Here is a 115,343-nt window from a genome sequence, read left to right on the forward strand (position 1 = left end):
AAAACAGCCGCGCATGCAACTCGAGAACGTGCGGCGTATCATTGAGGACTTGACGGCACGATTGGAACAGCGTAAGAGGGAACTGGAAGCGATGCGCCACTTGATTTCGGCAACGCCAGTTGTCGTCGGTGGTGCACTGGTCATTCCGGCGGGATTCTTGACAAGACTGCGCGGTGAGGCTCCTTCTGCGGACGTCGTAAGCCGAGCGCGCATCGAGCGTGTCGCGATGGAAGCTGTCCTGGAAGCGGAACGGCGGATGGGCCACGAAGTCATCGACGTTTCGGCCGCGAAATGTGGTTGGGACATCACGGCGCGAATCCGGAAGCCTGACGGGACTATTGCTGCAGAGCGGCATATCGAGGTGAAAGGCCGCGCCAAGGGCCAGGACACGATTACCGTCACCCGCAACGAGATGATGTACGCGCTCAATCAGGGGGACAAGTTTCTGCTGGCCATTGTGATCGTGGATGGCGACCGTGTGGACGGCCCTTACTACATCCGCAATCCGTTCCGTGAGCGTCCAGACTGGGCGGAAGTCAGCAAGACGTTTGACTTGAGGCTCCTCCTGGAGCGTGCGGTACCTGTGGAGCAGTCCTTGTAACACAGAGAGGGGTGCTAAGGTTGTGCCGAAAGTAAGAGCGCCGAAGAAGCTCATTGAAGTGGCACTGCCGCTTGATGATATTAATGCCGAAGCTGCGAGGGAGAAATCCATTCGTCACGGCCATCCTTCCACTCTGCATCTGTGGTGGGCGCGTCGTCCCTTGGCGGCAGCACGGGCGGTTCTGTTTGCACAGTTGGTGAATGATCCCGGCGGTGAACGCGGCTACAAACCTGGCATGACGAAAGAACAGGCGCAAAGAGAACGCGAACGTCTGTTCGATATCATGCGCCGCTTGGTGAAGTGGGAGAACTCAAACAACGAAGAAGTCCTGCGCGAAGCTCGTGAAGAGATCTTGAAGAGCTGGCGGGAGACTTGTGAGATGAACAAGGGGTTGCCGGGATTTGATCCGGACAAGCTGCCCGCTTTTCACGATCCGTTTGCGGGCGGCGGTTCTATCCCGCTTGAGGCGCAACGTTTAGGACTGCAAGCCTACGCATCGGACCTGAATCCGGTGGCCGTTTTGATCAACAAGGCGCTGATCGAAATTCCACCGAAGTTTGCGGGAAGGCCGCCTGTCAATCCAGAGGCGCGGTCCAAAATGGGACTGCTCGAAGAGGAGTGCAAAGGCGCGCGTGGATTGGCGGAGGACATTCGATACTACGGCAAATGGATGCGCGACGAAGCATTCAAGCGCATCGGTCACCTGTATCCGCAGGTGGAATTGCCACCCGAACATGGGGGTGGCAAGGCCACGGTCATCGCATGGCTTTGGGCACGGACGGTCAAGAGTCCGAATCCGGCGTACAGTCATGTGGATGTACCGTTGATTAGCTCCTTTTGGCTTTCTAAGAAGAAGGGAAAAGAGGTGTTTATTCAACCTGTCGTCAATGGAGATAGATATTCATTTACCGTCGTGTCTGGTTTAGCAACAGGAAACTTGAAAGAGATCGATGCTGGAACTACATGGGTGGCTGAGAATGGAAGAAAGATAAAGGCGACATTCAAATGCATTGTATCTGGAAGTCCGATTAAAGCTGACTACATCGACGAGCAGGCGAATTGCGGTAAGATGGGGTTCCGGCTAATGGCCGTTGTGGTGCAGGGGAGGCACGGTCGAATTTATTTGGCACCAGATGTTATCGACGTAGACTCCCTGCAACGAGAAATACACACCTATTTTTGTAGAGACCCACATTTCGCGCCCGTTTTTGGGCTTGTGTTCATTTTCGACAGGAATTTTGATTCCACACGTGGAATTGGATAGCCCGTCGTATCTTCGTGCGGGAGGCTTTCCAGTTGTTCGGTCCAGTTCGCTCGTATGTCATGGGGCCTGCGCCCGTTTTAGCCAGACTGATCGACGAATTGAAGTGGGTAGAGATCATCGACGAGTTCGTGCCACGTCCGGATAGCAAGCTGTCCATCGGGTTGCGTACCAAGGCGTTGCTAGTTAATATCGGCACGAACCGCGAAGCCCTCTACCGAGTGGAGGAGTTCTACGCGCAACGGGATGTGGAAGTCCTGCTTGGAAACGGCGTCTCCGCAGACGATCTCCATGATGACGCTTTGGCCCGGGCTCTGGATGCCTTGTACGACGCAGGTCTCGAGGCATTATACGCGCGTATCGCCCTACACACGCTACGCAGACTCCGGGTGCTCAGCGATTCCAACGAACTCATCCCCATCCATGCGGATACCACGTCGCTCTCTGTGACAGGCGAGTACCTGGACCAAACAGCGTTTCGCATTGACCGGGGATTCTCCAAGGACCACCGGCCTGATCTCAAGCAAATTGTGTTTGGACTTTGCACCGTCCATGGTCTGGGGCTATGCGCGAACGTCAACCCTGGGAACTTGGACGATCACACATGGAATTTCGAGAACATCCAGCAACTCCTGAGCCAGCTCGATGAGGAGACGCGAAAGAGAAGCGTCTACGTCGCGGACGCGGCGTTGGTGACGAAGGACAACCTTGAGCTTTTGGCGGAGGAAGACATCCATTTCATCTCACGACTGCCGGGGACGTATAAGCTGTCCGAGGACCTGAAGAGAGCGGCATGGGAGAAAGAAAACAGCTGGAAAGAAGTCGGTCGGCTCGCTGAGGCGGAAGACAGCGCCCATTACAGGATCCAGGCCTTCCGTCGCACGCTGTACGGGCGAACGTATCGATTCGTGGTGGTGCGCTCCTCCAGCCTGGATACCCGGAAGGAGCGCAAGCTCGAAGAGGTGCTCAAGCGTGAGAAGGCTGCGCTGGAGAAAGCGGCCAAGGCGATGAACCAAAACGTCTACAGTTGTGAACAAGATGCACAGATGGCCATGCAGACCTTCATGCACGAACACCGTGCCACTTTGCATCCCATCTCCGCCCGCATATGTGCCGAGCAGGTGCAGGAAAAACGCGCGCGCCGCGGTCGCCCGCGCAAAGATGACCCGCCACCGCCGGTGCATACACAGTACCGTGTGGAAGTGGAGATCTTACCGCCTTCTGAGGAGCGGGTTCAGCAGTGGCGAGAGAAGGAAGCGACGTTTGTGCTCATCACCGACATCCGCGATGATCAGCGTGTGTCAGATGAACAGATCCTCCGCCTGTATAAGGAACAACACGAGGTGGAGGCGCGTTTTCGATATCTGAAAAGCCCGTATCACGTGGGTCCCATCTACCTGCATAAGCCGACACGGGTGAAAGCGTTCGGTTTCGTCATGCTGTTATCCCTACTCTTGTATAGTGTATTGGAATATCTCATCCGAGAGAAGATGAAACGGGAAACGGAACCGCTCATGCTGCCAGGCAAACGAAAGAGTTTTCGTCCAACAGGGTTGGCCATCCTCGAGATGCTGGATGGAATGACGACCGTGCACATGCAGGTCGGCGACACGTGGCAGCGAGTACCTGCAACGCCTCATAATCCTCAGATCATGAGGGTTCTTAAGCTGCTGAACATGGACCTGAGCATCTACACGGAAGCGCAAAAGACGGCTTGATCAACGTTTGGGGCCGTGTGCACAGGGTTTCCAAAACTGAACATTTCTCAAAAAGATCGCGCTTTCGATATCCTACACCCTTCCAGTCCCACAGTCGTCGGACGCTCAGATGGCTACCTCGCTCGAGTTTCCAGCTAAGTTTCTGTCGCGCGGCGCGAAATGTGGGTAGAGAAGATTTTATAGAAAAGTTACCGCATCAAACCTGCAGAGGGACATTTGCCAGTAACGCACAAGGAAGAAGTTATGGTTTTGTCGAGTTCAAGGATTACTTTACACACAGACAGCTGATCGCTCTGAGTACCTTTTCTGATCTCGTTTCAGAAGCACGGAAAAAGGTGTACGAGGATGCACGTAACAGCGGGATGCCGGACGATGGAATAGGACTTGAGGATGGTGGTTCAGGTGCGACGGCATATGCGGATGCGGTGGCGGTGTATTTGGCTCTTGCGGTTGATAAATTGGCAGATAGGCTGTCTTCAATAGCAAGTTGGGATTCATCAAGAGAGAACATTCGTAACACGTTCTCCAGACAAGCCATCCCCATGGTATGGGATTTTGCTGAGGCGAATCCTTTTTCGGACTCGACGGGAAACTGGATGGCCATGGTAGATTGGGTGTGGGAAGCAGTAGAGAATGCTCCGATGCAAGCAATAGCGGGTGAAGCTCATATTGCGAATGCGCAGACGCAAACCCTAAGTACAGGCAAAATCGTTTCGACGGATCCTCCGTACTACGACAATATTGGTTACGCGGATCTTTCAGACTTCTTCTATGTATGGCTTCGACGATCCTTGCACACAGTTCTTCCGGGACTTTTTGCAACGGTTGCTGTCCCGAAGGATGAAGAGTTGGTTGCAACGCCGTATCGCCACGGCACCCGGGAAGAGGCCAATTCCTTCTTCTTGCAAGGCATGTCAAACGCCATGGACCAATTGGTCCGTTCTGCGCACCCTGCGTTTCCAGTTACGATATATTACGCCTTTAAGCAGTCTGATACCGATCAGGATGGAACTTCGTCGATCGGTTGGATCGCATTTCTAGAGGCGCTGCTTAGGGCCGGGTTCTCTATCACGGGGACTTGGCCTCTACGTACTGAGCTGACGAACCGTATCCTTGGGCAGGACAGCAATGCACTCGCTTCTTCCATTGTGATTGTGTGCCGGAAAAGATCGAGTGACGCTGAAAAGGTATCACGAAGGCATTTTCTCCGAGAGCTCAATACCGTAATCCCCGATGCACTTTCGGAGATGGTGAACGGGGGCACGGGTCGGTCGCCTATCGCCGCAGTCGATCTCCAACAAGCTGCGATTGGCCCCGGTATGGCCGTATTCTCCAAATACGCCGCAGTGCTTGAAGCAGATGGGTCACCGATGACGGTGAAGACGGCTTTACAGTTAATTAATCGAATTGTTGACTCTTATTTGCATGCCTCCGATGCGGAGGTCGACGCCAACACGTTATTTTGCATAAACTGGTTCGACCAATTCGGATGGTCAGAGGCTGACTTCGGGCGTGCCGACGTCTTGGCGCGTGCCAAGGGGACGAGTGTGGATGCGGTACGCGCTGGGGATGTTCTGACTGCGGGTCATGGCAAAGTCCGATTGCTGCGGTGGCAGGAGTATCCGTCCGATTGGAGGCCGGGCCAGGAGCATGACACACCCGTATGGGAGGCGCTCCATCATCTGATCCGTGCACTCCAACTGGAAGGTGAGCAGACTGCGGGAGAGCTGCTTGCGGGCATGTACGGTCTTTCCGAGTCTATCCGCTCATTGGCGTATCGGCTCTATACATTGTGTGAGCGCAAGGGATGGGCGGAAGAGGCAAGGGCATACAACGAACTGATTGCGAGTTGGGATGCCATTGCCGAAGTGGCTCAAAAGACTGGGCTGTCGGGTTCTCAATTAACTCTGGATGTGGAATAGGACGGAGTGATGATCATGCTTCTCAAGCCTTGGCGCGAGGTGGCCGTGCCGCATGAGGATGTGTTGCGCGGGACCTTTCAGCAGTCAGAGTTTGCGGCCGATTTGACACGTGTTCACAATGGCACGGCGACGGATGAATATCGGGATCCGAAGCTGTTTTACGCTCGGACCTACATCACCGAAGGTATGCGTTTGCTTCTTGACTCCATCGTGCGTCGTCTGTGTGGCATTGGCGGAGAGCCAGTGGTGCAGCTCCAGACAGCGTTCGGAGGAGGCAAGACCCATACCCTGCTGGCCGTGTATCACCTGGCCAAAGGAGAAGTGCCTTTACACGAGTTGCATGGCGTCGGTCCTATCGTCGACGCCGTCGGTGTCGTGGAGGTTCCAAAAGCCAGGGTTGTGGTGCTTGACGGCAATCAATTGTCTCCGAACCAGCCGCAAATGCGCGATGGACAGCCTGTACGGACGATGTGGGGGGAACTGGCGTGGCAGCTTGGTACGTGGGCCGCGTATGAGCGAATCAGGAAATCCGACGAATCGGGGACGTCCCCAGGCAAGGGAGTGCTGTCGGCACTCCTAGAGGAACACGCTCCTTGCGTCATTCTCATGGACGAGCTCGTGGCGTACCTTCGCCAATTCGAAGAGGGCCGTCAGTATACGGGCGGAACCTTCGAATCGAACTTGTCCTTCATTCAAGCGCTGACGGAGGCGGTAAAGGCCGTCCCGAACGCGATGGTGCTTGCATCGTTGCCCGAATCCGAGCTCGAGCTCGGAGGTCCGCGTGCTCAGTTGACCCTCGACAGCTTGGAGAAGATATTCGGCCGAGTACAGGCCCTTTGGAAACCGGTTGGTACCGAAGAAGCATTCGAGATTGTTCGGCGCCGACTATTTTCCGCGATCGCGGACGAGCGGGCGATGGAAGAAACCTGCCAAGCGTACATGCAGATGTACCTGCAGCATGCCGGTGAGTTTCCACCGGAGACACAGGAAAGTCGGTATTTGGAACGCTTGCGGGCTTCATATCCGATTCACCCAGCGGTCTTCGACGCCTTGTACAACGTTTGGTCGTCAATGGATAAATTCCAGCGGACACGCGGTGTCCTGCGCCTGATGGCAAAGGCGATTCACAAACTGTGGGCGGACGGCAACGCATCGCCGATGATCCAACCTGCTGATTTGCCCATCGACTTTGCGGACGTGCGCAACGACCTCTTGTACTATCTTCCGCAGGGATGGGACCCTGTCGTAGAACGGGATGTGGACGGTCCAAGGTCAGAGACCGCAAGACTCGACCGTGATACCCGATTTGGTGCGGTTCAAGCAGCAAGGCGCGTTGCACGCACGATTTTTCTCAATACGGCACCTGTCAACAGCGGATTAAAACTCCCCAAAAAAATCGCGCCCGATTCCTCAAAAACAGCGGATTCGATTCCCCAAAATCATCGCGATTCGTTCCCCACACATGTGTTCGCTTCGTCTCTTGTTGCCGAGAATCCGTGCGTAACGCCAGCTCGCAGCTTGTCTTTCATGCGGTAACTGTTGCCACGGATATTCACGGTCGTTGCATGATGCAACAAACGGTCGAGTAAGGCGGCAGCCAGGACCTGGTCGCCAAAGAGCGTTCCCCAATTCGTGAAACTCGTGTTGGACGTGATGAGCAACGACCCTCGCTCGTACCTCTCTGAGACCAGCCGGAAAAAGTTCGCGGCGTCGAGCGCGTCAAGAGGCAAGTAGCCCACCTCATCACAGATCAGAATCTTTGGCTGCGTATAGACTCGGAGCCGCCTGTCCAGCCGCCCTTCTTGGTAGGCTCGGCGTAAATCGCTCACGAGTTTCTGCATGGTGACGAAGTAGACGCTCATCCGCTGGCGAATCGCCTCCATGCCGAGGGCCACGGCCAAATGCGTCTTTCCCACCCCTGGAGGCCCTAGGAAAATCACGTTTCCGCATTCTTGGACAAACGTTAGCGTTGCGAGCTCTCGGATTTGGCGCTCATCCACAGATGGCTGGAACGAGAAGTCGAAGTCGGCGAGTGTCTTGTGGAACGGGAAGTTCGCCAAGCGCAGCCGAGCCTGCATGGCCCGGCTGTGCCGCTCCTCCTGCTCAGCCTCCAGCAAACGCTGGAGAAATGCGACATAGGTCGCCTCTTGCCCGGCGGCCCACTCCACGCACGCCGGCAAGACGGCAGCAGCTCGCTTCAAGCCCAGGTCCAACAGTTGTTCCTCGACCTGAGCGACCACCAATGCCTCGCTCATTGCACATGACCTCCCATGGCGATCTGTTCATAGACCCCAAGCTCGCGCTGCTCCACGTCCGGATCGACTTGCCATCCCGCTGTCTTACCCCGCGCTGGATTCGCGGTGTCCCGAGGGAGGTTCTTGTAGTGCTCGGGATCCGTGGAGATTTGATGCTTGCCGGACAGCACGCAATGTTCTGCAATCACCTGTCCGCCGTACTCGATTTGCAGGCGGCCAGACTCGAATTCCCGAACCAGGACCGTGTGGCCCACGTACCGCCAGGGAACAGTGTACAAGTTCGTGTTCCAGGAGACCCGGCAGTCACTCATCACCTTCCGAAGACCTGCACAAGCCAACATATATGGGGTGGCCGGTAGCGGTTGCAGCTTCTCAGCTTGAAACCGCACGATGGGCTGTTCATGTGTCGTTCCGTGGATGCGGACGTTGGCGACGTGATCGCGCCACCACGCGACCTGTCGGTTCAAATCCGCTTCGTCCACAAAGGCAACTGGCCAGAAGTTGTCCCGGATATAGCGAATGGGCCGTTCTACCTTGCCTTTGGTCTGGCTCCGGCGAGGCCGACATGCCTTGGGTACGAATCCGTAGAACTTGGCAAAATCGAGATACGCCGGTTGCCAGTCCACGTGACCCTGACCGTCATTGGCGACGACCAAAGACGAACAGTTGTCGCTGAGAATCACCCGAGGCACACCGCCAAAGAACTCCAGCGCGTTGCGAAGGGCCTGAAGGATGTGCAGTTGGTCTGCCGCTTTGATAAACTCAACGTAGAGCATGCGGGAGTAGGCGAGTACCATGGCGAAGGCCCAAATCGTTCGTCGCTGACCGTGCGAATCGTAGTAGGGGAAGGCCCCCAAGTCGATCTGGGCTTGTTCACCAGGGTCCGACTCATAGCGTTCCGTGGCCTTGGCAGAGACCACCGGGCGAAGGGGCTTCATGAACTCTCGCAGGACGGTGATCCCGCCGGTATAGCCCTGCTCCCGAATCTCTCGTAGAATTCGTACAGCGTTGAGCACACCAAGTTGCATGCGCTGCTTCACGTAATCTTTGTAGGGCTCCAGCTTGGAACCTTTCTTTCGCTCCCCACGCGACGCTCTTTCGCCCTGCTTCTCCTCCACCGATGAATTCAGTGCACTGCGAATGGTCTTTCGGTCATAGCCGAATCTTCTGGCCAGCTCCGAGATGCTGACGCCTGCCTCGTAGAGTTGCCTGATTTCCATCCTCTCGTCCTCCCTCATAACGGGCACCTCCCATGAATGGATGACAGGTGCCACGATTCGACATGGGGTGTGGGGAATTCATCCCGATGATTTTGAGGAATTGAGGCCGATGATCTTGGGGAATTCTCATCCGATGTTATTGGGGATTTTACAACCGATGTTGACAAGGACTCCCGAACCCGGTCGCTGAGATACACTCGCTCCCGGGTTTCCTTCTTTCCCAGACACGCGGTTTTCAATGGGCAGTTTTGGCAATCGGTTTGCGAAAAGTAGTACAGAAACCCGCCTTTGAAAGGCGTTTTTCCGCTCGTCTCCTTCCGTCCTGGGCACACAAAGGTGTCTTTCCGAGGCCGATAACGGAATCGTGTCTTCGCCAGGACACCGGCGTTTCGTGAAGGAATCTCCGGCTTTGCGCCATGGCTGCGAATGGCGTTTCGATTCCCGATCGAGTCATAGCCTTTGTCGGCCACCACCGAAGTAAACCGATGCCCTTTGCGGACGTCCTGTTCAAGCAGTTCTGGCAGGTGCTCTCCTTCGTGTTCGTTCCCGCTCAATATTTGAACAGAAGTGACAATCCCAGAGGCATCCATGGACGCGTGGGCTTTGTAACCAAAAAACGGAGTCCGTTTGTTTTTGAATCCCCACCTGCCGTCCGGGTCGATCAAGTTGGTCACACCCCCTTCCCCCGACAGAATCTGTGCCACCGTGTCCCGCAAAGACTGCAATTCCGTATGGCCCGCAGCATCAACCGCGTCGAGCAAGTGTTGGGTCAACTTCTCCTCTTTGGCCAGGTCCGGCTCGGATGCATTCGTGTACTCTTCTTGTAGCTGGTTCGCCGTCTCCGCAGCGGTCTTGGCATCTATGCGCTCCCAAGCACGGAACAGACGCCGCCGTGCAGCACGGAGTAACTCCTTCCGGTTTTGTACGGCTGCATTCGCCGAAATCACCGTGGCATCCACACACTGCCGTTTCCCTTCAAGAAGCCCCTTTTGGCGGGCCTGTTCCACGATGCGGTCCAATAGCCGGGCGCATCGTTCAGGTCCCAGTCGGCGGCGGAACACGACCAGGGTGGAGTCGTCAGGGGTATCGTCATCCAGAGAAAAGTGGGCAAAAGGCACGATACAACAGGTTGTACCGCAGCTCCTCTGCAACCCGTACGTCTGACAGGTTGTAGAAGTACGCGAGAAACAGCACACGCAGGAGCTGTTCAGGCGCATAGGCAGGACGGCCATGATGGAGACTATACAGATCGCGGGTTTCTTCTTCCACGAAAGAAAAGTCGATATGTTGGTCAATGGCAAGAAGAATGTGATTCTCCGGCAACAGCTTTCGAATCAACCAGTCATCCCATAGCGAACGTGAATCCGGGAAGCGCGTGAGCATGAGGATCAGTCCTCCAGCATCAGACGGCGATTGTACTCGCCCAGTTTCTGTAGCGCCTCTCGCGCGGCGCGAAAACGCTCAACCCCAGTGCGTACGGCATCCACTTTGTCGGCGGGGACGTGGCAGGTACGCGTCCGGCCATTCTCCGACCACGTCAGCAGGTAGTACGGCCCGTGTTTTTGCCCGGAATGGCAGATGCAATTGGGTTTGCCACAAGTGCGGTAGGTTTCGACAAGTGAGCCAGCGATCGCTCCATCGAGATGAGCGAGCAAGTGTTGCTGTTGACGATTTCGATGTAGGACGAGGATGCTTCTTTTAGACAAAGGGATCACCACCAATCCGATGTGTTATACACATATAAGAATACCGTGAAATCGCCCAATGAACAATGACTTTTTCAGAGCTCTCGTTTCAATCCGCTGTTGACAGATTGACTAATGCAGTTTTTAACGATTTGGCCGAGTAAGGGGCTATCAACATATCATGTTTGAGATTTGGGTGTCACTTTGGGAGTCAGCTCATCGAAAATCGTCTTTGCTCAGGTCCACTCTCCGCAAAGCACAAGTGCCGAAATCCCAAGCAGGACAAGGCTTTTCGGACCTGAGCACAACTCGGCGGTACTCCACGAAATAGGGTATTTTGACTCTCGTAATGAGCAGGTCGTCGGTTCGAATCCGACAGGTGGCTCCACCCCCATTCATCGCGCGAGGTGTCGGGGTTACCGGCACCTCGCGCGTTTCGCATTCTCTGCTTCTCAAATCGGTGCCAGTCGCCTCATCCAAGGTCGCACGCATTCGGGGTGCATGGTCAAGTTTACCTGGAAGAGAAGGATTTCGCCCCTCCATGTCGAAATGCAGAATCCTCTCGAATGCGAGCAATGCGCGACGTGTGCGGCTTGACTCGAACGTCGCGCCGTAAAGGAGCATGGCACGTGAGTGGGCTTCGCCACGTATTGCACCTAATCTCTGTGTGTCCCGTTCGTTCCCAGAAGAGGTCAAAACAATGTCTCACCCTTTCCGCGCTGGCCGCGGTCCTGGTAGGCGCCGTTACCGCGTGTGGAAGCCCGACCGCATCCCCGGTGGAGCGGGGAGCGTCCACCTCGAACGTGACGTCCGCCAAACCCACGGCGCATCGCGACGCCACGTCGAAGCCGAAGGCCTCAGGGGACAACGCCAAGGTGGCCACAAGCGCGGTCGGGAGCGGCCATGCTGCGGATAACGCAACGCAGACATCGACGTCTCCGTCCAGCAACGCGTTGCTGAATAACACAAACTCGGTGCTGTTCGTGGGGCGGGACGGATCGTCCGTGCGCATTCCAGTCGTCGCTATCCAGAATGCACAGTACGGCATCCCGCCAACGAAACCGCTTCTGCCGTATCCGCCAGGCGGGTTTCCCACCGTCTATCTCACCATCCCGTCTGACCAAGTTCCGGATCTGTGCGTCTACTTCTTGAACGACGGAACAAACGATGGAGGTGTCTTTTTTCTCGGTCCGAAAGGCTGGCAGGTGACCCGGGCGGGCGAGGGCGTCGATGCATCGGTCTTCGTGCAGCTCGAAAACTTCGATGCGACGAACTCAGGCACCTTGACGTACTCCATCGATACGGCCGCGGGGCTTGTCGACGACGATATCATGGCCTACTTTCCCAACTGGCAGCAGATTCTGACGCCGGAGGACGAGTCCTTCGGGCCGGTCACCTCGCCGACGTTCGCCGGGCGCGCCCTCTTAAACAGCCACACCTTGGCCTACGAGCTCGCGGATGGCACCAACGGCATCGCCATTTTTGCTCACAGTCCGAACACGAACTGGTTCTTCTTGCGCGAAGAGCTGCGAGGACTTCCGCACGCCCTGGAGACGACCATCCTCAACGAAGCGCTCGCGTCTCACGCGTAGGAGACCTCGCCGAAGGCCCGGTGCCATTCGTAGGGAGTCTTGCCGAAGGCCCGATGCCATTCATTCAAACCCGTGCAGAAAGCCCGGAGCCATTCGCCGGTGAGCGAGCGGAACGCGGTGGCCATCGGGCGGGGTGCTGTCCACGCGCGGGAGCGTATAAAGTTTGAGTAGGGGCTGGTCTCGGGAGGATTTTCCGGGGATAAAGAGAAGAGACCTCACTGAACACCAAAAAACAACCCGCGTTGCGCGCCGTGGCGCCTTGGTGTATCATGTGATTGAATACACTTAACACAATAGCCGAGAGGGGGCTGAACCTTGACGCTCGATCCTCCATGGCATCCTCCCGCGTGGGAGCTCGATCCGTCCCAGCCCCTGTACGAACAAATTGCACACCGGATTCGAATCGAGATTGCCGCGGCCCGGCTGCCAAGCGGCACGCGCCTCCCGTCCGTTCGCGATCTCGCCGCGCATCTGCGCGTGACCCCGAACACCGTGATGCGCGCGTACGCGGACCTCGAGCAGGACGGGCTGCTCGAGACGTTCCGTGGCCAAGGCACGTTTGTCGCGCGCGCGCGTGACGTGATCGAGCGCGCTCGCTGGCGCATCGCGCGGCAGGCGTACGCGTATGTGCAGCGCGTCGCGGACGATCTCGGCATGACCGCCGAGGAGCTTCTGCAGCTCGGGGCAAGCCTGTCAGAGGGAGATGATGCTCATGCCAATGGCCGTTGAGTGCGACGGCGTCTCGTTTTCCATCGCCAATCGCCCGATTTTGCGCGGCGTCACGTGTTCCATCGCGCCAGGGGAAACCGTGGGTCTGCTTGGGCCAAACGGCGCGGGCAAGACGACGTTGCTGCGGCTCATCGCAGGCATGCTCGTGCCCGAGTCCGGGCGGATTCGCGTCGTCGGCCAGCCGCCAAGCTGGCGGACGCTCGTCCACACGGCGCTTTTGCCGGAGCGCGGTCACCTGCCCGGCTGGCTCACGGTCGGCGAGTGGTTTCAATACGCCCGCCGGCTCTACCCGGACTGGAGCGAAGCGAGCGAGCATCAGCTCGTCGAGGATCTCGCCCTCCGCCTGGATCGCCCCATCTCGCGCCTTTCCCGCGGCGAGGCGACGCGAGTGGGCCTCGTGACGTGTCTCGCGCGCCGCACCGAGGTGGTGCTTCTCGACGAGCCGTTCACCGGCATCGATCCCCTGGCGCGCGAAGTCATCGCAACCGCCATCGTGCGCGAGTGCGCGAGCCTGGGCCGCACGGTCATCCTGGCGACGCACGACATCCGGGAGTGCGAGTCGCTGTTCGATCGCGTCCTCTTTCTGAAAGAAGGGGCCCTTGCGGCGGATGAATCGGCCGACGTCATTCGGATGCGCGGATTATCCGTCGCGGCGCGCTATCGGGAGGTGTTTGCGACGTGATGACTCGACATCCGTGGCTCGCCCTGTGGCCGTTCGAGTGGTCTCGCAGCAAGTGGGTCCACTTCCCCCTCAAAACGCGCGTCGCGGCTTTCGCGATTGCGCTCGTCGTCTGCACCGCGGTGTCCTTTGTCATTTGCGGCGTGCAGTCGGTACCCCGCGATCGCGCCGGGCTCATCGCGCTATGCGTGTGGGGCGCGATGGGGCTGTTTGTGCCGTCCCGTGACACGACGACAACCGGCCTACACGTGATGGCGCACTTGCCGTATCCGCGCCCGCTCATCCTCTGCGTGCGCATCGGTGTCGCGTACGCGCAGCTTATCCTCTGGCTTGCTGCGGGCGTCGTCGCTTTCGTTGGCGGCGCCGCGGCGCTGGGCTGGATGCACGGGCCCATGTTCCACCAGGCGCTTGTCCTCGTCCTCGCTCTGGCCTTCGCGGACATCGGCTTTGCCTGCATCGCATCGGCGTCGGCCGCCGTCGCCGGATTGCGCTTGCGTGGGTTCGTTTCGAAACTCGATACCCTGCTGCTGGTGCTCGTGATAGTGATGCTGGACGATCTCGCCGCACCGGGGCCGCTATTGAGCGACCATGTGCTCTGGTACCTCGTTGCTGCCCTGGATACAGCGTTCGGAATCTTCTGCGCGGCGGTTGGCGCGCGAAACTTTGCTCGCGGGGGATGGCTTTTGGCGGGAGATGACCCGCGCGATGTCGAAATGCAATCTACACAAACACCGCGGACCCGCGTTCAGGCGCCATCCATGGCGAAAACGGAGGCAGTTCGCGGCGGCACGTCGGCGGTCTGGCCCTTGGATGAATGGGTTCGTACGGCGTGGACCATTTTCCGCATGACCTACCGTCGTGGGCTGTGGGGGCAGCGCGCGCAGCGGAGACGGGCGCAGCGGGCAGCGGCGCTCTTCGTTCCTGGCTTGGTGCTTGTGGCGGTTGTGATCGTCGGTGGTTTGTCTCACAACCCACACGCCTTTTTGTTGACCCTCGACGCGGGACTCATCGCTGGGGCATGGTTTTGGTCTTGGATCTGTGGCTTTGCGGCTTCGGCGACCGTGGAGTATCTCGGCGATTGGCTCCGGGGCTGGCCGGTGCGCAAGGAGGGCGTGATCGCGGGGATTGGATTGGCGGAGAGCGTCAGCACGTGGCTTTGGTTAGGGGTTGGCGTGCTGGCCGGCACGGGGGTATGGCTACACGACGCCGCGCTGGGGCGCGCCGCGGCGGCGGATCTCGACCGACTTTGGCTCGCATGGGGCTTGGCGATGGTGCTCGGCACGTGGTACGCGATGTGGACCGCCGCTTGGAGCCTGAGCGTGGGACGCGTGGGGTTGACAGCGGGCGCCCTGCCGCAATTCGCGGTGGTTGGGGCGTGGGCCGCGGAAGGCGGGCGGGTCGTCGCCTGGCTCGCCGCGGCAAACGCGCTGAAGCTACTTGGCATTGCGTTCGCCGTGGCGGCGGTCGCCGTCGCCACCGTCATGGCTCAGCTTCGCTATGCCGCAAGGCGCCTGTCGCTGTGAGGTGTGTAGATTGCTTGCACGACTGGATGCGCGGCGGGATGGTACTTCGTCCAGATTGCCAGCGCGTATGGCCCTTCGGCCGTCATCGCGGGGCTCGCGCCAAGCGGGAACCGGGTCAAGCTCTGGGTGCGCGCCGATTCCATCATGGGCGAACGGGTGGTGCCTGCGAAGAGGTGGGACGTCGCTTGGTTCACGCCGGCGACGGATAGGCTTGCCCGGGCAGGGACCGTTGCCGCCGGGTTGGCGACTGGGTTTGGGTGGCGCTGAAGGGCCCGCAGTTCCCGCCGTTTACGGCGCAGGAGGTGCCAGGCCCTTGGGGATTTCGCAGGTGGGATTGCTTGGTGGCGTTCAACGTGCAGACCGGACAGGCGGTGCAGTACGACGTTCCGCCAAGCTCCTCGGATGACGCGTTTGTCGACATGGTCACGCCGAATGCCGTGGTGCCGACCCTCGCGGTCGCAGGAAGCGAGGTATAGGTCGCTGTAGGCGAGTGGATCGGCCGTTGTCCCGCGGAGCCCGAGGTGGCCGCTCAAGCGACGGTGGTGAAGGCGCAAAGCGCTGTCCTCTGCGGGCCGACGTCAGCCTACGTCGCGTCCGCGGGTCAAGCGGCGCTCGGCGCGCTTGAGCGCGAGGAACACCTTGCGGCGCAGTCGCTCGCAAGCTACAGGAACAGCCTCATGGGCGCGCAGGTCCCGGGCGATCCCCCGTTCAAAGCGTTCACGTCCGGTTCCATCCACGCGTGGAATCTGGATCCGGTGCTCATGAATCACGGCACGCTGTCGAACGACATGTTGTGGGCGATGACGTTTCCGTATCCGTCGGGTTCCGAGGCCGCCAAGGAGCGCGCGGCCATCGAGGCGTCGCTGCGGGCGATGATCAACTCTCCCCTCAACGTGGACGCCATAGGCATGATCCCGAAGTCGGCAAAGGCCGTGCTGGCGCAATTCCACGGCCATCCGCCGATTGCGTTGCCGGGGTTTGTGGTGCGCAAAGACGCGCACTGGCCCAAGGGCTGAGGTGGGCGCTTCTCATTGCAGGGGACAGGCGGGAGCTCGCGGTGAGATGAAGCCGCTTGCTTCCGCTTCTGTCCTGTCGTATACTATACCCAGTAAGGTATTAAGGTGAACCTACGAGGAGTGAGATATCTCGATGTCGTGGATTTGGATCATTGCGGTCATGGCCATCGTGGGCCTGTGGGCTTGGCGCTCATTACCGGCCAAGGGCGTTCGGCCGATCTCGGCAGAGGAGTTGAAAAATCTCCTGAGAGACAAAAGGTCAGGCGCGCAGCTCGTCGATGTGCGGGAGCCTTCGGAATTTCGGGGCGGTCACATTCAGGGGTTCAAGAACATTCCACTCGGCGAGTTGCCGAATCGAAGCGCGGAATTGGACAAGGATAAACCCGTGATCGTCATGTGCCGCTCCGGTGCGCGCAGCGCTCGCGCGGCCAAGTGGCTCGCACGCCACGGTTTTCGGGACGTGCGCAATCTCACGGGCGGGATCATGGCCTGGAATGCGGCGAAGCGGCGCTCGTCCTGACGAGGCAGCCGCTTCGAGAAAGGCGGAGATGTTGCCATGGCCACGTTGACACTGTCTGAGGCGTCCTTCACCGCGCTCCTTCGCGACGCCGCGAAACCCGTCCTCGTGGACTTCTGGGCGTCGTGGTGTGCACCATGTCGGCTTATGGCGCCCGTGATTGAGGCGGTGGCGCGCCAGTTCGAAGGAGAGCTGATTGTGGGCAAACTGAATGTGGATGATCATCCGCGCGTCGCGCAGGCGTACGGGGTGATGAGCATCCCGACGCTGATAGGATTTCGCGAGGGACTGCCGGTGATGCGGCTTCAGGGGCTGGCGCCGAAACACGTTGTGCTCCAAGCTCTGGAGTCCGTATGGAACGACGGGAGGGATGGAGAATGACCGAAACCTGGGCTCGCGTTTATGATTCGCCGCATTCAGTGGACGAGACGGTCGAGCGGGTCACCGCGGCGCTGAAGGAGCGGCAGTTCGGCGTTCTGTGGCAAATGGACGTACCTGAGACGCTTCGCGCCAAGGGCATGCCGTTTTCGACCCCGTACCGAATTCTCGAGGTGTGTAACCCCCAGGCCGCAAACGAGGTCTTGTCGCAAAACCTTCAGGTCGGGTATTTTCTCCCCTGCAAAGTCGTGGTGTACCAGGACGGTGAGCGCACGAAGGTGGCGTTTCCAAGGCCGACGTCGCTCATCGGCTGGATTGGCGATTCCGCCCTGGATCCCGTTGCAGCGCGCGTCGAGGGTGCGCTGGAAAGCGCCATCGCTGAGGCCACGGGCGACTGAAGTCGGGCGCATGTGGCAGGAATGTGAGCCGCTCTGGCGAAGCGATTCAACATCGCTTCCCAGAAGCGGCATTTTGTTAGGCGATGGAGGCGGTCGGACGTGATCGTCGTGGACGAGGGAGACGCGTTTCGGATGGTTGCGCAGTACGATCACAGCCTGCACGCGGGCGAAATGGGCGCGTGGTTGCGGGATGAAGCGTTTTCGACCCTCGATCGGCGGACCTCGGTCCTCACGGGTGTTGCAGAGCACGACTTGGCCTGGCAGGGGATGGACAAGGTGCCCATGTGGAATGACGCCGGCAGGAAGCCGTACTCGTTTCTCGATCTGCCCGATTCTTGGAAACTGGCTCATTATCACTGCGGGGTCGACGAACTCGAGGCTCGAGATCCGTACGCTGGTCTCCTCGCAAGTCGGCATTACACGGCCTTCTTCGAGCATGCCACGGATTCGGACGCGCTGACGTTCCTCGCGCGGGAGCGGTCGCGCCAATCACGCCTCATGGCGGATCTCGGCGTAGCGGAGCAAGATGTGAACCGCGATGTGCGCGTGGTCCAGTTTCTCGATAAACTATCCTTGTACGTGTGCCTGAGCGATCCGCGTTCCGGCCAGGGCCCTGATGTCCCGTGGCTTCAGCGTCCCTTCCCAGAGCTGGAGCTGGCCGTGGGCGAACCCGTTGAGATTCATTGGCAGGGGCCCGGCCGAGTCGGATTGAAACCGTTTCCTTTTCGTGCCGCGTTCGCGTGCGACGTCCTGGTGCGAAGGGTGGACAAACGCCGCATCGCGGCGGTCGGGATCGCCACTGCTTATCAGGAGGCACCTGTCGAGCGAGAGCGCGTGACCATGGCGCCCGCGTAAGGAAAACGGCAGGCGCCAGCCAAGGGAAGGGTGGAGAAGATGCCATTTCGGAACATCACGGTCGCGGGCGGCGGCGTGCTGGGGAGCCAAATCGCGTACCAAACGGCGTTTCACGGTTTTCCGGTCGTCGTCTACGACGTTTCGGACGAGGCGCTCGCCAAGGTGCGGGAACGCCTCGAGAAACTGAAACCGAACTACATGCGGGATCTGCAGGCGTCGAAGGAGCAGGTCGATGCGGCGATGGACAGGATACGCCTGACGGCCGATCTCGCCGGCGCCGTGCGCGAGGCGGACTTGGTGATTGAGGCGGTGCCCGAGATCCCGGAGGTCAAGCGGGAGTTTTACGAGCGGCTGGGCAAGGTCGCGCCGGCGCATACGGTATTCGCTACCAATTCGTCGACGCTCCTTCCGAGCCAGTTTGCGGAGGCCACGGGGCGGCCGGAGAAGTTTCTCGCGCTGCACTTTGCGAATTCCATTTGGCGGCACAACACGGCGGAGGTCATGCGCCACCCGGGGACCGACGAGCAAGTGTTTCGGGACGTGATCGAGTTCGCGCGAGCCATCGGTATGGTGCCGCTGCCGCTGCACAAAGAGCAGCCAGGGTACATTCTCAATTCGCTGTTGGTGCCTTTTTTGGAGGCTGCTCAGATGTTGTGGGTGAACGAGGTCGCGGATCCGGAGACCATCGACAAGACGTGGATGATTGCGACGGGCGCGAAGGAAGGGCCGTTCGCCATTCTAGATACGGTTGGCATTCGGACGGCGTACAACATCGCGTCCGGCAAGGCGAAGGCGGGGAACGAAGCCTATGGCAAACTGGCCGAGAAGCTCAAAGCGATGATCGATGAGGGCAAGCTCGGCCGCGAGTCCGGGGAGGGTTTTTACCGCTATCCGCATCCGCGGTTCAAGCAGCCTGATTTTCTCCAATAGTCCTTGCGTACCATCAAGAGAGGCCCGCGCATGCGAGCCTCTCCTCAGACTGTCACAGCTTGGCCCTCTTTGATCCACGACGCGACGGTCACCGTACGACGAGCCTGATGTCGAATCGCGTCCTGTGTTCCTTGGGGAATCTCGCCGTTTTCCGACACGGTCACGCTCGTACCGTACGGGTTTCCGCCCGAAGCGTACGCGGACGCGTCCGTAAATCCCGGTGCGGCGATGATGGCGCCCAGTGGTACATCGAGGTATACAGGGAGAGAATGGTCGCTTCCTGACCTCCGTGTGGATTCTGCGCGCTCGACATGGCGCTCACGACCTTGTTTGCGGTCTGTCCTTTCGCCCAAAGGGGCCCAAGGGTATCCAGGAATTGTTTCATCTGAGACGGGATGTTGCCGAATCGGCTTGGAACGCTGAAAATGATGGCGTCCGCCCATGCCACGTCATCCGGCGTCGCCACAGGAATGTGCGCCGTGGCTTCGACGTGCGCCTTCCATGCCGGAGACGATTCAATCACGTCTCTCGGGGCGAGCTCCGCAACTTTTCGCACCCGCACTTCGGCGCCCAGTTCGCGGGCGGCCTCCGCGGCGATTTGCGCCATTCGATAGTTGGTCCCCGTTGCACTATAGTAAAGGATAGTCAAACGGACGTTGCGCATTGCCTCTCCTCCACTCCATTCTTTGATTGATTCATACACTTACCATTCGTAAGTGCATGCGTGGTTCATCATAGGGTCTCGACGCGGCGGCTGTCAACTGTCTGAAGGGTTCGAAAGGAGGCGGTCCTTTGGAGCGGCTCAGCGGAAACGAACCGAAGCTCGGAGACACTATCGCCGACGTGCTACGCAGGGAAATTGTGTGGGGCGAATGGCCCTCGGGGCACGTATTTAGCGAAAATGCGTTGGCGCGCCGCTTTGGCACCAGCCGCTCGCCTGTGCGCGAGGCCCTTCGGCAGTTGGCACACGAGGGACTGATTTCACTCGGTCGAAATGGCGCGCGCGTGTTGGGTCTGGACCTCAGGGACGCCTTGGAACTGTATGATGTCAGAAGTCTGATTGAGCAATTTATCGCGTCGCGGGTATGTGAACAGCCGCGCGCTGACCGGGAGTCGCTCGTCCATACCCTTTCGACGCTCGTGTGTGCCATGGAAGAGGCCGTCTCCCGAAGGGACTGGCAGGCCTTTTCCGAACTCGACCTCGCCTACCACGACGCGATTGTGCGCACGGCAAATCATCGTCGCCTCCTGCGTATCTGGGAGGAGATGCGTAGCCTCGTTCAGCTCACGCTCGCGCTCGTCATGCGCAAGCGGATGCAGCGCGGACACGCAGACTTGCGAGGCGCGCTTGCGCAGCATCGAACTCTCGCCGAGGCTATCCTCGCTGGCGACGCAGCGTGGGTGCGATGTGTGATGCAATCGCATGTGGAAGAGACCCGCAAGTTGCTCGAGGAGGGATTGCGCGCGGATTCTGCCGGCGGAGAGCGCTGACTTCGAAAGGAAGGCGGCAACAAGCAAAGGCGGCCTGGCAAGGGCCGCCTTTGATGCAAGGAAGTCTTCGTCCACACGCAAACAAGCGTTTTTTCAAGAAGAGGATTAAGCGCTTACACCAGCCGGCGAGGTGCGCTTTTGGGCAAAAGGCTGTCCCACGGGCATGAAGACGTGCCCCATGGTCTCGTTGAGCACAGTGGCAAACGACGTGTACAGCGCGCTCAGGCCGCAGATCAAGCCGACCCAGCCGCCGGCCGCACTGCTGCCAATGATGCCAAAGGCGTGCGCCGCAAGAAGGAAGAACGCGATCCACAGCGTCAGGAACACGAACCAGAGCGCCTTGTTCAGATAGAAGGTGCCGAACCACAAAAACAGCGTAAGGATGCCGAAAAACAGGAGGAAGAGTCCCAGGCCAGCCGTGGGCGCGAACTTGTTGATGAGGTAGAACGCCCACCAGAAGGCGCCATACGAACAGAACGCAGTGGCGCCGAACGTGTTGCCCTTGCGGAATTCCCAGAGTCCGGCGATGAACTGCGCCGTGCCGCCGTACGCGATGGCGAGCCCCAGGACGACGCCGAGCGCTCCGGCGCTCGCCACGCCCGCGTTGATGAGGCTCAAAATGCACGTGGTGATGCCAAATCCGGCGAGGCCAAGTGGTCCAGGATCTGCGATTTTGACCTGATCAGACATTCCTTTCACCCTCTTTTCCATCTCTTTTCACGGGTTGACAACGGCTCGGCAAATGATGAGTGGGCGTCCTGCGCCTGCCGGATCACCTCCTTCCAGGCGCAGGATTCCGCGCACGCCACACATCGCCATCATTCCTGATCCTTGTACTGTGATTTCAGTTGCTCCACCACGGCCGGATCGGCAAGGGTGGTGGTGTCGCCGACCACGCGTCCCTCCGCGATGTCGCGCAACAAGCGTCGCATGATCTTGCCGCTGCGCGTCTTCGGTAGATCTGCGGTGAAGATGATTTCCTCGGGCCGCGCCATGGCGCCGATTTGCTCCACGACGAACTGCTTCAGCTCCGCGACGAGATCGTCCGAACCGGTATGACCCTCCTTGAGGATGACGAACGCAGTGATGGCCTGCCCCTTGACTTCGTGGGCGCGTCCGATCACGGCTGCCTCTGCCACGGCAGGATGTGCCACGAGGGCGCTCTCGACTTCCGCAGTGCCGATGCGGTGACCCGAGACATTGATGACGTCGTCCAACCGTCCGACAATCCAGTAGTAGCCATCCTGATCTCGATATGCGCCGTCTCCGGGCAGGTAGATACCTTCGAACTTCCCGAAGTACGTCTTCCGGAAGCGCTCGTCGTCACCCCAGACGGTGCGCAGCATCGACGGCCACGGCTTGGTGATGACGAGATTTCCGCCATGACCAGCTGGCACCGGATTCCCGTCGTCGTCGAGAATGTCCACGGAGATGCCAGGCACAGGCTTGGTGGCGGAGCCAGGCTTGGTGGTGATGATACCGGGTAGAGGCGCGATCATCGCACAGCCGGTCTCCGTCTGCCACCAGGTGTCCACGATGGGGCACCGCTCCTGCCCAACATATTTGTGGTACCACATCCACGCCTCTGGATTGATGGGCTCGCCGACGGAACCGAGCAGCCGCAGCGTGCTGAGATCGTGCTTTTCGACGTACTGGGGACCCCACTTCATGAACATGCGGATGGATGTCGGCGCGGTGTACAGGATGGTCGCGCCGTACTTCTCCACGATGGCCCAGTACCGGTCGCGATCGGGATAATCGGGCGATCCCTCGTACATGACCACCGTCGCGCCGGCCGACAGCGGGCCGTACACGATGTAGGTGTGGCCGGTAATCCAACCGATGTCGGCCGTGCAGAAGAACACGTCGTCGTCCTTGAGATCGAACACCGTTCGCATGGACGTATTGACGCCCACCAGGTATCCGCCTGTGCTGTGGACGATGCCCTTCGGCTTGCCCGTCGTGCCTGACGTGTAGAGCAGAAAGAGGTAGTCTTCCGCGTCCATGGGCTCAGCCGGGAACGGCTTGGTCGGCGCGTTCTCCATGGCTTCATGCCACCAGATGTCCCGGGTCGGATTCATGCTCGCTTGCGCCGCGTCGCCAATCCGTTTGACAACCACCACTTTCTCAATGGGGGTTCCTTCGACGGCTTCGTCGGCGTTTTGCTTGAGCGGAATGACCTTGCCTCGGCGCCAGCCGCCATCCGCCGTGATGAGCACTTTACTCCCTGCGTCCAGGATGCGATCTTTTAAGGATTGGGCGGAAAAGCCTCCAAACACGACGGAATGCATGGCACCGATCTTGGCGCACGCGAGCATCGCAATGGGAAGCTCGGGCACCATGGGCAGGTAGATGGTGACGCGGTCTCCCTTTTTGACCCCGAGCTGGCTGAGCATGTGCGCGGCCTTATCCACTTCATGGCGCAGCATGTCGTACGTGAGGACGCGGCTGTCGCCAGGTTCACCTTCCCAGATGATAGCCGCCTTATTTTTGCGGTGCGTGAGGGTGTGACGATCCACGCAGTTATACGCGGCGTTCAACTTGCCGCCGATGAACCATTGTGCGTGCGGCGGGTCCCACCTGCAAACGCTTTCAAATTCATGGAACCAAGTGATATGTTCGGCTTGTTTCGCCCAGTAACCTTCCGGATCACGAGCGGCTTCCTCGTAAATGCTTTCATCATGGTAATTCGCTTGGCGGCGAAATTCTTCAGGCGGGGCAAAGGTGCGCGTTTCACGGAGTAGTGCGTCGAGATCATTTGGGGTCATACTCTGGCTCCTTTCTCTGGCCGCGCCGATCACGGCGGCAGCTTGAATGGTTCGATTCCATGATAGAATAAGTTGCTCGAAAAGACAATCTCCAACCGGCGTCAATGCCTATATATTCGAAATTCGACGCAATTTATGCCCCTGATTTCTTGGGAGAATCTCTGCACAGTTCAGGCCGAATGGCTCGAAGGCGGGGAATGAAAAAAGCCGCTTCGCGGTGTTTCACACCACGAAACGGCATGCGGGAGGGAAAACCTCAATCTTCTTCTTCCTCTTCTTCGCTGTCGTCGAACAGTTCGTCGTTGTAGGCATCGACGACTCGCTGCCATTCTTCGTCGTCCTCAATCTCAGACAAAACCATTTGCTCGCCATCTTCCCCGTCGATGCGGAAAATGACGCCTTCTTCCATGGAGTCGTCGAGTGGCAACAACACTGCGTAGTCCTTGTTGTCGACGGTCAGGACTTCGCCCAGCACGAACTGATGCTCTTCGCCGTTTTCGTCCTCCAGGACGATGACCTCGTCCTCGTGATCGAAAAACTCGTCATGAGCCATTCCGTCTCATTCCCATCCGCAATCCAGATTTGGCCTGCGCCATGCTTGCAACAACATAACACCATGTGTCCACGGTGTCAACGCGTCCGACGGCGCTCACGGATTCGGCGGCGACGACAACCCTCGCTGCAGTCGGCTGGAGATATCGTCGAGCAACTGGTTGAGGTCTCGCTCGGCCTCTTCGAATGACGCAATCTCCGGGATTTGCCGCATGTCCGCCAGCAGACGATCCGCCTCTTCGATCACGTGCCGATAATGCATCGGCGGAACGCGGCGCGCCTGAAATTCGGCAACCGCCTCCTGGAGTTCTCGGAAACGGCGGAGCAACGACTGAGCTTCCAGCGAGTCGTCGAGTCGGGCCTTCGCGTCCCGGTAGCGCCGCGCCTGCTCGGAATCGGCGATGAGACGGGCGAGTTCCGTCGCTTTTTCCCAGAGCGCTCCTCGGTCCATCTCATCACCTCTCATCCGCAGCGTTACCGGGGCGAAGCTCCTCTATACGCCTACGTGGCGCTCGGCGCCGGACCTACGGTCGAATCCTCTTCGCGCATCAGCTCTTCGAGTTCCTTGACTGCACGGTGAAAGGCTTCCCGATTCCGCTCGTCGAGCGCGCGGTCGATCTTCATTCGGATCTCTTCGCGGCGCATCGCTCGCGCCTCGACTTCAGACAGGACTTGTTGCACTTCCGGCGGAATCGGAAGTTCCGGTAGATTGATGAAGACAAACAGCTTGTCGGTCGAGGACGCGCTGTTGAAGTACGCCTGGAGAGCGGGCAGGATCTCTTCCGCCTGGCTCACCTTTTTAATGCGGCCATTCAGCGGCAATCGGGCGATCATGCCGTGGCGCCCAATGATGAGAAGCGGCACGTTCTCCAAGACGATGTTCGTCGACTCCAGTTGGCTATGGCGAGCAGCGAGAAAGTCGATGACGGCCTCTGCTCCGGGCGGGAGCAGCTTGGTCTTGAGCAACAGGATGTCATCCTTCGTCATCATCGCGCGTTCACTCCTTTGCCGGAGTTTCCTCCTGACGGATCATACGCCTGGTATCACGCGACCGCGCTCGTTCTGATGGACAAGTTTCAACGCAAAGGCGATCCGTAGGTCGTACACCGACCGGCGCTTCGCCACCACCGAAGTGGTGCAAATATTGTAGCAAATGACCCGGCGAAAGAAAATGAGGTGAACGCCATTTTCCCATGCGTCACATCGATTCCCTGCGTCTAGGGATCGGCTAAGCCTCATACTACGTGCAGGGGAGGGAAGGCGCATGGGCGATTGGGTGTACTTCGCGGGCGTATATGATACCAAATTCGAAGCGTATTGTGCCGTCATGTGGGTTGAAGCGGACGAGCGAATTCGACGCTCCGCCCGTCCGACCCAGGTCGAGGTGTATCGTCTGCGCAATGGAAAGTACGGCGTCCGGTTCCTTCCTCAACGAGATGTGGCGCAGCGGGCGCGCGCGGAGTGAAGAAGAACGCTCGTATGCACGGACCAGAAGACAGCCATCCTGCGCGATGGCTGTCTTCTCCCATGTGAGGCATGATCTTCGGCGGTCAGGCGTTATCCTCATCGCTCGGCTCCCGCTTGCTTTCTTCCACAAGGAATTCCGCCACTTCGTCCGGGATCGGGGTGTCCGACTTTGCGCGGACGCGATCGGCCGCTTGAGCTTCCATATCTTGCGCTTTTTGGGCAACCTGCTTCGAAGTGTTCTCTGCAGTCGTCGAGATCTTTCCCATCCACCTGCGAGTCGCCTCGGCCGGATTCGAGGGCTTGACTACGCGTTCCACCGATGCCTTCATTGGACAGAAGCCCGTGATGGCTTCCGCAATTTTCATCGCGCCGAACCCTGCGAGCAGGGCTCGCGTGGGTGCGGATTGGCGGCGGCCATAGACGGCTGAAGACAAACTCGCGACCCCGGCGGCCAGGCGCAGGTAGCGATCCACAGGATGTAGATTGCGCTGCATGACCATCCTCCTCTCACGGGAATACCCACAGTATCCCGCGCATGGTGGCTTGGCATGCCGAAAGCGAACGCCTGCGCTGGAAATGTAATTGACTTTGACTAACCTTGATGAAATGGCAAGGGCGTGTCATAATGGTTATTGTAGTACCGTAGACGAAAAGGAGGCTTGAGCGCATGAGTCTCATCCCGTACGTGATCGAGCAGACGTCGCGAGGAGAGCGCAGCTATGACATTTACTCGCGCCTGCTGAAGGATCGGATCATCTTCTTAGGTACGCCTATCGACGACGACGTCGCGAACGCGGTCGTGGCGCAACTGCTGTTTTTGGCCGCGGATGATCCAGACAAAGACATCCAGATGTACATCAATAGTCCGGGAGGATCGGTGTCGGCAGGCCTCGCGATATATGACACCATGCAGCACATTAAGCCCGACGTGAGCACCATGTGTGTGGGCATGGCCGCGAGCATGGCGGCGGTGCTCCTGGCAGCGGGTGCAAAGGGCAAGCGGTATGCCCTTCCGAATTCTGAAGTGATGATCCATCAACCGCTCGGGGGCGCGCGGGGTCAGGCTTCGGATATCGAAATCCATGCTCGGCACATCCTGAAGACGCGGGAACGTCTCAACCGTATTCTGGCAGAGCGAACGGGACAACCGCTCGAGCGGGTCGCGCAGGATACAGACCGCGACAATTTCATGTCGGCGGAGGAAGCAAAGGCGTACGGATTGATTGACGAAGTCATTTACCGCTGACACGAAATCCGCTCACGGCCGAGGCGCGTCGGTGCCTCGGCCGTCTGACTTCGGGGGGAGTGAAGGTGGCGGAGGAGTTGTACTTCGATTACGCGGCGACGGCGCCGGTGCGCCCCGAGGTGCGGGAACGGATCACTGAATGGTTGGACATCTTTGGGAATCCGTCCTCGCTTCACCGCATGGGCATGCACGCAGAGCGCGCCCTTCGGCGCGCGCGGGACCAAGTCATGCAGAGCCTCGGTGCACGAGACGGCCGCCTTGTCTTTACAGGCGGGGGCACGGAGGCCAACAACCTCGCTATCTACGGAGTCGCGCGCGCTTACGCCCAGCGCGGACGCCACGTCGTAACTACGGCTATCGAACATCCGGCGGTCCGCGAGGCGATGGCGGAGCTTGAGCGAGAGGGTTTCGAAGTGTCCTACGTGCATCCAGATCATCACGGCGATGTGTCCGCGGAAGACGTGTTGCGCCACGTTCGGGACGACACGATTCTGGTCTCCGTGATGCATGTGAACAACGAGACAGGGGCTGTGTTGCCCGTGGAGCGGATTGCCGAGGGGCTGAATGCGCATCCCAAAGCGGTGTTTCACGTCGACGGAACCCAGGCGCTTGGGAAAATTCCCGTTTCGCTCGCTCGCGCTCGCATCCACCTGTATGCCGCTTCGGGGCACAAACTAGGGGCGTTGAAAGGCATCGGCGCGCTCTATGTCCATCCAAGCCTTCGGCTGAAGCCACATGTGGTGGGCGGCGGCCAGGAATTCGGCCTGCGGTCGGGCACGGAAAACGTGCTCGGGGCGCTGTCATTCGGGGAAGCTGCCTCTCATGCGGTACGCGACATGGACAACGATGTGAACGCAGAGGAGAAGAGGGCGCGCCTTGCGCGTGGCCTCGAGGAGCTCGGCTACGTGGTCATCCAGCCCGAACACCACTCGCCGTACATCTTGTGCGCGGCGTTGCCCGGCGCTCGGGGTGAAATCCTGGTCCATGCCTTCGAGGAAAAAGGCCTGTACATCTCCGCGGGAAGCGCCTGTTCGAGCGGTAAACACGGGCGCGAGCCCAGCCGCGTTTTGACAGCCATGGGCATCCCACCTGAGTTGGCACTTGCGGCAATTCGGTTCTCGTGGCATCCTGGCACTCGAATGTCGGAGATTGAACAAGCCATCGAAGTCGTCCGCGAGCGGACGGCCTGGGTCAAACAAGCGCTAGGCATTCGGTAGGAGGAACGGATCTTGTTATACGATCATCTCTTGATTCGGTACGGCGAATTGACGACGAAAGGTGCAAACCGTGCCGAGATGGAACAGCTTTTGGAGCGCAACGTGCGGCGCGCGCTGTCCCCATGGCCGGACGTAAAGGTGACGCGCAGCCAGCAGCGCATCGTGGTTCAGCTAAACGGGGCCCCCGTCGATGCGACGCTGCAAAAGCTGCAGCAGGTGTTCGGCATCTCGTCCATCTCGCCCGTCGCTGTCGCGCCGCTCGATCTGGAGGCCATTCAGCAGACCGCCGTCGAGGTGGCCAAGCGCGAGCTCATGGACAAGTCGACGTTCAAGGTGGAGGCTCGCCGGGGATTCAAAGGGTTTCCACTCGACAGCCCGGCGCTTCAAAAGGCCGTCGGGGCTGCTATCCTGCGCGCCTTGCCGCACATTCGCGTGGATGTTCACCATCCGGACGTGGTGATCGAAGTCGACATTCGCAAGTCCGCCGCGTACCTGTATCCCAGCCGCGTGCCTGGGCTTGGCGGTTTTCCGGTCGGCATGAGTGGCAAAGGACTGGTATTGCTCTCCGGGGGCATCGACAGCCCCGTCGCGGCTTGGAAGGCCATGAAACGAGGTCTGGCGCTCGAGCTCGTTCACTTTCACAGTTTCCCCTTTACCAGCGAGCGAGCTCAGCAAAAGGTGGAGGATCTCGCTTCCATCCTCACGAGGTGGGGCGGGCCCATGAAGCTCCATTTGGTGTCGGTCACGGCGATTCAGTCGGAAATCCAGCGTTCCGCGCCCGAGGGGCTCAGGACCATCCTGCTTCGACGCATGATGGTGCGCGCGGCATCGCGAATCGCGGACGAAGTCGGGGCCGGCGCGCTGGTGACGGGCGACAGCCTCGGACAAGTCGCGAGCCAAACGCTTTCCGCGCTGAACGCGGTCGATCGCGCCACGGATCACACCATCCTACGGCCACTCATCGCGGAGGACAAGCTCGAGATCATTGAACTCGCCAAGCGGATGGGGACGTATGAGATCTCGATTCTCCCGTTTGACGACTGCTGTTCGCTTTTTGCGCCGAAGCATCCGAAGACGAATCCGAAGCTAAGCGACCTGGAGCGAGCGGAGGCTCGTATGGACGTGGAGCGTCTCATTGCGGAAGCGGTCGCTTCGCGCGAGGAGAAGCTGGTGAAGGCGGATGAAGCATGGGACGCGGGCGCAACCTATCGGTGAATCGTTGGATCGTGGAGGGGTTTCGATGCGATGGCTTCGGCTCGCGTTTCGACTGTTCCGAGTGGCGTCCACCGCCTACGCGTTGTGGAACGCGTCCCGCCTCACGCGGGCGCTGTATCTAGGTCGTCTGGCCTGGCGGGCTGTCCGCCGCAAGCCGCTCTTCGATCATCCGCCGCGCGTCGTGATCGAATACGTAGGTGCGAAATCGCCATACATCTACCGGCGTCGCGGGTGGCGCAGGATTCGCTCGACCCATCGAGCCGAACCGTAGCGGTTTCATGTCCGGCCTTTGGTTTAAGTCTCCTCACCGGTGGGAATAACAAATGGTAGCGTCGGAATAATCCCGACTGACGACCATCGTTTTGAAAGGCCGGTGAGACGCGATGAGCGAGACGAGACAGAAGGACAGGGCGATGCGCCAAGACGCGTGGACGACTGAGGACGACGAGATTCTAGCGGAGATCGTCCTGAAACACATCAAGCAAGGTAGCACACAGCTGGCGGGGTTCAACGAAGCGGCGAGGCGGCTCGGGAGAACGGCGGCCGCGTGCGGGTTCCGCTGGAACGCCTGTGTGCGCAAGCAACAGCGTTACCGCATTGAACTCGCCAAGGAGGAGCGCAAGAAAAACAAGTCGCAGCGCGTGCAGGCGCAACTGGAGGGTGGCGATGCCGATCACCCGACAGCGACGCTCATGACATGGGCGCAGGTGCTTCGGTTCTTGCGCCAGGAGAAGAACACCGCGCAGGAGTGGGCATCGCGATGGCGCAGCGCGGAACGGCAACTGAATGAGTGGAAGGCGAAATACGAGGCGCTCGAGGTGGACTACAAGCGGGTCTCTGAGGAATTGCGTGAACTGAAGTCCACGCACGATGCCATCACCCGCGATTACAAGGCGCTCATGGAAATCATGGAGCGGGCGCGCAAAGCGGCTCTCCTGGACGATGATCTCATTGGTCCGAAGTTCGCCGAAGGGTTTATGTACCGAATTGATGAATACGGCAACCTGGAGCGGATTACGACCGGTGAGCGCATGGAGCAGGCTGAGTAGGCTTGCTCCTTTTGGATCCCTGAGGAGCCGTCACATGGCCTTAGGTGCGCATGGCATGTCCATCCACGAGCCATCCTACGAGCGAGGATGGTGAGAGGCATGCGGTTTACGTTCCGGTGGCCACGCGCCGCGTCCCGGTGGCTCACGCTCGGCGTGGCACTCTTTGCGCCGTTGGCCACGACGGGCTGTTATGATCGCCAGGAATTAGAGCAACAGGCGTTCGTGAGCGTGCTTGGCATCGACAAAGCCCCCGGTGGCCTCATCGACTGCACGTTTCGGATTGCGCAGCCGGTCAATCCGACTGGGGCAAGTTCGCGTTCGGGTGCTCAGCCGCTGGCGGGCAAGGAGCCCATCACGGTGCGCGCGCGGAGTATCCCCGAAGCGATGATGATTGCCAACGGGTCCGTGGAGCGTTCCATCACGTTCTCGCACCTGTCGCTCATCGTGTTCGGGGAAGACCTGGCGAAAGAGGGCGTGGAGCCTTACATCGAGGCGCTGACGCGCTATCGAGAGTTCCGGCGGACCGTACCGGTGTCCGTGTCCAAGGGCAAGGCCAGCGAGTCGATGAAAGCCTTCCAACCCATGCTCGATTCAGCCATCACCCGCATTGCAGACGGCGTAGCCCTGGTCTCTCAGCGGACTGGGACTGCACCGGTGTGCCCTATCCAATATCTGATTGACGGCATGGAGAATCCGCACGAGGACGCCATGGCGCCGATATTCGCCGTCAATCAGAACGTCGAAAAGGGCGAAATGCCTGATACGCCCGGGTTGTCGTATCGCGCCGGCGAGGTGCGCCGAGAAGGTGGCAATCCCGTCGACTGGATGGGCGCGGCGATCTTCCGCGAGGACCGCATGGTGGACGAGGTGACGGGAAAGGACTGCCTCTACCTGCGCCTTCTGCAGGGCGGGGTGCACCACGCGACGCTGACGCTGCAAGATCCCGAGGACCCGTCGCGCGACATCGGTTTGGAACTGCACAAGGAGCGGCCGGCAGAATACCAGGTGAAGCTCTCCAATCCGATGATCATCACCGCGCATGTGCCGGTGGACGCGGACGTGATCAACATCTCGTCGACGCGCAATTACGCCGATCCGGCCGCACGGCAGAAGCTCGAGTCCGAGCTCGACCAGCAGGTGTCGGAGCGCATGGAAAGGCTGTTGAAGCGGCTCCTCGTCGATGACCAGGCGGATGTCATACCCGTCTCGAAGGCCATCCGCAGTCAGTTCATGACCTATCAACAATTCGCGGCATTTCCTTGGGAGGAAAGGCTCAAAACCGCCAAGATTCAGGTTGACGTTCAGATACATGTGCGCCGCTTTGGCGTACAGCTTGAGCCTATTCAAAAACGGCCTGAGCCTAGCTCATCCAGCCTCCGTCGACCCTGAGAATCTGACCCGTGATGTAGGAAGCCCGCGGGCTCAAGAGAAACGAGGCGGCCGCGGCCACGTCTTCGGGTCGCCCGATTCGCCCAAGCGGAATTTCTCCTCGGAGCGCTTCGTGCTCCTCGGCGTCCAGGTGATGGAGCATCCTCGTTTCAATGGGGCCCGGCGCGACCGCGTTGACGCGCACGGGAATGGACGCCCACTCGCGCGCCAGTGACTTCATCCAGGCGATCACGCCGCCCTTGGCAGCTGCGTACGCCGCTTCCATGGCTGCGCCGTGGAGCGCGTAGACGGACGACACGAAGACGCACGCCGCCTGGCGAGACCGCCGCAGATGCGGGAATGCGGCTCGCGCAAGGTAGAACGCGGAAGAGAGGTGCTCATCGATGACTTGGCGCCACGCCGCGGAAGACATCTCGTGCGCCAGTGACCGCAGGTCCCTGCCCGCGGCGTGAACGACCAGCGTCGGTGTGCCAAGTTGCGTCGCTGCAGTCACAAGCGCTTCGGCGCCCGTTTCGTTCGACAGATCGGCTTGAACCGCGAGCGCCTCCGCGCCAAGCGCCGCGCACTGCGCCACGGTTCGTTCCGCGCGTTCCCTTCCCCTGAAATATCCGCAAACCACCTTCGCGCCTTGGGTTGCCAGCTCGACCGCGATGGCGCGCCCAATCCCACCCGAAGCGCCCGACACGATGGCTACTCGTTCCGAAAGCTCCCTTCTCGCCATGAGGTTTTCTCAACTCCTTACGGTTTTACATCCCTAGCCCCGGTTGTTATGATGAGTGTGGCCATTTTGGGTGGAGCAAAGGGGCGAGTTCTCCTTGAAGTGTACGGTATACGAGGCGCCGACCGGAAATCCACTAGCCGACGCCCATTTGTTCTCCTTTGATCGCGTCCATCATCTCTACGACGACCAAGATCCCCGCGATCTCGCGACCTATCGCGCGCGCGCCGAGGATGTCCTGCGGACCTACGCGGATGACACGCGCGCGTCACTGGTCAAGGCGTTGCGCTCGTTTCACCATCAGATTGGGGCATCCGCGGCCCAGAACCGAGCGCTGGATCGCCTGGCACAGGCCGAGGCGGTGGCCGTGGTCACGGGGCAGCAAGCGGGCTTGTTTACCGGCCCCATTTACAGCCTCGCCAAAGCGCTGACTGCCATCGGCGTCGCACGCGAGCTCGAACGCCGCCTCGAGCGCCCCGTGGTGCCGGTGTTCTGGATTGCCTCGGAGGACCACGACGCCGAGGAGGTCAACCACGCCCATGTGGTGGATCGGCTGGGCGAAGTGGCGCGCATTCAGCTTCCGCACCGATTCGAGCCGCACCAAATGATGTACTGCGAGGCGCTGACGGCTCGCGATGTGCGAAGCGCGCTGAACCAGGCCGACGCACGGCTCGCGGAAGCGAGTCACAAGCTCGAGGCGCTTCACGCCGTCTGGTCCGCGTGGCACGACGGGGATTCCCTCGCGATGTGGTTTGCGAGGATCATGGCGAAGCTTCTTGCCGAATACGGCCTCGTGTTCTTCGATCCGTGTCTGCCCCCCATCCGCCGCCTCGCCTGGCCCGTGTTCCGCCGCACGCTGGAGAGCGTGGACGAGGTGCAGCGGCGGCTCGACGAGGTGTACGCGGAAGTCGAACGGGCAGGTTTCGTTCCCGAGGTCGTTCGAGACCCGCGGCATTCGACCGTGTTCGCCGTGATCGACGGCAAGCGGTTCGTGCTGGAAACCGGCGGCCCGGGATTCGTCGCGCGCGGCCACGGCGAACGCGGCGCGCTGTCGGCATGGCTTGAGCGAGGAAATCTCGATCCCACCGGGTTCTCTGCCAACGTCCTCCTGAGGCCCGTGGTGCAGGATGTGGTGCTGCCGACTTTGGCTTACGTCGGGGGTCCGAGCGAGATCGCGTACTATCCGCTTTCGCGGGGCGTCTTCCGCGCGCACGGGCGGCGCCTGCCGCCGCTCATCCTGCGACAGCGCATGCGCCTCGTGCCCCCGAGCGTGGCCCGGCTGATCCGCAAGCATGGGCTGTCGCTCGACGAACTGCGCGAACCCTGCGATCTCGTCGGAAACCGGATGCGCGCCGACGTCTCGGAGCCGCTTCGGCGCGAGATCGATGGCTGGATAGAAGGCGTGCGCGCGAAGCTCGGTACCCTTCAGGCTTCGTATGCCGAACTGGGCCCGGACGTGCGCGCCATCTTCGAACGGCACGCGCGGATGGAGGAGCGCGCGTGGCGGGATCTGGAGCGGCGCATGGTGCGCGCGTGGAAGCGGCGGCACCAGGACGAGATCCGGCAGATGCGCCAGATTGAGCGATGTCTGTTCCCAGACGGATATCCACAGGAGCGGCGTCTTTGCCCGCTCAACTTCTGGAGCGAGGTCGGGACGCAAGCTTTCGGCGAGTTGCCGACCTGGAGCTCCATCTCCCAGATGGGCCCTGTGCTCGACGTCGTCATCGACAACTGAACTCGAGTGAGGCATGAGGCGATCGCGCCATGCGCGCGGTCGCCTCTTTATGCGCATTTGCGTGAAAAAATCCAGAGAGGTAGCAGGAGATCCGCAATCGACCTCGAACAGGTATGATTGTGGTGGAAAGTGGGGCAAAGTGGGGGACACGCGCGAGCGGGTGGTGAAGGCCGTTGTTCATGGGTGAGTACGAACATTCCCTCGACAGCAAAGGGCGGCTGACCATCCCGGCAAAGTTTCGGGATGGATTGGGGGATTCGTTCATCGTCACCCGCGGCCTGGATCAGTGCCTGTTCGCCTATCCGCTCGACGAGTGGCGCGCGCTCGAACAAAAGCTGAAGTCTCTCCCCATGACGCGATCGGACGCGAGAGCCTTCGTGCGCTTCTTCTTTTCGGGCGCGTCCGAGTGCGAGGTCGACAAGCAAGGCCGCATTCTCCTGCCTCCGAAGCTGCGCGAGTACGCGAAGCTTGAGAAGGAGTGCACGCTGATCGGGGTGTCGAATCGAGTCGAAATTTGGAACACAGAAGTCTGGGAACACTATTCGAGCGACGCGGAGCGGTCGTTTGCGGAGATTGCGGAGAACCTCGTCGACTTTTCGTTCTGAATCGCGGGGGATGAGGGATTGGAATTTGCCCACGAGACGGTGTTGTTGGAAGAGGCTGTTGAAGCGCTGCGGCCACGGTCCGGCGGCGTCTACGTGGATGCCACGCTGGGAGGAGGAGGCCATACCGCCCGCCTTCTCGAGCGTTCCGCACCCGACGGCATCGTGATGGCGTTTGATCAAGACGAAACGGCCATCGAACACGCCAAATCGCTGAAGCAAAAGTTTCCCGGTCGCCTCACAGTGGTCAAGGCGAATTTTGCCGAGATGGAGGAACACCTCCGGGCGCTTGGCGTGACGGCGGTCGACGGCGTCCTGTTCGATCTCGGCGTATCGTCACCTCAGTTTGATGTCCCGGAGCGAGGGTTCAGCTACTGGCATGAAGGCCCGCTCGACATGCGCATGGATCGGCGCCAGCCTCTCACTGCGCGCGAGGTCGTCAACGAGTGGGATGAGCGGGAACTAGCGCGCATCATCCGGGAGTACGGCGAGGAGAGGTTTGCGACGGCCATTGCGCGCGCCATCGCGCGGGCGAGGTCGAAAAGGCCCATCGAGACCACGACGGAGCTGGCCGAGATTGTCAAGGGTGCCATTCCGGCTGCCGCGCGGCGCGCCGGCCCGCATCCCGCGCGTCGTACCTTCCAAGCCATCCGCATCGCGGTGAACGATGAACTTGGCGTCTTGGAGCGCGGCGTAGAGGCGGCTTTTCGCATCTTGAGGCCCGGGGGACGGCTTTCGGTCATCACCTTCCATTCGCTTGAGGACCGAGCCGTCAAGCGGCTGTTTCAGACGTGGGCGCAGGGCTGCGTTTGTCCGCCGGAATTCCCGGTGTGTCAATGTGGCCGCAAACCTTTAGGACGTATGGTGTTGCGAAAGCCCGTGACGCCTTCGAGCGAGGAGTTGGAACGCAATCCGCGCGCGCGATCGGCGAAGCTGCGCGCTTTCGAAAAGCTGGATCATGGGGAGCGATGAATACCATGTCTGCCGTACAACAGGAACTTCGCACGCGTCGCGAGGCGTGGGGGCACACGACGCCGGGGCGTGAACGGGATGCGCGAGAGGCGGAGCGGCGCGCCGCGCGCCGGCGTCTCTGGAACCGGGTGAGCTTCGCGTTGTGCTGTATCGTCAGCTTCGGAGCCGTATGGTGGGTCGCTGCCAAGGGGGCCGAGATCTACGAGCTGAACGACGAGCACGCGAAGCTCCAGGCGGCCATTGCCGCGCAGCAAGCGGTCAACGCCAACCTTCAAATGCAGGTGTCGGAGCTCGAGCAGCCCGCGCATATTCTGGATGTCGCCATCAACAAGTTGCACATGGTCTACAAAAATCCGGTGATGATTCCGACGCAGGGGAACGGCGAGTGATGGCATGAACCGAGGAAGCAGGCGAACGGGCAGGCAAAGCAGCTGGAAACGCCCGAAACGGCGGCTCTGGGCGCTCCAGTTGGCGATGGTGGCGACGCTCGGCGCCGTGGTCTGGCGCATTTACGACGTGCAGCGGGTGTATGGCGGAACCTTGAAGCACGATGCGGACAAGGTCATCGACGTGACGGAACCTCTTCTGGCGCCTCGTGGAGCCATCTTAGATGCAGAGGGCAATCGCCTCGCCTACGATGTCCCGGCCTATTACGTCGACATCGAACTCCAGCCCATTCGCCCGTACGCAGACCAAGCCGCGCGGATTCTCGCGCCCATCTTGGGGACCAACGCGTCCCAACTCGCCGCGCTCTTGTCGAAGCAAGCCGCCTGGATTCAGTTGCCGACGCCTGTGGAGGCCATCGTGAAGTCGAAGCTCGAGGCGGCGTTTGCCGCGCATGCCTGGGCACCAGATGACCGGCGCACAGCCTGGTCGAACTGCGTGACGTTCACTCCAACGGAACTGCGCGTGTATCCGTACGGCGATTTCGCGTCGAACGCCATCGGATATGTGGTCAAGGGCGTGGGCGAAAGCGGCGTGGAACTCGAGATGAATGCTTACTTGGCCGGCCATAACGGCCTCATTTCGTACGAGCAGGATCCGACCGGCGTGCCCATCCCGGGCAGCGTGAAAATCGTCAAAGCCCCTAGGGCCGGTGACAACGTTCAGTTGACCATCGACGACACCATCCAGGGCTACGTCGAAGACCAGATGGACGCGCTCGTGCAGAAATATCATCCGCAGCATGCCGCCATCGTGGTGTCCAATCCGCAGACCGGCGCCATTCTCGCCATGTCCAGCTGGCCCAACTTCAATCCCAACCAATACTGGAAGGCGAGTCTCGAGGCGCTTTCTTCCAATTGGGCGGTATCCAGCACATTCGAGCCCGGATCCACGTTCAAGCCGTTTGTGCTTGCGGCTGCGCTGGCAACACACTCCATCAACCTCTACGACACGTTTCAGTCGGGGCAAATCACCATCGACGGCCGCACGATTCATGACTGGAATTACGTGGGATTCGGCGTGCTGACCTACCAGCAGGCGCTCGAAGAATCGTCGAACGTGGGCTTTGCGCGGATTGCGATGGCCCTGGGATGGCCGAACCTGAACAAATACCTACAGCTATTTGGCTTCACGCAGCCTACCGGAATCGACCTTCCCAACGAGGCAAACTCTATCCTGTTTCCGCCGTCTGAACAGGGAGAACTCGAGCTCGCGACGGCGGGATTTGGACAAGGAATCGCGGTGACGCCGATGCAACAGATTATGGCCATGGACGCGATTGCGAACGGTGGGCGGCTGATGCGGCCGTACATCATCAGCAAGGTGATCTCGCCCTCGGGCAAGGTGATTCGGGAGAATCGCCCGACGGTGATTCGGCAGGGATTTCTGCCGGAGAGCGTCATCGAAGCGGTTCGGGACACGATGGTGCTCGACGTCTCCGATCCAAAGCATGGCATCGATACGGGGGCCGCGATTCCAGGCTATGAGGTAGCAGGCAAGACGGGCACGGCCCAAATTGTGAATCCGGCGACCGGCGCGTACTACCAAAACAAGTTTGAGACCTCCTTCATCGGGTTCGTGCCCGCACAGGACCCCAAGGTTGTGGTGTACGTCACGGTGTACGATCCGCAGGTAGCGCCGGACGAAGCGTGGGGAAGCACGGTGGCCATTCCGATTGCGCGGGCCATCATGCAGGAGTGCCTGAACTACTATCACATTCCGCCGACGGGTGCCGTGAAATCCCTTCAGTCCGAGCCTGGTCAGGGCCAGGTGTCGTACGTGGAGACGCCGAATCTGGTCGGAATGTCGCAGACGGAGGCGGAGGCTGCGCTCGCACAGGATGGGCTGCAAGGGATGTTCGCCGGGTCGAGCGGCGTGATCGAGCGGCAATGGCCAGCGCCCGGCGTGGAGGTGCCGCGGGGCTCGAAGCTGTACGCGTTGCTCGCCAATCACGAGTCGGCTACCTTGACCATGCCGGATTTGACGGGCCTGACGCTTCGGGAAGCGGCCAACTTGCTCGCCGCGATGGGTTTGGACGTCTCGACGTCGGGGTCGGGCTACGTCGTGAGTCAGTCCGTTCCTCCGGGGGCACGCGTGAAGGCGGGCGACACCGTCGAGATTCGGTTATCTCCCAAGGGCTGACCGAAGTGTCGGCCCTTCTATTTCCGGGTGAGCGCGCATAGGCTAGTCTCAGCGAACAAGCTGTGCGACGTTGGGGGCGAGGTCTGTGCGCGTGACTCCGGGACTGATGAGGCGGCGGCTGGTGATGCTTCTCTTTGGGCTCTTTGCGGCCATCGGCGCGCTCATAGGCCGGCTCGCCTACGTGCAGGGCTGGCAGGCGACGTGGCTCTCGAACCTGGCCAAGCAGTCGTGGGATCGCACTGTGCCGCTGTCCGGCATCCGCGGGAGCATCTTGGCGAGCAACGGGCAGCCGCTGACGTACACGGCGAGTGCGCCCACCATCGTGGCCGTGCCAAGCCAGATCAAGGACAAAGCGGGCACGGCCGCCAAGCTGGCACCTATCCTTCATATGAGCGTGGACAGCGTGCTGCGGCAGATTTCCCAGCGGGAGCTCATGGTCTATATCCGCCCTGGAGGGCGCCAGATGTCGGAGGAGCAGGCGAACGCCGTCCGCAAATTGGAGTTGCCTGGCATCTACCTGACGGAGGACGGCAAGCGAGCCTATCCGTACGGATCGCTCGCGGCGCAGGTGCTCGGCATCACGGGCTATGACAACGTCGGACTCACAGGGCTCGAAAAGCAGTACAACGGTGTCCTGAGCGGCAAAAAGGGAGGCATCACGTTTTACGCGAAGGCGAACGGTGAACTGATTCCGGGCGAGGGTCAGTCGGTGGTCGAGCCGACGGACGGCGACGACATCAAGACCACCCTGAACCTCCAGATTCAGCAGTTCGTTGAGCGAGAGATCGAGCAGGCGGTGGCGGAGTATCATCCGGATTCTGTCACCGCGATAGTCGAGAACCCAAAGACGGGCGCCATCCTCGCCATGGCGAACTATCCCACGTTCAATCCCGCGGACTGGCGTTCAGCCGATCCGTCGACCTACAACCGCAACCTGGCCATCTGGCAGACCTTCGAGCCGGGATCCACCTTCAAGATTGTGACGCTGGCCGCGGCGCTACAGGAAGACAAGGTGAACTTGAACGATCGATTCTACGATCCCGGCTACTACGAAGTCGCCGGGCACCGCATTCGCTGCTGGAAGGCGGGCGGTCATGGCTCCGAGTCGTTTTTAAACGTGGTGGAAAACTCGTGCAACCCTGGGTTCATCGCCCTCGGCGAGCGTTTGGGCAAGGAAGCACTGTTCTCGTACATCCGCGCATTTGGATTTGGGCAAAAGACCGGGATCGATCTTCCCGGAGAAGGAAACGGGATCCTGTTCAAGTTGAATCAAGTTGGCCCGCTGGAGTTGGCCACCACCGCCTTCGGCCAGGGCGTGTCGGTCACGCCCATTCAGCAGGTGATGGCTGTGGGCGCCGTGGCGAACGGCGGCAAGCTGATGAAGCCTTATCTCGTGTCCGAAATCATCGACCCGGATACGGGCCGCGTGCTCTCCGTGACGAAGCCGACCGTGGTGCGCCAGGTCATTTCCCCCCAGGTGGCCGCGGAGGTGCGCGCTGCCCTGGAGAGCGTGGTGGCGAACGGGAGCGGTACCCGGGCGTACCGCGACGGTTACCGGATCGCCGGGAAGACCGGTACGGCACAGGTGGCGAAGAACGGGCGGTACGAGCCGGGGCACTACATTGTTTCCTTCATAGGCATGGCGCCAGCCAACGATCCGGCCCTGGTCGCTTACGTCGCCATTGACAACCCGCATCCGGAGCACGGGATCGTGTTTGGCGGCGTCATTGTCGCGCCGATTGTCGGAAACATTTTGGACGATGGGCTGCGCGAGCTCGGCGTGCCCCCGCAGACACAGGGACTCAAGAAGAAGTACCGGTACCCCGAGGTGCCGCCGGTGACGGTCCCGAACTTTGTGGGGCTCACCATGAAGGAGGCCCAGAACCTGGCGTTGCAGAATTCCGCGAACCTGAGGGTGCAGGTGCTTGGGCAGGGGGACGTGATCATCGCGCAGGCGCCGGCAGGGGGCGCGCAGGTGGAACCGGGATCGACCATCCGCCTCTACCGCGGTCAGAGGGCGCCATCCGGGAACCAGGTGGCGACCTTCGCGCTCGGAGGTTGACATCGGGTGACGGCTGACCTAGATTTGCGATGGCACGCCGGAGGTTGGGAGGAAGGCGCTTTGCGACTGAGACAGCTGTTTCAGCCTTTCGTAAATTTTCAAGTCACCAACGGGGAGAACCCTGACGTCGTGAACATCACCACTGACTCGCGGGACGTCGAACCCGGCAGCCTGTTTGTGGCGGTGCGCGGCCACACGGTGGACGGACACCGGTTTGCCCGGCAGGCTGTGGAGCGCGGTGCCGTGGCGGTGATGGTGGAAGAGCCCGTGGCCGACTTGCCTGCATCCATTCCTCAGGTGGTGGTGCCGGATACGCGCCATTGGAGCGCGCTGGTCGCGGACAGGCTGTTTGGAAGCCCGTCGCGCGAGCTCCGGGTGATTGGAGTCACGGGCACCAACGGCAAAACCACCGTGACGCACATCGTGCGTCACTTGCTCGATACCTCAGGGAGAAGAGCTGGACTCATTGGGACGGTCGGTGCCAAACTGGGTCAAGCCTCTTGGCCGCTTCCCAACACGACGCCTGAGGCCGTGGAGGTCCATCGATGGCTTCGTCGGTTCGCGGACGAAGGCGCGACACACGCAGTGATGGAGGTGTCGTCGCACGCGCTCGTGGAGCGGCGGGCGGCGGGGGTGTCGTTCGCCTGCGCCGCGTTCACGAACTTGACACAAGATCACCTCGATTTTCACGGTACCATGGAACGGTATGCAGCGGCGAAGGCGCTCCTGTTCTCTCGGCTCGGCAATGGCGCGGGGGATGATCCGGCCCGTTCCGTCTACGCGGTCCTCAATGCGGACGATCCCTGGTCTTGGGTGATGGCGGAGGCCTCCGCTGCGCCGATCCTCACCTACGGGATGGAGCGCTCTGCGGACGTCAAGGCTCGGGACGTGCGGCTTTCGGCAAGTGGCGCGCGCTTCTGGGTAGATTCCCCCGCAGGCGCGTTCGAGATTGAAACGCCGCTCATCGGCCGATTTAACGTCTACAACACGCTGGCGGCGGTCGCCATCGCCCTCGTGGAAGGGCTCACGCCGACAGAAATCCGGGACGGCATTCGCTCGTATCCGAGCGTGCCCGGCCGGATGGAGCGTATCGACGAGGGCCAGCCGTTCTCGGTGTTTGTGGATTACGCGCACACGCCGGACGGGCTCGAGAACGTGCTCGCGGCGGTTCGCGAGTTCGCACCTGCGCGCGTCCTCGTGGTGGTGGGCTGTGGCGGCGATCGCGACCGCACCAAGCGCCCCAAGATGGCGGAGGTGGCAGTGAGACTGGCGGACCGGGCCATCTTCACGAGTGACAACCCGCGGAGCGAGGATCCCTTCGCCATCCTCGCGGACATGCGCGCTGGCGTCCATGCGGCGCAAGAGCACAAGGTGCGGGAAGAGGTGGATCGCCGGCGCGCCATTGAGATGGCCATCTCGGAAGCGGAGCCTGGAGACGTCGTCGTGATCGCGGGTAAGGGACACGAGGACTACCAGATCATCGGCGCGGAGAAGCGCCATTTTGACGATCGCGAAGAAGCCCGCCGAGCCATACGCGCGCGGTACGGGCGGAACTAGGGGGCGTTTCCGTTGGACATTCAGGCGCTCTTGCTGACGGCGCTCGCGGCATTCGTGATCGGCGTGCTCTTGGGGCCCATCGCCATTCCGCTCTTGCACCGCCTCAAGTTTGGCCAGTCGATTCGCGAAGAGGGGCCCAAGCACCATCAGTCGAAGGCCGGCACGCCCACGATGGGCGGCGTGATCATCCTCGCTGCGGTGGTGCTGACGACCCTCCGATTTGCGTTCGGCAGCCTGGACACGGTCATGATGCTTGTCGCCACGGTGGGGTTCGGGCTGATTGGTTTCGCGGACGATCTGATTAAAATTGTAAAGAAGCGAAACCTGGGGCTTACAGCCAAGCAGAAAGTGGTGTTTCAGTCCCTGCTGACAGTCATGTTGTTCCTTCTCTTGTATCGGGAGCAGGGGCAGGAGGCGCTGTCCGTGCATATCCCTTTCACGGACGCCGCGATTCGCCTCGGCTTCTTGTACATCCTGTTTCTGATGCTGGTGTTGGTGGGCACGACCAACGCGGTCAACCTCACGGACGGACTGGACGGGCTGTTGTCGGGCTCGGCCATCATGGTGTTTGCGGCGTATGCGGTGTACGCCTATTGGCACACGAGCTACGATGTGGCCCTGTACTGTGCAGCCATGGTAGGGGCGCTCGCCGCGTTTCTCGTGTTCAACCGACATCCGGCGAAAGTGTTCATGGGCGACACGGGGTCGCTTGCCATCGGCGGGGGGCTCGCCATGGCCGCCGTCCTGACGCACAGCGAATTGACACTCATCCTGTTCGGCCTTGTGTTCGTTATCGAGGCTCTGTCCGTCATCATTCAGGTGTTTTCGTATCAGATGTTTGGACGGCGCGTCTTTCGCATGAGCCCGCTGCATCACCATTTCGAGCTCGGCGGCTGGTCGGAGTGGGAGGTCGTCATCCTCTTCTGGCTCGCGTCGTTCATCTGCGCCTTTGGCACGCTCGCGATGGTGTCGCATTGAGGGGGCGGACGAAGTGAAGCTTGTTACACTGGAAACCTGGTTGAATGCGCCGGGCGAGGTGCTCGTGGTGGGGCTCGGCAAAAGCGGGACCGCCGTCGCCGCGTTCCTCGCTCGGCGCGGCTTTCGCGTGACCGCGACGGACGAGCGGGCGCTCGACCTATCCGATCCGGCCATCGCGCCACTCGCCGCGCTTGGCGTGGATTTCGTGCTCGGCGGCCATCCGGATACGCTGGTCACGCATCCGTGGCAGTTCGTGGCGAAAAGCCCTGGCATTCCGTATCATCAGCCCTTCATTGCCGAGCTGCTCAAGGCTTCGCACGTGATGGTGACGGACGTCGAGATTGCCTCATGGTTCGAGACTAGACCCATCTACGCCATCACGGGCTCCAACGGCAAGACCACCACTACGACGCTGGTGGGCGCGATGCTTGAGGCGTCAGGATATCGGCCGGTGGTCGCGGGCAACATCGGCACGCCGGTTTGCGACGTGGTGGATCAGCCGGGTGATCTGTTGGTCCTCGAGGTATCGAGCTTTCAGCTGGACGGCACGCACACGTTCCACCCGCGGGGCGGTGCGCTGCTGAATTTCTATCCCGCTCACCTGGACTATCACGGCACCTATGAGGCGTACCAGCAGGCGAAGTGGAAGCTGTTTGCGAATCAGACCCCAGACGATGTCGCGATTCTCAACTGGGATCAGGAGCTCGTGCGGGATAGAGCGGGCAATCTGGCGGCCCGCGTGCGTGGATTCAGCCTAGAGGGCGCACCCTTTGACGAAGGCGTGGGCGTGATCGACGGGACGTTGGTCGCCGTAACCGGACGGGAGCGAAGCCCCATTCTGCCGGTAGAGCAAGTGGCCTTACCGGGCCGGCACAATCTGCAAAACGCGGCGGCGGCAGCGGCGATGGCGCTCGCGGCCGGAGCGTCCGTGGAAGCTGTCGCCCGCGTGCTTGCGACGTTCCAGGGTGTCGAGCACCGGCTCGAGTTTGTGCGCGAGGTATCGGGTGTGCGATATTACAACGATTCGAAGGCGACGAATCCGGACGCCGCGCGACAGGCGCTCCGGTCGTTTGAGCGGGGCATCGTGTGGATTGCGGGCGGCCTCGACCGCGGAATTTCGTTCGATCCGCTGTTGCCGGATATCTCGGGGCGCGTCCGAGCCGCAGTCTTGCTCGGAGAGACCAAGGAGAAGCTGAGGGATGTGCTTGCCCGAGCCGGCGTGTCGATGTGCGTATTCGCTGCGTCGATGGAGGAGGCCGTGCGCGAGGCCAGCCGCATGGCGGAGCCGGGCGACGTGGTTCTGCTTTCGCCGGCCTGTGCCAGCTGGGATATGTTCCCGTCCTACGAGGTGCGGGGCAGCATGTTCAAAGAGGCCGTGCATAGACTGTAGCAGCGTGTCCAAAGGCCCGCCTTTGGACCATACCGCGCCACGAAGCGCGGGAGAGGAGGGAACGCGGTGTTGCGGTCTATGTCGGCGTCTTCGAAACAGGAGCCCGGTTCGTCGCCCGACTTCGCGCTCGTAGGCGTCATCTTGCTCCTGCTCGCGTTTGGCGTGACCATGGTGCACAGCGCTTCGTCGGTCATCTCCGCGACGCGATTCCAGGACGCCTTCTACTTCTCCAAGCGGCAGTTTCTCTGGGCCCTGATGGGTGTCGGCCTGATGATCTGGCTCTCGCGCATCGACTACCACGTGTGGCGCAAGCAGGCGCCCAAGATTGCGCTGGCGAGCTATGCGCTTCTGGTGCTTGTGCTTGTGGTAGGCGTGAACCGCGGAGGATCGAAGGCGTGGCTCGGCATCGGCTCGCTCGGCATTCAGCCATCCGAGTTCGCGAAATTGGGGCTCGTCATGTTTCTCGCGCACTTGCTCGCCGAGTCGAAGGACCGGATGTACTCGTTCTGGCGCGGATTCGTCCCGCCGATGGGACTCGCCCTGGTTGCGGTGGGACTCATCATGCTGGAGCCCGATCTCGGCCAGAGCGTGGTGATCATGGGGACCACCCTCATCATGCTGTTTGTCGCGGGCACGCGCTGGTCGCATTTGGCGGCCCTCTTTGGCGCGGGCGCCGTCGGATTCGCGGGTCTCGTCGCCATGGCGCCCTACCGGATGGACCGCATTTACGCCTTTTTAGACCCCTGGAAGTACCCGCTTGGGAAGGGGTATCAGATCATCCAATCCCTCTATGCCCTTGGATCCGGTGGCATTCTGGGTCTCGGCCTGGGGCACAGTCGGCAGAAGTTTCTCTACCTGCCTGAGCCTCAGACCGACTTCATCTTTTCGATTGTCGGAGAAGAGTTGGGCCTGCTCGGGACCGTCTCGGTGCTGCTGTTGTTTGCCGTGCTCATCTGGCGAGGCATCCGCACGGCGCTGTATGCGCCGGACGATTTCGGTACGCTTTTGGCGACGGGTATCACCGGAATGATTGCGGTGCAGGTGCTGATCAATATCGGCGTGGTGACCGGGTCCATTCCGGCGACGGGCATCACGTTGCCGTTTATCAGCTATGGCGGATCGTCGTTGACGCTGTTGCTGAGCGGCGTCGGCATTCTGCTCAACATTTCAAAGCAGGCGGGGATGGTAGAATGAAGGTGTTGCTGACGGGTGGGGGCACAGGCGGCCACATCTTCCCCGCCCTATCGCTTTGGCGCCACTTGAAGGCCCGTGTCGGGCGCGCTGAATTTCTGTACGTGGGTACAGAGCAAGGGCTGGAACGCCGTCTCGTCCCCGAGGCCGGTCTCGCCTTCGCCTCCGTTCCCGCGGCGGGACTTCGGCGAGAACTGTCTCTGGACGCCGTGCGCACCCTGGCCATCACGTACCGCGGCTATCGGGAAGCGCTCCGCATTCTGCGCGACTTTCGGCCCGATGTCGCTGTTGGAACGGGGGGCTTTGTGTCGCTGCCGGTGATCTACGCCGCCACCAGGCTCGGCGTTTCGTCCGTGATCTGGGAAGGCAATGCGCGCCCCGGGCTCACCAATCAGCTCTTGATGCGGCGCGTGGACGCGGTGGCGGTGTGCTTTCCAGAGAGCGTGGCGCTCTTCCCGCGCGCCAAGCGCGTGGTATTCACGGGCAATCCGCGCGCGAGCGAGGTGGTGGAGGTCTCCGCGGAGGACAAGCGGAGGGCGCGCGATCACTATCGAATTCTGCGGGGACAGCGCGTCATTCTGATTGTGTTTGGCAGCAGGGGCTCGGAGACCGCGAATCGGGTGGTGGCGGAAATGCTTCCGCGCTTTGCGGACCGTCCCGAGTGGCGTGTGTTGTTCGTCACGGGCGAGCGCCATTTTGAGACCCTTCGCACAGAGGTGGGACCGCTCCCCCGGAATGTCACGCTCCACGCCTTCATTTCGGACATGCCTGCGCTTTTGCCTCACGTCGACCTCATGGTGAGCCGGGCCGGATCGAGCACGCTCGCGGAGATCTGCGCGCTCGGGGTCGCGTCCATCCTGGTTCCGAGCCCGTACGTGACGGCGAATCACCAGGAGGAAAACGCGATGCAGCTTGCCCGCGCGGGCGCCGCCCGAGTGGTCCGAGAAGCGGATCTCACGCCGGAAGTCCTTTGGAACGAGATCTGCGGCATGCTCGAGGGCGATCTCGCTGAAGTTCGGGAGCGGGCGCGGAGCTTCGGCCGGCCGGACGCCGTCAGGCGGCTGGGCGATCTCGTCCTCGAAGTGGCGGAAAAGCGTCGCACCTAGGCACTCACCCTTTGCCTAGAGCGGCATATGATGCGGTTGCGGCGGTGAGGTAGGTGACCCAGTGAAAGCTCATGGAGGACCTGACATGCAAGACGATCCGTTGGTGAACATCCTGATGGAGCAAGGGGTGAAGGTGATCCGGGGCGAACCGATGAAGCGGCATACGACGTGGCGGATCGGCGGACCTGCGGATTACTTTGTCGAGCCGGACTCGGTGGACGCCCTGCGCGCGTGCGTTTGCGCCGCGCGAGACCACGGCCTACCTATCACCGTCATCGGCCGCGGCTCCAACACCCTGGTGTTGGACGGCGGAATTCGCGGCCTCGTCATCAAGCTGCACGACGCCTTCGCTTCGTGCGACGTGAGAGAGGACGAGTGCGCGGTCTACGCAATGGCGGGCCGTTCGTACGTCGCGCTGGCGAATTTGGCCATCCGCCACGGTCTCTCAGGCCTCGAATTTGCGACCGGCATTCCCGGGTCCGTCGGCGGCGCGGTCATGATGAACGCAGGCGCGTACGGCCGCGAGACATGCGAGGTGCTCGCGTGGGCCGAGGTGATGGACGAGACCGGAGCCATCGCGCGGCTTTCGAACGAAGAGCTGCGCTTTGGCTACCGCTACAGCGTGCTCAAGGATCGCTTCGGGATTGTGACACGGGCCAAGTTTCAGCTGGAGCCAGGCAATCGCGACGAGATGCGGCGCCTCGTTCGCGAATGGTCCCAGCGGCGCATTGCGACTCAGCCACTCAGCTTTCCGAACTGCGGTTCCGTGTTTCGAAATCCCGAGGGCACCCACGCGGCCCGACTTATCGAGGAAGCGGGGCTCAAGGGACTGCGCCGCGGCCAGGCGATGATCAGCGACAAGCACGCGAACTTCATCATCAACCTGGGGAACGCTTCGGCGAGCGATGTGCTGTGGCTGATTCGGCACGCGCAGTCGGTGGTTCGAGAGCGGTTCGGCATCGCCCTCGAAACCGAGGTCCGCGTGCTTGGCGAACCCTTGTCGGGAGGTGCGGACGATGGAATTGCTGCGGATTGAGGGCGGCGTACCGCTGACCGGCGAAGTGCGGGTGGCCGGCGCGAAGAACGCGGCCCTTCCCATCCTCGCCGCCACTGTCATGGTGGCAGGTCGTTCCGTGATCAAAAACGTCCCCGATCTCGAGGATGTCCGCGTCATGTTGGAAATCCTGAAGAGTCTCGGTGCAAAGGTGTCCATGTCGGCCGGAACGGTGACGGTCGACGCCAGCACGCTCTCTTCGACGCAGGTTCCTTCACACCTCATGCAGAAGATGAGGTCCCCCATGAGGCGCGAATTGCTCATCGCGACCGCCTGACGAAATCACCGTGGGTGTCACGCCCGATGCACGCCGAGCTGGTCACATCTCCGTGGTATAATGACGGAGACCAGAGATTCACAGATGGAGATTTCCGCTAGGAGCGAGGGCCATGTTCGAAGCGTGTGTCATTGGTGCCGGCCCGTGTGGCTTGGCTGTGTCGGTCGAGCTGAAGCGGCGCGGCATTTCCCACGTCGTGATCGAGAAATCCTGCATCGTGTCGACCATCTACCGTTTCCCCACGCAAATGGTGTTCAACTCCACACCTGAACGCCTCGAGATTGGCGATATCCCGTTTTACACCGAACGGGCCAAACCCACGCGGATGGAGGCGCTGACGTACTACCGGACTGTCGTTCAGCGGCTTGAGCTGCCGGTCCGCCAGTACGAAGAGGTGACAGCCGTCGAGCGGGACGGAAGCGGAGGATTTCGCATCCACTCGCGCACCCTTTCCGGGAGGCCGCTTGTGACGGAAACGAGAGCCGTGGTGGTGGCCACGGGTTACTTCGATCATCCCAACATGCTCGGCGTGCCCGGCGAAAACCTTCCCCATGTCACGCACTACTATCGGGACGCTCATCCCTATTACGGGCAGCGCGTGGTCATCATCGGTGGCACCAACTCCGCGGCTGAGGCCGCCATCGATCTGCACCGGGTCGGCGCGTGCGTCACGCTCGTCCATCGGGGCCCGGCCATGTCCGACAAAATCAAGCCGTGGGTCAAGCCCGATATCCAGAGCCTCCTTGACAAACGGGCGATTGCCTTCCACTTTCGCTCGCGCGTCACCGAGATCTGCGCGGATCACGTTCGCGTCGAGACGCCCGAGGGTCGGCTCGACATTCCGTGCGATCACGTCCTGGCGCTTACGGGTTACCACCCGGATACTTCGTTTCTCGAAAAGCTTGGTATTCAATTCGATCCAGAGACGGGAATCCCGGCGCACGACGAGGCGACCTATGAAACCAACGTGCCAGGCATCTACGTGGCGGGCGTGGTGGTGTCCGGATTTGACGCCAACCGCATCTTCATCGAAAATGGCCGCCTCCAAGCTCCCCGCATTGCCGATGCCATCGCCTCCAGGATGACCGCTCGCGTCGGCTAGCCTCGTCCGGCAAGATGGTCAAACCCTCCCGCATATCGGTCTGTCGGGAGGCGATTGAGATGCGAATTCGCGCCGTCTACGTCTGGGACGCAAAGCGTGAGGCACTGGTACCTGAGCGCGAGATGGAAGCGCAGGTGGCGCATCGCGTGATGGCCGTCGCCCGTCCCCTTTTGGAGCGCATGCTCGCGCACCGCGGCAGGCGGGTGAACGAGTCGTGACCGAGCGGCACCTGGCGCTCTACGTGCGGGTTTCGACGGAGGAGCAGGCCATATCCGGTCACAGCTTGAGGGAGCAAGAGGAGCAGCTCGTGGAATATGCTCGCTCGCACGGGTTTTCCAGGTACGAACTGTATTGCGACGACGGGTATTCCGGCAAGTCCTTGAACCGTCCGGAGATGGAGCGCTTGCGCGCCAACATCCGGGCGGGATGCGTGCTCGGCGTGGTGACCACGCGCATTGATCGGCTGACGCGGAGCGTCGCGGACTTCGCGCGCCTTGTCGACGAGATGAACCTGCATGGGGTTTTTTACCGCTCCACCAGGCAGAATTTCGAGATCTCGACGGCCATGGGGCGATTGGTGGCGCAGATGTTGTCCGTGATCGCCGAGTTCGAGCGGGAGATGATCGCGGAGCGCGTGCACGAAAATCTGCTGGCGATGGCCCAGCGCGGCGAGCTCGCCACGAAGCCGCCGTTCGGTTATCGGCTGGTCAACGGTCGCTTGACGCCGGATCCGCGCGAGGCCCGATGGGTGCGCGAGGGGGCGCGCCTTCTGTTGACGGGGGCGAGCCCGAGGGACGTCGCCATGGAGTTCAACGCCCTCGGCGTGCGGACGAAGACGGGGCGGCTGTGGACGGATCGCACGGTCCGGACGCTCTTTTCCAACCCGGCGCTGGCCGGTGTCTCCGTGTGGAACCGGCGCAAGACGCAAGGCAACCGGCGAACCGAGCGCGAGCCTGCCGAGTGGGTGTGCGTTGAAGGAGCGCACGAGGCGATTTTGAGCCCTGAGGAATTCGAAGTCCTGCGCAACATCCTCAAGCGGCGCCATGCGTTGTCGCCGCGATCGCAGGGTTCGAAGCGACCGCTCGCTGGCATCGCGCGGTGCGGCTTCTGTGGAAGCGCCATGTACGCAGGCTGGCAGGTGACCCAACGGGACCATGAGCGCGAAAAGAGGCCCATCTATCGCTGCGGGCGATACGTCACGGGTGGGGGGTGCACGCCCAATCAGGTGGACGCCAGAGCGCTGGAGACGCTGGTCGTGGAAGAACTCCTTCGGCGCGTCCGGCCTGACCTCGAAGCGATGGCCTCCGCTTATCAGGCGGATGCAGCGTCGAACGAGTTGCGCACGGTTCGGCGGAAGCGCCGCGTCGCCGTGGCACGCCTGAGCAGGCTCGCGGAGGCCTACGCGTCCGGTGTCGTGTCAGAGGAGGTGTTTGTCCGCGAGCAGGCTCGCCTTCTGCGCGCGCTTGAGGTATGTCGGGAGGCGGAGGCGCAATCGGCTGACCTATCGACTCCCGAGGGGTGGGAAGCATGGGTGAGCGCACTGTGCGCACGATTGGCTGACGATCCCCATCTGGAGCGCGCGCTGATCCTCTCCGTCGTGCGAGAGGTGCGCGTGTTTCGCCCAAAGCGGTCTCGCGAGGTGGACGTCGATCTCGTCCTATTCCTCGAGTGACGTCAGGAACATCTATCGCGGAGCATGGGGTCTTCCATCTTCTTGATGGGGCCCCTCATGGCGCGATGCGGTGAAGTGACCGTGTCCAAGCCGGGCGGGTGTGTCATTGGCCAGCGGCCCATTGATTTTCATCTTCGAGGACTCAGGGCGCTTGGGGCGCGGATTGAGGAATCCCATGGGCTGATTCGTTGTCAAGCTAAGCGCCTCGTCGGCACCCACATCGTGCTCGATTTTCCGTCGGTCGGCGCGACCGAGAACCTGCTGATGGCGGCGGTGTTGGCGGATGGCACCACGGTGATTGAAAACGCGGCGCGTGAGCCGGAAGTGGAGGACCTGGCGAACTTCTTGAAGGCCGCAGGCGCGGAGATCCACGGGGCCGGATCGGCGCGCATTGAGGTGCGCGGGCGGTCGAAGCTTAGAGAGGCGTCGTACACGGTCATCCCGGACCGCATCGTCGCGGGCACGGTGATGGCCATGGTAGCCGCGGCGGGCGGCGAGGTGCGGCTTGTGGGTGCTCGGGCGGATCACCTGGGGGTTGTGCTTCAGAAACTGCGAGATGCAGGTATTCGCGCCGAGGTCGAACATGATATAATCACTATTATCTGTGAGGAGACCCCATCTCCCATTGACATCCGCACTGCGCCTTACCCAGGGTTTCCGACGGACCTTCAGGCGCCGTTTATGGCGTTTTTGACCATAGCCAGAGGCACGAGCATTGTGCAGGAAAGCGTGTTTGAAGCCCGTTTCAAGCACGTCGACGAATTGGTCCGCATGGGCGCCAACGTGTCGGTCGATCTGCGCACGGCCATCGTGCGAGGAGTGCCGCACTTGTCCGGCGCGCGTGTGACGGCGGCGGATCTCCGCGGTGGTGCGGCGCTCGTCGTGGCCGGCCTCGCGGCCCAGGGTGTGACCGAGGTCGAAGGACTCCAGCATATCGACCGCGGCTATGAGGACATGGCTGCGCTGCTTCGAATGCTCGGGGCACGCGCGTCGCGTACGAAGCAGTGAGTCAAGAGGGGGCGCACAGGCGGCGAAAGGCGTGAAAGCATGCCACGACAAGGAACGGCAGAAGAGCGCGAACGTCGAAAGGCGAGAAATCGGCGGATTGTCGTGAGCTTCTTCGCGTTCATCGGGCTTGTCGCGGTGCTGGAGTCGCCGCTCGCCCGCGTGCGCCACATTGAGGTGAGCGGCAACACGACCATTCCGATGGCGCAGATTGTGGCAGCGAGCGGTGTTGGGTACGGCGAGAGTCTCTGGGAAGTCAACCGAAAGCGGGCCGCTTCGGAGATCGTCGCGAAGTTGCCCATGGTGGATCGCGCCGCCATCTCCGTGTCGTGGCCATCTGGGACCGTGTCCATCCGCGTTCACGAGCGAGACGTCGTCGCCGTGTACGCAGATCCCAGCGGGTTCTATGAGCTCATGTCAAACGGCTTCGTATACCAGAAGATCCCTTCCACCGCAGGGCTACCCTATCCCATCGTGACTGGCCAGGACTCTGACCTCACCGTGCACCAAATGGCTTCAGCCGCCGTCTCAGCGGTCTGTCATCAACTCGCTTCGGTTCCCGCGAGTGAGTTGACCGGCGTGTCGGAAATCCACGTCAACGGAGACGGCACGGTCACGCTCTATCTCGACAACGACTTCGAAGTGTTGGCGGACGTAGCGAATCTGCGAGGTTCGTTGGCCGCCATCCAGCCGACGATACGCTATTTTGAGGGCAAGGGATATCGCCCGGGCGTGATTGACCTGACTGGGTCGCCGCCTTACCGATACACTCCGTTTTCGTCGGCGCCCAGTTCGAATGAAGATACCTCATCGGCTTCTGGCCGAGGCGAGCCCGTCGAGGGGACAAGCTCCAAAACCGCCTCGCACCCCTGAAAAGGAGGGAGCCTGTGAACGCGCAAGGACGCGTCATCGCATCGCTCACGGTGGTCGCGGTGGCATTGGGCTACATGCTGACGGTGAGTTACCGGCAAAATCATGCGGCGGCCGCCCTCGGCGTGCTCGTCAGCGGCAATTCGGCGGTGAACCGTCAATTGGCAGAACGGCTCAGCGAGTTGAAGCAGTCGAACCAGGAGGCTCAGCAACAGCTCGCCTCGCTGACGCAAGAGATTGCGCAATATGAGCAAATCTCCGCCGGATCGACCGACTCCGTTCAAGCGCTCCAGCAGCGAATGGCGGGCGAACGCATCCTGGCGGGGCTCACGCCGGTTCACGGGCCGGGCATCCAGGTCACGCTGAACGACGGCAGCGCGGGCGGCAGCGACGTGGAGCAGATCCTCGCGCACGATTGGACGCTTCGCAATCTGGTCAACGAGCTGTTCACGGCCGGGGCGGAGGCTGTGGCCATCAACGATTATCGGGTTCTCGCCACATCCTCCATCGAATGCCAAGGGCCCGTGGTCTCCGTCAACGGCCATCGCCTCGGTGCCCCGTTCACGGTGGTGGCGATTGGGGATCCGGCGGTGCTCTCTTCTGCCCTCGAAATTCAGGGCGGCATTCTCGATGCGATGCGGCAGGAAGGTCTCCAGGTTTCAACGCCCGAGGTCGAGAACGATATCCACATTCCGGCCTACACCAATTCGCTGCAGGGGTGACGCAGATGCCCGCTCGCTCCAACCGAAGTCTCATCTGGGTGGCGACGGCCACGGTGGCCGCCCTGGGCTTCATGGTGACGGTCGATCTGACGGCGGAGGGGCCCGTTGGCTCGGGCAACACGAGTTATATCGATCTTCGCACACAGGTCTCCGAACAGGCGCAGGAACACATCCTTCTCGAACAACAGATTTCGAAGCTCGAGGCTCAGCTCGCGGAGTACAGGGCCGCGAGCGGCAGTCAGAAGGAGCTCCGACAAGTGTTGGCGCGGGATGAGCGCCAGTTGGCGGTAGAGGCCGGGCTCACGGCCGTCACGGGCCCAGGAATTACCATTACCATCCAACCTGATGCGAAACTGGGCGCGAGCCCAGCTCAGATGGCGCTGTTTCCTCAACAAGCGGATCAGTGGTTGGACGAGGTCGTCAACGTCCTGTTTGCCAATGGTGCCACGGCCATCGCCATCAATGGCCAACGCCTGGTCGGCACCTCGTCCATTCGGCTCGTCGAGGTGAACGGTATCGGCAGCGTGCACGTGAATGGAAAGCCTATCGAGGAGCCTTACGTAATTCAGGCGGTGGGCAACGTGCAACAGATGGAAACCGGGCTCTCGGTGAACGTCTTGCAGGGCTATTTTGAGGCGATGGGCGAAGATTTCATCATTCGGGCCTACCCCTCGTCCGACGGCGTGACCGTGCCTGCGTACACGGGACCGTTGCCTGGGCAATACGCGAAGGAGGGGAATGGCTGATGTACTGGCTGCCGGTATTAGGCTTGGCCGTTGGCATTGGGCTCGGTTTGGTGACCAACGTCGTCATTCCTGTCGCGTTCACGAGCTATCTTTCCATTGCCATCCTTGCCGCGCTCGACACCGTCGTGGGCGGCATTCGAGCGAGTTTGGACAAGACATTCGACAGCGCTGTGTTTCTATCTGGTTTTTTACCAACACCTTGGTTGCCGCCCTGTTGGCTTACATCGGTAACCAGCTTGGTGTGGACCTCTATTTGGCGGCCGTTGTGGCGTTTGGCGTCCGCCTGTTTCAAAACATCGCCGTCATCCGTCGGCATGTGTTCACCCTCATTCGGCAGCGACGCGTGGCCCGGCGCATGGCTTCCACGAAGGATTGATGGAAGCGGCTCCTGGAAATCAAAGATTTTTCGCCCGCGCTAGAGGATTGTCGAAATCCGTGTGGAAGTAGATAAAGAATCGCAGTCTCGGGCGCTCTAGGGAGGTGCCACTCGGTTGGCCAAGGAGGACTACATCGTCAGTCTCGACATCGGCACTTCGAAGGTGCGAGTCATCATCGGAGAGTCGACCGGAAACAACTTGAACATCATTGGAGTGGGCTCCGCCTCGAGTCAAGGACTGCGCCACGGTGCGATTGTCGATATTGACAAAACGGTTGATTCAATCCGCGAAGCGGTCGATCACGCCGAGCGCATGGTGGGGATTCGCATCCCATCCGCATACGTCGGCATCTCGGGGGAGCACATTCAGCTGCACAGCTCTCACGGGGTGGTCGCCGTGTCCTCGGCGGACCGCGAGATCACGGATGAAGATATTGAACGCGTTTTGCAGCAAGCGCGAGTCGTGGCGCTGCCTCCGGAACGCGAGGTCATTGACGTGGTTGCGAAGGAGTTTGTCGTCGACGGCCTGCGCGGCATCATGGATCCGCGCGGGATGCTCGGCGTGCGGCTGGAGGTGGATGCGTACCTCATCACCGGAAGCCGCACCGCCATTCACAACATAGTCCGATGTGTGGAGCGCGCGGGACTGGAAGTGGCGAATCTCGTGCTCGCGCCCATGGCCGCGAGCCAAATCGCGCTCACCCAGGACGAGCGGAAGTTGGGCGTCGCCTTGGTGGACGTGGGCGCGGGCGTGACGTCGGTCAGCGTGTTCGCGAACGGCGTGCTGATGGGGACAAGCATCATTCCCATTGGCGGCGACTATGTGACGCAAGACATCGCCATCGGGCTGCGGACCAACACGGTCGCGGCCGAACAAGTCAAACTCCGCCACGCCTGCGCGATGGTGGAGCAGGCATCTGAGCATGAGACCTTTCGGGTGCCCCGCATGGGGAGCAACAAGGAGGCCGAGTTCACGCAGTACGATCTCGCCACGATTATCGAGCCTCGCATGCAGGAGATATTCGGCTTAGTGCGAAAAGAAGTAGAAAAGATGGGTTACGCCGACGAGCTGCCGGCGGGTTACGTGTTTCACGGCGGCGTCATGTCGACGCCTTCCGCGGCCGAGTTGGCGGGGGAGGAACTGCAGGCGCCTGTGCGCATCGCCGTTCCAGAGTTCCTCGGGGTGCGCGATCCGTCCTTCGTCAACGGGGTCGGCATGATTGTGTATGCTGCGCGCACGGGGCTTCGGCCAAGCTCGGCGGATTACAACGCTGGCGCTCGTCAGGTTCGTTCGTCCAATCACGTCGGCGTATTTGCACGAATCAAAGATTGGCTGCGCGATTTCGTGTGATGTCGGCCGGTGTGTGCGCGCACGTGCGCGCTGACACCATACTGTCGCAGGGGAAGTGCGGAGCCAAATAGATTAGGAGGACCCACAGTGCTGGAATTCGATTTTGAAACTGATTCCCTTGCTAATATTAAGGTGATCGGCGTCGGCGGCGGCGGGTGCAATGCGGTGAACCGGATGATCGAATCGGGCGTCAAGGGCGTGGAGTTTATCGTCGTGAACACGGATGCCCAGGCGCTCAAGCTGTCGAAGGCCGAAACGAAGCTCCAGATTGGCGAAAAGTTGACCCGCGGTTTGGGCGCAGGCGCGAATCCCGAGATTGGGAAGAAGGCAGCGGAAGAGAGCCGTGAAATGCTGGCCAACGCGCTGAAAGGCGCGGACATGGTGTTTGTCACGGCGGGGATGGGCGGCGGCACAGGGACGGGCGCCGCACCGGTCATCGCCGAGATTGCGAAGGAGCTCGGCGCCCTCACGGTGGGTGTCGTGACGAAGCCATTCCGGTTTGAGCAACGCCGCCGCATGATTCAGGCCGAGCAGGGCGTCAACGAGCTGAAGCAGAAGGTCGACACGCTCATCGTCATTCCGAACGACCGCCTGCTCGAGATTGTGGATCGCAATACACCTGTCCTGGAAGCATTCCGAGAGGCGGACAACGTTCTGCGGCAAGGCGTGTCGGGCATTTCGGATCTCATCGCGACGCCCGCTCTCATCAACGTGGACTTCGCGGACGTGAAGGCCATTATGACGGAGCGCGGCTCGGCCCTTATGGGTATCGGCATCGCCTCTGGCGAAAATCGGGCCGCGGAGGCGGCGAAGAAAGCCATCTCGTCGCCGCTTTTGGAAACGTCCATCGACGGCGCGCGCGGCATCCTCATGCACGTCGCGGGCGGGACGAATCTCAGCCTCTGGGAGGTCAACGAAGCTGCGGATATCGTGTCGATGACTGCGGATCCAGATGTCAACATGATCTTCGGTGCGGCCATCGATCCGAATCTCGAAGATGAGATTGTCGTCACCGTGATTGCGACGGGATTTGATGGTTCCAATCAGCAGCAACAACAAGCGCGGCAGAATCAACTGCACCACGAGCCGCACGACAACGTCGTGCGAGGGACGGTACAGCGCCATCCGTCGGCGCAGGACCCGGTCATCCATGTGCCGAACACGGGGAATCCGTGGGAAATTCCGGCGTTCATGCGCCGCCAGAACAGCAGGTTTGGGCGCGATCGCTGAGCCTGCCGAATCAGTTTCCTCGCACAGAACCAAATCTCTTGCCCCGGCCAGGGGTCTGCCCTCCATGGGCAGACCCCTGGCCGGCGTGTGGATGCCCTCGCATTCAGTTCTGGGACTGTGGTGTTAAGTCAAGTTTGTGGACACCCCAAAACCGAGAATGTTGTTCAATGTGCACGGATCGGCGTCGATATTGGCGGTCAGGGCTTGACATGGAGCCTCTGCGGGCATGACTTCGCGTTTTGTGCAGCCGAGCGACGCTCGCCCTCGTAAAGCCTGCCAGGCTATCATGCCCGCTTCTCCACATCAAGCCCTTCGGTATGAGCGGTTATCTCGTCCTCAACCCGTATTCGCATAATAACACCGCTCCCATTCGTCCGGGGTATGGTATCCGATGGATGCGTGGATTCGCTTTCGGTTGTACCAGACATCGAGAGAGTGTAAAATGAACTGTGTAAACTCCCCAAGCCCAAACGCGGGAGTCTACATGGGGAGTGAAAGAGCATGGATGTTCTATCCAAGGAGCAAATCCGTCAACTCATTCGAGACGGCAAGCTGAAGGATCTTCACGACGTCCAAAGCATGCTCAGGGAGCTTTTCGCGAGCACCGTCCAAGAGATGCTCGAGGCTGAAATGGACACGCATCTCGGATATGCCAAATACGACGCGAAGCACAAAGATACGGATAACGCCCGAAATGGCCACGGCGCCAAGCGGACGGTGCAGTCCGAACTCGGTGAGATCGAGATCGCGCTTCCTCGAGACCGAAAAGGCGAGTTTGAGCCTGCGATTGTGCAAAAAACGCCAGAAGCGCATGCCAAGTATCGAGGAACAGGTCATTGCCCTTTATGCTCGTGGCTTCAGCACGAGGGATATCCAGGACCACCTCCTGCAGATCTACGGCGTAGAGATATCTCCCACGCTGGTGTCGAACCTCACCGATCGCCTCTTGCCGCGGATTCAGGAGTGGCAGAATCGTCCATTGCACCCCCTCTATACCGTCGTCTTCCTCGACGCCATTCACTACAAGGTGCGCGAAGAAGGCCGCTTGGTAAGCAAGGCGGCGTACATGGTCATTGGCATCGACATCGAGGGTCAGAAAGATGTGCTGGGCATCTGGATTGGGCAGAGTGAGTCCTCGAAGTTCTGGCTAGGCGTGTTGAATGACCTGAAGGCGCGTGGCGTGCAGGATGTGCTCGTCTTTTCGACGGACAACCTGAAGGGATTCAGCGAAGCCATCGCCGCCTGTTTCCCGCAATCCGATGTCCAAAAATGCATCGTCCACCAAATTCGCAATTCGCTGCGGTATGTGTCCTACAAGGATTTAAAGGCGGTCGCGGCAGCACTCAAGCCCATCTATCAGGCACCCACGGAAGAGGCGGCCTTGATGGAGCTTGACCAGTTTGAACGGGTATGGGGAGCGCGCTATCCCCTGTGTGTGAAGTCGTGGCGAGACAACTGGACGGAGCTCGCGACGTTCTATCGGTACCCCGTGGAAATGCGGCGAATCATGTATACGACGAACATCATCGAGGGCTACCACAGGCAGTTACGAAAAGCGACGAAGGGCAAGAGCATGTTCCCAAACGACGAGTCGTTGTTGAAGATGCTGTATCTGGCGACGATGGAGGTGACGAGAAAATGGACGATGCGGGTGGCCAACTGGGGCACCATTCTAGGGCAACTAGCCATCTACTTCGGGGACCGAGTGACGCCATACCTGCCATGACGACGTTAGGTGGCATGCCCACGGTGTGTGGCATGCCACGTCGGACCAGGATGGCAGCCCGGAATCGGCTGTCAAGGCTGGAAAGCGCACCTTGACAGCCTCACATGGGTACGACATCTGGGTGTTCGCTACAGGGCCGAAGGTAATCTCTTCAAAAATGGAGTTTACACAGATCACTTGACACACCCGACTTCGATGTACTCAAAAATCCGCTGGATGGCCTCCGCACGCGTTTTGAATCGCTCCAGATAGATGAGTTCCCGCTTGAGAACGCTGTGAAAGGATTCCATGCAGGCATTGTCATAACAGTTTCCCTTTCGACTCATGCTTGGCACCATACCATACGCTCGTAGGCGATCTTGATACTCGTGCGACGCGTATTGGCTACCGCGATCCGAATGATGGAGCGTGACACATCCTTCTCTGCGCCGTCCTCGTCGATAGGCCTGATCAAGTGCGTCCAAGCAAAGTTCTTTCGTCATGCGTGCATCCGCACGCCATCCGACGATCTTTCGAGTATACAAGTCCTCCACGCTCGCCAGATACAGCCACCCCTCGTCGGTCGGGATGTACGTGATATCGGCCATGTACACCTGACCGGGGTGCTCCGTCACAAAGCGTTGGTCGAGCACGTTCTTGTGCACAGGATACGTGTGTTGTGACGCCGTGGTGGCCTTGTGCTTGCGCACCGTCCGGCTTCGGAGGCCGTGCTCTTTCATCCAACGCGCCACGGTCTTTTGAGCAATGCGCTCTCCTTCTCGACGAAGAAGTGCCGTAATCTTCGGACTGCCGTACAAGCGCCTGGACTCCACAAACAACTCGTGAATCCGTCGAATCAAGCGCTTGCGTCGCTTCGCACGTTGGCTTTCCGGGCGTTTGCACCAGGCGTAATACCCGCTCCGAGAAACCCGTAGGAGTTGGCACATCTTCTGAACCGAAAGCTCGGAGCGGTGTGCATGGATCCAAGCGAAGGCTACTTCCGGTCGTGCGTGAAGATGCGCACAGCTTTTTTTAGGATCTCGTTCTCCTCGCGCAAACGTCGGTTTTCCCGCTCCAAATCGCGTTGGGCTTGTGCATCCGGGCGCAGGTGTCCACTTCCAACAAAGGGGTGATCGGGATCCTCACGATACTTGGCGATCCACCCATACAAGCTCTTCGGGGAAATCCCGAGATCACGAGCCACTTCGCTCGCCGGTCTGTCACTCTCGAGCGCCAACTCTACTGCGTGCAGTTTAAATTCTTTGTCGTACTTCTGTGTCACAAGGGCTCACCTCGAATTCAACTTATTTTTACATTCTCGATTCGCCCTGTCCACAGTTTGATCCTAACATCAACTGCTCCTCACATGCCTCGACCGCCTTCTCCAAAAAAAGTCTACGACTCACCCGTCAAGTTCCGACAGGCTTCGTAATAGAAATCTACTATACTTGCCTCCAAACGATGCGGTGTGATCTCGCGGACATCCCGCCCGTCGGATGGGACACGCCGTGCTCCACCTGAGGTGATGGTGTGCAGGCCCTGCCGGTGGTCTACATCGACATCGTCTGGATGGTCAACTTCATCATGGACTTCGCGTTGCTCTGGACGACCGGCTGGTTGATGAAGCGCCGGGCGCGCTGGACGCGGCTTTTGGCAGGCGCCTTGGTAGGCGCGACGTACGCCCTCGCGCTGTTTGTCCCTGCCCTGTCCCTTGTCACCACCTGGCCCGGCAAGGCGCTTGTGTCTGTGCTCATGGTGTGGTTCGCCCTGCCTCACCGAAACGCGTTCGATCTCGCCCGCCTCATCGGGGTCTACTACCTCGTGTCGTTCGTCGTGGCCGGGGCAAGCGTGGCCGCTCGGTTCGCTTTGCCGGGCACGACGCTCAACCACGCCCTGTGGAGCAACCGCGGCGTGGCCTTTGCCACCTCGGGCGAGACGCTCGGCCTGATGGTAGGCTTGCCGCTCGCCGTGGGCGGGCTCAAGCGCCTGGCTGCGCGCCTGCGAAAGGATGCGCGCGTCGAGACATCCTTGGTCGATCTCGAGGTGCAATTCGACGAGATGGTGATTCGCTGCCGCGCCCTCGTCGACACGGGCAACGCACTGGTCGATCCCGTCTCGAAGCGCCCCGTGTCGCTGGTCGACGCCGCTGTCCTCATGCCGGCGTTTCCCGAGCCGGTCCGCGAGAAGGTGGCCGCCGGCGCGGATCTGCTGGATGCCCTGACCGAGGCGTTGCCGGGCACACCGTTTTCCATCGTGCCTTTTCAAGGGGCGTCCGGCCGCGGGTTGACCGTCGCGCTCCGACCAAAGGCCGTGTACCTGGTGCAGGCGGATGGATCGCGCACCCGCGGCGCGGACAGCCTGTTTGCGGTATTTCCCGGCGTGCTCTGCGCGGAGGGGACGTTTCAAGCCATCTTGCACCCAGAAGTCATGAATGGAGTGGATGACGATGTACGCGTTCCAGTTTCTCGAGACCAAGCGCCGCCTCGCGCTCCTTCGGCTTCGCCTCCTGTACATCCGCCTGCGAGTTCGCCTCCTGGGTCAGCCGGATGAGGTTTATTACGTCGGCGGAAGCGAGGCGCTTCCACCGCCGCTCACGAAGGAAGAGGAGCAATATCTTCTCGAACGGCTTCCTTCGGGCGATCCGTCCGTGCGTTCGATGCTCATCGAGCGAAACTTGCGCCTCGTCGTGTACATCGCCCGCAAGTTCGAGAACACCGGCGTCAACATCGAAGACCTGGTGTCCATCGGCACAATTGGGCTCATCAAGGCCGTGAACACGTTCGACCCATCCAAGAAGATCAAACTCGCGACGTACGCGTCTCGCTGCATCGAGAACGAGATCCTGATGTACCTTCGCCGCAACAACAAACTTCGCGCCGAGGTGTCACTGGACGAGCCGCTGAACGTGGACTGGGACGGAAACGAGTTGCTGTTGTCCGATGTGCTTGGCACCGATTCCGACACGATCTACCGCAATCTCGAAGACGAGGTCGACCGCGAATTGCTCTATGACGCGCTCGACAAATTGAGCGAACGGGAGCGCACCATCATGGAGCTCCGATTTGGCCTGGGGACCGGTCAGGAAATGACGCAAAAAGACGTCGCGGACCTTCTAGGGATTTCTCAATCCTACATATCGCGTTTGGAGAAGCGCATTCTGAAGCGGCTTCAGCGGGAGTTTAACAAGATGATGTGAGGGCCAGAGCCGCATCTTCGCCCTGTCTCCGCGGCGGCGCCAGGAAGCGCCGCCTTTTGCGCGTCGACCCTGCATAACCCGCCCAAGTCCGGACATACTTAAGACGAATTTTGGAATTCTGTTCACACGTGTATGACGGGCAGACTTGGGGGGACTTCTTTGAAGCGCAACAAGGTGGAGATCTGCGGCGTCAACACATCTCAACTCCCTGTTCTCACGAATGCTCAAATGCGCGAACTGTTTGAACAGCTTCGAGCCGGAGACCTCTCGGCGCGCGAGAAACTGGTCAACGGCAACCTGCGTTTGGTCTTATCCGTCATTCAGCGGTTTAACAATCGCGGCGAATATGTGGACGACTTGTTCCAAGTCGGATGCATCGGACTGATGAAAGCCATTGACAATTTTGATCTCAATCAGAATGTTCGCTTTTCCACCTACGCAGTCCCCATGATCGTCGGCGAAATTCGCAGGTATCTGAGGGACAACAACCCCATCCGGGTCAGCCGGTCTCTTCGCGACATCGCCTACAAGGCGCTCCAGGTCCGCGACATGCTGGCATCGAAAAACCTCCGCGAGCCTTCCATCGTCGAGATCGCCAACGAAATGAACCTGCCCAAGGAGGAGGTCGTCTTCGCGCTCGACGCGATTCAGGATCCCGTCTCCATGTTCGAGCCCATCTATCACGATGGGGGAGATCCTATCTACGTGATGGATCAGATTCACGACGAGCGAGAAAAGGATTCGGCGTGGGTCGAGGGGATTGCGCTGCGAGAGGCGATGCGAAAGCTGTCGGATAGGGAGAAGAAAATCCTCGCGAAGCGATTTTATGAGGGCAAGACACAGATGGAGGTGGCGGACGAGATCGGCATCTCGCAGGCGCAGGTCTCCCGCCTCGAGAAGGCCGCCATTCATCGCATGTACAAGCACATTCAGTCGTAACCGATCCGCCATCGGTCATATGATGAGCGTAGGACCGATGGGAGGCGGATAGGCGTGGTGCGCATTTCGGAGCTTCAGTCGAAGGACGTGGTCAACGTCGAGGACGGCAAGCGGCTCGGGACCATCGGCGATTTGGAGATTGACCTCGACAGCGGGCTGATCCGCGCCATTGTCATTCCCGGCCAGTCGAAATTCTTCGGCATGGTGGGCGGATCGCAGGACTACATCATTCCGTGGAACCAGATTGTCAAAATTGGCGCGGACGTGATCCTCGTGGATCTGCGCCCGCCTGGGGAGCCGGGCTACTATCTCCCTCCGCAGTCCGGCAAACGCGGCACGGGCGGCTACTGATGCGTGGCGCTGCGAAGCCGGATGGATGTATGATAGAAGGCGGAGGGATGCGCTTGCTGAAGGACGTGATAGGGCAACATGGCGGCCTCGGGATTCGCCCGCCGTTTGCGGGCCCGGGCGTGCGTGCCATGTTTTTCTTTCGCCATTTGGACACGTGGCCGCTGACGGATGCGGATCTGTCGCCGCGCCTCGCGGGCCCGGAAGCAGCCCGCGCCAACCGCGCAAGGATGCTCAGCAGTGCGGGTATGCAAGCGGAGGCGCTGTGCCTGGTGCGGCAGGTGCACGGCCATCGCGTCATTCGCGTCGATGCGCCGACGGACTCCGCCTTCGAGGCAGACGGGATGGTCACGGATGTTCCCGGCCTCGCGCTTGCCATCCTCGTCGCCGACTGCGCGCCCGTCCTCTTGTACGATCCCGTCCGCCGCGCGGTGGGCGCGTGCCACTCGGGATGGCGGGGCACCGTGCAACAGATTGTCGCCTGCGCCATTGAGCGCATGCGGGACGAATACGGGACAAATCCGGGGGATCTGCATGTCGCCATTGGCCCGTGCATTCGGCGGTGCTGTTACGAAGTAGACGACGTGGTGGCCGACCACGTCCGAAACACGCCGCTTGAGCGAGCGCTGTTGCCCAGATTTCGGCGCCCTAGGAAGTATGTCTTCAGTCTGCCTCATGCCATCCGCCTGACGGCTGAAGCTTGCGGGGTCCAGCCAGATCACGTCTATGACGCCGGCGTCTGCACGTCCTGCCGAAACGGCCACCTGTTCTCGCACCGCCGCGAGGGCGAGCGCGCAGGGCGACAGATGGCGGTTATCGCGCTTGAGATGGGGGACTGACCGGTGGATTACGGATTTGTGCGCCAGCGGGTCGAGGATGTGCGGGCGCGGGTCGAGGACGCCTGCCGCCGCGCGGGCCGCGATCCGGCGGGCGTTCGCATTGTGGCGGTCACCAAGACGGCGTCTCCAGACGTCTTGCCCGCGCTGCACGACGCAGGCATCCGAGATGCGGCCGAGAACCGCTGGCAGATCGCGAGGGACAAGCTCGCGCATCCTGCTGCCTCTCGCTTTGAATGGCATTTCATCGGTACGCTTCAAACCAACAAGGTCAAGTATGTCGTCCCGCGCTTTGCATGGATTCACTCGCTGGATCGGCCCGAACTCGCGCACGCGCTGTCTCAGGAGGCGGTGCGGCGGGGAGTCGGCGTGAACGTGCTGGTCCAGGTCAATATCAGCGGCGAGTCGCAAAAGCATGGCGTCGCGCCGGAAGAGGCAGAGCATCTCGTCCGCCTCGCCCACGAGCTTCCAGGGCTTGCGGTCCGAGGGCTCATGACCATGGCGCCCATCGCCGAGTGTCCCGAGGATGTGCGTGACGTCTTCGCGGGCCTTCGCGATCTGCTGCACGAACTGAGGACACGCCTGTCGCTCGAAGCGCTGGATCAACTTTCGATGGGGATGTCCGACGACTTCGAGGTGGCCGTCGAGGAAGGAGCCACGATGATCCGCATCGGACGAAGGCTGGTCAATCCATGAGGGGGTGAACACATGGACGGCTTGGCGGACGCCGTGGAGTGGATGTTCGCCGTCTATTTCGTGGTGCTTTTGGCCGGCGCGTTGATTCAGATGGTGCCTGATTGGACCGAATACCGGGTGGGCCGGTGGATTCGCGCCTGTTGCGAGCCCTATCTATGGGTGTTTCGGCGTCACCTTCGCCCCGTGCGCGTGGGCCAGACGTCCGTCGATGTGTCGTGGCTCGTGGCCGTTGTGGTGTTTTTGGTCGTCGAAGCGGGTGTGGATACCACATTGACACAGTTGACCACGAGCTGAGGAGGCGCACGCCATGGAGCTCGGATGGGTACGCGCGTCGGAGCAGCCTTGGGTCCGCCGCGCCTCAGATTGGGTCCGGCAGGTTCAGGACAGTTACGCGCCCTATTTGACCGACTTTCTGACGCCTCGCGAACGCTACCTCGCCGAAAGCGTGGCCCGAGGTGCGGGCATCCACGTCGAGGCGTTCGGGGGATACGACGCCGCGGAGCGCGTCCGGCTCCTGCTTTTGCCGGAGCCGTGGCCGGTGCGTCCCGAGGACTTCGAAATCCAAGCGCTCGAGGTGGTCGCAGTGCAAGGGACCTTTGCGCATGGAGACGTGCTGGGTTCGCTCCTGGGCCTCGGACTCAAGCGCGCGTCGTTGGGCGACATCGCAATCTCCACGCCCGCACAAGCGTATGTGTTCGTCGCCCGACCCCTCGTGCGCTATCTACAAGAGACTTGGGCTCGCGTCGGCAGCGTGCCGGTGGTCGCGGAGGTCGTCCATGACATCCCGAATCTACCCCCTCCGCCATACGAGCCCAGGGAGATTTTCGTCATGTCACCGCGTATGGATGCCGTCGTGGCGCAGGCTTGTCGGATGTCGCGCAAGGATGCGCAGTCTCTTGTCGCGAGTGGCCGCGTGGAACTGAATCACGCGGAGGCGCCGGCTGACGCCGAGGTTCGTCCCGGCGACGTGTTGTCCGTCAGGGGATTCGGTCGCGTGCGGGTGTTGGAGACCGTCGGCCAGTCGAAAAGCGGCAGATGGATCGTTCGGGTCGGCGTCCTGCGATCTCGCCCCTAACTGCGGCGGTGGTGAAGGATTTTGCCGCTTGCTGTCGAATAGCAGGGTGACGAACCTTCGCCCAAACAAGGGCTTCACAAGCCTGTGGTCGAGATGAGGGGGATTCGCCATGCCGTTGTCGCCCATCGACATTCACAATAAAGAGTTCCGGCGCTCGCTGCGCGGGTACAACGAGGATGAAGTCGATGATTTTCTGGAACGCGTGATTCAGGATTACGAAGCGTTGATTCGACAGAACAAACAGCTCGAAGAGGAGATTGCGCGGCTCAACGAGAAATTGGCCCATTACCAGAACATTGAAGAAAGTCTGAGCAAGTCCATTCTCGTCGCGCAGGAGACCGCGGAAGAGCTGAAGAACAACGCCAAGAAGGAAGCGCAGCTCATCATTCGGGAGGCGGAAAAGAACGCGGACCGGATCATCAGCGAAGCCCTCAACAAGGCGCGAAAAGTGGCGCTCGAGGTGGAGGAGATGCAGAAGCAAGCCGCCATTTTCCGCGCGCGGTTCCGCTCGCTCATCCAGTCGCAACTGGAGATGATGGAGTCAGGCGACTGGGAATCGTTCGAGCGGGAGCTCGCACGGCGCGAGGTCGCGGCGGCTGAACCCGACTTCGCGTAATCCAAGGACGAAAAGGTGCGCCTCGACAGGCCGATCCGCGTGGTCGGCTTATTTTTTTCGCTTCGCGCGGCGTACCAGAGGAGCGCGAGGCCGAAAGCCACGAGCGAGGAATCGATCACGACATAGGTGGTGTAGGGAAGCGCCAGTTGCAGCCAAACGCGGGCGAGGATGCACGCGGCGAATAACGTGATGCCAATCCACAGAATGGCCCAGGAAGCGGCGACCAGCCATGTTCTGCGCATGATTCATCTCTCCAGTCGAAACAACCCTGCCAAACTCCATCATACACACACCCGCCGGAGATACCAATGACAGTCTGGTGAACATGTCCGACATGGATCCACTGAGGCCGGGCACACTATCGGCAGATCATCCACAGCCGGGACGGTGAGAAAGATGCGGCATCGGCGCAAACGACGTCACTCGCTCACGCATCTCGGACTGCTCAGACTGACGGAATACCTCGAAGGGGCGAACTTCGCGGCGTACGTCGATCTGCTGCAGACGCCGTGGCGGCTCGCGCTGCTCAATCTCATCGGCGGCATCTTTCGCGGCCTAGGCATCGGCCTCGGCTTCACCGTCATCGCAGGGTTGGTCGTGCTCATCTTGCAACAGCTCGAGCTTCTCAATCTCCCAGTCATCGGGAAGTGGATTGCGGATTTGGTTCAAATCGTGGACGGGCAGCTCAGGGCTCGAGCGTTCACGTATTGAAGGGGGACGAGCATGGACACGGATGTCATTCGCTCCCGCCTGGAGAAAGCGCGGGAGCGCCTGATCGATCGCCTGAACGGAGCCGAGACGTCTGCCTCCATCCGCAACGCGATGCGTGACGAGTTCTCGGAACTCGCCATGTATGACAATCACCCGGCGGACGTCGCCAGCGAACTCGCGCTCCGCAGTCAGGCGGTCGGAGAACGGCTGCGGGACGAGCGAGCGCTTGCCGACGTGGAGGATGCGCTCTCGCGGATCCGACACGGAACGTATGGCCAGTGCGAGTCCTGCGGGCGCCCCATTCCGCCGGATCGGCTTGAGGCGATTCCGACCGCTCGCCGATGCGTGGACTGCGAACAGGAGGCGGAGGCCAAGCAGGTGTCAGCACATCGCCCCGTGGAGGAGGACGTGCTGGCGCCCTCGTTCGGCCAGTTCGATCGCGACGGCGCAGACGAGACGGGGTACGACGGGGAGGACGCGCTTCAGGACGTTCTGCGCCATGACCGCCCAGTCCAGGGACTTGCGCGTTACGACGAGCCGGACCTCGATGACGATGCGGGGTATGTCGAGTCGGTGGACCGCATTTCGGAGGACGACTATCGGCGGACGTTGCCTTCCCCGGCGCAGTTGCTCACCGATTACGACGAACCGTGACATTCAGGGTTCTCGAGTGTGAGAACGAAAGTGTCGGCCCGGAGGCCAAGGCGAAGGCACTCGACGGCGATGGCGTCGGCCGGGGGGACATTCCCCAGATTGACGGCCGGGCCAAAGCGGCGAATGAGTTCTACTTGCTGGGGTTTTTTGGCGCTTCCCAGATGACGCGGCTCCGCGCATCAGGGGGCAACGCGTCGACGAACACCGTTAAGGCGTCGTCGAGTACCTTGCCTCCGGGATCGTAAATGCCGACACCTTCGCCGGATTCGCGCCCCTCGAGGATCACATAATCGGCGCCGGCTTCGAGATCCCGCAGTGCGCCCTCTGCGCAGCGCACAAGGTCCACATCGTGACTCAGCTTTTTACCCACCTCCGTAATGACGAGGGGAAACACGCGCTTGGCCGCCGCAATGGCCTTTGCGCGATGACCTGGCGGCAGGTCGATAGTGCCGTCCGAGATTTCCATGGCCTGAAACCCGAGCTCGCGACAGCGCAGGAGGTATTCGGCGAACACGCCTTGCGTCCACGCCACCTCGCCCAAGGTCCCGCCGGGGCATGCCATGACGCCCTGTTCCGCTGCGCGCTGGAGTTTGGATCTGAGGATGTGCTCGGGGTATACGGCGCTCGTCCCAAATCCGAGCTTGAGCACATCGATGATGGGCGCCGCCATCGACAGGAGGGACTCCGTCTCGGCCAAACTCAGACCCTTGTCAATCACCATGGTGATCCCGCTCGTGCGGGGCTTCCCGCTCCGCACGCCGAGCGGTGGGGCAATCCATTGTGAGAAGGCGCCGCCCTCTGGTACAATCACCGTATTCACACCCCTTCACGTGCCGCCTTTTCACGGTATGCGACGGCGGCTTCCAAGGGTGCAGGCTGTCAGCCGGCGGGGTGACGGGTCGAGTGGGGAAACAGAAGTGGATCTTGTACGTGGTCGGCCTGGTGGTGCTCATTGCCGACCAATGGATCAAACAGCTCGTGCGGGCGAAGTTGGCCATCGGCAGCGCCGTCGTGGTCATCCCTGGCGTGGTCGAGTTCACGCACCTTCAGAATCCGGGTGCTGCCTTCAGCCTGTTGCCGCATCAAGTTTGGCTCTTTGTCCTCGTGGCCATTGCAGTCGTGGCGGCTGTGGTCGTGGTGAACACGCGCTTTCAGCTGAGCGCCTTGGCGCAAGTGGGACTTGGGCTCTTGCTCGGCGGGGCGCTCGGCAATATGGTGGATCGCGTCTTTTCCCCGACCCATACGGTCACCGACTATGTGTACTTCTACACCATTCATTTTCCCGTCTTCAACCTCGCGGACGCCTCCATCGACATCGGCGTCGTGCTCCTCATCCTCTCCACGTTCCGAGGCGGACATGATGCCCGCGACTGATTGAAGGAGGACACCATGAGACCGGCCATCCACGTTCAATATGAGGTGAGTGCGGAGGACGCGGGCGAGCGGCTCGACCGATGGCTGACTGACAGGTTGCAGGAAGACGACATTGAGGTCTCGCGGACGCAGGTGCAGCGCTGGCTTGATAATGGCTTGATCCGTCGCGCGCGCCCTGGGCGGCTCAAGGCGAGTGAACCGGTTGAGGCGGGCGACCTCTACGAGGTGGACGTGCCGGAAGAGGAGCCGCTGGAGCTTGTGCCGGATGAGGGCGTGCCGTTTGTCGTCGCCTACGAGGACGACGACGTCATCGTGGTGGACAAGCCGCGCGGCGTCGTGGTGCACCCGGGGGCGGGCCACTTGCGGGGCACGCTGGTGAATGGCCTCTTGGCGCGCGGCACCTCGCTCTGTACGCTCGCGGGCGCGATGAGGCCGGGCGTCGTGCACCGGATCGACAAGGACACGAGCGGGCTCGTCGTGTTTGCCAAGTCGGATCGCGCGTATCGCGCGCTGGTCGAGGCGTTCCGCGCGCATGATGTGGAGCGGGAGTACGTGGCCATCGCGCACGGCCGCATGCCGCACCGCAAGGGCACCATCGACATGCCCATCGCGCGGGATCCGGCGGATCGACAGCGGATGGCCGTCCGCCAAGGGGGCAAGCGCGCCGTTACGCACTTCGAGGTTCTCGAGCTGTTTGCGAACTATTCGTACCTCCGCCTGCGGCTGGAGACGGGCCGGACGCATCAGATCCGCGTCCACCTCGCGGCCATCGGTCATCCCATCGCGGGCGATCCCGTCTACGGTCCTCGCCACACACTGCCCATCGACGGCCAGGCGCTCCACGCGCGGACGCTCGGCTTCACGCATCCGGACGGTCGTCGCCTTCGGTTCGAGAGCGCCGTGCCCTCCGACATGGCCTGGCTCCTTGAGGGGTTGCGCCAGGGGCGAATCGGAGCTTGACACCTTTCGCTCGAACTGATAGTCTACTTTCGAACTGAAGATGGACACTGCCTTTAAACCAATCCCGTGAGGTTGGTAAGGAGTCGGACGTGTTGGGAGAATGGCGCACGCGTGGCGCGTCTTCCGGGCTAAGGCCACCTCTCGCGGAGAGGCGGCCTTTTTTCGTGCCGACGAGAGCGGTGCCGAGGAGGGAAGGCTGTGGCTCAAAAGACGCAGATTATGGACGAAGCGGCGATGCGCAGATCGCTCACCCGCATGGCGCACGAGATCCTCGAGCGCAACAAGGGGCTCGACGACCTCGTGCTCGTCGGGATCGTCACGCGCGGCGCCATCCTGGCGGAGCGGCTCGGGCGGAAGCTGTTCGAGATTGAGGGACAGAGGGTGCCGTGCCACCGGCTGGATCCCCGCCCGTACCGGGACGATCGCGACCGGACCGCGTCGCCCGAGGCGCCCGCGCCAAACATCGACGTGGCGGATCGCAAGGTGATTCTGGTGGACGACGTGCTGTACACGGGCCGGACGGTGCGAGCGGCGCTCGACGCCATGATGCGCGCGGGCCGCGCGCGGTGCGTGCAGCTCGCGACGCTCGTGGACCGCGGCCATCGGGAGCTTCCCATTCGGCCTGACTTTGTGGGGAAAAACGTTCCGACGGCGCGAGACGAGCAGGTCATTGTCCGCCTGGCGGAAGTGGACGGGATGGACGGCGTCTGGATTGCGGAAGGAAGGGCGTGAGGGCGGTGGCGGTGAACATGCGAGGCGCGGTGTTTCACGCGTTGACCGTGAACCAGTTCGATGTGCCGCTGGTATGGGAGTTGATGGAACGCGCCGAGTGGCTCCGCGGCTTGGACCGTGAAGAGGCTCGGACGCGACTTCAGGGCAAGATTGTTGCGACGCTGTTCTACGAGCCGTCCACGCGCACGCGGCTCTCGTTTGAATCCGCGGTCCTCCGTCTCGGCGGCAGCGTCGTGGGGGCCGAGAACGCGCGCGAGTCGTCGTCGTCGAAGAAGGGCGAGACACTTGAGGACGTGTTTCGCGTCGTAGGCTGTTACGCCGACGCCATCGTCATTCGCCACCACGATCCGCACGAACTCGATCGAGCCGCGCGCTTCTCGCCCGTGCCCATCGTGAATGCCGGCGCCGGAAGCGGGGAGCACCCGACGCAGGCGCTGCTCGACGTGTACACCATCTGGCGCGAGCTCGGCCGGATCGAACATCTCACCATCGCGGTGATGGGCGATCTCAAGTACGGCCGCACGGTCCACTCGCTGCTTCGGCTTTTGGCCAAGTTCCCCGGCGTCCGGGTTCGCCTCTTTCACCCGGCGCCGCTCGGCTTGCCGGACGATCTCGCCAGCGAACTTGCCGCCTCGGGCCTCTCGCTCGAGCGGGCGCCGGATCTCGCGTCGGCCATCCGCGGCGCGGACGTGGTCTACCAGACGCGCATTCAGTTCGAGCGGCTGACCGGCGAGGTGGATCCCAACGCAGCCAGCCTGTACGCCCTCACCAAGGCCCACCTGGCGCTCTTACCCGATCACGCGCGGATCCTGCATCCGCTTCCTCGCGTCGGGGAAATCGCGCCCGAGGTGGACGAGGATGTCCGGGCGGCGTACTTCCGGCAGGTGGAAAATGGACTCTACATGCGCATGGCGCTTCTCGACGCCATGCTGGGAGGCGAGCGGCGATGAGGATTCGATGGGATGGCGGGCGCGTGTGGGACTCGGGCCTCGGCGATTTCATGGAAGCGAGCGTGGCGTTCGACACCGAGACGGGCGAGATTGTGGCCGTTGGGCACCCGTCCGCCATCCGCGCGGACGAGGTGCGTTCCATCCGCGGTTTGTGCGTGTTGCCCGGCTTTGTCGACGTGCACGTCCACTTGCGCGATCCCGGCCTCACGCACAAGGAGACCCTCGCGAGCGGCCTCCAGGCCGCCGCGGCCGGCGGGTTCACGCAGGTGGCGTGCATGCCGAACACCAAGCCTCCCATCGCGCGGGCCGAGATCGTGGAGGATATCATCCGCCGAGGAGAGGCCATCGGCAAGGCTGAGGTGCATCCCATCGCCTGCCTGACATTGGATCAGGAAGGCGAGGCGCTCGCGGATTACGAGGCGCTCGCAGAAGCGGGCGCGATGGGGTTTTCCGACGACGGCCGCGGCGTACAGGACGGCGGGCTGATGCGGGAGGCATTGGCCAAGCTCGCCGCCCTCGGCAAACCCGCGATGATCCATGCGGAGGACGAATCCATCTCGCGCGGCGGGGCGCTTCATGAGCGGGCGGCCGCGCGGCTCGGCACGACGGCGCAGCCAGGGAGCGCGGAGGCCGCGATGATTGCGCGAGACATTCTCCTCGCGGAAGAGACAGGCGCGCACCTGCACGTCTGCCACGTGAGCCGCGAGGCGTCGGCTGCCCTCGTGCAATTTGGAAAGCGTCGTGGCATCCGCGTGACAGCGGAAGTGACGCCGCATCACCTGCTCTTGTCGGAGCGGGACATCCAGAGCGCGGACGCCAACTGGAAGGTAAATCCTCCCCTTGCGTCCGAGGAGGACCGGCGGGCGTGTCTTGTCGCGTTCGCGGATGGAACGTTGGACATCATCGCCACCGATCACGCGCCGCATCACCCGGACGAAAAAGCGAAGGGCATGGACGAGGCCCCGTTCGGCATGGTGGGGCTCGAGATGGCGTTTGCCCTCTTGTACACGGGGCTCGTGTGCGAGGGGCTTGTGCCGATGCGCCGGCTGGTAGAGGCTATGAGCGAGCGGCCTTGCAGGTTATTTGGGCTTGAAGGCGGCCAGATTCGCCCAGGCGCGCGGGCGGACCTGGTGCTGGTGGATCTCGGCAGGCGATGGACCATCGACCCGAGCACATTGTACACGAAAGGCAGGAATACGCCGTTTGCTGGGCAGTCGGTGGTCGGCAAGGTGATCGAGACGATTCGTGCGGGGCGCGTGATTTTTCGCGAGGGAGAGGAGCGGTTGTCATGATGCTGAACGGTCGGAGAAGGGCCCGGCTGGTGCTGAAGAACGGCCTCGTGTTTGAAGGCGTGCACTTCGGCGCAACGGGCACCCGGTTCGGCGAGGTCGTGTTCAACACGGGCATGACGGGATATCAGGAAATTTTGACGGATCCGTCGTATTACGGGCAGATCGTCACCATGACGTACCCGCTCATTGGCAATTACGGCGTGAACGTAGACGACGTCGAGAGCCGCCATCCGCACGTGCGCGGATTTGCGGTGAGGACGTTCTGCGAGTGGCCGTCTCATCACAAGTTGGTAGACAAGCTGGAGTCGTACCTGGTGCAGCACGACATCGTCGGGATCGCCGGGATTGACACGCGCGAGCTGACGAAGGCCATCCGGACGGTGGGGGCGATGCCGGGAGTCGTCACCACGGAGGATGTGCCGGTGGAATCGCTTCTTGCGCGCATGGACGAGGCGCTGGTGCCGGATGCGGTCAAGCGGGTGACCACGCAAACCGTGTACCGCGCGCCGGGGCCTGGGCACCGCGTCGTGCTCATCGATTACGGGATGAAGGCGGGGATCCTCCGCTCCTTGCTGGAGCGCGGATGCGACGTGATTGTCGTGCCGGCCACGTCGACGGCGGAGGACGTGCTTCGCTGGAAACCGCACGGCGTGATGCTGTCGAACGGCCCGGGCAACCCGGAGGACGCGCCTTACGCGGTGGAGGCGCTTCGCGGCCTCATCGGCAAGGTGCCCATCTTCGGCATCTGCCTAGGGCATCAGCTCATTGCCCTCGCGTGCGGCGCAAAGACGCGCAAGCTGAAGTTCGGCCACCGCGGCGCGAACCATCCGGTGAAAGACCTTCGCACGGGCCGGGTGGACATCACGTCCCAGAACCACGGGTATGTCGTCGATGCGGACTCGCTCCGCGGGACGCCGCTCGAGCTCACGCACGTCAATCTGAACGACGGCACGGTAGAGGGGCTGGTGCACCGACACGAACCCGTCTTCTGCGTGCAGTATCATCCGGAGTCGAGGCCGGGGCCGAGCGATGCCCGCTACTTGTTTGACGAGTTCATCGACCTCATGACGCGCGTGAGAGAGGGGCGGTTTGCACATGCCTAAGCGGACGGACATTCGCAAGATCATGGTCATCGGGTCTGGGCCGATTGTCATTGGCCAGGCGGCCGAGTTCGACTACGCGGGCACGCAGGCTTGCCAGGCGCTGAAGGAAGAGGGCTACGAGGTTGTCCTCGTCAACTCGAACCCCGCCACCATCATGACCGACGAGCACATGGCGGATCGGGTGTACATCGAGCCCATCACGCTCGATTTCGTCACGCAGATCATCCGGAAGGAGCGGCCGGAAGGCCTGCTCGCCACGCTCGGCGGTCAAACGGGCCTGAACATGGCCGTGCAGCTCGCGGAGGCCGGCGTTCTTGAGGCAGAGGGGGTTGAACTCCTCGGCACGCCGCTTGAGGCCATTCAAAAGGCCGAGGATCGCGAGAAGTTCCGCCAGCTCATGCAGGAGATCGGCCAGCCCGTGCCGCAGAGCGCCATCGTGAGAAACCAGGCGGAGGCGGACGCGTTCGCGGAGGAAGTGGGCTTTCCCATCATCATCCGGCCTGCGTACACGCTCGGCGGAACGGGAGGCGGGATTGCCTCCAACTGGCGCGAATATCACGAAATTGTGGAGCGCGGACTCACGCTCTCGCCGATTCACCAGGTGCTTGTGGAGCAGAGCATCGCGGGCTTCAAGGAGATTGAGTACGAGGTCATGCGCGACGCCAACGGCACGGCCATCGTCGTGTGCAACATGGAGAACATGGATCCCGTCGGGGTGCACACGGGTGACTCCATCGTCGTGGCGCCGAGCCAGACGCTCTCGGACGAAGAGTACCAGATGCTGCGCGACGCGAGCCTCCAGATCATTCACGCGCTCGGCATTCAGGGCGGGTGCAACGTGCAGCTCGCGCTCGATCCCCAGTCCTCGCGGTACTATGTGATTGAGGTCAATCCGCGCGTCAGCCGCTCCAGCGCGTTGGCTTCGAAGGCCACGGGGTATCCCATCGCGCGGATCGCCACGAAGATCGCCGTCGGATACCGGCTTGCGGAACTGAAAAATCCGGTGACACAGGACTCGTACGCCGCGTTCGAGCCGGCCTTGGACTACATCGTCACGAAGATCCCGCGCTGGCCATTCGACAAGTTCCGGAGCGCGAATCGGTCCCTCGGCACCCAGATGAAGGCGACGGGCGAGGTGATGGCCATCGGCCGCACGTTCGGCGAGTCGCTGCTCAAGGCGGTTCGCAGCCTGGAAATCGGCGCCTACAGCCTATGGACGAAGCAGTCGGACAAGTGGTCGAACATGGAGATTGAGAAAAAGATCCGCGTGGCTGACGACGATCGCCTGTTTGCCATCGCTGAGGCGCTGCGCCGGGGCGTGTCGGTGGAACAGATCCACGATTGGTCGAAGATCGACCGCTGGTTCCTGTGGCATTTGGAGGCCCTGGTGGACCTGGAGCAGCGCATTGCCGCGGTTGCCAAGCCGCGCCTGCCCATCGAGCAGGTGCTGGACGAGCACCGGGAACTCATTCACGAGGCGAAGCGAAACGGGTTTCCGGACCGCGAGCTCGGTCGTCTCCTCAAGGCGGATGCGATGGCTATCCGCGCATGGCGAAAGAAACGAGGCATCGTCCCGGTGTACAAGATGGTAGACACCTGCGCCGGGGAGTTCGCGGCTTCCACGCCGTATTACTACAGCACGTATGAGCGGGAGGACGAGGTCGAGACGAGCCCGCGCAAGAAGATGGTGGTGCTTGGTTCTGGGCCTATCCGCATCGGCCAGGGCATTGAATTCGACTACTGCACGGTGCACGCGGTGTGGGCGCTGCAGCGGGAAGGCTACGAGGCAGTCGTCATCAACAACAACCCCGAGACCGTTTCGACGGACTTCAGCACGTCGGACCGGCTGTATTTCGAGCCGCTCGACGTGGAGGACGTGCTGAACGTGATCGATCGGGAGCAGCCGGAGGGCGTGATCGTCCAGTTCGGCGGACAGACGGCCATCAACCTGGCGGGGCCGCTGGCGGACGCGGGCGTGCGGATCTTCGGCACCTCCCGCGAGAGCATCGACGCGGCGGAGGACCGCGAGAAGTTTGACGCGCTGCTCACGCAGCTGGGGATTCAGCGCCCAGAGGGTCGAACGGTCACCACCGTCGAGGCGGCGGTCGAGGCGGCGGAGTCGATTGGCTATCCGGTGCTCGTGCGCCCCTCGTACGTCCTCGGCGGGCGCGCGATGCAGATCATCACCAACACGAACGAGCTTATCCAGTATATGGAGGAAGCGGTGGAGGTATCGCAGCAGCACCCGGTGCTCGTGGATCGCTACGTGAACGGCATTGAAGCGGAGGTCGACGCCATCTCGGACGGCGAGACGGTGATCATCCCGGGCATCATGGAGCACATCGAGCGCGCGGGCGTGCACTCGGGGGACTCCATTGCCGTGTATCCGCCGCAGAACCTGACGGAGGACGTGAAGCGGATCATCGAGGATCACACCATTCGCATCGCGCAAAGCCTCAACGTGAAGGGGCTCATGAACGTGCAGTTCATCGTGCACGACGGACAGGTGGAGGTCATCGAGGTGAACCCAAGGTCGTCGCGCACCGTGCCGTTCCTCTCCAAGGTGACCGGCGTGCCCATGGTCCAACTCGCCATGCATGCGGTCTGTGGCGGCAGGTTGGCGGATCTCGGCTATACCAGCGGGCGCGTGCCAGAGTCGCCCGCCGTGGCGGTCAAGGTGCCCGTGTTCTCGTTTGCGAAGCTTCACCAGGTCGATATCAGTCTCGGCCCCGAGATGAAGTCGACGGGCGAGGTCATGGGGCGCGATCTCGTCTACGAAAAGGCGCTGTACAAGGGGCTCATTGCCTCCGGAATTGCGATCCCGGCGCACGGGACGGTGCTCGCGACGATTGCGGACAAAGATAAGCCGGAGGCGTACCCGCTGCTGCGCGAGTTCGCGCGCCTCGGCTACCGGCTCGCGGCGACCGAGGGCACGGCGAAATACCTGCGCGATCGCGGCCTTGAGGTGCGCGTCGTAAACAAGCTGGCGCAGGGCACGCCCAATCTTGCGGACGACATCCGGCAGGGCAAGATCCAGCTTGTCATCAACACGCTCACCAAGGGTCTCAAACCCGAGCGGGACGGCTTCCGCATCCGGCGGACGGCCGTCGAGCACGGGGTGCCGTGCTTGACCTCGCTCGACACGGTTCGATCCGTGCTCGACATCATGAAGCTCATTCACTTCCAGACCATGGCGCTGGGCGATCCGGTCCCAGGGCAGGGAGGTGGCGACGGTGACTGAGGCGCTGATGCAGGAGCTCGCCTCGCCCGCGTACGACGAAGCGCGCAGGCGCATCTACGTCGCGCTGGACGTGGACTCGGAGGAGCGCGCGTTGGACTTCGTCGATCGCCTGTCGCCCGTTGTGGACGGCTACAAGGTGGGGCTGGAGCTGTTTCACCGAGCGGGCATGCGCCTCGTGGAGGCCCTGCTGAAGCTGAATTTGCGGGTGTTTCTCGATGTCAAGCTGCACGATATCCCGAACACCGTCGCCGGCGCGATTCGGGCCATCGCGCAGTATCCCATTGAAATGGTGAACGTGCACGCGTCGGGCGGCTTCAAGATGCTCGCGGCAGCGCGCGAGGCCGTGGACGGATCGCCCCATCGCCCGCTTCTCGTGGGGGTGACCGTGCTCACAAGCTTGACAGACGCGGATCTTGAGGGGATGGGCGTCGGCACGACCTCGTCTGCGTGGGTGCGCCGGCTGGCGCAGATGGCCGAGCAGGCGGGGCTCGACGGCGTGGTCTGCTCGGCCCAGGAGTTGGAGATGCTCCGCGACGTGGTCACCTCCTCCTTCGAGCGCGTGGTGCCGGGCATCCGCCTCGCGGGCGACCGGGTGCACGATCAGGCTCGCGTGATGTCGCCCGATGCGGCCATCCGGCACGGAGCCACGCGTCTGGTTCTCGGGCGAGCGGTGACGGAGGCGGACGATCCCGTCGCCGCCTTGGCGCGCTACCTTCGTTCCGTGAGGGAGGGATTGACGCATGAGTGAACCGACGTTCACCGTCGAGTACGACGACCTTTCATACACCATCGCGAGGGGACTTCTGCAAATCGGCGCGGTGGAACTGAGGCCGCATCAGCCGTTCACCTGGTCGAGCGGCTGGCGTTCCCCCATCTACTGCGACAACCGCCTCATCCTCGGATATCCGCTGCTTCGCAGCCAGGTCGTTTCCGGTTTTGAGTCGATCATCGACTACGAGCTGCCCGCGGTAGAACTCATCGCAGGCGCCGCGACGGGCGGCATTCCGCACGCCGCCATGCTGGCGGATCGCCTGGGTCTGCCATGCGCGTACGTGCGCTCCGAGCCGAAGGCGCACGGCCGGGGCAAACAGATTGAAGGCTACGCGCGTCCCGGGATGAAGGCCGTCGTCATTGAGGACACCCTGTCGACGGGACGGTCCGCGTATCAGGCCGCCCAGGCCCTTCGGGACGCGGGGGTGGACGTGATGGCCATCCTCACCATTCTGTCATACGACTTCGACGTCGCCACCAAGCGCGCCGAGGACACCGGCATCCCCGCGTATCGGCTGGTGCCGTACGAAGTGCTCATTCAGGTGGCGCTCGAACGCGGCGATATCCAGGAGTCGGACGTGGCGCTTCTCATGCGCTGGCGCAAGTCTCCCGATACGTACGGACTCTGATATCACGCTGCAGACAGGCGGTCCTTGGGCGATATCCCCAGGGGCCGCTTGACTCTTTCTCCGCCGAACGGGACATCCTACCCGTCAGGTAAAGGAGGGGCTCACGTGGATCTTCACACGGGCCGCACGCTGTGGTCGGAGTCGGACATCGCGTCGACATCCTATCCCCGGCTCGACCGGGATGTGCAAAGCGATGTCGTGGTGGTGGGCGGCGGCATCGGGGGAGCCATCGCCGCGTGGGAAATTGCGGAACGCGGATTGGACGTCGTGGTGCTGGAGCGACACCGCGTAGGCATGGGATCGACCCGAGGAAACACGGGCCTTCTGCAATACGCGAACGACATGCCGCTCGTCGAGATGATCCGCGTGCACGGCCGTGCACGAGCGGTCGCGTTCTACCGGCGTTGTTGGGAAGGACTCGGACGGCTTCGGGAGATCGTGAAGCAACTTCCAGAGGACGTCGAGTTTGCGGATCGGATGAGCGTCTGTTACGCGTCCGTTCCGGCTCACATCTCCCGCTTGAAGGATGAAGCCCGCACGCTTGCGCAACACGGCTTTGCTGCCGAGCTCGTGGTCGGCCGCGATGAACTGCGGCGGGCCTTCGGAATCGACCGCGAGGCGGCGTTCGTGACGTACGGAGATGCGGAGGTCAATCCACTGAAGTTTACTCGGGCGCTTTTGGCCGAGATCGTCCGCCGCGGCGGCGCCCAGGTCTTTGAGCGCACCGCGGTGGTTCGGGCGGAAGAGAATGACGCGCACGTCGCCGTGGAGACGGACGCGGGGTTTCGCGTGCGGGCGCGCGCGGCGGTCTTCGCAACGGGATACGTCTTCCAGAACACGCGGCCCCTCGCGGGTGCGCGGCTTGGCTGTACGTACGCGATCGCCACAGAACCGCTGTCGGACCTGGCGGCTTGGCCAGTAGGTGCCCTCATCTGGGAGACCGCTCGTCCGTATTTGTACATGCGAACGACGCGCGACAGGCGGCTCGTGGTCGGTGGGCTCGACTTACCCGTTCCAGACGGCCCTCGGCGCGACGAAGGACTCAACGTGCGCGCCGAGCAGCTGGCCCGCATGGCACAGGAGGTCCTTCCCGACATCGGATCCTTGTCCATTGCCTACCGATGGGCCTCAACGTTCGGCTCGACAGTCGACGGATGGCCTATCGTCGGCGTGTATCCGGGCTTTCGTCGGATCTTCTGCGCGCTTGGCTACGGCGGAAACGGGATGGTCTGTTACGCGGTAGCGGCGGACATGCTCGCGAGGCGGCTTGTGGGGAAAAACCGGCCCGAGGACGAGGGGCTCGGGCCGGAACGATGGTCTCTGTGGCGGCGCGCGGCGAGAAGGCTGTCGCGGGCGGTGCGGTTGTGACTCATGAGGCGCCGGGCTCTGGCGCTTCCACTGTTGGCGATGGCGCCCGGGGCGTGGGTGGCACAGCGAAAATCGCGATGCCAAGCGTGCAGATGCCGATGGCGATGAGGAAGATATCGGTCAGCGACATCGCGTGGGTCATCGCCGTGCTGACGAGCGGCGCAATGGCGCCGCGGATCCCAAACAGAAGGAAATGAAGTCCAAACGCTTCGGCTTCTCGCCCGGGGACCGCGCGAAAGATATACGACATGCAGCCGATGTCCCAGACGGCGTCGCCGACGCCCAGCAGGGCGCAGGCGGCGATCACGGCCGCAAACGACCCGCTGAGCACGTACAGCGCTGGGGCGAGGGCGTAGGCACTCATGCCGATGAACATGGCGTGGCGCGGCGACCACGTGTCGATGATCCATCCCACCACAAAATATGCCACTAACAGGGCCGCGTAGTACGATACGCGCGTCACGCCAATCTGGGCGTTGGACAGGTTCAGGGTGTGAACCTGATAGATCTGGTAAATCGGTCCCGCCAACAGGTTGCCGAAGCCGGTGGCCATGGTGGCCATCAGGAAGATGGTCAGAGGCCGGCTGGCGCGGGCCACTTGCCAATGCCCGAAGATTTGCTCGATTCGCCGCGAAGGCTGCGCCGAAGTGGCTTCCGGCCCAGGCGTCTCGACCTCACGGGCGCGGGAGAACAGGATCACCGACAGCGTCCCCATGATGGCGGCACCGATGAGCGGCCATCGGTCGCCCTGGTGTTGGCTCCACTCCCCGACAACGTATGCGAGGGGGATGAGGAGCGTCCCCTGCGCGACGCGCACGTAGCCCATCAGCCGCCCCCGGAGCGCAGGCGGGTACATGCGGGCGAGCAGCGCGGGATAGGCGGGCGCTTGAATGCCGTTCATGAAGTTCACGATGAACGCCGTCACGAGGAAGGCCGTGGGTGTCAACAGCGCACCTGCCAACAGGACGGACAGCCGACCGACGACGAGCGGCCACAGGACGAAAGGCTTCGTCGATCGCCCGCGCATGAGGTGAGCCCACATCGGCGACCACAGCATGCCAATGGCCGGTGCCGCCGTGAGCAGCCCAACTTCGAGATTCGATGCGCCGTGTCGAATGGCCATGGGCACGTAAAATTGGTTGACGACGACATTGAACAGAGCAAACAGGACCGAACCTCCAAAATCGATTCGGAAGTTCCACCACGTCTTCCACTTCATCTGCATCCCGAGGCGGGTGACCACGTCGTCGGGACTCATGCTCGCGCTCCTCATGCTCATCCCCAGCGCAAGGGCGCGGCCGAGCCGCGCCCCGAGAATTGGCGAGTGTTCACATGCTCGAAGAGGGTCATACCCATCCGCGCCAGCGCATGGCCTCTGCGAATGGGCGAATGCCCACCATGTAGGCTGCCATGCGAGGCAGCACGTCGTACCGCTCCGCGGTATCGAGAATGTTGTGCACGCTCTGCACCATCATGTTTTCCAGGCGTTGGTTGACCTCGTCCTCGGTCCAATAGAAGCCCTGGTTGTTTTGCACCCACTCGAAATACGAAACGGTGACGCCGCCCGCATTGGCCACGACGTCCGGCACGACGACGATGCCGCGCTCGTGCAGGATGTGATCCGCCTCAGGCGTGGTGGGCCCGTTCGCCGCCTCGACGATGAGGCTCGCCTGGATCTTGTCCGCGTTGCCTTCGTGGATTTGGTTCTCCAGCGCCGCGGGAACGAGGACGTCACACGGCTTGGTCAAGAATTCCTCTGTCGGAATGACGCCGGAAAGTCTTGGCGTGACCATGCCGAACGAGTCCTTTTCCTCGATGAGTTCCGGGATGGGCAGGCCATTCTCGTTGTACACACCGCCGCCCGCGTCGCTGATGCCAACCACGGTGGCGCCGAACTCGTGAAGGATGCGAGCCACGTTTGAACCGACGTTGCCGAATCCCTGCACCAGAACCCGCAGCTCCGAAAGCTTTTTGCCCATTCGCTCCGCGGTCTCCCGCAGCGCCACTACGACGCCCAGCGCGGTCGCAGATTCGCGCCCGCGCGATCCGCCTAGGACGATTGGCTTACCCGTGATGAAGCCCGGTGAGTCGAACTCACGAATGCGGCTGTACTCGTCGTACATCCACGCCATGATCTGGCTGTTCGTGTACACATCCGGCGCCGGGATGTCCTTCGCCGGGCCCACAATCTGACTGATGGCCCGCACGTAGCCGCGCGCCAGTCGCTCCTGCTCGGACAGGCTCATGCTGCGCGGATCGCAGACGATGCCGCCCTTGGCTCCGCCGTACGGAAGGTTGAAGATGCCGCACTTCAGCGACATCCAGATGGACAGCGCCTTGACCTCATCCAGCGTCACGTCGGGATGGAAGCGAACGCCACCCTTGGTGGGGCCAATGGCGTCGTTGTGTTGCGCTCGGTACCCTGTAAAGACTTCTACATGCCCGTCGTCCATGCGGACCGGGATGCGAACCGTCATCACCCGGATAGGCTCCTTGAGAAGCTCGTAGACAGCCTCCTCATAGCCGAGGCGATCCAGGGCTTCGCGGATGGTCGCCTGCGTGTTGCTGAGAATGTTGGTGTCGTGCGCGGGCTTATTCGCACCGACGATCAGGCGTTTGTTCCCTTGTTCCTGCGACATGGTCGATCTCTCCTTCAACGGGAATCGCTCGTTTCGCGCCTCGCAAGCGTTCGGGACATGATGCTCTCCACAAGCGATCGCTCCGGCGTCACGAAGAGCGTCCTCTGATGGTCGTACAGCGCAAACCCGGGCCGGGCCCCATTCGGTTTCCATACGTGGCGGACTTCTGTCACGTCGACGGGCACGTTTGCCGAATCGCGCATTCGGCTGAAATACGCGGCGAGCGTGGCCGCCTCTTCAATGGTGCGTTCCGGGATCTCGTCCGCCTGCCCCCGTTCGATCACGACGTGCGATCCCGGCGCGTCTTTGACATGGAGCCACAGGTCGCGCTTGTCGGCCTTGCGAAACGTCAGCCGATCGTTCTGCACGTTGTTTCGGCCGACGCGGATGACAAAGCCATCGCTGGACCGAAACGCGTGCGGCTCCGACTCTGTGGCGCGCCGCTTGCCGCCTGTCCCTCGTCGATTGGTGCGCGCCAAGAACCCCTGCGCTTCCAGTTCGCGGCGCACCTCTTCGAGGTTCTCGAGGGAGGTATCCCCGAGGGCCTGCAACACATCTTCCAGATAGCGCAGGTCTCGCAACGTGTTTTCGCGCTCCGCTTCGATCCACTGCCGCGCCCGCTTCCGTTTTGCCGCCATGCGAAAGAGGCGTTGCGCGTTGGCGATGGCGTCGAGTGCGGGATCCAGCTCGATCCGCAAAGGCCGGTTGTCGTCATAGTAGTTCGGGAGCTCGACCTCCGAAGCCCCACGCGGGACCTCGTGCGCATATGCGGTCAGAACTTCGGCCTTGATCCGCAGTTCCTCCTCCGCTTCGGCGTCTTCCCACTCCTGCTCGAGGCGGACGAGCTTGCCCCGCAGGCGGTCCATGTGTTCTCTCACGGTTCGCTCCAGCTCCCGGGCCAAGCGCGACTGGCGCAGAGATTCGCCGGTATCGGCGAACAGCCAGCGGATAGCCTCGCTCATCGTTTCGCACTCGGCGAACCGAGCGCGCGACGTGAGCCGAAACGGGGCGCATTCTACGGCCCGGCCCACGTCGTCGAGGCCGACGGAAGCAGGTTCCCGCCCTTCGTCCACGGCGGCTGCGAGATCGAGCGCCGCCCGATGAATGGACGTCGGCTCAGCGGAACCCGTTCGCGCGATGGCGCGATGGAGGATCTCGCGAGCCGTCACAGGTCCCGTACCGGCGAGCTTCTCCACGATGGCCATCTGATTGGCACGGGAGGTGCCGGCGGATGGATCGACGCCAAGGAAATCCTCGGGCGCGCACTGTTCCACCGGCTTCTTGCGTTGCGGTGGTGGCGGAAGATAGGGCACTCCCGGCAACACGGCTCGGTAACGGGACATCTCCTCCGAGACGCGCACGGCGCTGTCGATGATCAGGCGGCTTCCGTCGGTCCGCTCTTCGACGAGCACGATGTTGCTGTGTCGCCCCATGATCTCGCAGATCAGCGTGTACGCGCGCCGGTCGCCGAGGTCGTCCAGTGCTTCAATTGCCATTTCAAGCACCCGATCCCATCCCGGCTGTGTGACGCGGAGGATGCGCCCCCCTCAATGTGTTTGCGCAAGAGCACGCAGAACATCGGCGGCGTGGCCGGGTTGTCTGGGCGTTCGTCCGCGAGAAAGTGGACGCGCGCAAATTGTTGGTGGGCGGACACGTACAGGCGCCGCGCCCCCAAATGGGCCGAGCGGACGGCGAGGACGAGATCGCGCTCGCCGGGTTGATAAACTCTGTCGATCCGTGCGCCTCGCAACGCGTCGTCGAGTTCGCGCGCGAGGCGGCGCAAGGTCCAACCGTCCACGCTCGATGCTCCTCTCTCACGAAGCCAGTATACCGCAGTTTCCTCCATTCGGCGCGGTGATTTCTTGACAAAGGTCGTCTGGATACGACCAGGTCTCGGACATGTTCGCTCGGCCTGACGCATAGATGATTACGAGACAAGTTCACGAAGGGGTGTGCTCGGTGGAACAACAAACGTGGCATGCGCAGAGCGAGGCCGAATGCCTCGCGCGACTCGGGACGTCGCTTGACGGGCTCTCCCAAGAGGAGGTGGAACGGCGGCGCGAGGTGCACGGGCTGAACTTGCTGCACGACGGGAACAAAGTGTCGCTGTTGACCGTCTTCTTCAATCAATTTCGCGACTTTATGATACTTGTGCTCATCGCGGCCACGCTCATCTCCGGCCTTCTCGGCGAATACACCGACGCCATCACCATCATCGCCATCGTCTTTCTGAATGGGATCCTCGGCTTCGTGCAGGAAGTGAGGGCTGAGCGTTCACTCAAGGCGCTCAAGGAGCTCACGGCACCGGTGGCGAAGGTGCGACGCGAAGGCGCAGTGGTGGAGGTCTCCGCGAAGGAGCTGGTGCCAGGGGATATCGTGCTGCTCGAAGACGGGGATCGCGTCCCAGCCGACGGCCGCATCGTTCGTGCCCGATGGCTGGAGGTGGAGGAGTCAGCGCTCACCGGCGAGTCGGTGCCAGTGGCGAAGGATCCGCGCGTCACGGTACCGGAAGACAGCCCGCTTGCCGAGCGCCGGAACATGGTGTACATGGGGACAATGGTCACCCGCGGCCGGGCGGAGTACGTCGTGACGGCCACGGGCATGCAAACCGAGATGGGGAAGATTGCCGATCTTATTGATCAATCTGAGGATCAGGAGACGCCGCTTCAGAAGCGGCTGGATCAGCTCGGCAAGACGCTCGTCTGGATCTCGCTCGGCATCACCGTGCTCGTGGTCGTGGCGGGCGTGCTGCATGGGCACGCGCTCTACGAGATGTTCTTGGCGGGCGTGTCGCTTGCGGTCGCGGCCATTCCGGAGGGACTACCGGCCATTGTCACCATCGCCCTCGCGCTTGGCGTCCAGCGGATGATCAAGCGGAATGCCATCGTGCGCCGGCTTCCCTCCGTCGAAACGCTCGGGTGCGCCACCGTGATTTGCTCGGACAAGACGGGGACGTTGACTCAAAACAGGATGACGGTCACGGAGATTTACGCGGATGGACTGTACGTAGAAGTGACGGGTTCCGGCCACCAATTGCAAGGCGAATTTGTCGCGAACGGCCGCCGGATCGAGCCCGGGCGGCGGGCTGCGCTCAAGAGTTTGGTCGAGATCGCGGCCGTGTGCAACCAGGCGCATCTTGAGCCGGGGGCAGACGGCGCGTCCGTGCAGGCCGTCAAGGGAGATCCGACGGAAATCGCGCTTCTCGTCCTGGCGCACAAGGCGGGTTTCACGCAGCCGGACAGCGTGTACGAGCGCGTTGACGAACGGCCCTTTGATGCAGATCGGAAGATGATGAGCGTGCTGGTGCGTTCGGGCGACGAGTGGTTCGCGTTCGTCAAAGGGGCGCCGGACGTGCTTTTGGCGCGCTGCACCCACGTGCTTCTCGGCAACCGCGAAGAGCCGATGGGGCAGTCGCTGCGCAAACAGATTCTCGCGGCCAACGAACAAATGGCTTCTCGCGCGTTGCGCAACCTCGGGTTTGCGTACCGGCGCTTCCGTTCGGCGGAAGAGGCGCGCCAGGCGGATTGGGAGTCTGAGCTTGTGTTCGTGGGGATTTGCGGCATGATCGATCCGCCGCGGGACGAGGCGAAGGCGGCCATCGCCAAGGCCAAGTCCGCCGGCATTCGCACGGTCATGATCACGGGGGATCATCAGGCGACGGCGACGGCCATCGCGAAACAGCTCGACATCCTGCCGCCAGGCGGACGCGTGCTCACGGGGGCCGATCTGGAGGGCTTGGACGACAAGCGCCTCTCCAACCTCGTGCGCGACACCTATGTCTACGCGCGTGTGACCCCGGAGCACAAGCTTCGCATCGTGCGAGCGCTCCAGGCGAATCGCGAGGTGGTCGCGATGACGGGGGATGGCGTCAACGACGCTCCTGCCATCAAACAGGCGGATATCGGCATCGCCATGGGACAGAGCGGGACGGATGTGGCGAAGGAGGCGTCCAGCCTCATCCTCGCGGACGACAACTACGCCACCATCGTGGCCGCGGTGGAAGAGGGGCGCGCCATTTACGACAACATCAAGAAGTTCATCCGTTACCTGCTCGCGTCGAACGTGGGCGAGATTCTGACGATGTTCCTGGCCATGCTGGCCGGCTGGCCTCTGCCTCTGACGCCGATTCAAATCCTTTGGGTCAACCTCGTCACGGACGGACTGCCGGCCATCGCGCTCGGCGTCGATGCGCCCGAGGACGACATCATGAGCCGCCCGCCGAGAAACGTGCACGAGGGCATTTTCGCGCGCGGCATGGCCGTCAAGATTCTGTCCCGCGGCGTGCTCATCGGACTGGCCACACTCGCGGTATTCGCGTGGTCCCTGCGCCAAGGCGAGGAGCTCGCGCACGCGCAGACGATGGCCTACGCGACGCTCACCATGGCCCAGCTCATCCTCGTCTTCGACTCGCGGAGCCTCGAAGGCGGCATCTTGCGGCGGAATCCACTGGAAAACGTCTGGCTTCTGTTGGCCGTGCTGTCCTCGGTCGCGCTGTTTGCGTGCACGATGTACGTCCCGCGCATGGCCGAGGTGTTTCACACGACGCCGCTCGGATTCAGCGATTGGGCCATCGTGCTCGTGGCGGCAGCGGTACCCACGTTCGCGCTCTCGGTGCGGCGGATGGGCCGGAACAGGCTTCACAAGTTCCAGCAGCGGTCCGGTTCCGACGCGGCGGCCTGATTGCCAACTCGTCCGCCCATCGGTACAATCCTGACCAGACGATAAGCGGTCAGGAGGCATGCGCGTGGGGATTCGCAGCATGACAGGTTTTGGCCGGGCGGAAGGGCGCGTCGGACCGTACGACGTGGTGGTCGAGGCGAAGTCGGTGAATCATCGCTTCCTAGAGGTCTCCGTGCGCTTGCCGCGGGAATGGTCGTTTGCCGAGATGAGGGTGCGCGATCGCGTCAAGTCTCGTTTGCACCGCGGTCGGCTGGATATCGCCGTCTCGTTCGCCGGGGCAGGTGCGGAAGCGGGGGAGGTTCATGTCGATTGGGCGCTCATCGACGCGCTCGTCGAGGCGGATCGGACCCTGTGCGAAAAGCTCGGGATTGAGTTTGATCCGCGCGCGGCGCGCCAGTGGCTGATGTTTCCCGGTGCCGTCGCGGTGCGCCCTGCGGCGTTAGACGAGGAAGAGGCCATCACGTCGCTCACAGGACTCGTGGACGACGCGCTTGAGAAACTCGTGGCCATGCGCGAACGCGAAGGAGAGGATCTCGCCCGCGCCTGCATCGGCTACCTCCAGGAGGTGGATGCTCACCTTCGTGCCGTCCGGGAGCGGGCGCCGGCGTCTGTCGCGGCGTACCGCGCGGCGCTTCTGGCCAGGGTGTCGGAACTCGGCGTCTCCGTCGACGACGCGCGCCTGGCGCAGGAGGTCGCGCTGTTTGCCGATCGCGTCGCAATCGATGAGGAACTGGTGCGGCTCGAGGCCCACGTGCGAGCGATGCGCGACGATCTCGGCCGAACGGAACCCGTGGGTCGTCGACTCGATTTCCTCGTGCAGGAGATGCACCGCGAGGTGAATACCATCGCGGCGAAGTCTCAGGACGCCGAGATCAGCCAACACGTCGTGGAGATGAAGGCGTTGGTCGAAAAACTGCGCGAACAGGCGCAGAACGTCGAGTAGCAGACCTCCTCTTTCCTTTGCGCCGAGATCGATGTACAATGTAGGGAAGCGCCGTCTGTGTTCGAGGATTTGCGTCCGCCCTGCAGGGCGGAGATTTCGATATGGGGTGACCGTCGTTGATCTATCCGTCCATTGACCGGTTGTTGGAGCGGTGCAACAGCAAATACGCGCTCGTTGTGCTCGCGGCGAAGCGCGCGCGCAAGCTGCAGAACGAGACCCTGAATCAGCCTGGCGCGTCGACAACGCGGAACGTGAGCCGCGCGCTGTGGGAAATTCACGACGGCGTCGTTCGCTGCAAAAACTTCGACGGCGAGTGACGCAGATCCGTGATCAGGCGATGAGGCAGGACAACCGCGCGTTGTTCTGCCTCTTGTCATGAACGGCAGGAGCCAAGGGAGGGTGCGGTATGGACAAAAAGACCATCCTCGTCGGGGTGGGAGGAGGCATTGCGGCGTACAAGTCCGCGAATCTGTGTTCACTCCTGGTGAAGCGCGGTTACGAGGTGCAGGTGCTGATGACCGAACACGCGACCCGGTTCATTCAGCCGCTCACCCTGCAGGCCCTGACCAAGCACCCGGTGATCTTTGACACGTTTGCAGAGCCGAATCCGTCCGAGATTGCGCATATCGCGGTGGCGGATCGCGCCGACCTGTACGTGATTGCGCCGGCCACGGCCAATCTCATTGCCAAGCTGGCGCACGGCCTGGCGGACGACATGGTCACGACCACTGCGCTTGCCGCGACCTGTCCCACGGTTGTGGCGCCGGCGATGAACGTCCATATGTTTGAACACCCCGCCGTGCAGGAGAACCTGGACATTCTCCGTCGCCGGGGGACGCTCGTGCTAGATCCAGGCGAAGGGCCGCTCGCCTGCGGTTACACGGGCCGCGGGCGCATGCCCGAACCCGAGGATATCGCGGACGTGATTGAGGCTGTGCTCCACCAGGAGCGCGATTTGGAGGGCCTCATCCTTCTCATTACGGCCGGGCCGACGGTGGAGGATATCGATCCTGTCCGGTATCTCACCAATCGGTCGAGCGGCAAGATGGGGTACGCGCTCGCCGAGCAGGCCGCGCGCCGCGGCGCCCGCGTCACCTTGATCTCAGGCCCGACGCATCTCAAACCGGTTCCCGGGGCCCGGATGGTCTACGTCCGCTCGACCGAGCAGATGCTGCACGCCGTAAGCGAGTTCTTCCCCGAAGCGGATGCGTTCATCTCGGCTGCGGCACCGGCCGATTTCCGGCCCGCCCGCACCTTGGATCATAAATGGAAAAAATCACAAGGACCGCTCAAGCTCGATCTCGTCGAGACGCCCGACATCCTGCTCGCCGCGAGCCGCCTGAAGCGCCCTGGCCAGGTCGTGGTGGGATTTGCGGCGGAGACGGACATGCCTTTGGAACACGCCCGGCGCAAGCTCATCGACAAGGACCTCGACCTGATTGTGGTCAATGACGTGACGAAGCCAGGAGCAGGCTTCGAAGTGGACACCAACCAGGTCACGCTCATCGCGAAGGACGGATCGACGGAGGCCCTGCCGGTCATGGAAAAGCACAGAGTGGCGGATCACATCCTGACCCGCGTTCGGCAGGTCCTTCGCGTGTCGGACGGTGAGCGGCCTTTATGACCGCTCGGACCGCCCGCGTCGCGGAGGTGGTGGTCGATGGGACGGCGCTGTTTTTGGACAAGCGGTTCGATTACGCCGTGCCAGCGGGGATGGATGTCTCGCCGGGCGTGCGCGTGGTGGTACCGCTGCGGGACTCGTTCCGGTCCGGCATCGTCTGGGCGGTGCGGGAGGCCGCAGATGCAGGCCGGCTTCGTCCGCTCGCGCGCGTGATGGATCGAGTTCCCGTGCTCACGTCGGATCAGATGCGCATGGCGGAGTGGCTCTGCGACCGCTATGCCGCCACACTGCCCGAGGCCGTGTCGGCCATCTTGCCGGGGGCATTTCGCGTGCGCGTCCGGAAAGTCATCGTTTCCAGCGCGGATGCGTCCGTCCCAGACGACGTGCAAGCCTCGGCGCTCTTTCGCTGGATCGCCGACGCCGAGCCAGAGTGGAGCGAGCTTCGCGCGCGTTCCAAGGCGGACGAACGTGCCGTCCGGGCGTGGTTGGAGGCCGGTTTCGTCCGGGAAGAGATCCGGGTGGACGAGGCGGTGGGCGAGAAGCGGCGGGCCTACCTCGTCGCCTGCGTGCCAGACGAGGATCTCAGGCTCGAGGCGGAACGCCGGCGTCGGCGCGCCCGGCGCCAGAGTGAAATCTTGCTGCGACTTGCAGACGAGCGCGAGGTACTTTGGGATCGGCAGGCGTATCCGCCCTCGTCCGTGGCGCCCCTCATCCAGGCGGGACTGGTGGCTGTGNCGGAGCGGCGCGTGAGACGGGCTTTTGCCTCGCTCGACAAAGACGCGCCTTGGCCCGAGCTCACGACGTATCAGGCGGCCGCGGTGCGCGAGCTCAGCGAGATGGCCCGACAGGGTCATGGCGTGGCGCTGCTGCACGGCGTGACCGGAAGCGGCAAGACCGAGGTGTACATGCACCTGATTCGCGCGGCCATCGAAGACGAGGGGCAGGCCCTTGTGCTTGTGCCGGAGATTGCCCTTACGCCGCAGCTTGTGCAGAGGTTCGAGCGGAGGTTCGGAAGCCGGGTTGCCGTCCTGCATTCGGGATTGTCGCTCGGCGAGCGGCGCGAGGAGTGGACGCGGGTTCTCGAAGGAGACGCAAGCGTGGTCATCGGGGCGAGATCGGCGGTCTTTGCGCCGATGCGCAAGCTTCGGCTGGTCGTGATCGATGAGGAACACGAGCCGTCGTACAAGCAGGAGGATGCGCCCCACTACGACGCGCGCGAAGTGGCCATGTGGCGCGCGAGAGAGGCCGGGGCGCTCCTGGTCTTGGGATCGGCGACGCCGTCGCTCGCGTCCATGTTTCGGGTGGAACGAGGCGGCGCGAGGCTTGTCTCCTTGCCGGTTCGGGCGAATCGGCGGCCGCTGCCGCCCGTGGACGTGATCGACATGCGCGAGGAGTTGCGCGCGGGAAACCGGTCGATTTTCAGCCGCAGGCTCGCCGCGGAGCTGGAGCGCACGGTGGCCGAGGGCATGCAGGCCATCCTGTTTCTGAATCGCCGAGGCTACGCGCACGCAGCGCTATGCAGAGCGTGCGGCCACAGCATGGAGTGTCCGCGCTGCGACATTCACCTGACGGTCCACCGGAAGACGAGCGGGCACGTCCTTGTGTGCCACTACTGCGGGCACGAGGAGCCACTCGTCCGCCGCTGCCCCACTTGCGGCGAAGATGCGCTGGTCCCGTATGGACTCGGGACCGAGCAGGTGGAGCAGCACCTGCTGCGCACGTGGCCCGCGATGCGCGTATTGCGGATGGATTTGGACACCACGCGGCGAAAGGGAGCGCTTGAGTCCATCATCGATCGGTTCCAGCGGGGCGAAGCCGATGTGCTCGTGGGCACGCAGATGATCGCGAAGGGGCTCGACTTTCCGCGCGTGCGGCTGGTGGGGGTCGTGGCGGCCGACGCGATGCTCACGCTTCCAGACTATCGCGCGAACGAGCGCGCCTTTCAGCTGCTCACGCAGGTGGCCGGACGCGCAGGACGCGCAGACACGGACGGGATCACGCTCATCCAGACGTATCAGCCCGGGCATCGCGCCATCGAAGCGGCGAAGTCCCACGACTACCGCATGTTCTACGAGCGCGAGCGGGAGAGCCGTGAATTCTTTCGCTATCCGCCGTTTTGCGAACTGGCGGTTTTCCTCGCCTCGCATTCTGAGGAGCGGCTGGCGCGCGGCGCCGCGGCGCGGTTCGAGCGGGAACTCGCGCGTTCGCCGTCTGCGGCGTCCTTGACCGTGCTGCCGGCGGGGCCAAGCGGCATTCGGCGGATCGACAACGTGTATCGGTATCAGGTTGTGATGAAGTACGCCGCGTGGCAGGATGTGAAAGAGGACGTTGTGCGCGCGTACCGATTGGTGAAGGAGAAGATGAACCGGCTGGGCGGATCCGCCGTGCTCGACGTCAATGCCCAACGGATCGGTTGACTATCGGGAGGGGATGAACGATGGCCATTCGCATCATTCGCAAAGGGGAGGATCCGGTGCTGCGGCAGAAGGCGCATGTCGTGACGCAGTTCACCCCGGCCATTCACCGGCTCCTCGACGACATGGCGGAGACCATGTACGACGCCGACGGGATTGGCCTCGCGGCCAATCAGATTGGGATTCTCAAGCGCCTCGTCGTGATCGACGTGCAGCCGAAGGAGGACAGCTTCCAGAAACGCGCCTGGATTGAGCTTGTCAACCCGGAGATTATCGAGCGAAGCGGGGTGCAGCGCGAGCGCGAGGCGTGTCTCTCTCTGCCGGGGCTCTCGGGCGTGGTGGAGCGCGCCGCCTACGTGCGGGTGCGGGCGCAGAACCGGTACGGCGAATTCTTTGAAATTGAGGGCCGAGATCTGCTGGCGCGCTGCCTGCAGCACGAGATTGATCACCTGGACGGCATCCTGTTCACGGACTACCTGCGGCCCGAGGAAATCGAGCGCCAGCCGGTCGGAGAGTCGTCGAGATGACGGTTCGAGCGCTGTTTTGCGGGACGCCGGATTTTGCGGTGCCGAGCCTCGATGCGCTCTGCCGCTTGGGCTACGAGGTGGTCGTCATCACGCAGCCAGACAGGCCTCGCGGGCGATCCCGGACGCTGGCGCCGCCTCCGGTCAAAGTGCGAGCGCTGGAAATCGGCCTTCCGGTCTGGCAGCCCGAGCGCCTGCGAGACGCGATGGAGGACATCCGCCGTTTCGCGCCGGATCTCATCATCACGGCCGCGTACGGCAAGATCCTGAGCGAGGCGCTGCTGCGGCTTCCGCGCGTCGGATCGGTCAACGTGCACGCGTCCCTTCTCCCCCGTTGGCGCGGTGCGGCGCCCATCCAGCGCGCCATCTGGGCCGGCGACGCGGAAACCGGCATCACGCTGATGGAAATGGTGCGCGATCTCGACGCGGGGCCCATTTTGGCGCAGGAGCGCGTGACCATCGAGCCGACGGACACGGCCGGCTCGCTGCACGACAAATTGGCTCGGCTCGGCGGCGAGGTGTGCGAGCGGTATCTCCCGCTTTATGTCGCCGGCGAGCTTGTGCCCGTGCCCCAGCCGGCTGAAGGGGTCACCTACGCCGAAAAGGTGACGCGCGAGGACGAGTGGATCGACTGGACAAAAAGCGCGGCCGAGATCGACAGGCAGGTGCGGGCGCTCGCGCCGGTGCCGGGGGCGACTGCCGCGCTCACCACGGGCGAGGAGCTGAAGATCCTCACCGGCCGCCCCGTGCACATGGAGCCCTTCGGCGATCCCGGCGAGGTCGAGCCGCGCGGCGAAGTGGTTTGGGTGTCGTGCGGCGCGGGCATCTACGAGATCCTCGAGTTAAAGCCGAGTGGTCGCCGCGCGATGCCAGCGGGCGCGTTTTGGCGCGGGCTGCGCGGAGAAGGCGTGCGCATGAGGGGGGGCGCGAGGGATGATGGCTGAGGGTAGGCGGCGCGCGTACCAGGCGCTCATCCGGGTGGAACGGGACGGGGCGTACCTCAACGTCGCCCTCCAGGAGGCGCTCGCAGGCGCAGGCGTGGACGAACGGGACCGCGCGCTGGCCACTGAAATCGCCTATGGGACGTTGCGCCGGCAGATTACGCTCGACCGACTGTTGTCGCCGCTCGTGCGCCGCCCCTTGGCGAAACTGGATCCCGAGGTGCGCGTCATCTTGCGGATGAGCGCGTACCAGATGACCTGGCTCGACCGCGTTCCGGCGTATGCCGCGGCAAACGACGCGGTCGAACTCGCCAAGCGCCATCGACCACAGGCGTCAGGCTTCGTGAACGCGGTGCTTCGCCAATACGCCGAGCGCGCGCAAGAGTGGGAGAGTTTGCTCAAGAAGGCCCTCGCGGGGGCGAAGGACGTCGAGCGCTGGTCGGTCATGTACAGTGTGCCGGCCTGGATTGTGGAGCGGCTCGTGGCCGATCACGGGGCGGATAGAGTTCTCGCCGCGCTCGCTTCGATGAATGAGCCGGCGCCGATGTCGCTCCGCGCCAATCGCCTGCGCGAATCCCGCGAGGAGACCGTCGCTCGGCTGGCGCAGGAGGGCGCTATGGCGGTGCCCGCCGCGCTGGCAGAGGACGGCCTGCGAGTGCGGGGGCAGGTCGACGTGACGCGCCTGCGGGCGTATCAGGACGGCTACGTGACCCTTCAGGACGAGGGAGCCATGCTCGTGGCGCCGCTTCTTCGCTCGGAGCCTGGCATGCGCGTGGTGGACCTGTGCGCGGCGCCGGGCGGCAAGACGACGCATCTGGCCGAGCTGATGGGCGATCGCGGCGAGATCGACGCCTATGACGTCACCGTGGCCAAGGTCCGCGCCGTCCGGCAACAGGCGGAGCGACTTGGCCTGCGAAGCATTCACCCGAGGCTCGGCGATGGCCGGCAGGTGGAACCGGAGGAACCGTACGACGCGGCGCTCGTGGACGCGCCCTGTACAGGCCTTGGCGTCATGCGCCGTCGGCCGGATCTGCGATATCGGCGGCGCCCCGAGGACGTCGCGCAGTTGGCGAAGCTTCAGCAGTCCTTGCTGCGCCGCGCGTGTGCCATCGTCCGGTCCGGCGGCTGCGTCGTGTACTCGACGTGCACACTGTTGAACGAGGAGAATGAGTCCGTCGTGCGAGAGGTGGCGTCCGATCCGGCCGTGGGCGTTCGCATCGAGGACATCGGAGGCGACTTGGCGCCGGCGCTGGCGACTCGTGTGGGAGAGCGCACGGCCGGTTTCCTGCTTTGGCCGGACTGGCACGAGACGGACGGATTTTTCATGGCGCGCCTGCGCCGAATTTGACGGTCGGCTTCGCCAGGGAGGTGAGACGATGGTCCATTTGTATGATTTCACGCTCGAGGAGTTGCGCGACTGGGTGGTGCAAGAACTCGGCGAGCGGCCATTTCGCGCGGTTCAATTGTACGAGTGGATGTACCAGAAGCGGGCGAAGTCGTTTGAAGAGATGACGAATCTCCCGAAGGCGCTTCGCCAACGTTTGAACGAGATGGCTTACCTGCGGTCCGCCAAGCAGGTCGTGCGACAGGATTCCAAGGTGGATCCGACGACGAAATTTCTGCTCGCATGGCCGGACGGCGTCACGGTCGAATCGGTGTTGATGCGCCACAACTACGGAAATAGCGTCTGTGTGTCGTCTCAGGTCGGGTGCAAGATGGGCTGCACGTTCTGCGCGTCCACGCTCGGAGGCATGATCCGCCACATGACCGCGGGCGAGATGGTGGAGCAGGTGATGCACAGCCAGGCGCTGTTGGACGAAGTGGGGCAGCGCGTGTCCTCCGTCGTGGTCATGGGTTCCGGTGAGCCGATGGACAACTACGATCAAGTTATGCGATTCATCGACATCATCACGAACCAACACGGTCTCAACATCGGACAGCGCCACATCACGGTGTCGACCGTCGGGCTGGTGCCCGGCATTCGCCGCCTTGCGGAAGAAGGCCGTCAAATCACGCTGGCTGTATCTCTACACGCGCCGAACGACGCCATCCGCGGGCGCATGATGCCCGTGAACAAGGCGTACCCGATTGCCAAGTTGATGGAGGCATGTCATGATTACTATCGAAAAACGGGACGCCGAATCTCGTTCGAATACGCGCTGGTGGCAGGCGAGAACGACAGCCTCGAGTGCGCCCAAGAGTTGGCGGCGTTGCTGAAGGGTTTACCGTGCCACGTCAACCTGATTCCAGTGAACTATGTGCCTGAGCGCGGTTATCGCCGCACGGACAGGAAGCAGATCTTCGCATTTTGGCGCGCGCTGTTGGATGCGGGTGTGAACGCCACCATTCGCCGCGAGATGGGACACGACATCGCGGCGGCGTGTGGACAGCTTCGCGCTCAATACGCGAACCGGCAAGCCTGAGGCGGCCCGTACGCTCAATGAAGCTCGGTTCGGGAGTCGAGGTGTTGAGATGATCTACGCGGCGAAGTCTCATATCGGGCTGGTGCGCACCATGAATCAGGACGGCTACGCGGTTGTGGACGATTTGCCGGTGGGCGTCCTATTCGTGGTGGCCGACGGCATGGGGGGACCTCAGGCTGGGGATGTGGCCAGCCGGATCGCCGTGGAACGGGTGAGTGAATACGTCGGACGGCATCTCTCGGCTGAGGCGAACCCGCGGGAGGTCGTTTCGTCGGCCATCGCGGACGCGAACGAAGAGATTTACAGGCAGGCGGCGGCAGTGCCCGAATACGCCGGCATGGGAACTACCATCGTGTGCGCGCTCGCCCTCGCGGACAGGATGGTGGTGGCTCACGTAGGAGATAGCCGCGCGTATGCGTTGACCGGCGGCGAGTTCCGCCAGGTCACCGAAGATCACAGCCTTGTTGCCGAACTGGTGCGGCGAGGCCATCTGCCTGCCTCGGAAGCCAAGCATCACCCGCAGCGCAATATTGTGACGAGGTCCCTTGGCACCGAGCCCGTGAGTCTTCCAGATCTGACGGAGGTGCCGTGGCGGGAGGGCGATGTCCTGCTTCTGTGTTCGGACGGGCTTTCGAATTTGGTGGAAGATGATGAACTGAAAGTGTTCCTGGAACAGGCGCGTGAGGCACGTGCAAAGCAAGACGTGTCCGCGGCCGTGGACGCGATGATCCAGCTTGCGCTCGACCGGGGCGGGACGGACAACGTCACCGCACTTGTCGCGGTGCATCGAGAGGAGGATACCATCGGATGACGGCGCGCGCGCTCGGGGGTCGTTACCGTCTCGAGCAGAAAATCGGCGAAGGCGGCATGGCGGAAGTGTATCGCGCCATCGATACGCTCCTCGATCGCACGGTGGCCGTGAAGATGCTGCGCAGCCAATACGCGGTGGACGAGGAGTTCGTTCGCCGTTTTCGTCAGGAGGCGCAGGCTGCTGCGCGCCTTTCCCATCCGAACATCGTCAATGTGTACGATGTGGGCGTAGAGGACGGCCAGCAATACATCGTGATGGAGTACGTCGACGGTCCCACGTTGAAGGACGTGATCGTCGAGCGCGCACCGCTCCCGGTCGAGGAAGTGATCCGCATCAGCAAGCAGATCTGCTCGGCCTTGCAGCATGCGCACGAGCTGCACGTGGTTCACCGCGACATCAAGCCGCACAACATTCTCCTGACGAAGAGCGGCCAGGTCAAGGTGGCGGACTTCGGCATCGCCCGGGCCGCGACCGGACATACCATTGCGCATCGCCAGGCGACGACGGTGTTGGGATCGGTTCACTACTTTTCGCCCGAACAGGCGAGAGGGGGTCCCACAGACGCGAAAAGTGACATCTATTCCCTTGGGGTCGTCATGTACGAGATGCTGACGGGTAAACTCCCCTTTGAGGGAGACTCCCCCGTGAGCGTCGCGCTCAAGCACCTCAGGGAGCCGTTCGTTGAACCGCGCCAGCTGAACAAAGACATTCCGCAGAGCGTGGAGAACATCGTTTTGCGCTGTCTCGTCAAGGAGCCGGAAGGCCGTTACCCCAACATGGCCGCGGTGATGGCCGATCTCGACGCTGCGCTCGAGCGCCCCAATGTCCCGAAGTTCGTCTCACCTAGCGATATGGACGACAAGACCATCGTGGTGCCTGCGATGGGGGATCGCCTGAGCGAGGCTCTGAAACTGCGGAGGCCCAAGGCGGACGGGGAGAGGGCCAAGGGAGCGCGCGCGTCCAAACCGCCGATGGCACCCTGGAAACGGGCGAGTCTCATTGCAGGCATTGTGGTGTTGTCGCTGGCGGCGCTTGGCCTCGGCGGCTACGCGGCCATCGTGATTGTGACGAGGCTTCTCACCGTGCCGAACGTGGAACTGCCGTCCGTCGTCGGGAAGCCGGTGGCCTCGGCCGTGGCCACGCTGGAGGCAGCAGGTTTTTCTAGGCAACAGATTCAGGAGAAGTTTGAGCCCAATCTGAAGGCTGCATCTGGGATTGTGTATCAGCAGTCACCCGCGGGCAACACCCAGGTGAAGAAGACGCGAGACATCACGCTCTACGTCAGCCAGGGCGCGCCGAAGGTGGCGGTTCCGGACGTGACCAATGAGCCGCTGGATCAGGCCAAGCAGGCGCTCGTGAGCGCCGGATTTTCAGCCAACAACATTGTCGTTCAGACGGAGACGAGCACTTCTGTGCCGTCGGGGGACGTGATCTCGAGCAATCCGGCGCCTGGGACGCAGGTTCCCATCACGTCGAAGATCACCCTCACGGTGAGCCAGCAGCAATACGTCACGGTGCCGAAACTCGTGGGGCTTACACTTCAACAGGCGGAGGCGGCCATTCAAGCGGCGGGCCTCACCTTGGGCACCGTGACGCCGAGCGATCTCGTCAACCAGAATCCGCTCGTTTCCTATGCGTACCCGTATATCCAGGGGGATCGCGTGCCCGTCGGATCGACCATCAATCTGTATGTCGTGCCGAACCCTGCCTCCATCCCGCCGTCTAATGGGACGGGGAACGACACAGGCAACGCGGCGAACGGCGGATCGCAAAACGACCTCGGAAACGCGGCAGGGGTGGGCAATGGCAGTACCAACAGCGCGGCCGGCGACAGTTCCGCGGGGGATACCGGAAACGCTACCCAACCCACGGCCCAGTCAGCGCCCCAACCGCAGCCGCCAGGCAAAGCGGCGCCTGGTCATCTGAAGCATAAAGGGCATTGAGGAGGTGCGCGGTGAGAGAAGGGCGTGTCATTCGCGCCATCAGCGGATTTTTTGACGTGTTCGACGATGGTCAGGTCCGCCGTTGCCGTGCGCGCGGCGTGTTCAAGGTCAAGGGTACGACTGTCTTGGTGGGGGATTTCGTCCGCTACGAGCCCGTCGGGGCGCAGGAGGGCATCATTCGCGAGGTGCTTCCACGCCGGACCGGGCTCATCCGTCCCCCCATTGCCAACGTCGATCACGTCGTCGTCGCGTGTTCCTTTGTGACGCCTGACCTGAGCTTTTACATGCTCGACAAAACCCTACTTCAGGCCAGCGTCGCGGGCGTGGAACCGACCATTGCGTTCACAAAGGCGGATTTGGTATCTCCGGAGCGCGCGGCCGCGACGGTCGAACTGTACCGCCGCCTGGGCTACGAAGCCGTCGCCGTGGCGGCCAAACAGGGCGAGGGGGTAAGCCTACTCCGAGCGCGCCTTCAGGGCCGTGTGACGGTTCTCGCGGGGCCGTCTGGTGCAGGCAAGTCCACGCTGGCCAACGCCCTTGCGCCGGGGATCTCGTTCAAGACCGGCGAGGTGAGTGAGAAAATTGGCAGAGGACGGCAGACCACGCGTCACGTGGAACTGGTGCGGCTGGACGACGTCACGTGGATGGCAGACGCGCCGGGGTTCAGCCAGCTTCAGGTGCCGGTGGCGTCGCGCGAGGTGAGACTCCATTTTCCGGAGTTTCGGCCTTTGGCGCAGGAATGCGCCTATCGAGATTGCCTTCACCTGGATGAGGACAACTGTGCGGTGAAGCGGGCGGTGGAGGAAGGCGATATTCCTGCCATCCGCTACATGTCCTACAGGCAGCTGTATGAGGAAGCGCGTGAACAGGAGTTGAACGCGTACTGATGAAGACACCGGTGATTGCTCCTTCGATTCTATCGTCAGACTTTGCTCGGCTGCGCGACGAGGTTGACGAGGTCATCCAGGCTGGGTGCGATTGGATACATATTGATGTGATGGATGGTCACTTTGTGCCCAATCTCACCCTTGGCCCTCTCGTCGTCAAGGCCCTGCGGCGCCATGTGCAAGCGACGTTCGACGTGCACCTGATGGTCGAATCGCCCGAGCGATGGATCGCGGCCTTTGTCGATGCCGGCGCCGACATCCTGACCGTGCACTACGAAGCGACGCCGCACGTGCATCGCGCGCTGCAGATGATCCGCGAGTCTGGCCGCAAGGCAGGTTTAGCGCTCAATCCGGGCACGTCTCCGGATGGGTTGTCGTACCTTCTCGCCGATGTCGATCTCGTCCTCGTCATGACGGTGAATCCCGGCTTTGGAGGGCAATCGCTCGTGCCGAGCACGCTGGCCAAGGTCGCGGAAATTCGCCGCATGTTGGACGACGCTGGCCGTCAGGACGTGCACGTGGAAGTGGATGGAGGCATTCACGCGGGAACCATCCGTCAGGCGAGAGACGCGGGTGCCGATGTGTTTGTAGCAGGGTCAGCCGTGTTTGATCAACCCAATCGCGCACGCGCGATTGAGGCCCTGCGCGCGGCGCTTGGCGAGTGAAATGAATTCGCGAGCTCGTCCTGGCACATTTCGACAGGGGGCGCATATACATAGCTAGCGACAGACGCCTATGCCCTCGAGGCAGAGCGGGACTTGCGGCGGGTCAGACTCCGCTCCGACAATGGCGCAGGTTGTTCGAGGGGGGTAGAGGTCGTGAAGGTCTACACCATCAAATTGCCGCGCTTCCTGGGTGGAATTGTGAAGGCTGTGCTCAGCACATTTACGAAGGACGAATGAAGCGAGACGCAAGAGCACTCATGCGAAACCATCCATACAAAGAAAAAAGCACCTCAAAGGTGCTTTTTTCTTGTTCAGATGGCGCGCTTCACCTTACCTGCCTTGAGGCAGCGGGTGCAGACGCGGATGCGCTTCACGGAGCCGTCGACGACGGCGCGCACGTTCTGCAAATTCGGATACCAGCGCCGCTTCGTAAGAATGTGAGAGTGGCTGATTTTGTTGCCGACTTGCGGACCCCGGCCACACACTTCGCAACGGCGAGCCATGCGAGCACCTCCGTTCCCTCAAAGTGTATGAATCGGAAACCTCACGCATGGGCTTCTGCGTGATGAACCTCGCCTAGCTTAGCATATTCGCCGAGAATCCCGCAACCGTCCTTCCAGGCGCCTTTCTGGGTATAGTACTATAGTACAATGAGGCAGAGTCGTGCCGCCGTGGGCGGCGTTCACACAGGGAGGGCAGCGCATTGTCGCTCAAATCGCTGTCCGTGCGCGCGCTGCCGGGTGTAGGCCCGCAGAAGGAGCGAGCACTCGAAGCGCTCGGCATCCGAACGGTCGACGACTTGTTGCACACGTATCCGTTTCGATATGACGAGCGAGCGGAGAAGCCGTTTCCCGACTGGCGCGATGGCGATCGCGTCACAGCGCGGGCTGTCGTCGAAGGCCCCGTGCAAGTGAGGTGGCGCGGTTCGAAGTCCATCATGACGGCGCGCGTGCGCGTAGACGGCCAGCACCCGGTCGTGTGCCTGTGGTTTTCCCAACATTACTTGCGTTCCAAGCTGTCCGACGGGCGGTTCATTGTGGTGACAGGCAAATGGAACGAAGCGCTGCGCCGCTTAGTCGTCAACGAGACATCGTTTGAGGTCGGGACCCACGCACCTGCGCTAGTGCCGGTATACCGCGCAAACAAAGATCTGTCGACGAAGGCCATCCATCAACTGATCTTGAAGGCCCTGGAACACTACGCGGAAGACATTCAGGAGTCACTGCCGTACGCGCTCATGCGCAAGTACCGGCTTTGGACGCATCGAGATGCGCTCGTCGGCATCCACCGTCCCCAATCGCTCGAGGACGTCCGTCAGGCCCGTCGGCGGCTCGTGTTTGAAGAGTTTCTTTTGTTTCAAATTCAGCTCCAGTGGCTTCGCGCAAAGCGCGAGGAGCCCGCAGGGCGCGCGCAGCCCGTGCCGAGTGACGCGCTGAACGCGTTCGAGGCCCTCTTGCCTGTTCCGATGACGAACGCGCAGCGGCGCGCGTGCGAGGACATTCTGCGCGATCTTCAGCGCCCCGTTCCGATGACGCGCCTGATTCAAGGGGACGTCGGATCGGGCAAGACGTGGGTGGCCCTTTTTGCCTGCTTTGCGGTCCACCTCGCGCGCGGGCAGTCTGCGCTCATGGCGCCCACTGAAATCCTCGCCGAGCAGCACGCGAGGCTCGCACACCAGTTGCTCGGCCCTGCCGGCGTTCGCGTCGAGCTTTTGACGGGTTCCGTGACGGGACGCGAGCGGGATCGCGTGCTGGCAGGCCTCGCTTCCGGGGACGTATCGCTGGCCGTCGGTACGCACGCTCTCTTGTCCGAGGGAGTCGAGTTTCGCGATCTCGCCCTGCTCGTCACCGATGAACAGCATCGCTTCGGCGTCGCGCAGCGCGCGAGGCTGCGAGAGAAGGGCCGGGCGCCGGACGTCCTCATGTTGTCGGCGACGCCGATTCCGCGGACGCTCGCGCTCGCCATCTACGGTGACATGGACGTGTCCGTCCTGAACGAGTTGCCAAAGGGCCGGAAGCCCATTCAGACCCTTGCGGTCCCGTCCGAAGACGAGGAAACCGCTCTTCGCCTCATCCGCAAAGAGTTGGCGCGCGGGCGCCAAGCCTACATCGTCGCGCCGGCCATCGAGTCGTCGGAACGCGACGACGTGGCGTCCGTCACCCAGTTGTACGAGCGCGTGCGCGAGTACCTGGCGGGATTTCGCGTGGAGCTCCTGCACGGCCGGATGTCAAGTGCGGATAAAGAGCGCATGATGCGCGCGTTTCGCGACGGCGACATCCACGCGCTCGTCGCGACGACCGTGATCGAGGTCGGCATCGACGTGCCCAATGCCACCGTGATGGCCATCTATGGCGCGGAGCGCTTCGGTTTGGCGCAATTGCATCAACTTCGCGGGAGAGTCGGGCGAGGGCCTCATCCGAGTTACTGCCTGCTCATTCACGACGCATCGTCCGAGGCGGCGCGCGCGCGAATCGAGACCATGCTGCAGACGAACGACGGGTTTGAGATCGCGGAGCGGGATCTCGAGTTGCGCGGGCCTGGGGAGCTGTTCGGCCTGAGGCAGAGCGGTCTTCCGGAGTTCGCGTTGGGCGATCTCGCCCGCGATTACCGGATCATGGAGGTTGCAAGGGAAGAGGCGCTGGCGCTCCTCAGGCGGGACGATTTTTGGTACGCCCCGTGGGCCGAAGGTCTGCGTCACGCGCTGAAGGAGGCCATGGACAAGGTTTCGTATCGAGACTGATGGCCACCATGGGTGGATCGAAGTGACATCTATAATTCCACCTCCCCCGAACATACTACGGTACACCAGGGGGAGGTGAAGGGTGATGGCAAACCAGAACGGAAGCAACAAGGTGCTCGTGCAGGGCGCCAACCGCGCGCTGGATCAGATGAAGTACGAAATCGCGACGGAGTTCGGCGTTCAGCTGGGCCCCGACACGACCGCTCGCCAGAACGGCTCTGTGGGCGGCGAGATCACGAAGCGCCTGGTGGCTTACGCCGAGCAGCAGCTTGCTGGTCACTGAATAAGGTTCGACGAGGGTTGGCGCAAGCCAACCCTCGTCGCGTGATGAAAACGCCACCCCGCGCACTATAATGAGACTTGACCCTGCAATGCATGTGAGAGGCGGGATGGCATATTCGTATAACGAGAGCGGCCTTGTACGCCTTTCCGAAGCGCGCGTACACCTTTTGTCTTCGGCGTTTTGTCGACTCCGGGATCAGTCGCCGGGCCATTCCGTGGTTCATTCGCCATTACAACGTTGAGCTTTGCGACATTGCGGGAGACTTGTCTGACTACCATACCCTCGGCGAGTTTTTTGCTCGGAAACTTCGCCACGGAGCACGCCCCATCGGGGACGGGGTTACGTCGCCGACGGACGGGCTCGTGCGGGAGGTTGGCCGCTTGCAGGGTCACCTTTGGGTGAAAGGGGCCCTGTTCGATCTCGCCCAGTTGGTTCAGGATGACCGCCTTGCGGACGAGTTATCGGGCGGATACGTCGTCACGGTGTATTTAAGCCCCCGCGATTATCATCGCATTCACGCGCCGGTGGACTGCGCGCCAGAACGCGTGTGGCGAATTCCGGGCACGCTGTTTCCGGTCAACCCCGCGTCTACGCGCGTCATTCCAGGTCTTCTCGCGAGAAATGAACGGGTCGTGACGCGCTTTTCCTCTCCTCTAGGGCCTTTTGCCATGGTCATGGTTGGCGCCTGCGGGGTGGGGACTATCCGCCTACGATACGCCGTGAGCCGGGGGCGACGGCTCAAGCTCATCCCGGGCCAAGCCTATCGCCGGGGCGAGGAAATTGGACACTTCGCGCTCGGGTCAACCGTCCTTGTGCTTTTCCCTCCGTCCTGGGGCCTCGAGTGGTCGGTGGAAGTCGGCGATCACGTGCGGATGGGACAAAGTCTAGCAATAGTATCCATGGAGTGAAATGGTTAGGAAGAACCTCGTACTTGCTGCACGGATCGAAAACTTGTACATTGGTAGTGAAGTCAGTAGTGCTATCGGAATGTTGGGGTGAAGACATAACGTGAAGATTATCATTGCTGGCGGTGACGGGTTTTGTGGATGGCCGACGGCGCTCCATTTCTCCGAGCGCGGTCATGAAGTGGCCATCGTGGACAACTGCATCCGCCGCGAGTGGGACAAAGAACTCGGGACCCGCTCGCTGACGCCCATCGCCACCATTCAGGAACGTCTGGCGGCTTGGAAAGAAATTTCGGGCAAAGACATCAAGCTGTATTATGGCGACCTGCAAGATTACGAGTTTGTTCGCCACGTCTTCGAGGACTTCGAGCCGGAGGCGTTTGTCCACTTTGCCGAGCAGCGCTCGGCTCCGTACTCGATGATTGACCGCGACCACGCCGTGTTCACGCAGGTGAACAACGTGGTGGGCACGCTCAACGTCCTCTTTGCCATCAAAGAGACGGTACCCGACTGCCACCTCATCAAATTGGGTACAATGGGCGAGTACGGAACCCCCAACATCGACATCGAAGAGGGATACATTCGGATTCAGCACAAGGGGCGCGAGGACGTCCTGCCCTATCCGAAGCAGCCCTTCTCGTTCTATCACCTTTCGAAGGTACACGACAGCCACAACATCATGTTTACCTGCAAGGCGTGGGGCATTCGCGCCACGGACCTCAACCAGGGCGTCGTGTACGGACTCTGGACGGACGAGACGCGCCGCGACGAAAGGCTGTACAACCGCGTCGACTACGACGGCGTGTTTGGGACCGCGCTCAACCGGTTCTGCGTGCAGGCTGCGGTCGGTCATCCGCTTACGGTCTACGGGAAAGGCGGACAGACGCGCGCGTTCCTGGACATTCGGGACACACTGCAGTGCATTGAGCTCGCGGCGCTTCATCCTGCGGATCGCGGTGAATTCCGCGTCTTCAACCAGTTCACGGAGCAGTTCTCCGTCCTCCAACTGGCCGAGCGCGTGCAGAAGGTGGCCCGCGAGATGGGCCTCGATGCGGAGATCGAGCATCTGCCGAATCCGCGCGTCGAGAAGGAGGAGCATTACTACAACGCTGTCCACACGAAGCTGCTCGACCTCGGCCTGAAGCCGCACTATCTCTCGGACGAGCTCATTCGCGAGCTCATTCAGACCGCCGAGCGCTATCGCCATCGCGTCGATTTTGACGTGATCCGCCCGAAAGTGACCTGGAGGTAACGGTGAGCATGAGGATCGCGATGTTTACGGAGACGTTTCTGCCGTCGACCGACGGGATCGTCACGAGGCTCTGTGCCACGCTGAAATATCTGGAGCGAGAGGGCCACGAGGTGCTGTTATTCGCCCCGTCAGGATCGCCGGAGACCTACGCTTCCGCAACCATCGTCGGGATCCCTGCGATGCCGTTTATCCTGTATCCGGAAAAGCGGTATTCCCTGCCGCTGCCGCGCATCGGTAAGCATTTGCGGGCGTTTCGGCCAGACCTCATTCACGTGGTGAATCCGGCATTCCTCGGCATCGGAGGCATCTACTACGCGTGGAAGTCTCATCTGCCGCTGGTGGCGTCGTATCACACCAACGTACCGGCCTACGCTCGCCACTACAAGTTGGAGTTTCTCGAACCTCTCTTGTGGTGGTATTTTCGAACGCTGCACAATCGGGCTCACCTGAATCTCGCCACGTCGCGCGCGACGCTGCGAGAACTGGAACGCCAGGGGTTTCAGAATCTGGAACTCTGGGAGCGCGGCGTGGACGTCGAGCTGTTCCGAAACGCTCCGTACAGTGAGGAGATGCGCCGTCGCCTAGCGCCCGAAGCGAAGCCGGGAGATCGCGTCCTGCTGTACGTCGGACGCTTGGCGTCCGAAAAGAACATTGAGCGCATGCGCCCGGTCTTGGACGCCATCCCGGACCTTCATCTCGCCATCGTCGGCGACGGCCCGCACCGCCCCGAACTCGAGCGCGTGTTCGCCGGGACGCGGACCCACTTCACCGGATACCTCCATGGGGAGGAGCTGGCGCAGGCGTATCGCGCCGCGGACGCATTCTTGTTTCCGTCGACCACGGAGACGCTCGGGCTGGTCTTGTTTGAGGCGATGGCGGCCGGACTTCCCATCGTGGCGGCGGATAGTCCCCCTACGCGCGAGGTCCTGGAGGACGGCCGAGCCGGGTTGATCTTCGATCCCGATTCCACCGAGTCCGTTATTGCGACCGTCGATCTCGTGATGCGCGACGAGGCGAGGCGAGAGGCGGTCAGGCAGCGGGGCCTGGCCATCGCGGAGCAGCTGGACTGGGAGGGGCCAAGTAAGCAACTGCTCGGTCACTACGAGCGAGTCTTGCAGTCGTTCAGCGTCGTCGCGGGCGCCGTCACTGGCACCCGCTGACGGCGCCTTTCTTATGGCAGGTGGGAGGCGATGTCCGCCTCAATCCGGCGGGCGATGCGAAGGAGTCGGGCGTCGCCTCCAGGTTTTCCCACAATCTGAAGCCCCATCGGCAAGCCCGACACTTGGCCGGCCGGGATCGAGATGGCCGGCGCCCCCGATAAATTCCACGGATTCGTGAATCGCGTGAGGAGCGGCCGAACGGCGCGCTCTTCCCCATGGATCCACACCGAGTTTTCCCCCATGCGCGTCGCCGGAATGGGCGTCACTGGAAGAAGGATGCAGTCGTACTGAGCGAACATGTCCCGAATGAAATGCCGGAAACGGGCTCGAAAGCGCAGACTCTCCGCGTAGGAGGCCGTGTCCACGCGCGCGCCCTCTTCCAGGCGCTCCCGGACGTCCTCGCCGTACGCGTCTTTGTGATCGACGAGCCACGCTCGATGCGTCGCATACGCTTCCGCGCCCAGGATGTTCGCCTGATGGCGGGCGATCTCGTCCGCATCCAGCTCGATGGACCCCGCGATGTCGATGGTGCCGCGGCTTTGGAGGAGGTGGATGAGCCCCTCAAACCACGCGGACACCTCGGGTGACGCAAATCGCTTGACCAAGCCCGGGACGACTGCTGCGCGTAGGCGCCCGGCTGGTGGCGCAGGCGAAAGCCAGGAGTCGGGATCGAGGCCTGCCATGACGGCGGTCACGATGGCCGCATCTTCGACGGAGTTCGCAAGTGCACCGACGTGATCGAGCGTTGGGGCGAGCGGGAGCACGCCGTCCGTTGGGATGAGGCCGTACGACGGCTTGAATCCGACGCACCCCGTCAGCGCGGCCGGAATGCGGACGCTGCCGCCGGTGTCGGTACCCACGCTGGCTTGCGCCAAGCCACCCGCGACCGAAGCGGCGCTGCCGCCGCTGGAGCCGCCGGTGATCCGACTCAGGTCGCGTGGGTTGCGCGCAGGCCCGAAGTGCGGATTCTCATTGGTCACGCCAAATGCGAATTCATGCAGGTGGGCTTTCCCAATGATAAGGGCGTGCGCGCGCTGGAGCCTCGCCACGCACACGGCAGTGCGTTCCGGCACGTGTTCTCGGAACCGGCCATGCCCGTACGTCGTCGGGAGAAACGAGGTGTCGATAAGGTCTTTGACGCTGATGGGGATGCCCGCGAGCGGACCCAGTCCTTCGGGAAATCGCGCCGCCAGTTGGTCGATGGCACTCGCCTGTTGGCGGCATGTCTCGGTCGCCACGCACAGAAGTGCGTTCAGCCGTCCGTTTTCGCGTTCAATCGCGGCAAGCCACTGCGCGAGCGCGGCCGATGCGGAGAGACCTCGGCCCAGCTGGGCTACTTGCTGGCGAATCGAGGGGTTGTTGGGTGACAACGCCATCTCCTCCGTCCTCCAAGGCTCTACGTGCAGAAAAGGTGCCTAGGACGATTATAGCGGACGCGCACCTGGGCATGCGGAGCAAGGGCAGGTCCGGAAATGAAACGGGCCCCGCGCCCGGGTTTGCGCGAGGCCCTGCGTCAGCACGACTGACGCGTTCTGGGAGAGGAGAAACCGGAGGAAGAGTGGATGGGGATCGCCTCTTCGCACTCGGTTGCCACAACAGCTGTCGCCGTTGTCGTTCACAGAATGTCCAAAAGAAGGAACGGATATACGTCCCGTTGGCGCTCGCCCCTCGTTGTGATACGTTGGTGCAGAGAAAGGTGGCCCAGCCACCCGAGAGGAGATCAGGCATGCGGGTCATTGCGGGCAGGTGGCGCGGCATCTTGCTCGAGTCGCCGAGGAGCCAGGCGGTCCGACCCACGACGGATCGCGTCAAGGAATCGATGTTCAATCTTATTCCGCACCGGTTGGAAGGACTCGTCATCGACCTGTTCGCCGGGACGGGGTCTCTTGGCATCGAGGCGCTGAGCCGGGGCGCATCGCGGGCCATCTTTGTCGACAAGGATCCCCGTTCGGCTCGGCTCGTGCGCCGCAACCTGGACCGCGTCGGCGCCGCGTCTCAGGCAGAGGTTTGGGTGCTGGACTGGGCGCGCGCCCTGCGGCGCTTTGAATCGTCTGGGGACGTCGCCACGTACGTGTTCGTGGATCCGCCGTATCACGCCGACCTGTGGATTCCGGTGCTTCTCGCGCTTCCGGCCGCCCGCGTTTCCGGGGCCGTCGTGTGCGAGGCGCCCGCCTCGCTCGACCTGCCTGAGCAGGTGGGCGACTTTGTGCTGCAGAAGTCGCGCCAATACGGCGACATCGCGGTTCGGATTTACAAGGGCCGATCTGGCGTAGAGATATAGGAGGGGTCTTCATGCGCAAAGCCGTGTATCCTGGAACGTTTGATCCCATCACGCTCGGGCACGTGGACGTGATCGAGCAAGTCGCGCCGCTGTTCGACGAACTCGTGGTCGCGGTCTTACACAATCCTTCGAAGCGCCCCTGGTTCGATCTCGACGAGCGGCTCGACATGATTCGGGAGGCCGTTCGCCCCTATCCCCACGTGCGCGTCGACGCGTTCACCGGGCTTCTCGTGGACTACTGCCGCTCGTCTGGAATTGCGTGCGTCGTGCGCGGCGTACGCAATCACGTCGACCTGCAGAACGAGATGGCCATGGCGCAAATGAACCGGGCGCTGTACGCCGATCTCGTCACGCTCTTCATCCCGACTTCGCCCGAATGGTCGTTCGTCAGTTCGTCGCTCGTCAAGGACGTGGCCATGCACGGGGGCGATGTGTCGCGATTTGTGACGCCGCGAGTAGCCGCGGCACTTACCGCGCGCGCGGAAGGGCGAGAGCAACGCCATGTCTGATGGACATCGGGCGCGCGAGAAGGTCAAGGTCGGGGTGGCCCTCGGCTCCGGCGGTGCCAAGGGCTTCGCGCATATCGGCGTGCTGTTGGCTTTCGCGGAGCACGGTGTTCCCGTGCACGCCATCGCCGGCTCGAGCATGGGAGCGCTGGTGGCGGGTGTGTACGCGATGGGAGTGTCGCCGCGCGTGATGCGCGCTCTCGCCGTCAACTTGAGGCGGCGTCACTGGCTGGATTTCACCGTTCCCAAGATGGGCTTCATCCAAGGGGAAAAGGTGCGCGCCGTGGTGGCGACCATGACCCGCCAGGGGACGTTTGCCGATACCGCCATCCCGCTCGCCATCGTGGCGACCGATCTCATCCAGCGCCAATTGGTCGTGTTCCGCTCTGGCCTCATAGCCGACGCGGTCCGGGCGAGCATCTCCATCCCTGGCGTGTTTGTCCCCGTCGTGCGGGACGGTGCCGTGTACGTCGACGGAGGCGTGCTCGAGCGCGTGCCTGTACAGGCGTGCTGGGACCTTGGGGTCGATCTCGTCATCGCCGTGGACGTGGGCGTGACGCCGAGAGGCACGCCCCCCACCTCTGTCATGGACGTGATCATGCAGAGCCTTGAGCTCATGCAGGACGAAGCACTTCGCGCGCGCGACCGGGGCGCAAGCCTCACGCTCGTACCGGACGTCTCTCATATCGGGACGGCGCAGTTCCAGCGCGCATCTGAAGCCATCGATCTCGGCTATCAGGCGGCGGTGGCACAGTTGGACCGGATCTGGGATGCCATTGACCGCGCAGGCGCCTTTGTGTCATAACAGCAGTGTCGGCGTCGGCTTGCGCGGCAGAAAGGGGCTCATGGCTATGAACATCGACGTGGAACGATTGAAAGAAGAGGGCGAGCTCAATCTCGCCGAGATCGTATCGCTGCCGCGCATCGCTCGGGAAGTGGTGGATGTCGAATCGCTGGACGACGTCAACGTCCGCCTGCACGCGACCTATCACCACCCCTACGTGGTCGTGCGCGGCGAACTGGATACCGTAGTGCACTATGTGTGCGCCCGTTGCCTTGCCGAGTTTGCGCGTCCTTTGAGCACACCCTTTCACGAGCGGTACACGACCGACGAGCACAAAGCGGAAGACGAAGTGCGATTTGTCGGCGACGAGATGGTGGATGTCACGCCGGAGCTGGAGCAGGCCATTTTTCTCGCCATCGACAACCGTCCGCTCTGCAAGGAAACGTGCCAAGGGCTGTGCCCGGTGTGCGGGTGTGATCGCAATGTAGAGGTGTGCGGCTGTGATGTGCGGCCCATCGATCCCAGGCTGGAGGCGCTGAAGGGCTTGCTTTCCGACCATGGTTCGGAGTAAGATAGTGCGCGGTACGCGGAAAAGGGGGTGGGTTCTGTGGCGGTCCAACAACACCGGGTGTCGAAGACGAGAAAGCGCAAGCGCCGTACGCACTTCAAGCTGGAGCAGCCGACGCTGGTCACCTGTCCCCAGTGTGGTGAATACAAGCTTCCGCACCATGCGTGCACGAGCTGCGGTACGTACAAAGGGCGAGTCGTTCTGTCGGTCAAGTGAGCGAAAGGTCTAGAGGCTGTCCGTCACCGCGCAGGGAACCGCGGGTGTGGGCAGCCTCTTTTCGCATCAACCGACGGAGGCCGCGCGCATTCGACGCATTGCAACATAGACGGGCGCGCCAATTCTCGGTATCATGATGAGGTGTACTCGGTGGGAATCTTCGTCTCGGCGCCGTCGCGCCGGGTGACAGAGGCATGGATAACCGGAACGTGATGGGTCGAAAGAGGGTATCTGCGCTGAAAAATCGGAGCGCCGGTATGCGCTTGTGGCACTCCTGGAACAGAATCCGTTTGCGACGGATGAGCAGTTGGCGGAACAATTTGGCGTGAGCGTCGCGACGATTCGGCTGGATCGCAGCGCGCTCCACATTCCCGAGGTTCGCGAGCGCATTCGGCGGATGGCCTCGGATCGGCAGGACCAGGTGCGTTCGCTCGACGAGCAGGATCTGATTGGGCGCCTCACGAAGCTCGAGTTGAACCGTCACGCCGAATCGGAGTTGACGATTCAAATAAATCACGTCTTCAAGCGCACCCAGATCGTGCGCGGCCACGTCCTCTTCGCGCAAATCAATTCCCTCGCTGTCGCGGTGATGGATGCGGACTTCGCAGTGACGGCCAAGACGGAACTGCGGTTTCTGCGCCCCGTGCGTCTGGGGGAGACGGTGCGAGCAAGAGTGGACGTGATCGGAGAACACGGCGGGATCGTGCGCTGTCGGGCGGTGAGCCACGTCGACCACGATACCGTGGTGGAAGGTGTGATTTGGGTGTACAAAGATCCTTCCCACGCAGGGGTGCAGTCGATGAACGAGGGGGAAACCGAGTGATCACGATGGCCGTGGACGCGATGGGCGGCGACTACGCCCCGGAGGCCCCGATGGAAGCGCTGTGCCAGGCTGCGACTCAGTACACCGACACGAAATTCGTCGTGATCGGCGATGAGGCGCGGATTCGGGAGTTGGGAGGGGCGAGGCTGCCCGACAATGTCGAGGTGCGCCACACCGATGTGGTGATTGCGGGGGATGAAGAACCCGTCAGGGCTGTACGGCGAAAGCCCAATTCGTCGCTCGTGATGGCTGCCACGATGGTGGCGAACCGGGAAGCGGACGTGATGGTTTCCGCGGGCAACACGGGGGCCATCATGGCGGCCGGAACGCTGATCATCGGGCGTTTACCCGGCGTGGAGCGGCCGGCGCTCGCTCCCATCTTGCCGACGTTCGACGGGCGAGGCGTCTTGTTGCTCGACGCAGGCGCGACGATGGACGCTTCCGCGGAAAACTTGCTGAGCTACGCGTACATGGCGGATGCTTACGTGCGTCACGTTTTGGACATCGAGAAGCCTCGCATCGCGCTCTTGAACGTGGGCACGGAGGACTCGAAGGGCAACGCGGTGGTGAAGCAAGCGTTCGCGCTTTTATCCCAGTCACCGTTGAACTTTATTGGCAACATCGAAGCGCGCGAAATGATGGCGGGCTGCGCGGACGTCGTGGTCTGCGACGGGTTTGTCGGAAACGTCGTGCTGAAGTTAGCGGAGGGCATTGGTCTCGGCCTGTTTTCCGACATCCGCACCGTCCTGACGAAGACCATGAGCGGCAGACTCGCGGCGCTGCTCGTGGGGAAGCGGCTGCGTCAAATGCGAGCTCGGTACGACTGGGCTGAACATGGCGGCGCGCCGTTCCTCGGGGTGAACGGCGGTTGTTTCAAAGCCCACGGCAGCAGCAACGCGCGGGCGTGGTTCATGGCCATCACCCAGGCCCGAAAGTTCATCGCGAATGATCTGTTACACAAGCTGACGGTGGCCATGGGTGAACGGCACGTGTCCGTGCCCAATTCCGAACTCGGAGAGGGTCGAACATGAACGTCGCATTCGTGTTTCCAGGACAAGGCGCCCAGTACGTCGGCATGGGGCGCGCCATCTTTGACGAGTACCCTGTGGCGCGCGCGCTTCTCGAGGAGGCCGACGACTCGCTAGGGATGAAACTGTCGGACATCATTTTGAACGGCCCGGATGAGACGCTTCGCCTCACCTACTACACGCAGCCCGCCCTTCTGACGGTCAGTGTGGCCGTGTGGCGCGCGCTGGTGGATCGCGTCGATATTCAGCCGCTCGCCGTGGCCGGTCACAGCCTGGGCGAATACTCGGCGCTTGTCGCGGCCAAGAGCATTTCGTTCACGGATGCAGTCAAGCTCGTGTATGAGCGCGGAAAGCTGATGGACGAGGCGTATCCGGCGGGGCGGGGCACCATGGCAGCTGTCCTGGGGCTCGACGAGGAGCCGCTTCGCGAGGTGTGTAAGCGCGCGAGCGAGGAAACGGGCGAGACAGTCGAGTTAGCGAACGTGAATTGCCCAGGACAGATTGTCATTTCCGGAGCTAAGGCCGCGGTGGAACGCGCTTCTCTTTTGGCAAAGGAGGCGGGAGCTCGCCGGGTGATGCCCCTCAACGTCAGTGGGCCGTTTCATTCGAGCCTGATGCAGCCGGCCGCAGAGCGATTGGGGCAGCTTCTGGATGACACGGAGTTTGCGGACGCAGAGACGCCGGTGGTGGCGAACATCGACGGGCATCCCCGTCGAATGGCCTCGGATGTGCGCGACGCGCTGAAGAAACAACTGGTCATGCCGGTACGGTTTGTGGACTGCGTCCTGTCGATGAAGCGGCTGGGAGTGGACTGTGTCGTAGAATTGGGGCCCGGGACGGTGCTAAGCGGGCTGGTGCGCAAAATCGACAAGTCGCTTGAGACGGCTCACGCCGAAGATCCTGCGACGTTGGATGAGGTGTGCGCGATGCTGACGCGCGGGGGTGAAGGCAGTGAGTGACGCTCGAGTGGCGCTTGTGACGGGCGCTTCGCGCGGCATCGGGCGCGCCATTGCGCTCGAACTCGCGGCGGAGGGGCGCGACGTGATCGTGAATTATCGCAGCGGCGGGGACCTTGCGGCGGAGGTGGTTCGCGCCATCGAGGAGATGGGGCGCCGCGCTGTTGCCATCCAGGCGGACGTCTCGAAGCCCGAGGAGGCAAAGCGGCTCGTGGCGGACGGATTGGCCGCGATGGGCCGGATCGACATTCTGGTCAACAACGCCGGCATCACGCGCGACGGACTCTTAGTGCGCATGAGCGACGACGATTTCAACCAGGTCCTTGACACGAACCTCCGCGGCGCGTTTTATTTGATTCGCGAGGTTGCGCGGCCGATGATGAAGGCGAGATGGGGGGCCATCGTGAACATCACCTCCGTGGTGGGGCTCATGGGCAACGCCGGCCAAGCGAACTATGCGGCGGCCAAGGCGGGGCTCGTCGGTCTGACGAAGGCCACCGCAAAAGAGCTCGCGCCTCGCAACATCACGGTCAATGCCGTCGCCCCAGGGTACATCGACACGGATATGACGCGAGATCTGGGCGAGGACCGGATGCGGGAGCTCTTAGCGCACATCCCGCTCGGGCGGACGGGGCAGGCGGAGGAGGTCGCGTACGCGGTCGCCTTCCTGACGTCGGAGAAAGCGCGTTACATCACGGGTCAAGTGGTCGCTGTCGACGGCGGCATGGCCATGTAGTATACTGCAAAAGGAGGTGAGACGATGGCAAACGACGTGTTTGAACGCGTGAAGAAGATCATTGTCGATCGACTGAATGTCGATGAGGATAAGGTCACTTTGGACGCGACGTTCAAGGACGATCTCGGTGCGGACTCGCTGGATATCGTCGAACTCATCATGGAGCTGGAAGACGAATTCGATATGGAGATCTCCGATGAGGATGCTGAAAAAATCAGCACGGTCGGCGATGTGGTTACATACATCGAGCAGCACCAGGGATGATGTGCGAAATCTGGGTAGCATAGTCCCCGTGCGCGAGCCGGGGCTTTATGCTATGTAGGGGGGTGAATCCATGGCACGACGCGTGGTGGTGACGGGGCTTGGGGTCGTCTCGCCAGTCGGAAACAGCGTCCCTGCGTTTTGGGACAGCTTGCTTTCGGGCAGGTCGGGCGTTCGCGAGA

The 115,343-nt window shown here is 62.1% G+C and carries 113 protein-coding genes and 7 pseudogenes (2 of these 120 cut by a window edge); 99 read left to right on the plus strand and 21 right to left on the minus strand.

The window, feature by feature from the left end; all coding sequences use genetic code 11:
- The 5 genes from TC41_RS05305 to TC41_RS05325 form a co-directional block, all read left to right on the plus strand.
- Positions 1-601: the 3' end of a helicase-related protein gene (locus TC41_RS05305; protein ID WP_014463986.1), read on the plus strand. It extends 2,912 nt beyond the left edge of the window; 601 of the gene's 3,513 nt are visible here — the last part of the coding sequence; its start codon lies beyond the left edge, outside the window; its stop codon occupies positions 599-601.
- 22 nt (positions 602-623) lie between these two features.
- Positions 624-1,865 (plus strand): DUF1156 domain-containing protein, encoded by a 1,242-nt coding sequence (locus tag TC41_RS05310; protein WP_014463987.1) that lies wholly within the window; start codon positions 624-626, stop codon positions 1,863-1,865.
- Between the two features lie 14 nt (positions 1,866-1,879).
- Positions 1,880-3,580 carry an IS1634 family transposase gene (locus TC41_RS05315; RefSeq protein ID WP_014463988.1) on the plus strand — a complete coding sequence of 567 codons (1,701 nt, stop codon included), beginning with the start codon at positions 1,880-1,882 and terminating at the stop codon, positions 3,578-3,580.
- Between the two features lie 161 nt (positions 3,581-3,741).
- On the plus strand, positions 3,742-5,502 hold the full coding sequence (locus tag TC41_RS05320) for a DUF1156 domain-containing protein (RefSeq protein WP_202797559.1): 1,761 nt from the start codon (positions 3,742-3,744) through the stop codon (positions 5,500-5,502).
- Positions 5,503-5,511: 9 nt separating this feature from the next.
- Positions 5,512-7,038: an ATP-binding protein gene (locus TC41_RS05325; RefSeq protein WP_237700092.1), complete on the plus strand. Its 1,527-nt coding sequence runs from the start codon at positions 5,512-5,514 to the stop codon at positions 7,036-7,038.
- Here the strand turns inward: TC41_RS05325 and istB are convergent.
- From istB to TC41_RS17225, 4 genes and pseudogenes are all read right to left on the minus strand, one after another.
- Positions 6,942-7,757, minus strand: a complete 816-nt coding sequence (gene istB, locus TC41_RS15700; RefSeq protein ID WP_006446313.1) for an IS21-like element helper ATPase IstB — start codon at positions 7,755-7,757, stop codon at positions 6,942-6,944. The genes TC41_RS05325 and istB overlap by 97 nt on opposite strands.
- Positions 7,754-8,977 carry an IS21 family transposase gene (istA, locus tag TC41_RS05335; protein ID WP_014463991.1) on the minus strand — a complete coding sequence of 408 codons (1,224 nt, stop codon included), beginning with the start codon at positions 8,975-8,977 and terminating at the stop codon, positions 7,754-7,756. Before istA ends, istB begins: the two co-directional genes overlap by 4 nt.
- Positions 8,978-9,135: 158 nt before the next feature.
- Positions 9,136-10,360: pseudogene (locus TC41_RS17375) on the minus strand (IS1182 family transposase); the annotation flags it as partial.
- A gap of 5 nt (positions 10,361-10,365) precedes the next feature.
- The gene (locus TC41_RS17225) at positions 10,366-10,695 is read right to left on the minus strand and encodes a DUF6788 family protein (RefSeq protein WP_374952861.1); all 330 of its coding nucleotides are present in this window, start codon (positions 10,693-10,695) and stop codon (positions 10,366-10,368) included.
- Between the two features lie 743 nt (positions 10,696-11,438).
- Between TC41_RS17225 and TC41_RS05350 the strand changes: the two genes are divergently transcribed.
- The 11 genes from TC41_RS05350 (at position 11,439) to TC41_RS05400 (ending at position 19,279) form a co-directional block, all read left to right on the plus strand.
- Positions 11,439-12,254, plus strand: a complete 816-nt coding sequence (locus TC41_RS05350) for a hypothetical protein (RefSeq protein WP_014463994.1) — start codon at positions 11,439-11,441, stop codon at positions 12,252-12,254.
- Between the two features lie 315 nt (positions 12,255-12,569).
- Positions 12,570-12,983 (plus strand): GntR family transcriptional regulator, encoded by a 414-nt coding sequence (locus tag TC41_RS05355; RefSeq protein WP_014463996.1) that lies wholly within the window; start codon positions 12,570-12,572, stop codon positions 12,981-12,983.
- Entirely contained in the window at positions 12,967-13,665 is a 699-nt protein-coding gene (locus tag TC41_RS05360) for an ABC transporter ATP-binding protein (protein WP_041695082.1), read from the plus strand. Before TC41_RS05355 ends, TC41_RS05360 begins: the two co-directional genes overlap by 17 nt.
- Positions 13,665-15,185: a hypothetical protein gene (locus TC41_RS05365; protein ID WP_014463998.1), complete on the plus strand. Its 1,521-nt coding sequence runs from the start codon at positions 13,665-13,667 to the stop codon at positions 15,183-15,185. Before TC41_RS05360 ends, TC41_RS05365 begins: the two co-directional genes overlap by 1 nt.
- 257 nt (positions 15,186-15,442) lie before the next feature.
- The gene (locus TC41_RS05370; protein WP_041695084.1) at positions 15,443-15,661 is read left to right on the plus strand and encodes a hypothetical protein; all 219 of its coding nucleotides are present in this window, start codon (positions 15,443-15,445) and stop codon (positions 15,659-15,661) included.
- Positions 15,662-15,706: 45 nt separating this feature from the next.
- On the plus strand, positions 15,707-16,201 hold the full coding sequence (locus tag TC41_RS05375; protein WP_041695085.1) for a hypothetical protein: 495 nt from the start codon (positions 15,707-15,709) through the stop codon (positions 16,199-16,201).
- A 133-nt stretch (positions 16,202-16,334) separates the two neighbouring features.
- Positions 16,335-16,721 (plus strand): rhodanese-like domain-containing protein, encoded by a 387-nt coding sequence (locus TC41_RS05380; protein ID WP_014463999.1) that lies wholly within the window; start codon positions 16,335-16,337, stop codon positions 16,719-16,721.
- 36 nt (positions 16,722-16,757) lie between these two features.
- On the plus strand, positions 16,758-17,099 hold the full coding sequence (gene trxA / locus TC41_RS05385; RefSeq protein WP_014464000.1) for a thioredoxin: 342 nt from the start codon (positions 16,758-16,760) through the stop codon (positions 17,097-17,099).
- The gene (locus TC41_RS05390; protein WP_049784335.1) at positions 17,096-17,494 is read left to right on the plus strand and encodes a DUF302 domain-containing protein; all 399 of its coding nucleotides are present in this window, start codon (positions 17,096-17,098) and stop codon (positions 17,492-17,494) included. The genes trxA and TC41_RS05390 overlap by 4 nt, the downstream gene beginning before the upstream one ends.
- Before the next feature lie 99 nt (positions 17,495-17,593).
- Positions 17,594-18,349: a DUF3891 family protein gene (locus TC41_RS05395; RefSeq protein WP_014464002.1), complete on the plus strand. Its 756-nt coding sequence runs from the start codon at positions 17,594-17,596 to the stop codon at positions 18,347-18,349.
- A gap of 39 nt (positions 18,350-18,388) precedes the next feature.
- On the plus strand, positions 18,389-19,279 hold the full coding sequence (locus tag TC41_RS05400) for a 3-hydroxyacyl-CoA dehydrogenase (RefSeq protein WP_041695086.1): 891 nt from the start codon (positions 18,389-18,391) through the stop codon (positions 19,277-19,279).
- A gap of 44 nt (positions 19,280-19,323) precedes the next feature.
- Here TC41_RS05400 and wrbA read toward each other — a convergent pair.
- Positions 19,324-19,943 (minus strand): annotated as a pseudogene (wrbA, locus tag TC41_RS05405) (NAD(P)H:quinone oxidoreductase type IV).
- Between the two features lie 128 nt (positions 19,944-20,071).
- On the opposite strand from wrbA, the gene TC41_RS05410 reads away from it, so the two are divergent.
- The gene (locus tag TC41_RS05410; RefSeq protein WP_014464006.1) at positions 20,072-20,770 is read left to right on the plus strand and encodes a GntR family transcriptional regulator; all 699 of its coding nucleotides are present in this window, start codon (positions 20,072-20,074) and stop codon (positions 20,768-20,770) included.
- A 105-nt stretch (positions 20,771-20,875) separates the two neighbouring features.
- Here the strand turns inward: TC41_RS05410 and TC41_RS05415 are convergent, their stop codons facing one another.
- The 5 genes from TC41_RS05415 to TC41_RS05435 all read right to left on the minus strand — a co-directional run bounded on the left by TC41_RS05415 (position 20,876) and on the right by TC41_RS05435 (position 25,080).
- Positions 20,876-21,460 carry an acetate uptake transporter gene (locus tag TC41_RS05415; RefSeq protein WP_041695087.1) on the minus strand — a complete coding sequence of 195 codons (585 nt, stop codon included), beginning with the start codon at positions 21,458-21,460 and terminating at the stop codon, positions 20,876-20,878.
- Between the two features lie 128 nt (positions 21,461-21,588).
- Positions 21,589-23,538, minus strand: coding sequence for an acetate--CoA ligase (acs, locus tag TC41_RS05420; protein WP_041695088.1), 1,950 nt, complete (start codon positions 23,536-23,538; stop codon positions 21,589-21,591).
- A 256-nt stretch (positions 23,539-23,794) separates the two neighbouring features.
- Positions 23,795-24,091 carry a DUF1292 domain-containing protein gene (locus TC41_RS05425; RefSeq protein WP_014464009.1) on the minus strand — a complete coding sequence of 99 codons (297 nt, stop codon included), beginning with the start codon at positions 24,089-24,091 and terminating at the stop codon, positions 23,795-23,797.
- A 96-nt stretch (positions 24,092-24,187) separates the two neighbouring features.
- Entirely contained in the window at positions 24,188-24,541 is a 354-nt protein-coding gene (locus TC41_RS05430; protein ID WP_014464010.1) for a YlbF family regulator, read from the minus strand.
- A gap of 50 nt (positions 24,542-24,591) precedes the next feature.
- A complete protein-coding gene (locus tag TC41_RS05435; RefSeq protein WP_014464011.1) occupies positions 24,592-25,080 on the minus strand; it encodes an IDEAL domain-containing protein in 489 nt (162 codons plus the stop codon).
- 274 nt (positions 25,081-25,354) lie between these two features.
- On the opposite strand from TC41_RS05435, the gene TC41_RS05440 reads away from it, so the two are divergent.
- Entirely contained in the window at positions 25,355-25,555 is a 201-nt protein-coding gene (locus TC41_RS05440; protein ID WP_012810628.1) for a hypothetical protein, read from the plus strand.
- A gap of 85 nt (positions 25,556-25,640) precedes the next feature.
- Here TC41_RS05440 and TC41_RS05445 read toward each other — a convergent pair whose 3' ends face one another.
- Positions 25,641-26,051, minus strand: a complete 411-nt coding sequence (locus tag TC41_RS05445) for a YgaP family membrane protein (RefSeq protein ID WP_148260130.1) — start codon at positions 26,049-26,051, stop codon at positions 25,641-25,643.
- Positions 26,052-26,224: 173 nt separating this feature from the next.
- On the opposite strand from TC41_RS05445, the gene clpP reads away from it, so the two are divergent.
- From clpP to TC41_RS05475, 6 genes are all read left to right on the plus strand, one after another.
- The gene (clpP, locus tag TC41_RS05450) at positions 26,225-26,803 is read left to right on the plus strand and encodes an ATP-dependent Clp endopeptidase proteolytic subunit ClpP (protein WP_008339574.1); all 579 of its coding nucleotides are present in this window, start codon (positions 26,225-26,227) and stop codon (positions 26,801-26,803) included.
- A 65-nt stretch (positions 26,804-26,868) separates the two neighbouring features.
- The gene (locus TC41_RS05455) at positions 26,869-28,020 is read left to right on the plus strand and encodes a cysteine desulfurase family protein (protein WP_041695089.1); all 1,152 of its coding nucleotides are present in this window, start codon (positions 26,869-26,871) and stop codon (positions 28,018-28,020) included.
- A 12-nt stretch (positions 28,021-28,032) separates the two neighbouring features.
- Positions 28,033-29,235, plus strand: coding sequence for a tRNA uracil 4-sulfurtransferase ThiI (gene thiI / locus TC41_RS05460; RefSeq protein ID WP_014464014.1), 1,203 nt, complete (start codon positions 28,033-28,035; stop codon positions 29,233-29,235).
- Positions 29,236-29,260: 25 nt separating this feature from the next.
- The gene (locus TC41_RS05465; protein ID WP_014464015.1) at positions 29,261-29,506 is read left to right on the plus strand and encodes a hypothetical protein; all 246 of its coding nucleotides are present in this window, start codon (positions 29,261-29,263) and stop codon (positions 29,504-29,506) included.
- Positions 29,507-29,648: 142 nt separating this feature from the next.
- Positions 29,649-30,284 (plus strand): RsfA family transcriptional regulator, encoded by a 636-nt coding sequence (locus TC41_RS05470; RefSeq protein ID WP_041695090.1) that lies wholly within the window; start codon positions 29,649-29,651, stop codon positions 30,282-30,284.
- A gap of 99 nt (positions 30,285-30,383) precedes the next feature.
- Positions 30,384-31,673, plus strand: coding sequence for a Ger(x)C family spore germination protein (locus TC41_RS05475; RefSeq protein ID WP_049784336.1), 1,290 nt, complete (start codon positions 30,384-30,386; stop codon positions 31,671-31,673).
- On the opposite strand, the gene ymfI is transcribed toward TC41_RS05475, so the two are convergent.
- Positions 31,645-32,394 carry an elongation factor P 5-aminopentanone reductase gene (gene ymfI / locus TC41_RS05480; protein ID WP_014464018.1) on the minus strand — a complete coding sequence of 250 codons (750 nt, stop codon included), beginning with the start codon at positions 32,392-32,394 and terminating at the stop codon, positions 31,645-31,647. The genes TC41_RS05475 and ymfI overlap by 29 nt on opposite strands.
- 94 nt (positions 32,395-32,488) lie before the next feature.
- Here ymfI and bshC point away from each other — a divergent pair, with 94 nt between their 5' ends.
- From bshC to TC41_RS05595, 24 genes and pseudogenes are all read left to right on the plus strand, one after another.
- Positions 32,489-34,126 (plus strand): bacillithiol biosynthesis cysteine-adding enzyme BshC, encoded by a 1,638-nt coding sequence (gene bshC, locus TC41_RS05485; protein ID WP_041695091.1) that lies wholly within the window; start codon positions 32,489-32,491, stop codon positions 34,124-34,126.
- Positions 34,127-34,299: 173 nt separating this feature from the next.
- Positions 34,300-34,731, plus strand: a complete 432-nt coding sequence (gene mraZ / locus TC41_RS05490) for a division/cell wall cluster transcriptional repressor MraZ (RefSeq protein WP_041695092.1) — start codon at positions 34,300-34,302, stop codon at positions 34,729-34,731.
- Between the two features lie 18 nt (positions 34,732-34,749).
- Entirely contained in the window at positions 34,750-35,700 is a 951-nt protein-coding gene (gene rsmH / locus TC41_RS05495) for a 16S rRNA (cytosine(1402)-N(4))-methyltransferase RsmH (RefSeq protein ID WP_014464021.1), read from the plus strand.
- Between the two features lie 5 nt (positions 35,701-35,705).
- Complete coding sequence (locus TC41_RS05500) at positions 35,706-36,089, plus strand: septum formation initiator family protein (RefSeq protein WP_014464022.1); 384 nt, start codon at positions 35,706-35,708, stop codon at positions 36,087-36,089.
- A gap of 4 nt (positions 36,090-36,093) precedes the next feature.
- Positions 36,094-38,286 carry a penicillin-binding protein gene (locus TC41_RS05505; RefSeq protein WP_014464023.1) on the plus strand — a complete coding sequence of 731 codons (2,193 nt, stop codon included), beginning with the start codon at positions 36,094-36,096 and terminating at the stop codon, positions 38,284-38,286.
- Positions 38,287-38,371: 85 nt separating this feature from the next.
- Complete coding sequence (locus TC41_RS05510) at positions 38,372-40,348, plus strand: stage V sporulation protein D (protein ID WP_445595380.1); 1,977 nt, start codon at positions 38,372-38,374, stop codon at positions 40,346-40,348.
- Between the two features lie 60 nt (positions 40,349-40,408).
- Positions 40,409-41,905 (plus strand): UDP-N-acetylmuramoyl-L-alanyl-D-glutamate--2,6-diaminopimelate ligase, encoded by a 1,497-nt coding sequence (locus TC41_RS05515; protein WP_041695093.1) that lies wholly within the window; start codon positions 40,409-40,411, stop codon positions 41,903-41,905.
- Positions 41,906-41,917: 12 nt separating this feature from the next.
- Positions 41,918-42,883 carry a phospho-N-acetylmuramoyl-pentapeptide-transferase gene (mraY, locus tag TC41_RS05520; protein ID WP_014464026.1) on the plus strand — a complete coding sequence of 322 codons (966 nt, stop codon included), beginning with the start codon at positions 41,918-41,920 and terminating at the stop codon, positions 42,881-42,883.
- Positions 42,884-42,896: 13 nt separating this feature from the next.
- Complete coding sequence (gene murD / locus TC41_RS05525) at positions 42,897-44,273, plus strand: UDP-N-acetylmuramoyl-L-alanine--D-glutamate ligase (RefSeq protein WP_014464027.1); 1,377 nt, start codon at positions 42,897-42,899, stop codon at positions 44,271-44,273.
- Between the two features lie 78 nt (positions 44,274-44,351).
- The gene (gene spoVE, locus TC41_RS05530) at positions 44,352-45,467 is read left to right on the plus strand and encodes a stage V sporulation protein E (RefSeq protein ID WP_014464028.1); all 1,116 of its coding nucleotides are present in this window, start codon (positions 44,352-44,354) and stop codon (positions 45,465-45,467) included.
- Positions 45,464-46,570, plus strand: a complete 1,107-nt coding sequence (gene murG, locus TC41_RS05535) for an undecaprenyldiphospho-muramoylpentapeptide beta-N-acetylglucosaminyltransferase (protein WP_014464029.1) — start codon at positions 45,464-45,466, stop codon at positions 46,568-46,570. Before spoVE ends, murG begins: the two co-directional genes overlap by 4 nt.
- A gap of 85 nt (positions 46,571-46,655) precedes the next feature.
- Positions 46,656-47,606: a UDP-N-acetylmuramate dehydrogenase gene (gene murB, locus TC41_RS05540; protein WP_014464030.1), complete on the plus strand. Its 951-nt coding sequence runs from the start codon at positions 46,656-46,658 to the stop codon at positions 47,604-47,606.
- A complete protein-coding gene (locus tag TC41_RS05545; RefSeq protein WP_014464031.1) occupies positions 47,587-47,901 on the plus strand; it encodes a UDP-N-acetylglucosamine 1-carboxyvinyltransferase in 315 nt (104 codons plus the stop codon). Before murB ends, TC41_RS05545 begins: the two co-directional genes overlap by 20 nt.
- A gap of 112 nt (positions 47,902-48,013) precedes the next feature.
- Entirely contained in the window at positions 48,014-49,003 is a 990-nt protein-coding gene (locus tag TC41_RS05550) for a YpdA family putative bacillithiol disulfide reductase (RefSeq protein WP_014464032.1), read from the plus strand.
- Positions 49,004-49,062: 59 nt separating this feature from the next.
- A complete protein-coding gene (locus tag TC41_RS16545; protein WP_014464033.1) occupies positions 49,063-49,221 on the plus strand; it encodes a hypothetical protein in 159 nt (52 codons plus the stop codon).
- Positions 49,218-50,675, plus strand: coding sequence for a recombinase family protein (locus TC41_RS05555; RefSeq protein ID WP_014464034.1), 1,458 nt, complete (start codon positions 49,218-49,220; stop codon positions 50,673-50,675). Before TC41_RS16545 ends, TC41_RS05555 begins: the two co-directional genes overlap by 4 nt.
- A gap of 18 nt (positions 50,676-50,693) precedes the next feature.
- Positions 50,694-51,683, plus strand: a pseudogene (murA, locus tag TC41_RS05560) (UDP-N-acetylglucosamine 1-carboxyvinyltransferase); the annotation flags it as partial.
- A gap of 39 nt (positions 51,684-51,722) precedes the next feature.
- Positions 51,723-52,553, plus strand: coding sequence for a cell division protein FtsQ/DivIB (locus TC41_RS05565; protein WP_014464036.1), 831 nt, complete (start codon positions 51,723-51,725; stop codon positions 52,551-52,553).
- A gap of 14 nt (positions 52,554-52,567) precedes the next feature.
- Positions 52,568-53,272 (plus strand): DUF881 domain-containing protein, encoded by a 705-nt coding sequence (locus tag TC41_RS05570; RefSeq protein ID WP_014464037.1) that lies wholly within the window; start codon positions 52,568-52,570, stop codon positions 53,270-53,272.
- 5 nt (positions 53,273-53,277) lie between these two features.
- The gene (locus TC41_RS05575) at positions 53,278-54,018 is read left to right on the plus strand and encodes a DUF881 domain-containing protein (protein ID WP_041695094.1); all 741 of its coding nucleotides are present in this window, start codon (positions 53,278-53,280) and stop codon (positions 54,016-54,018) included.
- Positions 54,018-54,394: pseudogene (locus TC41_RS05580) on the plus strand (small basic family protein). The gene TC41_RS05575 and the pseudogene TC41_RS05580 overlap by 1 nt, the downstream one beginning before the upstream one ends.
- 115 nt (positions 54,395-54,509) lie before the next feature.
- Positions 54,510-55,745: a cell division protein FtsA gene (ftsA, locus tag TC41_RS05585; protein ID WP_012810653.1), complete on the plus strand. Its 1,236-nt coding sequence runs from the start codon at positions 54,510-54,512 to the stop codon at positions 55,743-55,745.
- An 87-nt stretch (positions 55,746-55,832) separates the two neighbouring features.
- Positions 55,833-56,975, plus strand: coding sequence for a cell division protein FtsZ (gene ftsZ, locus TC41_RS05590; RefSeq protein WP_041695095.1), 1,143 nt, complete (start codon positions 55,833-55,835; stop codon positions 56,973-56,975).
- Positions 56,976-57,476: 501 nt separating this feature from the next.
- Positions 57,477-58,701, plus strand: a pseudogene (locus TC41_RS05595) (IS256 family transposase).
- 173 nt (positions 58,702-58,874) lie between these two features.
- Here the strand turns inward: TC41_RS05595 and TC41_RS05600 are convergent.
- The gene (locus TC41_RS05600; RefSeq protein WP_237700093.1) at positions 58,875-59,663 is read right to left on the minus strand and encodes an IS3 family transposase; all 789 of its coding nucleotides are present in this window, start codon (positions 59,661-59,663) and stop codon (positions 58,875-58,877) included.
- A gap of 11 nt (positions 59,664-59,674) precedes the next feature.
- Complete coding sequence (locus tag TC41_RS05605; RefSeq protein WP_006446210.1) at positions 59,675-59,962, minus strand: transposase; 288 nt, start codon at positions 59,960-59,962, stop codon at positions 59,675-59,677.
- A gap of 248 nt (positions 59,963-60,210) precedes the next feature.
- Here TC41_RS05605 and TC41_RS05610 point away from each other — a divergent pair, with 248 nt between their 5' ends.
- From TC41_RS05610 to TC41_RS05660, 11 genes are all read left to right on the plus strand, one after another.
- Complete coding sequence (locus TC41_RS05610) at positions 60,211-61,230, plus strand: sigma-E processing peptidase SpoIIGA (RefSeq protein WP_014464043.1); 1,020 nt, start codon at positions 60,211-60,213, stop codon at positions 61,228-61,230.
- A complete protein-coding gene (gene sigE, locus TC41_RS05615) occupies positions 61,127-61,876 on the plus strand; it encodes an RNA polymerase sporulation sigma factor SigE (protein ID WP_049784339.1) in 750 nt (249 codons plus the stop codon). Before TC41_RS05610 ends, sigE begins: the two co-directional genes overlap by 104 nt.
- Positions 61,877-62,035: 159 nt before the next feature.
- Positions 62,036-62,815, plus strand: a complete 780-nt coding sequence (sigG, locus tag TC41_RS05620) for an RNA polymerase sporulation sigma factor SigG (RefSeq protein ID WP_008339624.1) — start codon at positions 62,036-62,038, stop codon at positions 62,813-62,815.
- A gap of 54 nt (positions 62,816-62,869) precedes the next feature.
- Positions 62,870-63,166: a YlmC/YmxH family sporulation protein gene (locus TC41_RS05625; RefSeq protein WP_014464044.1), complete on the plus strand. Its 297-nt coding sequence runs from the start codon at positions 62,870-62,872 to the stop codon at positions 63,164-63,166.
- Between the two features lie 47 nt (positions 63,167-63,213).
- A complete protein-coding gene (pgeF, locus tag TC41_RS05630) occupies positions 63,214-64,002 on the plus strand; it encodes a peptidoglycan editing factor PgeF (RefSeq protein WP_014464045.1) in 789 nt (262 codons plus the stop codon).
- Positions 64,003-64,005: 3 nt separating this feature from the next.
- Positions 64,006-64,695, plus strand: a complete 690-nt coding sequence (locus TC41_RS05635) for a YggS family pyridoxal phosphate-dependent enzyme (protein WP_014464046.1) — start codon at positions 64,006-64,008, stop codon at positions 64,693-64,695.
- 12 nt (positions 64,696-64,707) lie between these two features.
- A complete protein-coding gene (locus tag TC41_RS05640; protein ID WP_014464047.1) occupies positions 64,708-64,989 on the plus strand; it encodes a YggT family protein in 282 nt (93 codons plus the stop codon).
- A gap of 13 nt (positions 64,990-65,002) precedes the next feature.
- Positions 65,003-65,770, plus strand: a complete 768-nt coding sequence (locus TC41_RS05645; protein ID WP_014464048.1) for a YlmH/Sll1252 family protein — start codon at positions 65,003-65,005, stop codon at positions 65,768-65,770.
- A 109-nt stretch (positions 65,771-65,879) separates the two neighbouring features.
- Complete coding sequence (locus TC41_RS05650) at positions 65,880-66,386, plus strand: DivIVA domain-containing protein (protein ID WP_014464049.1); 507 nt, start codon at positions 65,880-65,882, stop codon at positions 66,384-66,386.
- A 396-nt stretch (positions 66,387-66,782) separates the two neighbouring features.
- On the plus strand, positions 66,783-67,097 hold the full coding sequence (locus TC41_RS05655; protein ID WP_014464050.1) for a DUF5665 domain-containing protein: 315 nt from the start codon (positions 66,783-66,785) through the stop codon (positions 67,095-67,097).
- A gap of 12 nt (positions 67,098-67,109) precedes the next feature.
- Positions 67,110-67,751, plus strand: coding sequence for a TraR/DksA C4-type zinc finger protein (locus TC41_RS05660; RefSeq protein ID WP_014464051.1), 642 nt, complete (start codon positions 67,110-67,112; stop codon positions 67,749-67,751).
- Here TC41_RS05660 and TC41_RS05665 read toward each other — a convergent pair.
- A pseudogene (locus TC41_RS05665) lies at positions 67,736-68,472 on the minus strand (phosphosulfolactate synthase). The gene TC41_RS05660 and the pseudogene TC41_RS05665 sit on opposite strands and share 16 nt — an antisense overlap.
- Before the next feature lie 182 nt (positions 68,473-68,654).
- Here TC41_RS05665 and lspA point away from each other — a divergent pair.
- The 10 genes from lspA (at position 68,655) to TC41_RS05715 (ending at position 80,171) form a co-directional block, all read left to right on the plus strand.
- Positions 68,655-69,125 (plus strand): signal peptidase II, encoded by a 471-nt coding sequence (gene lspA / locus TC41_RS05670; protein WP_014464053.1) that lies wholly within the window; start codon positions 68,655-68,657, stop codon positions 69,123-69,125.
- 15 nt (positions 69,126-69,140) lie between these two features.
- The gene (locus TC41_RS05675; protein ID WP_041695728.1) at positions 69,141-70,085 is read left to right on the plus strand and encodes an RluA family pseudouridine synthase; all 945 of its coding nucleotides are present in this window, start codon (positions 69,141-69,143) and stop codon (positions 70,083-70,085) included.
- A 198-nt stretch (positions 70,086-70,283) separates the two neighbouring features.
- Positions 70,284-70,817, plus strand: coding sequence for a bifunctional pyr operon transcriptional regulator/uracil phosphoribosyltransferase PyrR (gene pyrR / locus TC41_RS05680; RefSeq protein ID WP_014464055.1), 534 nt, complete (start codon positions 70,284-70,286; stop codon positions 70,815-70,817).
- Positions 70,818-70,834: 17 nt separating this feature from the next.
- On the plus strand, positions 70,835-71,767 hold the full coding sequence (gene pyrB, locus TC41_RS05685; RefSeq protein ID WP_041695729.1) for an aspartate carbamoyltransferase: 933 nt from the start codon (positions 70,835-70,837) through the stop codon (positions 71,765-71,767).
- Complete coding sequence (locus tag TC41_RS05690; protein ID WP_014464057.1) at positions 71,764-73,059, plus strand: dihydroorotase; 1,296 nt, start codon at positions 71,764-71,766, stop codon at positions 73,057-73,059. The genes pyrB and TC41_RS05690 overlap by 4 nt, the downstream gene beginning before the upstream one ends.
- Complete coding sequence (gene carA, locus TC41_RS05695) at positions 73,056-74,162, plus strand: glutamine-hydrolyzing carbamoyl-phosphate synthase small subunit (protein ID WP_041695096.1); 1,107 nt, start codon at positions 73,056-73,058, stop codon at positions 74,160-74,162. Before TC41_RS05690 ends, carA begins: the two co-directional genes overlap by 4 nt.
- Positions 74,155-77,403 (plus strand): carbamoyl-phosphate synthase large subunit, encoded by a 3,249-nt coding sequence (gene carB, locus TC41_RS05700; RefSeq protein WP_014464059.1) that lies wholly within the window; start codon positions 74,155-74,157, stop codon positions 77,401-77,403. Before carA ends, carB begins: the two co-directional genes overlap by 8 nt.
- Positions 77,396-78,151, plus strand: coding sequence for an orotidine-5'-phosphate decarboxylase (pyrF, locus tag TC41_RS05705; RefSeq protein WP_237700041.1), 756 nt, complete (start codon positions 77,396-77,398; stop codon positions 78,149-78,151). Before carB ends, pyrF begins: the two co-directional genes overlap by 8 nt.
- Complete coding sequence (pyrE, locus tag TC41_RS05710; protein WP_014464061.1) at positions 78,144-78,803, plus strand: orotate phosphoribosyltransferase; 660 nt, start codon at positions 78,144-78,146, stop codon at positions 78,801-78,803. The genes pyrF and pyrE overlap by 8 nt, the downstream gene beginning before the upstream one ends.
- Before the next feature lie 105 nt (positions 78,804-78,908).
- The gene (locus tag TC41_RS05715) at positions 78,909-80,171 is read left to right on the plus strand and encodes an NAD(P)/FAD-dependent oxidoreductase (RefSeq protein WP_014464062.1); all 1,263 of its coding nucleotides are present in this window, start codon (positions 78,909-78,911) and stop codon (positions 80,169-80,171) included.
- A 1-nt stretch (position 80,172) separates the two neighbouring features.
- On the opposite strand, the gene TC41_RS05720 is transcribed toward TC41_RS05715, so the two are convergent.
- The 4 genes and pseudogenes from TC41_RS05720 to TC41_RS17235 all read right to left on the minus strand — a co-directional run.
- Complete coding sequence (locus TC41_RS05720; protein WP_237700042.1) at positions 80,173-81,450, minus strand: MFS transporter; 1,278 nt, start codon at positions 81,448-81,450, stop codon at positions 80,173-80,175.
- 67 nt (positions 81,451-81,517) lie between these two features.
- Positions 81,518-82,810, minus strand: coding sequence for a Glu/Leu/Phe/Val family dehydrogenase (locus TC41_RS05725; protein WP_041695098.1), 1,293 nt, complete (start codon positions 82,808-82,810; stop codon positions 81,518-81,520).
- Positions 82,811-82,824: 14 nt separating this feature from the next.
- Positions 82,825-83,319: an NFACT RNA binding domain-containing protein gene (locus TC41_RS17230; protein ID WP_374952867.1), complete on the minus strand. Its 495-nt coding sequence runs from the start codon at positions 83,317-83,319 to the stop codon at positions 82,825-82,827.
- A gap of 9 nt (positions 83,320-83,328) precedes the next feature.
- Positions 83,329-84,731: pseudogene (locus TC41_RS17235) on the minus strand (Rqc2 family fibronectin-binding protein); the annotation flags it as partial.
- Between the two features lie 38 nt (positions 84,732-84,769).
- Between TC41_RS17235 and TC41_RS05735 the strand changes: the two are divergent.
- The 14 genes from TC41_RS05735 (at position 84,770) to spoVM (ending at position 100,899) form a co-directional block, all read left to right on the plus strand.
- Complete coding sequence (locus TC41_RS05735; RefSeq protein ID WP_041695099.1) at positions 84,770-87,490, plus strand: calcium-translocating P-type ATPase, SERCA-type; 2,721 nt, start codon at positions 84,770-84,772, stop codon at positions 87,488-87,490.
- Positions 87,491-87,548: 58 nt separating this feature from the next.
- Positions 87,549-88,433 carry a YicC/YloC family endoribonuclease gene (locus TC41_RS05740; RefSeq protein ID WP_014464068.1) on the plus strand — a complete coding sequence of 295 codons (885 nt, stop codon included), beginning with the start codon at positions 87,549-87,551 and terminating at the stop codon, positions 88,431-88,433.
- A gap of 116 nt (positions 88,434-88,549) precedes the next feature.
- Entirely contained in the window at positions 88,550-88,750 is a 201-nt protein-coding gene (rpoZ, locus tag TC41_RS05745; protein ID WP_008340497.1) for a DNA-directed RNA polymerase subunit omega, read from the plus strand.
- Between the two features lie 89 nt (positions 88,751-88,839).
- Complete coding sequence (gene coaBC / locus TC41_RS05750; protein WP_014464069.1) at positions 88,840-90,057, plus strand: bifunctional phosphopantothenoylcysteine decarboxylase/phosphopantothenate--cysteine ligase CoaBC; 1,218 nt, start codon at positions 88,840-88,842, stop codon at positions 90,055-90,057.
- A complete protein-coding gene (priA, locus tag TC41_RS05755; RefSeq protein ID WP_014464070.1) occupies positions 90,054-92,471 on the plus strand; it encodes a replication restart helicase PriA in 2,418 nt (805 codons plus the stop codon). Before coaBC ends, priA begins: the two co-directional genes overlap by 4 nt.
- 20 nt (positions 92,472-92,491) lie before the next feature.
- Positions 92,492-92,995 carry a peptide deformylase gene (def, locus tag TC41_RS05760; protein ID WP_014464071.1) on the plus strand — a complete coding sequence of 168 codons (504 nt, stop codon included), beginning with the start codon at positions 92,492-92,494 and terminating at the stop codon, positions 92,993-92,995.
- Entirely contained in the window at positions 92,992-93,936 is a 945-nt protein-coding gene (fmt, locus tag TC41_RS05765) for a methionyl-tRNA formyltransferase (RefSeq protein WP_014464072.1), read from the plus strand. Before def ends, fmt begins: the two co-directional genes overlap by 4 nt.
- Entirely contained in the window at positions 93,926-95,281 is a 1,356-nt protein-coding gene (rsmB, locus tag TC41_RS05770; protein WP_041695100.1) for a 16S rRNA (cytosine(967)-C(5))-methyltransferase RsmB, read from the plus strand. Before fmt ends, rsmB begins: the two co-directional genes overlap by 11 nt.
- Positions 95,282-95,309: 28 nt before the next feature.
- Entirely contained in the window at positions 95,310-96,356 is a 1,047-nt protein-coding gene (gene rlmN, locus TC41_RS05775; RefSeq protein WP_014464074.1) for a 23S rRNA (adenine(2503)-C(2))-methyltransferase RlmN, read from the plus strand.
- 49 nt (positions 96,357-96,405) lie between these two features.
- Positions 96,406-97,167, plus strand: coding sequence for a Stp1/IreP family PP2C-type Ser/Thr phosphatase (locus tag TC41_RS05780; RefSeq protein WP_014464075.1), 762 nt, complete (start codon positions 96,406-96,408; stop codon positions 97,165-97,167).
- Positions 97,164-99,110, plus strand: coding sequence for a Stk1 family PASTA domain-containing Ser/Thr kinase (gene pknB / locus TC41_RS05785; RefSeq protein WP_014464076.1), 1,947 nt, complete (start codon positions 97,164-97,166; stop codon positions 99,108-99,110). The genes TC41_RS05780 and pknB overlap by 4 nt, the downstream gene beginning before the upstream one ends.
- 11 nt (positions 99,111-99,121) lie before the next feature.
- The gene (rsgA, locus tag TC41_RS05790; protein ID WP_014464077.1) at positions 99,122-99,997 is read left to right on the plus strand and encodes a ribosome small subunit-dependent GTPase A; all 876 of its coding nucleotides are present in this window, start codon (positions 99,122-99,124) and stop codon (positions 99,995-99,997) included.
- Positions 99,997-100,662: a ribulose-phosphate 3-epimerase gene (rpe, locus tag TC41_RS05795; protein ID WP_041695101.1), complete on the plus strand. Its 666-nt coding sequence runs from the start codon at positions 99,997-99,999 to the stop codon at positions 100,660-100,662. The genes rsgA and rpe overlap by 1 nt, the downstream gene beginning before the upstream one ends.
- Positions 100,663-100,815: 153 nt before the next feature.
- Positions 100,816-100,899: a stage V sporulation protein SpoVM gene (gene spoVM, locus TC41_RS16200; RefSeq protein ID WP_035469379.1), complete on the plus strand. Its 84-nt coding sequence runs from the start codon at positions 100,816-100,818 to the stop codon at positions 100,897-100,899.
- Between the two features lie 74 nt (positions 100,900-100,973).
- Here spoVM and rpmB read toward each other — a convergent pair whose 3' ends face one another.
- Complete coding sequence (gene rpmB / locus TC41_RS05805) at positions 100,974-101,165, minus strand: 50S ribosomal protein L28 (protein WP_014464078.1); 192 nt, start codon at positions 101,163-101,165, stop codon at positions 100,974-100,976.
- Positions 101,166-101,365: 200 nt separating this feature from the next.
- On the opposite strand from rpmB, the gene recG reads away from it, so the two are divergent.
- The 5 genes from recG to TC41_RS05830 all read left to right on the plus strand — a co-directional run bounded on the left by recG (position 101,366) and on the right by TC41_RS05830 (position 107,002).
- The gene (gene recG, locus TC41_RS05810) at positions 101,366-103,402 is read left to right on the plus strand and encodes an ATP-dependent DNA helicase RecG (protein ID WP_014464079.1); all 2,037 of its coding nucleotides are present in this window, start codon (positions 101,366-101,368) and stop codon (positions 103,400-103,402) included.
- Between the two features lie 85 nt (positions 103,403-103,487).
- Positions 103,488-103,685, plus strand: coding sequence for an alpha/beta-type small acid-soluble spore protein (locus TC41_RS05815; RefSeq protein ID WP_008340515.1), 198 nt, complete (start codon positions 103,488-103,490; stop codon positions 103,683-103,685).
- A 263-nt stretch (positions 103,686-103,948) separates the two neighbouring features.
- On the plus strand, positions 103,949-104,593 hold the full coding sequence (gene asd / locus TC41_RS05820; protein ID WP_237700044.1) for an archaetidylserine decarboxylase: 645 nt from the start codon (positions 103,949-103,951) through the stop codon (positions 104,591-104,593).
- A 100-nt stretch (positions 104,594-104,693) separates the two neighbouring features.
- On the plus strand, positions 104,694-105,842 hold the full coding sequence (locus tag TC41_RS05825) for an NAD-dependent epimerase/dehydratase family protein (RefSeq protein ID WP_014464082.1): 1,149 nt from the start codon (positions 104,694-104,696) through the stop codon (positions 105,840-105,842).
- Between the two features lie 8 nt (positions 105,843-105,850).
- On the plus strand, positions 105,851-107,002 hold the full coding sequence (locus TC41_RS05830) for a glycosyltransferase family 4 protein (RefSeq protein WP_014464083.1): 1,152 nt from the start codon (positions 105,851-105,853) through the stop codon (positions 107,000-107,002).
- A gap of 11 nt (positions 107,003-107,013) precedes the next feature.
- Here the strand turns inward: TC41_RS05830 and TC41_RS05835 are convergent, their stop codons facing one another.
- On the minus strand, positions 107,014-108,378 hold the full coding sequence (locus tag TC41_RS05835; protein ID WP_014464084.1) for an amidase: 1,365 nt from the start codon (positions 108,376-108,378) through the stop codon (positions 107,014-107,016).
- 350 nt (positions 108,379-108,728) lie between these two features.
- Here TC41_RS05835 and rsmD point away from each other — a divergent pair, with 350 nt between their 5' ends.
- The 11 genes from rsmD to fabF form a co-directional block, all read left to right on the plus strand.
- The gene (gene rsmD / locus TC41_RS05840; RefSeq protein WP_014464085.1) at positions 108,729-109,283 is read left to right on the plus strand and encodes a 16S rRNA (guanine(966)-N(2))-methyltransferase RsmD; all 555 of its coding nucleotides are present in this window, start codon (positions 108,729-108,731) and stop codon (positions 109,281-109,283) included.
- A gap of 11 nt (positions 109,284-109,294) precedes the next feature.
- Complete coding sequence (gene coaD / locus TC41_RS05845) at positions 109,295-109,792, plus strand: pantetheine-phosphate adenylyltransferase (protein WP_014464086.1); 498 nt, start codon at positions 109,295-109,297, stop codon at positions 109,790-109,792.
- Positions 109,785-110,594: a patatin-like phospholipase family protein gene (locus TC41_RS05850; RefSeq protein ID WP_014464087.1), complete on the plus strand. Its 810-nt coding sequence runs from the start codon at positions 109,785-109,787 to the stop codon at positions 110,592-110,594. Before coaD ends, TC41_RS05850 begins: the two co-directional genes overlap by 8 nt.
- A 46-nt stretch (positions 110,595-110,640) precedes the next feature.
- Positions 110,641-111,144 carry a YceD family protein gene (locus tag TC41_RS05855; protein ID WP_014464088.1) on the plus strand — a complete coding sequence of 168 codons (504 nt, stop codon included), beginning with the start codon at positions 110,641-110,643 and terminating at the stop codon, positions 111,142-111,144.
- 36 nt (positions 111,145-111,180) lie between these two features.
- On the plus strand, positions 111,181-111,357 hold the full coding sequence (gene rpmF / locus TC41_RS15720) for a 50S ribosomal protein L32 (RefSeq protein WP_008340528.1): 177 nt from the start codon (positions 111,181-111,183) through the stop codon (positions 111,355-111,357).
- Positions 111,358-111,622: 265 nt separating this feature from the next.
- A complete protein-coding gene (gene fapR / locus TC41_RS05860) occupies positions 111,623-112,180 on the plus strand; it encodes a transcription factor FapR (RefSeq protein ID WP_014464090.1) in 558 nt (185 codons plus the stop codon).
- Positions 112,177-113,211 (plus strand): phosphate acyltransferase PlsX, encoded by a 1,035-nt coding sequence (gene plsX / locus TC41_RS05865; RefSeq protein WP_014464091.1) that lies wholly within the window; start codon positions 112,177-112,179, stop codon positions 113,209-113,211. The genes fapR and plsX overlap by 4 nt, the downstream gene beginning before the upstream one ends.
- The gene (gene fabD, locus TC41_RS05870) at positions 113,208-114,167 is read left to right on the plus strand and encodes an ACP S-malonyltransferase (RefSeq protein WP_014464092.1); all 960 of its coding nucleotides are present in this window, start codon (positions 113,208-113,210) and stop codon (positions 114,165-114,167) included. Before plsX ends, fabD begins: the two co-directional genes overlap by 4 nt.
- Entirely contained in the window at positions 114,160-114,900 is a 741-nt protein-coding gene (fabG, locus tag TC41_RS05875; RefSeq protein WP_041695103.1) for a 3-oxoacyl-[acyl-carrier-protein] reductase, read from the plus strand. The genes fabD and fabG overlap by 8 nt, the downstream gene beginning before the upstream one ends.
- 24 nt (positions 114,901-114,924) lie before the next feature.
- Positions 114,925-115,164 carry an acyl carrier protein gene (gene acpP / locus TC41_RS05880; RefSeq protein WP_008340535.1) on the plus strand — a complete coding sequence of 80 codons (240 nt, stop codon included), beginning with the start codon at positions 114,925-114,927 and terminating at the stop codon, positions 115,162-115,164.
- 70 nt (positions 115,165-115,234) lie between these two features.
- Positions 115,235-115,343 carry the 5' end (the start) of a beta-ketoacyl-ACP synthase II gene (gene fabF / locus TC41_RS05885; RefSeq protein ID WP_014464094.1) on the plus strand. It continues 1,133 nt past the right edge of the window, so only the first 109 of its 1,242 coding nucleotides appear in the window; its start codon is at positions 115,235-115,237; its stop codon lies beyond the right edge, outside the window.

It is taken from the genome of Alicyclobacillus acidocaldarius subsp. acidocaldarius Tc-4-1 (assembly GCF_000219875.1).
GTDB lineage: Bacteria > Bacillota > Bacilli > Alicyclobacillales > Alicyclobacillaceae > Alicyclobacillus > Alicyclobacillus acidocaldarius_A.

What these genes read in the sequence shown, in the direction of transcription:
- TC41_RS05325 (WP_237700092.1), top strand. Translation starts at nt 5,512, where the DNA reads ATGATCATGCTTCTCAAGCCTTGGCGCGAGGTGGCCGTGCCGCATGAG.
- istB (WP_006446313.1), bottom strand. Translation starts at nt 7,757, where the DNA reads ATGAGCGAGGCATTGGTGGTCGCTCAGGTCGAGGAACAACTGTTGGAC.
- istA (WP_014463991.1), bottom strand. Translation starts at nt 8,977, where the DNA reads ATGGAAATCAGGCAACTCTACGAGGCAGGCGTCAGCATCTCGGAGCTG.
- TC41_RS05360 (WP_041695082.1), top strand. Translation starts at nt 12,967, where the DNA reads ATGCCAATGGCCGTTGAGTGCGACGGCGTCTCGTTTTCCATCGCCAAT.
- TC41_RS05365 (WP_014463998.1), top strand. Translation starts at nt 13,665, where the DNA reads ATGACTCGACATCCGTGGCTCGCCCTGTGGCCGTTCGAGTGGTCTCGC.
- TC41_RS05380 (WP_014463999.1), top strand. Translation starts at nt 16,335, where the DNA reads ATGTCGTGGATTTGGATCATTGCGGTCATGGCCATCGTGGGCCTGTGG.
- trxA (WP_014464000.1), top strand. Translation starts at nt 16,758, where the DNA reads ATGGCCACGTTGACACTGTCTGAGGCGTCCTTCACCGCGCTCCTTCGC.
- TC41_RS05390 (WP_049784335.1), top strand. Translation starts at nt 17,096, where the DNA reads ATGACCGAAACCTGGGCTCGCGTTTATGATTCGCCGCATTCAGTGGAC.
- TC41_RS05400 (WP_041695086.1), top strand. Translation starts at nt 18,389, where the DNA reads ATGCCATTTCGGAACATCACGGTCGCGGGCGGCGGCGTGCTGGGGAGC.
- TC41_RS05415 (WP_041695087.1), bottom strand. Translation starts at nt 21,460, where the DNA reads ATGTCTGATCAGGTCAAAATCGCAGATCCTGGACCACTTGGCCTCGCC.
- acs (WP_041695088.1), bottom strand. Translation starts at nt 23,538, where the DNA reads ATGACCCCAAATGATCTCGACGCACTACTCCGTGAAACGCGCACCTTT.
- TC41_RS05425 (WP_014464009.1), bottom strand. Translation starts at nt 24,091, where the DNA reads ATGGCTCATGACGAGTTTTTCGATCACGAGGACGAGGTCATCGTCCTG.
- TC41_RS05430 (WP_014464010.1), bottom strand. Translation starts at nt 24,541, where the DNA reads ATGGACCGAGGAGCGCTCTGGGAAAAAGCGACGGAACTCGCCCGTCTC.
- TC41_RS05435 (WP_014464011.1), bottom strand. Translation starts at nt 25,080, where the DNA reads ATGATGACGAAGGATGACATCCTGTTGCTCAAGACCAAGCTGCTCCCG.
- TC41_RS05440 (WP_012810628.1), top strand. Translation starts at nt 25,355, where the DNA reads ATGGGCGATTGGGTGTACTTCGCGGGCGTATATGATACCAAATTCGAA.
- TC41_RS05445 (WP_148260130.1), bottom strand. Translation starts at nt 26,051, where the DNA reads ATGCAGCGCAATCTACATCCTGTGGATCGCTACCTGCGCCTGGCCGCC.
- clpP (WP_008339574.1), top strand. Translation starts at nt 26,225, where the DNA reads ATGAGTCTCATCCCGTACGTGATCGAGCAGACGTCGCGAGGAGAGCGC.
- TC41_RS05465 (WP_014464015.1), top strand. Translation starts at nt 29,261, where the DNA reads ATGCGATGGCTTCGGCTCGCGTTTCGACTGTTCCGAGTGGCGTCCACC.
- TC41_RS05470 (WP_041695090.1), top strand. Translation starts at nt 29,649, where the DNA reads ATGCGCCAAGACGCGTGGACGACTGAGGACGACGAGATTCTAGCGGAG.
- TC41_RS05475 (WP_049784336.1), top strand. Translation starts at nt 30,384, where the DNA reads ATGCGGTTTACGTTCCGGTGGCCACGCGCCGCGTCCCGGTGGCTCACG.
- ymfI (WP_014464018.1), bottom strand. Translation starts at nt 32,394, where the DNA reads ATGGCGAGAAGGGAGCTTTCGGAACGAGTAGCCATCGTGTCGGGCGCT.
- TC41_RS05500 (WP_014464022.1), top strand. Translation starts at nt 35,706, where the DNA reads ATGTCTGCCGTACAACAGGAACTTCGCACGCGTCGCGAGGCGTGGGGG.
- TC41_RS05505 (WP_014464023.1), top strand. Translation starts at nt 36,094, where the DNA reads ATGAACCGAGGAAGCAGGCGAACGGGCAGGCAAAGCAGCTGGAAACGC.
- spoVE (WP_014464028.1), top strand. Translation starts at nt 44,352, where the DNA reads ATGTCGGCGTCTTCGAAACAGGAGCCCGGTTCGTCGCCCGACTTCGCG.
- murG (WP_014464029.1), top strand. Translation starts at nt 45,464, where the DNA reads ATGAAGGTGTTGCTGACGGGTGGGGGCACAGGCGGCCACATCTTCCCC.
- murB (WP_014464030.1), top strand. Translation starts at nt 46,656, where the DNA reads ATGCAAGACGATCCGTTGGTGAACATCCTGATGGAGCAAGGGGTGAAG.
- TC41_RS05545 (WP_014464031.1), top strand. Translation starts at nt 47,587, where the DNA reads ATGGAATTGCTGCGGATTGAGGGCGGCGTACCGCTGACCGGCGAAGTG.
- TC41_RS05550 (WP_014464032.1), top strand. Translation starts at nt 48,014, where the DNA reads ATGTTCGAAGCGTGTGTCATTGGTGCCGGCCCGTGTGGCTTGGCTGTG.
- TC41_RS16545 (WP_014464033.1), top strand. Translation starts at nt 49,063, where the DNA reads ATGCGAATTCGCGCCGTCTACGTCTGGGACGCAAAGCGTGAGGCACTG.
- TC41_RS05565 (WP_014464036.1), top strand. Translation starts at nt 51,723, where the DNA reads ATGCCACGACAAGGAACGGCAGAAGAGCGCGAACGTCGAAAGGCGAGA.
- TC41_RS05575 (WP_041695094.1), top strand. Translation starts at nt 53,278, where the DNA reads ATGCCCGCTCGCTCCAACCGAAGTCTCATCTGGGTGGCGACGGCCACG.
- sigE (WP_049784339.1), top strand. Translation starts at nt 61,127, where the DNA reads ATGTACGCGTTCCAGTTTCTCGAGACCAAGCGCCGCCTCGCGCTCCTT.
- pgeF (WP_014464045.1), top strand. Translation starts at nt 63,214, where the DNA reads ATGCGCTTGCTGAAGGACGTGATAGGGCAACATGGCGGCCTCGGGATT.
- TC41_RS05640 (WP_014464047.1), top strand. Translation starts at nt 64,708, where the DNA reads ATGGACGGCTTGGCGGACGCCGTGGAGTGGATGTTCGCCGTCTATTTC.
- TC41_RS05645 (WP_014464048.1), top strand. Translation starts at nt 65,003, where the DNA reads ATGGAGCTCGGATGGGTACGCGCGTCGGAGCAGCCTTGGGTCCGCCGC.
- TC41_RS05650 (WP_014464049.1), top strand. Translation starts at nt 65,880, where the DNA reads ATGCCGTTGTCGCCCATCGACATTCACAATAAAGAGTTCCGGCGCTCG.
- TC41_RS05655 (WP_014464050.1), top strand. Translation starts at nt 66,783, where the DNA reads ATGCGGCATCGGCGCAAACGACGTCACTCGCTCACGCATCTCGGACTG.
- TC41_RS05660 (WP_014464051.1), top strand. Translation starts at nt 67,110, where the DNA reads ATGGACACGGATGTCATTCGCTCCCGCCTGGAGAAAGCGCGGGAGCGC.
- TC41_RS05675 (WP_041695728.1), top strand. Translation starts at nt 69,141, where the DNA reads ATGAGACCGGCCATCCACGTTCAATATGAGGTGAGTGCGGAGGACGCG.
- pyrB (WP_041695729.1), top strand. Translation starts at nt 70,835, where the DNA reads ATGCGAGGCGCGGTGTTTCACGCGTTGACCGTGAACCAGTTCGATGTG.
- TC41_RS05690 (WP_014464057.1), top strand. Translation starts at nt 71,764, where the DNA reads ATGAGGATTCGATGGGATGGCGGGCGCGTGTGGGACTCGGGCCTCGGC.
- carA (WP_041695096.1), top strand. Translation starts at nt 73,056, where the DNA reads ATGATGCTGAACGGTCGGAGAAGGGCCCGGCTGGTGCTGAAGAACGGC.
- carB (WP_014464059.1), top strand. Translation starts at nt 74,155, where the DNA reads ATGCCTAAGCGGACGGACATTCGCAAGATCATGGTCATCGGGTCTGGG.
- pyrE (WP_014464061.1), top strand. Translation starts at nt 78,144, where the DNA reads ATGAGTGAACCGACGTTCACCGTCGAGTACGACGACCTTTCATACACC.
- TC41_RS05720 (WP_237700042.1), bottom strand. Translation starts at nt 81,450, where the DNA reads ATGAGCATGAGGAGCGCGAGCATGAGTCCCGACGACGTGGTCACCCGC.
- TC41_RS05725 (WP_041695098.1), bottom strand. Translation starts at nt 82,810, where the DNA reads ATGTCGCAGGAACAAGGGAACAAACGCCTGATCGTCGGTGCGAATAAG.
- TC41_RS05740 (WP_014464068.1), top strand. Translation starts at nt 87,549, where the DNA reads ATGCGCGTGGGGATTCGCAGCATGACAGGTTTTGGCCGGGCGGAAGGG.
- coaBC (WP_014464069.1), top strand. Translation starts at nt 88,840, where the DNA reads ATGGACAAAAAGACCATCCTCGTCGGGGTGGGAGGAGGCATTGCGGCG.
- def (WP_014464071.1), top strand. Translation starts at nt 92,492, where the DNA reads ATGGCCATTCGCATCATTCGCAAAGGGGAGGATCCGGTGCTGCGGCAG.
- fmt (WP_014464072.1), top strand. Translation starts at nt 92,992, where the DNA reads ATGACGGTTCGAGCGCTGTTTTGCGGGACGCCGGATTTTGCGGTGCCG.
- rsmB (WP_041695100.1), top strand. Translation starts at nt 93,926, where the DNA reads ATGATGGCTGAGGGTAGGCGGCGCGCGTACCAGGCGCTCATCCGGGTG.
- rlmN (WP_014464074.1), top strand. Translation starts at nt 95,310, where the DNA reads ATGGTCCATTTGTATGATTTCACGCTCGAGGAGTTGCGCGACTGGGTG.
- TC41_RS05780 (WP_014464075.1), top strand. Translation starts at nt 96,406, where the DNA reads ATGATCTACGCGGCGAAGTCTCATATCGGGCTGGTGCGCACCATGAAT.
- pknB (WP_014464076.1), top strand. Translation starts at nt 97,164, where the DNA reads ATGACGGCGCGCGCGCTCGGGGGTCGTTACCGTCTCGAGCAGAAAATC.
- rpe (WP_041695101.1), top strand. Translation starts at nt 99,997, where the DNA reads ATGAAGACACCGGTGATTGCTCCTTCGATTCTATCGTCAGACTTTGCT.
- rpmB (WP_014464078.1), bottom strand. Translation starts at nt 101,165, where the DNA reads ATGGCTCGCCGTTGCGAAGTGTGTGGCCGGGGTCCGCAAGTCGGCAAC.
- TC41_RS05815 (WP_008340515.1), top strand. Translation starts at nt 103,488, where the DNA reads ATGGCAAACCAGAACGGAAGCAACAAGGTGCTCGTGCAGGGCGCCAAC.
- TC41_RS05830 (WP_014464083.1), top strand. Translation starts at nt 105,851, where the DNA reads ATGAGGATCGCGATGTTTACGGAGACGTTTCTGCCGTCGACCGACGGG.
- TC41_RS05835 (WP_014464084.1), bottom strand. Translation starts at nt 108,378, where the DNA reads ATGGCGTTGTCACCCAACAACCCCTCGATTCGCCAGCAAGTAGCCCAG.
- rsmD (WP_014464085.1), top strand. Translation starts at nt 108,729, where the DNA reads ATGCGGGTCATTGCGGGCAGGTGGCGCGGCATCTTGCTCGAGTCGCCG.
- coaD (WP_014464086.1), top strand. Translation starts at nt 109,295, where the DNA reads ATGCGCAAAGCCGTGTATCCTGGAACGTTTGATCCCATCACGCTCGGG.
- TC41_RS05850 (WP_014464087.1), top strand. Translation starts at nt 109,785, where the DNA reads ATGTCTGATGGACATCGGGCGCGCGAGAAGGTCAAGGTCGGGGTGGCC.
- TC41_RS05855 (WP_014464088.1), top strand. Translation starts at nt 110,641, where the DNA reads ATGAACATCGACGTGGAACGATTGAAAGAAGAGGGCGAGCTCAATCTC.
- fabD (WP_014464092.1), top strand. Translation starts at nt 113,208, where the DNA reads ATGAACGTCGCATTCGTGTTTCCAGGACAAGGCGCCCAGTACGTCGGC.
- acpP (WP_008340535.1), top strand. Translation starts at nt 114,925, where the DNA reads ATGGCAAACGACGTGTTTGAACGCGTGAAGAAGATCATTGTCGATCGA.